Below are 115,343 nucleotides of genomic sequence, written 5' to 3' on the forward strand. Positions count from 1 at the left end.
TCCAAATTCCCGCGCCAGGGTTTTCACCTGAAGAAACGGAGCGAAAGGTAACGGAGGTTATTGAACGTGCAGTTTGGGGATTGGAAGGTGTTGAATATGTTTATTCTACAAGTAAATGGCATGGAAGTTATATCACTGTGCGATTCAAGGTGGGAGAACCTATCGAACCTTCTTTAGTTAAGATCCACCATAAATTGATGGAGGTAAAAAATACACTCCCTCGTAATACATTAAACCCTATTGTAAAATCTTATTCTATTGATGACGTTCCTTTTTTGGCTCTTAGTTTTAGCTCCGAAATAGCGGATGATTTTACTTTACGCCAACTCATTGCACCACTTGCCCGTGAACTTTCTTCAACTCCGGATTTGGCCTCGGTACAAATGTTAGGTGGTTTAAAAAAAGTCGTCCGAGTCAAAATAGATCCTAACCTTCTCAGTCGGTTTGGAGTGACAGCAATCGAAGTGGCTATGAGTTTAAAAGAAAATGATGCACTCATCCCTGCTGGTAAAAATTGGTCAGCAGATTCTGTTTTGGATATGGAAGTGGGGGGAGTATTAAAGAATATAACCGATGTCAAAAAACTTCCGGTAGCACAACGTGGTGGTCGAGTGGTGCGTATCCAAGATCTGGCGATAGTGGAAGAGGGGCCAGAAGAAAGAACAAGATCTTCTGCTTTGTATGATAAATCTCTCGGAGAAGGAAAACGAAATGCGGTTACCATTGTATTTGCTAAACGAAAAGGAACAAATGTAGTCAATTTATCAAAAGATCTATTAGAAAGGGCTAATCTCTTTCAAAAGAATTTACCGAAAGAAATTCAATTGAGTATCATTCGTGATTATGGAAGTACAGCAGAAGATAAGTCGCGTGAGTTAATTGAACACCTTCTCATTGCTACAATTTCAGTTACAGTTCTTATTGCACTTTGGATGGGTTTTCGTTCCGCTCTGGTGGTTGCCATTGCTATCCCTGTTACCTTAGCACTCACTTTGGCCATTTACTATTTTCTTGGATACACTCTAAACCGAGTCACTTTGTTTGCTTTGATATTTTCGATTGGGATCTTAGTGGATGATGCCATTGTTGTGGTGGAAAACATAGAGAGACACTTAGAAGAAAATCCAAATTTGGGAATCATCCGAGCGACTCTAATCGCTGTTTCAGAAGTAGGAAATCCAACCATTTTAGCTACCTTCACCGTGATCGCAGCAATTTTGCCTATGGCATTTGTTCGTGGGCTTATGGGTCCTTATATGAAACCAATCCCAGTAGGGGCAAGCCTTGCAATGATCCTTTCTCTTATTGTTGCCTTTGTGATTACACCTTGGGCTTCCGTTCGTTTGCTAAAAGAAAAACATGCTCATACAGGCAATGGTTCTGGAGAACATAAAATTTCCAAACTCGATGCGATTTATATCCGTTTTATGAATTGGTTACTCGGGTTTAAAAAGAACGCTACTGTTTTTGGACTTGTTACCATTGGATTGCTAATTGTATCGATGGCATTTGTTGGATTTAAATGGGTGAAGGTAAAGATGTTACCTTTTGATAATAAAGAAGAGTTTCAAGTTTTGTTAGACTACCAACCAGAAACAACTCTCATCCAAAGTATGAGTCATTCAGAAGAGTTAACAAAAATTCTTTTGAAAAATCCGAATGTAGAAAAAATACAAATTTTTGCAGGGGAAGCAGCACCATTTTCTTTTTCAGGAATGGTAAAACATTCCTTCCTTCGTAATCTTGATTCTATGAATGATTTACAAGTCATTCTAAAAAACAAAAACAATCGTAAAGAGTCAAGTCACGAAATCATAGAAACCTTACGATCCGACATACAAAAGTTTGGTGAAAAGTATCATGTTGTGACTAAAGTGTTGGAAATCCCACCTGGGCCACCGGTGATGGCAACAATGGTCGCGGAAGTGTATGGCCCAACTGCATCTGTGCGTAAACAGGTGACCGAGGAAATTGAAAAGATATTTCGGGAAGAACCAAGTGTGGTTGATTTAGACAGTACACTCCGAAACGGGCGAACTAAGATGATTTACCCTATCGATTTTGAAAAATCAGGTATTTTTGGAATCAAAACTTCCGCTCTTGCATATACGGGGTCCATTCTTTTTTCTGAATCACCTTTTGTCAGCTTGGCTACTGCCGAAGAACCGGAAGAAGTTTCTGTGAATCTTTCTGTCATCCAGAGTGTTCGTTCATCCAAAAATCCATTCCAAAACCAGAACATCATGTCTATGGAATCCGGAGTTGTTTCTTCCGAGAGAGTATTAGGAAATCCATACAAAGAAGAAGACAGGAGTTTATTTCGTAAAAATTTAAAACCAGTGCAGTATGTGATGAGTGAACTATCAGGATCGGAAGAAGCCCCCGTTTATGGAATGTTAAAACTCGCACCCAAAATCAAATACGAAACACAAACTGCTGAAGTTCCTTGGAACACAACAAAACCCGTGATTAAATGGGATGGGGAATGGTTTATCACCTATGAAGTATTCCGGGATCTTGGTGGTGCATTTGCTGTTGTGATTTTACTTATTTATGTTTTAGTTCTTGGTTGGTTTAAAAGTTATACGGTACCTCTTGTGATTATGGCTCCCATTCCTATTTCCCTCATTGGAATTTTACCGGGACACTTTGTGATGGGTGCTTATTTTACAGCCACATCTATGATTGGTTTTATTGCCGGAGCTGGGATCATTGTTCGAAACTCCATCATCCTTGTAGATTTTATCGAGGGAGAAATCAAAAAAGGTGTAGAACTGAAAGAAGCCGTAGTTCATGCGGGGGTGGTAAGGTTTCGACCAATGTTACTGACTGCTTCTGCTGTGGTGGTTGGATCCTTTGTGATGTTGTTCGATCCTATTTTCCAAGGATTAGCCATCTCATTAATGTTTGGTGAAATAGCAGCTACGGTCTTAAGTCGGTTTGCGGTTCCAGTTTTATATTACTGGTTTATTGGCAAATCAAGGCAAGGAGTGATCAAACATGGATAAAAGAATTTAGTTTTTAAATTTAATACTAAACTGGATTCTAATAAAAAAGGCTGAAATTACTTTCAGCCTTTAAGTCAAAACCTTTGGATTGAAACCAAGGTTTTTTTTCAGACAAACGAATTAACGAGTTCCCTCGTTTTTGATTTCACTATGGTTCTTATACAATCCAGTAGCTGTTAAAGAAGGTGCTCTAACATGACCTGTGTATTGTGTATAAGTAGTGCTACCACTTACGATAGAGGATTGGCATTTATCAAGTCCACCAGCACGGTTGTATCCACAAGAAGAGTGGTATGCTACAGCATAGTCATCTTCTCCTGGAAGGATGGCAGACGGTCCGAATGCACCTTTATAACCAGGTACATGGTTGATCTGAATTCCACCCGTATTGTTGTGATTGAATGCCCCACGTGCAGTTCCCACGATGAGAGATTTATCCATCGCATTTCCTGCAAATCCAAAGGTTATGCCATTCAAAGCAGAAGCAAGTTCCGAACCACCAGAAGCGGCAGCAAGAGCTGTTACTTTTGTGATGTTGAAACCTTTTGCTGATGCCGTAGAACCAAGGTTAGACAACCAGAATTCTATTGCATAACATCCTGCTGAGTGACAAACGATTTTGCAAGAGTTAGACCCTTTGCAATAGTTCGTAAGTCCTGTCGCAATATTTGTTTGAGCGCGAGCAGATCCGAAAGTTCTAGGGTCAGAAGTTCCATCGTAACCGATGAAAATTTTAGATCCAGAAACTGTATTCGCAGAGGTCCCCCAATACGAATTTACGTCTGTTGTTCCCACGCCGTTGTGGTTTTTGTCTGATTTTCCGTGAATGAACACGGTGTATGTTTGTGCACTGAGTGATCCCGCAAACAGCATCACGAGTGCAAGTGTTAAGGTTCTTCGCATTTTTTTTCCCTTTCCTGATTTTCTATATTACGACACAAATTCCATAAATAAGTCAAATATGTCAATTTATATATCATTGGGGCAAAAAAAAGACCAACCGAAATGGTTGGCCTTTTCCTTTCTCATGAAGAGAAAACGTAGGATTCGGCGACTTACCGATATCCTTCTGATTTGATTTCGCTGTGGTCTAGGTAAAGACCAGTAGCAGTTACAGATGGAGCACGATAGTGTCCTGTGTATTGAGTGTAAGTTACATTTGAGTTGAAAGGCCAGATTCCTTCACTTTGTGTGAGAGAAGATTGGCATTTATTCAAACCACCTGCTTTGTTGTATCCGCAAGAAGAGTGGTAGGCAACAGCATAGTCATCTTCTCCAGGAAGGATAGCTGATGCACCAAACATACCTTTGTATCCAGGAACGTGGTTTACAGCAACACCAGCAGTGTTGTTATGATTGAAGGCACCGCGTGCAGTTCCAACGATAAGAGATTTGTCCATTGCGTTTCCACCGAAACCGAAAGTGATTCCGTTGAGTGCAGAAGCAAGTTCCGAACCACCAGAAGCGGCAGCAAGAGCTGTTACTTTTGTAAGGTTAAATCCTTTTGCAGATGCCGTAGAACCAAGGTTAGACAACCAATATTCGATTGCATAACATCCAGCCGAGTGGCAAACGATTTTGCAAGAGTTAGATCCTTTGCAATAGTTTGTAAGACCAGTCGCGATATTTGTTTGTGCGCGAGCAGATCCAAATGTTCTTGGGTCAGAAGTTCCATCGTATCCGATGAAAATTTTAGATCCAGAAACGGAACTAGTGGAAGATCCCCAGTATCCATTTACATCTGTTGTTCCCACACCGTTGTGGTTTTTGTCTGACTTACCGTGAATGAACACAGTGTAAGTTTGGGCACTGAGCGATCCTGCAAACAGCATCGCAAGTATTGTTGTGATTGAGCTACGCATCTCTTTTTTATCCTTTTCCTTTCTTTAAATGATACCTATTTTATCTCCAACCTTCGGTTTTGATTTGACCGTGGTCGAGATAGAGTCCTGTAGAAGAAACAGATGGAGCACGGTAGTGACCACTGTATTGGTTGTATGTTTTATTAGATCCGAATGGCCAGAGTCCTTCGTATTGAGTGAGGGATGCTTGGCATTTGTTGAGTCCACCAGCGCGGTTGTATGCACAAGAAGAGTGGTAGGCAACAGCATAATCATCTTCCCCAGGAAGAATTACAGAAGCACCAAACATACCTTTGTAACCTGGGACGTGGTTTACTGCAACACCAGCAGTATTGTTGTGGTTAAAAGCACCGCGTGCAGTGGTTACGATAAGAGATTTGTCCATTGCGTTTCCACCGAAACCGAAAGTGATTCCGTTTAGTGCGTTCGCAAGTTCTGATCCACCAGAAGCCGCAGCAAGAGCCGTTACTTTTGTGAGGTTGAATCCTTTTGCAGAAGCCGTAGAACCGAGGTTAGACAACCAATATTCGATCGCGTAACATCCCGCAGAGTGACAAACGATTTTACAAGAATTAGACCCTTTGCAATAGTTTGTGAGTCCAGTGGCAATGTTTGTTTGCGCACGAGAAGATCCGTAAGATCTGGGATCGCTTGTTCCATCGTATCCGATGAAAATTCTAGTTCCACTAACAGAGTTAACCGAAGATCCCCAATACCCATTTACGTCAGTGGTTCCCACTCCGTTATGATTTTTGTCAGATTTTCCGTGAATGAAGACAGTGTAAGTTTGGGCACTTAATGATCCCGCTAAGAGAAATGCTGTGATTGTGGCTAGAATGGTTCGCATATTTTTTCCTGTTCTGAAGGTGTGTTCTCCTTGTTTTATAAGTTTGGCAAAAGATTGACAAGAAATTTTTTGCCCATTTTAGACAAAATTTTAACATAAATTTGACATTGTCAGGGTTTCTCTGACAAGACTAGGGCGAGAATCCTAGGATTTGGCTAGGGGGATGCGGATGGAGAAGAGGGTTTTCCCAGGTTCACTTTCCACATGGATGTTTCCATTGTGGTTTTGGATGATCTTCTGGACAATGGAAAGCCCGAGACCTGTACCCATTCCAAGTTCTTTGGTGGTAAAAAATGGCTCAAAGATCCGGGGAAGGATGTCAGCTGGGATTCCTTTCCCATTGTCCTCGATGGTAATGAGAGCCTCTGCGCTTTCTTCTTTCAAAAAGATGCGGATTTTCCCTCCATCTTTGGGGCAGGCTTGTATGGAATTATAAATCAGGTTTGTCCAAACTTGCACCAGTTCGTCGGCGTGACCCAAAATCACTGGATCACTCTCCACTTTCCAATCGATCTCAATGTTTTGTTTCCAGCTGGTGGAATACATAGAGAGGACAGAGTCAATTCCTTCTTTGAGTGAGAGGAGTTTTTGGGATTCTTTTGGTCCGGAGTAGGAATGGTGTTTGAGAGCAAAAACAATTTTTGAGGCTCGTTCCACTGCAGTTTCAATAATTCCTAAATGGAAACCGATGACAAAATCATTCAGTTTGGATTGGAATAAAAACCTTCCTTCTTCGGTATCAAAGAGTTTTTGGAATTCTTCGGGAACCACTTCCATTTTAAAATCAAAACAAGTATCAGCGAGTGAGATGGGATCTGGGATTGACTTGGATTTAAAAAAAGCGATGAGTTCTTTTTTTCTTTTGAACCTTGAAGTTACTTCGGATCGTCTTTGGTTTTTAAATTCGGAAATGAATTTTTCTGCTAAAAGATCATTGTCAGTTTTGTTTACGTTTTCACCAAAACTTTGCCCTTCTTTGATGAATTGAATGCTTCCTTTAATGGCTGCTAGTGGGTTGTTGATTTCATGCGCCACACTTGCTGCAATTTTTCCAAGAGTTGACATTCTCTCTGCTTGTAAAAGTTGTTCTTGGGTTTCTTTTAATTCTAAAATGGTTTGGTTTAACGACTCGGTTCGTTCTTCAATTTTTTGCTCTAATTGGTGTCTTGCATCCCGAACAATAGAAATCATTTCATTGAAACTATTCGATAATTCTCCAATTTCATCTCTACTGGAAACTTTGACCGTGACAAATAAATCCCCAGCTTGCATTTTTCTGATTCCAGAAAGTAACCTGGTTAAGGGATAAACGATACTTGTTTTATGTAAAACCGGATATAACATAAAGATGGTGAATAAAGAAAAAAGTAAAGTCACGATTAACCAAACTACGGTTTGGTGGACAGTGCTTCTGTATTCAATGTAAGGAATGGCAACAAAAAAGTGGTGGTTTTTTGCATAAAAATCTGATGTCCAATAAATCTCCGAAGGATCTTCAGAAAAGGAAATTAGGTTAAAATGCTCAAAAGTTATGGGGCGGTTTTTGACTTTTTGTAATTTGTTTTTGGTAAAATCAATTTTATTAATTCTAAAACTTTCATCTTGTACATCCACAACCAGATCTGATAGATAAACAAAAGGATAAATGGAACCTAATTCTAGTTGGGTTTTGATACTATGTTTTTCCCTGCTCATTTCGTTTTGGAAGTCGGAACGGAATCGATTAAAAAGAAAATTGGCTACAATTGAAAGTATCAAATAAAGTACTGTTAGGTTAAAAGTCATAATTTTGAATCCAACAGTGGAAGGGATTGTTTCTTGGTTGAGAGAAACCAAGACAAGAATTGTCATGATAATGATTGTTAGGTTGGTGAGTAAAAATAAAAAGGTTGGTTTGCTGAAGTAATTTAAATCTACCAATATATCTGCAAACGCGAGAGATAAAATTCCAAAAATGGCTAATAAAAATCCCCCTGTATTTCTTTTTTTGGATCCTTCGAATCGGAAATACTTTGCAATGAGTGCCACAATGGTATTCCCCAGTATCAAACACAAAACTCCAGCTATGGACAAAATGGAAAGTTGGGTGATGGGTGAAGACACGTGTTGGTTCGGTACATAAAATTCCATCTTGGGATCAAATAGAATCTCGCGAAAGAAAAACCCCGTTCCATTGGCAAGGATGGCGAGGGTGGCAAGGAGGATGTGGATGCGTAGGCTCCATTCCTTCCACCTAGGAAAACTATTTTCCTGAAACCTAAAGGCAAGTTGGGAAGCGGAAACTCCCATAATCAGAATGGCAGGGTTTTTTAAAAAAACAAAAACATAGGCCGTCCAAGGTGCCACGAATGAGTTACAAATCGACCAGGCAACTGACCAGAAAAAAAGACAGGCCAGTGGGATAAGTAAGCCCCGAAAGGTGGGAGTTAGATCCTCCTTCCGTGACAAAAAGTAGGCAAAGGCAATCCCACTCACCAAACAGAGGCCAAAATAGAAGAAACTATAAAGATTCAGTAGGGGAGCCAAGCAATCCAGATATCCAGGATCTTTGACTTTAGGCAAGCATTTGATTTTCCCTGGGGACATTTACTAGTGCAGTGCACAAAAAATAGGTTGCCCGCGTAGGGGCTCGGGAAATCATGGACTTATAGTGCGATGCACAAATGAAAGTCTAACAGAGGACCCAATGCGAAAATCTAAATCATTCACCAAAATTTTAGGAACAAGCCTCCTGGTGCTAATTTTCCTAATGGAATCTTACGGAAAAATCAGCTCCGCCGGTTATAGCAAAAATAACGATATTTCCAAAAGAAAACTGGAGGTTTATATAGCCAAACACAGGCCAGGACTTAGCGCTCAGGAACGAAAAGAACTAGTTTCTGTGGTGGAAAGGGCATCCTATAATCTCCGATTGCCCGTAGGAAACAAACAGGAACGGATTGATAAACTTGGTTTTCTTATCGGTCTCATTCATACCGAATCCCAATTTCATAAACGTGCGAAGTCCCATAAAGGAGCACTCGGTCTTATGCAAGTGATGCCAGCTACAGCAAAGTGGCTTGCTGCAAAAGAAGGAATTCCTTTCCAATCCGCAAAAGATTTATATGATCCAGAGATCAATTTGCAGCTTGGTGTTTTATATATGAATTATTTAATCGAACGAACGGAATCTTTAGAGGCGGCATTGTTATCTTATAATGCAGGTCTTGGAGGTTATAAACGATTTGGAGGCATTCCAGAGTATTCAAAGTCTGTGTTCAGATACTATGAAGATTGGAAATCAATGCAAATCCCTACACAAAGTTTGATTTCCGAATCGGTTGCAAGTCTTCTTTCCATTTAAATTTTACTTTACATAGTTTCAAAACAGACAAGGCTCTTATCCGTTTTATAAACAAAAAGGATGGGAGCGTATGGATTTAATTCGTAGATACGGCGTGTATCTAGCAGTTGTTATATTGGTCGTAGTTGGCCTTATCTTCTATATTTCAAAGGATAATACCGGTTCTGATCAAGATGCCAGCGAAAAAGCCAGACAAGAACGGATGGCAAGTGGTTCGGATCCAACGCAAGGTGATTACGGTTCAGGAAATGGATCTGATGGTTCTGGTGGGATTCCAGATGATGGAGCCACTCCCGAATACATTTTAGAAAAATATTTAGAATGGGCTGAATACCCTCCATTTTCAAGACCTATGTCCATTCTAAATCATGATTTAGCTTTTCCATTTATTATCGAAAATTCTCCTGACTACTCCATAGATCCAAAAACGAACGAACCAACAGGTTACGTATGTTTGTTCCAACCCAAAACTTGGGCCGTGATTGGTAACAAGGACATGATGTATGTAACATTGGAATGTCGTGATAAAGCAAGAAATCGTGTGAAGGTATCCATAGATTCTCACCAAGTATTTAAAGAGTGGGAAGGACAAAGGTTCGGAGTTGTCAGTGCATCCGTGAATGACAACGGAACAGATGGTGACCAAACTCGTGGTGATAATATTTTTACTTTTTCATGGAAACCACAAAAACCAGATTGGGGACAAATGTCTCTTGTGGCGGAAATCACTTATGGTCCAGAAAATTTAAAAACCACTCTAACTTCTAGTTTCTTTTCTAGTCCATCTATCCCTGCAGAATTCAATGGAGTGTTTTCTGATTCCTTACAAGATGGATCACTCATTGTTCGTGCGGTGGTGAATGTTTATAAAAAAGGAAAGTACCATTTAGAAGCCAATTTAAAAGACGAAAAAAATGGGGAATATATCGCCTATGCAGTGTATGACGGTGATTTAGTTTCTGGTTCCAACGAAGTGGAATTTACTTTTTTTGGAAAAATCCTTAGAGATAAAGATTTGGACGGACCTTATTTAGCGACATCGTTTCGTGGGCACCGCGTAAATTTACCAATCGATCCAGAATGGTTTAACCAAGGGGCGGAAGGCCTTAGAAAAATCCAAGCTGCCAAAACAACAGAACCGGATCGTGAACTTGTTTTGCCTTATAAAGATGAATACAAAACAAAATACTATAAGGTGGAATCTTTTTCGAATGCAGCTTGGGATTCGGCAGACAAACAAAATCGCATTCGTCAAATTAAATCGTTGCAATAACCTATGTTAGAAAAAGTAAAAAAATTCATTAGAAAGAGACCTTTTTTAAGTCTCTTTCTTCTTTTCATCCTAACCCTTCCTGTTACCTTACATATTTTGTTTTGGGGACTTGTATCCTTAAAAGCACCAAAATACAGCGGTGAAATTGTTTCTGAGAAATTAACTTCTAAGGTAACAGTCATTCGAGACGAAGCGGGGATCCCACATATCGTAGCTGGGGACGCAAAGTCCGCCTATTTTGCGCTAGGTTATACCATGGCACAAGATCGGATTTTCCAGATGGAATTACAAAGACGGATTGGAAAGGGGGAACTCACTGAAATTTTCGGAGACAAACTCATTCCCACAGACCAGTTTTTGAAATCTCTTCTTTTGAAAAAAACTGCAGAAGAATATGCAAATAAAAAAGACCATGTCCATCCTGAGGCTTGGAACCAACTGGATTGGTTTTTGGATGGGGTGAATCATTTTCTTTCCGAAGACAATTTACCAATTGAATATTCCATTCTTGGGATCAAACCGAAACCGTTTGATCGAGTGGATGCTATTTCCTTCTTATTTTATATGGGATTTTCTTTTGCAGAAGGAATCAAATCGGACAGTTTGTACACCATTTTGGAATCGGAGTTAAAGGGTCGTTCTGCAGCCGAACTTTTTCCACGTTATGATTTTGAAACCAATGCTACCATTTTGGAAACTCAGCCTGGAGTCCAAAGGTTAGCCAATGGTGAAAATTTCAAAAAAATAAATCCAAGTCAAATCCAAAACCAAGGTTTAAATCCAAACTCAAATCGCGGTCGAGTGACTTCTTCTGATTTAAAAAATCAAAAGGTTGGATCCGATGTATTGAATTTAAAACAACTTGTTTCCTTTGTGAAAGATCTCCAGTTGCCAATTGAACCTTTGGAAGGAAGCAATTCTTGGCTTGTGGGACCTAGTCGTTCTGAAAGCGGTGGGGCAGTGCTTGCGAATGATCCGCACATTGCACTTTCCAATCCAGGTGCTTGGTATGAGGCTTATATCGAATACCCTGGTTATGAAAACTACGGATACTTTCTTTCCATCATTCCTTTTCCTCTCATCGCTCATAACAGAGACAAAGCATGGGGACTCACCATGTTGGAACAAGATGATGTGAATTTGTATTTAGAAACCATCGAAGCGGGAAAATTTAAAAGTGGAACTACTTGGAAAGATTTAACCTATTATAAAGATGCAATCCGAAAAAAAGACGGAACAGAAATCCCATTTGAAGTAGGAATTACAAACCACGGCCCACTTGTGACAGAACATATCAAAGGTTATAAAGGTAGACCGGTCAGTTTGTATTGGGCCCACCATCATTTAGAGAATCCTTTGCTCGATGTTCTTTACCAAATGGGAAAATCAAAATCTTTTACGGAGCTTGATTCGGCATCCTCGATGATTGGGGCTCCTGGGCTTAACTTTAGTTACGCGGATAAAAGTGGAAACATTGCATATTACGCTGTGGGAAGATTCCCTATTTTGAAGTCAGGAAATTCACGTAAAATTTTAGAAGGTTCTACGGGAGAAAATGATGTTACCGGATATCTTCCGGCAAAAAACAATCCCAAAATCATCAATCCAAAAAATGGAATCATTGTGACTGCCAATAACCAAGTCGCAAAATCCATAGCAGGGCTTGGGAAACCAGAAGGGAACTGGCAACCACCAGATCGTTTCCAAAGGTTAGTTGGTATTTTGGAAACAAAAGAAAAGTGGAGTTTGGAAGAACTGGCTGCCATCCAAAACGATACTGTTTCTTCTTTTGCTCCGGAGTATTTGGATCTTGTTTTATCTTCTGTAAAAGAGGCCAAAACACCGAATGGAAAAAAAGTCCTTTCAATATTAAAAACTTGGAACTTTGAACATTATCCTGAATCACAAGGTGCTGCTGTTTATGATGTATTTTTTTATATCACCCTACGTGAATTGTTAATCGATGAGATGGGAACCGCCAACTTTGAGTTATATGGAGATATGGCTGAATATTGGAACGCCTACCGCAGGTTTGTCCGTAATCCAAGTTCGCCGTATTGGGACGATTTACGAACGGAAGGGGTTCTTGAATCTAGAGAAGATATATTCAAAAGATCGATTGAAGAAACTGGTAAATATTTAGAATCTCATCTTTCTGCTTCCCCGAGCCTTTGGACATGGAAAAATTTGTATAAAATCAAACACCCACATCCACTCGGTGTACTTCCTCTCATCGGCGGAGTGTTTAATATTGGTCCACTTCCATCAGCAGGTGGAGCCGAGGTGGTGAACAACTTAAAATACAAACTGATGAAAGAAGATTGGACGGCCACAGCCGGACCTTCGAAAAGACGAGTCATTGACTACGGTCGTTTTGAAGAATCGGTGACCCAACTTCCCATTGGGAATAGCGGAAATCTTGCTAGTCCCTTTTACGGAAATTTGGTGGATGATTATATCAATGGTGTGCATCGAAAAATCTTGTATTCGAAAGAACAAGTCGGTGCTGGAAAATACCGTTTGGAATTTCGCCCCCGTTAAAATCTAAAAAATTTCCCCACATTACCTGTGGGGATTTTCCTTTTTTCTACTCTGAAAGATTCGTTTCCAGCCGATCCTTAGAGTAGATGTTCCGTTCCTTCCTTCTTTCTATTTTTTTTGTAACGGCAACTTTTGCCCAATCCTCAGCGGATAGATTAGCCTTTGCTTTTCGTAGCCAGGCTTCACTTGACCCTTTACGAATGATTGTTGTGGGTGAAGTGGTAGGAATTGAAAAAGCCAGTTATTATGAAGTGGATACACTTTCCCAAGAGTTGGAAGTGGATACAAGACCCGACACGGTCACAATCAAAGTGGCAGATCCCAAAGGAATTCGTTTAGGACAAACATTATATCTTTTAGAAAAAAACCAAGACCACAAAACCTTCCGTGATGGAAACATCGTGGGGATGATCACTGTAAAATCAGTTTACCAAACGACTTTTTTCGGCTGGCAAGTGCGTGGAGAAGGATACTTACGGCTGATTGAAGATCGTCCCGTAACGGCCGCTAGATTATTAGATACAACCAAATACGATGAAGCCTTTATGGCAAAAAAGAAAGGTGATCATTATTTTGCCAAAGGGCAAATGGATGAAGCTCTTAGAATGTACAAACATTCTGTTTCCCTTGACCAAGGGTCACCTGATTCTCATTATGCGCTCGGTAAAGCCCATTGGAAAGATGGAGAAGGGTATGTATCCACTGCTTTTGAATATTCAATGGCTTGGAAAAATAGAGAACGATTTTCCAATGCACAGGAACGATTGTTATTCCTCGTTGATTATTTAAGGTTCCTCACTTATTATTTCAAAGTAGAAGGAAAAGAAAATAAAAAACAACTGGACCTTATGCCTCAAGTAGCTAAAGAAGCAAGAAACCTTTATCCAAAAAATTACGAGGTTTGGTTGTATAGTTTTGAAACTTCTTATTTGAATCTTCTGCATTCGAATATCGCAGATACGGGCGTCGATGGACGTAAAAAAAGAGAAGAGTGGGCTGAACGTTCGGAAGAATACCTAAAAAAGGCTTACTCACTCCGGAAATCAGATTATTATCTACATAAACTTGCTTGTGAGTTCTACAATCTAAAATGGAAAGAAACACGTGGTTCTACCAAAGAATCAGAATACAGAGATAAACTTGTGGAACATGGAAAATTGTTACGCCTCTATTATACAGGGGAAACCACTTTGTCTGAAGATTTACTCAATGCGATTCGTTTGGCAGAAAAACAATCAGGATCATTCTGAAAGAATTTTCATACTCTTTTCAAACAAATAAGATTCTAAATACAACATATCATCCGGGGCCGAACTAAAATAGTTCACCCCTAAATGGTAATGATCTCCCCGATCCAAAAACCGAATGATTTCCCCGCGAATGATCATGGTTCGATCCTTACTTAAAGGAATGAACATTTTGATGATATTATGCCTTTTCAAATATTGAAACAAACGTTTGTCGTAGATTTCAAATAGAAGTCCATCAAGAGAAATGTCTACAACCTTTGTAGTTGATTGCATAGTTTCATAACTTCCATGTTGGATGGCAATTTTTGTGAAAACATAACTGATGATTTCTGCCAATTCAAAAATATACACAGCTTGGCTTTGGGAGATTGTAAACCTATCCATAGCAGTGGAATGTACTTTGATAAACCCAACTACGTCTTCATACAATCGAATGGGAGTGATGACATAAGAAACATAAAAATCCCTAGACTCATGTTTACGCATGGATTCAAAAAATTCTAAAGCAAATTCTTCTCCGAATTCCTTTGACATTTCTTTGAATTCGTTAAAATAATTAAAAAGTACGTCATCACTTGGATCATTGATATAAGAAGTGATTCGATTACAATCAGGGATATAAATAGACTTACCTGTTCTAAGAATGGTTTTTTTGACAAAATCCTCATATTCATTCAGTTTTTCATCGGATTGAAAAAAATGAATTTTATAGTCTTTGGAAATTCGTTCGATGGCTTCCGTTAACATCACATTGATGAGTTTGCTATCGGGTCTATCTTTTCGTACTTCCTTCATTAGGTGAGGGAATCGACTTTCCGCATAAAGGTTTTTTCCGACTTCTCTCGAACCACCAGTCAAACTTCTAAATAGAATGATAAAGTTCATAAACAAATCATCCACTGGGATCCTTCGATTTGTCCTAAGTTGGTAGGACTGAAGCTCTGTCGGCGTTTTGATGATTGTTTTTTCTTTTTGGATATCGAGGATGACTACTTCAAATTGATAGTTGATGTTCATCACTTCAAAACGCACTCGGGCACGCCTGGAACCTTCTTCCACCAAGTCAGGAATCATCAGTGTCACTGTATGGGCTTCAATTTCTTCCACAGCCGCAACCAGTGAATGTTCCTCGTAGATAAATTCAAATTCTCTGTTATCGGCTTTCAGGTAATAGAAGAGGTGTTTGACTATGTTCACATCCGACCCGATGATGGTTTCTTCAAATAACGATTCTAAAATCGTTATGAGTTCCTGCATCGAGTCTGTTCTGCCGATCGCCATACTAAAATTATCGATTTTTAGAGAGCGAAAATCGATTTTCCTAGGAGGAAAATGTGATAGGAAACGACAGAATTCGCCGAAATGGGAAGTATATGGAACTCACTCTCCCAAAACAAGTTAATCCTGAACTTTTACCGATGATCCGCCAAGGACTTCTCAGTCCGGAGAAATTAGCTATCTTAACTGAATTGTATGCCGTTGTGGAGAGGTTTGCCGGTTCCCTTTATACTGATGAGGAAACCCAAAAGAAAATATTAGAACGGACGGGTTCCCTCCCTGACCTCATCACTTGGAGTGATTACTTCCAAACGGAAGTGGCTTCTCGTTATTTTTTAGAATCAGAAGATTCTTTAAAACGAATTGTGGATACCATTCGTTTTGATCTCATTTCGGCCCATTTGATTTTTAGTGGAAAACCAGACCATTACAAAGATAAAATTAGAGCAGAGGTACTTGTGAGTAAGGGAATTGATTCTGCACTTCCCAACCAAAACTTAGAAACACAACACCTAGAAATTTTACTCAATTACTTTGAAAATATGGAGATTGGGAACAAACCTTTATCTTTACAAGATAAAGCCTGGTACGAATCCTTTCAGATAGATGAAATCGCGATTTGAAACCAAAGAGTATGAATTCCTAGAAATTGAATCCCGTGAAACTGAAGATGGAAAGATCGTTTCCGTCTTCTTAAACAATCCCACTTCCCGTAATTCCATGACTTGGAAAATGGGGGAAGAGTTTGCCGACCTAATCCATTCCATAAGAAAAGAAAAAGTCCTTCCTCGGGCCGTGATTGTCTCCGGGCGAAATGATGTGTTTTGCGCTGGTGGTGATCTAAATTTACTCAGATCTTTTTCAGAAAAAACATTCTCACAAAACAGGCGTGATATGAGAAAGTTCTACGGTTTCTTTTTGTCAGTTCGTAAATTACCTGTTCCCGTGATTGCCGCAGTCAATGGACATGCGATTGGAGCTGGCCTTTCCTTAACCTTTGGTTGTGACCTGCGAATTTTTGCCGACGAAGGAAAGTATTCTTTTAATTTTGTTAGGCTTGGAATTCATCCAGGAATGGGTTCTAGTTTTCTATCTCCTGAATTACTCGGAAAAAGTTTGGGTGGAAGGCTTTTACTCACAGGGGAAACTTTTGATGGTAAGTTTGCCAAATCTTGTGGCCTTGCACTGGACAGTGTTCCTAAAACAGAAGTGTATTCTCGTGCGATGGAACTTGCATTGTCCTTATCGAAAGCGGCCCCTCTCGCCTTACAAGAATTAAAGAAGAATTTATACTCCTGGAAACAACTGGATAGTGCTCTAAAAAAAGAAGCAGAATCGCAAGCGAGAAACTTTATTTCGGACGACTTTAAGGAGACAATCAAAAGTATCTTAGAAAAGCGGGAACCTAAGTTTACCGGCAAATAAAAAATTTAGAAGGTTTCTAAATAATGGCTCGACATGTTTTTTTTAAGAGGTTACACCTAACCTGAATGGCGGATCTTCCACTCAATCCTGATTGTTTTGCTTGTGATTATAAAAATCACAATGTCTTACACTGTGCTGCGCATGAGACCATCGAAAGGATCAACGCTGGCAAAGATTTCACCGCCTTCCCCCGAGGAAAACAACTGGTGACAGCGGGTGTCAAAGCCGATGGTTTTTTCTTTATCAAAACAGGTCTTGTTAGGAGTTACGTGCAGTTGGCTAGCGGTAAGGAACAAACCTTACGTCTCAGTGGGCCAGGGGATTGGGTTGGGTTTCGGGACTGTATTTCTGATTCTATCTCCCACCACAATGTTGTCGCTGTGGAAGACACTCATGCCTGTTATATCACAGGGGAACTCATCGATGCCCTAGTCAAAGATGATATCAACTTCCAAAAAGAAGTTTTCAAACAGATGGCTAAGGAATGGCAGGAGATGGAGGAACATGTAGTTTCTCTTGGAACCAAACAAGTCCACGAAAAATTAGCAGAAATTTTAATCGTTTTAGACAACGCCCAAGGTCGTAAAAACCATGTGGAACTCAAAGTCACTCGGGATGTCCTTGCCACTTTCATAGGAACCAAAACAGAAACCTTGGTACGAGCCCTTTCTGACCTTAAAGCAAGGGATTTTATTTCCGTGGATAAAAACCGCATCGACATTCTGAACAGAGAAGCACTCTATTCTCTCTCAAAAATAGCCTAATTTTTTTTTGGAATCTGTTAAGCCGGCGGAAGGGAATTCCGATGGTAGAAGTGATTGATAATCAAGGTAAGGTCTGTTGCCTGATTTTACCTTAAGTCACTCCCGGGGGGGCATTCCGAAAGGATTCCCCCTTTTTTTATTTCCCTTGTTTCTTTCCAAGCCATCTAAATTCTGGAAGTTACATGAGCAGAAATCGAAGCCAGGGTCCAAGTCTTTTTGGGAATCCCATCCTTCATCCCTTAAATGTCATTCTCATCATTAATTGTCTTATTTTTTTTCTCCAATACTTTGCCAACCAACAGTTGATTTTTCGTTTTGGTTTAACACCTGATTTCGTGTTAGGTGGTGCAATCTGGCAGGTATTCACTTATGGTTTTTTACACGCAGTCGAACTCATTCCATTTCACTTACTTGTGAATATGTATGGTATGTACATGTTAGGAACAAATATCATTCCTATCATTGGGAAAACAAAGTTTACAATTTTATATTTTGCCTCACAAATAGGTGCGGGAATTTTTGTGGTTTTCTCTGCCTATTTGAACGAAATGTTAGGTGGTAATCTTCCCTTTTTGGAATCCATGACCACTCAAACCATTGGCGCATCGGGAGCTTTGTTTGGTTTACTAGCACTGTTTGGAATTTTTTATCCAAATGCAGAACTTTTGTTATTTATTTTTCCAGTCAAAGCCAAAAACGCAGTTTGGGTTTCTCTTGTGATTGGTTATTTGATTTCTCAACTGGGAAATGGTGCTATTTCCAACACTTGCCATTTGGGTGGGGCACTCACAGCACTTTTACTTTATAAAATTTTTCAAAAACAAATCAAACCTGGAAGTTTGCCATACATTCCGGGACTGGAATGGGAAGCCCCAAGGGAAACCAAATCCCAACAGAAAGTCAAACCTGCGGTTGTTGAGGATCTATTCCTAGACCAAAAGAAAACCAACGAAACTGTTTTGAAACAGATCACTTCCAAAAAAGATAAGGAATCGGTAATAAATTATTTACAAGGATTGCAAGTGGCAAACGCCAATATTTGTCCTCCTGCTACGTATAACACCGAGGATCCGATCTGTTTGCGTTGTGAATGGTTGGCAAATTGTGCTCTTCGTAAGGTAAAAGAATAATTTTTCGTCTAATTCCTTGACAGTCTCCTCAGATAGGGATAATGAAACCATGCCTGTAGAAAAAAAATCCTCAGTGGATGAGGTTTTAAAACGTGAAAAATTAGCGAAAGAATTCGAAAAAGAAAAACGTAGTACGGAACAAAAAGCAATCGAACAAGCAGCTGCTAAATTATCGGCACAAAGTCCAGAAACCACCGATACTGTCAAAACTTCCAAATTCATCACCAATATCGATATAGCATTTTCCCAGGCAAAAACAGACCTTAGGTTTTATTTCCTTAACGATGGAACCTATGCAGATGATTTTAAGAAGATGTTCCTTGAGAACGAATCTTTATTCAAACGTTATGGAATCACAAGCCAAAAGTATTTAGAATACATTCGTGAGTCCTTTGACCGTTACAAAAAAATCCACGATATGATGCCTCTAGATCCCATGAAACCAAAACACTTTAAATACGTTGAGGACTCCATTTCCGAGCTTGTCCGGATGTTCAACCAAAGGTTTGGGAAGTAAATCCCCAGAAAAATGTTTGGGGAAAAAACATAGGATTTCCCTAAAATTTGAGAAGAATCTGCCTGCCAGTTGTTGGTTTCCATAGAGGGACTTCTTTGAAGGAACATTGGAAACGCATTCTTATTTTTTCGATCATTGCTATGGTTTATTTTTTCTGGGTTTTTATAGGGTATGATTTGGCTGGGGTTCTCGGCCTCGCTTCATAATCTTTCCGCACATTCTCTCTTGACACCTGGGTTTTCTACCAAACATGCTAGGAATATGGTGGAATCAAGAAAGACATCCGAAACTGACATCCGGTTGGACTTAAATGTCCGAGGAACCGGGGTTTACCAGTTTGATACAGAAATCCCGTTTTTTGAGCATATGCTCTCCCATATCTCCAAACATGGCCTCATTGATATGGATCTAAAACTCCGAGGGGATATTGGTATCGATTGCCACCATTCCGTGGAAGACACTGCCATCCTTATGGGACAAATGATCCATAACCAGTTAGGTGACAAAAAAGGGATCTTCCGCTATGGAAATTTCACCTTACCTATGGATGAGGTTCTCACAACAGTGGCTGTGGATCTGGGTGGACGTTTTTATTTTAAGTACACAGGACCACCTATGGATGGGAAATTTGGAATTTATGATGCAGAATTATCTCTCGAGTTCCTGCAAAAATTTGCCCTGAATGCTAAGATGAATTTGCATGTTGTCGTTCACTACGGTGAAAATCGCCACCATATCCACGAATCCATTTTTAAAGGACTGGGGAAAGCTTTACGCCAAGCGATTGCTATTGATCCAGCAGCGAAAGACCAAATCCCATCGACCAAAGGCATGCTCGAGTGATTGTTGTTTTAGATTTTGGAATGGGGAATATCCATTCCTTACTCAAAGCAGTTTCTTTATACACGAATGATTTTCAATTTACGAATGATATAGAAATCGTTAAAAAAGCAGATAAAATCATTTTACCTGGTGATGGGCATTTTGATAAAGCCATGCAGAATTTAAACGAAGCTGGTTTTTCATCTGTATTAAAAGAACATGTTGCTGCAAAAAAATACCTTCTTGGAATTTGTATCGGGTATCAGGTGTTATTCGAGGACTCTGATGAAACATCCAAAACAGGAACAACCATCTCAGGCCTTGGACTCATTCGTGGGAAAATTAGAAAATTTGAAGGAAAACAAAACCTCAAAGTTCCCCATATGGGATGGAACAAACTTTTTGATATCAAAGCCAAAAATACAAAATTACTGAAAGGAATTCCGAATGAGTCCTTTATGTATTTTATCCATTCCTACAGACCCGTTGGTGTGGACAGGTTGGATATAACAGCTAACTGTCATTATTATGGGGAATCATTTCCTGCGGTAGTTGAAAAAGAAACTGTATTCGGAACTCAGTTCCACCCTGAAAAATCAGATACTACGGGACTTGGAATCCTTAAAAATTTTATAGAACTTTAATATGTTAGTATTACCTGCCATCGATCTTTTAGACAACGAAGCTGTACGTTTACTCCAAGGTGATTATTCTAAAAAAACTGTATATTCTTCTGAGCCAGAAAAAATGATCCAAGTTTTTGAAGAACAAGGTGCCACTCTCATCCACATTGTGGATTTAAATGCTGCCAAAACCGGAAAGTCAGAAAATGAAAAAGCAATTCGTAAAATCAAAGAAAAATGTTCCGTGGAGCTGGAATTAGGCGGCGGAATTCGTTCTTTAGAAAATATGAAATTTTATGATGGGCTTGGCGTATCTCGGTTCATTTTGGGAACAGTTGCTGTCGAAGACAAATCGGTTGTTGAAAAAGGGTTAAAAGAATACGGCCCAGAACGGATTGTGATCGGTGTAGATGCCAAAGACGGGTTTGTTCGTACCAAAGGTTGGGAAACCAATTCCGGAATCAAATATACGGATTTTTTAAAAACGATGTATGAGATTGGAATTCGACATGTCATCTTTACAGACATTTCGAAAGATGGGATGATGGCAGGGCCAAACACAGCCGTTTATTTGGAGTTACTAGCTCTGTTTCCAGATTTGCAACTTGTGGCTTCGGGTGGGGTTTCCTCAACGCAGGATTTGGTGAATTTGTATGATGCCTCTAAGGGAAAACTTTTTGGGGCCATCACTGGAAAAGCCATTTATGAAGGAAAATTAGACCTAAAAGAAAGTATCAGGATTCTAAGTAAGAAGAGGAATGAAAATTGATGAATCGTAAGAATTTAGCATTAGCAGGAGTGATCGGTGGAGTCATTGGACTCATTGTCTCTTTCCTATTAGCAATTGAATATTTTGGCTTAGGAACTGAAAACATTGCCAATTCCGCATGTTCTGCGCTAGGTGGCGGAGACTCTTGTTTAAAAGTAGCAGAGAGTTCTTATTCTGCGATCCCTGGAGTTCCTTTTTTAGGAAATGTTCCTATCGCCTTACTTGGTTTTGGTTTTTATGGATTATTAACCTATTCATTCTTTTTGATTACAAAAGCAAAATCAAACGAAGGAGTATCTAAATCCATTTCGGTTCTTTTTCCCATTCTTGTTCTAGGACTAATCATTGATCTAGTTCTTTTCGGAATATCTGTTGGGATCATTGGAACCATTTGTAAACTTTGTTTTGCAACTTATATTGTGACCATTGCACTTCTTAGTATTTTATTTCTACTTTGGAAAACAGAAGGAAAACCAACTCTGAATATCCCGGTGGCTCTTAAAGAAGGAGTCGCTACTTTTGGTCTTGTATATTTTTTCAGTTTTTCTTTTGGATTTGCCACAAGCAAAATGTGGGTAAACAATGCGAATTCTAGTAATCTGGCAACTTCTCGCGGAATGGATTCTGTTGAAGTTCAATCTAAAATAGCGGCCTATTTCCAAGAGCCAACACTTGGGATCCAAGTAAACGGTTCTCCATTTATTGGTAAAAAAGATGCTCCAATCACTATTGTTAAATATGCAGATTACAACTGCGGCCATTGTTTACATACTAGCCATATTTTACATACGGTTCTTTCTGAATACGATGGAATGGTTCGAGTGGTTTATAAAAACTTCCCTCTAGACGGAACTTGTAACCGTCTCATGCAACAACCAAGACCAGGGGCCACTTCTTGTGTGGCTGCCATTGCTGCCATTTGTGCGGACAAACAAGGAAAGTTTGAACCCATGTATCGTGGGCTTTATGATAATTTAGAAAAAGGTGTGGCACACTCTGGATCTAGTGTTGTGAATTTAGCCAATGCCATTGGTCTGAATGTAAACTCTTTAAAAGCTTGTATGGCATCTAAAGAAGCACAAAATCAATTGAATGCCGAAATTGATGAAGCAGAAAAATTAAACATCCAATCCACTCCTTCACTTTATATCAATGATAGAAAGATAGAAAGTGGAACACCAAATCCAATTTTTCTAAAAACACTCCTCGAACAAATCATCCAAAAGATGTAATTTGATTTTTGGCACCTATTTTGAATTAGGTGCCAAACGAATGGGCCCTTCTTGCACACGAGAAGGATCACCCACTCGTTCTAACTCCCAAGAATCCAAAACATTTTTATCTTTTGTATGTAATGCCGGTCTTAAACTCAGAACGGAGTTTCCTTTTTTGTATAAAGACCTTCTTCCGTAAAACCAACCACCAGTTTCTTCTGGATGTGTTTTTTTTCCGTATTCCCCACCCATTTCAAAACTAAGTTTTAAGTCTTCAGAAAGTTTTGTAAACATTGTTGGATCCATAGAAATTCCATGGTCTGGTCCATCTAAATTTCGATCCAAGGTAAAATGTTTTTCGAATACTACAGCACCAAGTCCACAAGCAAGCGATGAGGCCAAGGTTCCATCGGAATGATCGCTAAAACCGACAACATAATCTGTTGTATCCAAATAAAAAGGAATGGATTGTAAATTTACTTTGTTTAAGGGAGTGGGGTACATCGAAACACAATGGAGAAGACATACTTCTACCCCAGTTTTTTTAAATAAAGAAATGGCCCTTGTCACTTCTTCTGGTAAAGCCGCTCCGGTAGACACAATCAGAGGTTTCCCTGAATGGATGGATTTATTTAGTAAAGGTAAGTTGACAATATCACCAGAGGCAATTTTTAAAACGGGAACATTGAGTTCACATAACAGATCTACTGCGGATTCACAAAGAGGTGTGGAGAAAAAATCGAGTCCCAAGTCATGAGCAGTTTTTTGAAATTCCTTGTGATGAGTTTCCGTTAATTCGTATTGTTTAAAAATATCATATAAAAATTTGACATCAGGATTTGCGTTGTCTATGAATTCATCTGTTCGATAGGTTTGGAATTTGACAGCGTGAGCTCCTGATTCTTTGGCTTTTGCAATGGTTCTTTTTCCAATTTCAAGATCCGCATTGTGATTCAGTCCAATTTCTGCTACCAAATAAGGAGCAGACTTTCTTGTAAGAGTTTTTTTTCCAATATGAAAATCCAAGGGTAACCTCTTGGATTCATTGTCGGCAGTTTAAGAAAATCCTAAAATCTTTCCCAATTGAAAAATGAGAAAGGAAGAAGCAATGGCAAGGACAGTCATATATAAAAACTGAACCGCCGGCCAAAAGATGGTTCCTGTTTCTTTTTTGGTTACGGCTAGTGTAGACATACATTGGCTGGCAAAAGCAAAAAATACAAGTAAAGATAGGCCAGAAAGTGGAGTCCAAACAAGTGATCCATCAGCTCTTTTTTCCGTGCGTAGTGTAGACCGTAAATTTTCGCTTTCTTCATTTTCTTCTGAGCCATATAGCACGGCTAAGGTGGAAACCATCACTTCTCGGGCAGCAAAAGATGTTAAGATTGAAATTCCAATTTTCCAATCAAAACCAAGAGGTTCGATGGCAGGTTCCATAACCTTACCAATGGTTCCTATATAAGATGTTTCAATGGGGCTTGTTTCCCACTGGTTGTTTTTATATTCAGCAGGGAAATGGCTGAGAAACCAAAGCAGAACCGAAATGTACAAAATGATTTGGCCTGCGGTGGATAAAAACGATTTTACCTTTCCATACACTGTATGGAATAAACTTTTTAAAGAGGGAAGATTGTATCTGGGGAGTTCCATCACAAAGTAGGAAGAATCTTCTTTGAATACAGTTTTCCGAAATAAATAAGCAAAGCCAAAACTAACAATCATTCCAAGAAAAAACATAGAAAACAGAACAAAACCTTGGATATTAAAAATTCCAAATACGGGAGGAAAACTAAAAACAGTTCCCACTATCAAAATGTAAACAGGATACCTTGCCGAACACATCACAAGCGGTGAAACCATAATCGTTGTAAAACGATCCGATTTATTTTCGATGGTTCTTGTCCCAAGGATTGCAGGAACTGCACAGGCAGCCGAAGAAAGGAGAGGGATAAAAGATTTGCCTGAGAGTCCAAATTTCCCCATCACTCGGTCCATCAAAAAACTAGCACGTGCTAAATATCCGGATTCTTCCAAAATTCCTATGAATAAAAATAAAAGTGCAATTTGTGGGACAAACACAACCACACTTCCCACGCCACCAATGATCCCTTCTATCAAAAGAGACCGGAGGAGGCCTTCACTAACAAAAGATTCTGTAAAGGATTGGATTTGTCCTATTCCTAGTTCAATTAAGTCCATTGGGAGTTCGGCAAAACTAAATAAACTTTGGAATAAAAGTCCCATCAAAAGAAAAAAACAAATAAACCCAAGGATTGGATGTAATAAAACCTTATCCAATTTTTCATCTAGGCTACCGGGAATGGATTTAGGATAAGTAACTGCTTCGGCCAAAACTTTTTTGATAAAAATGGAACGGTGGATCATTTCTTCTTGGTAATAGAAGAAAAAACCTTTTCCAATAACTTGTGATCGTAACCAGTTTTTTGTTTCCTCAGGAAACTTTAGGTAATAACGTTCTTCACTGAAATGTGGATCTTCGTTTAGATATTTGAGAGATTGTGATAAAAAGAATTCGGCTTCGTTAGAATCGATTCCCAATTTTTGTTTTGCCGACTTTAAAAATGATTCTTCTTTTGTTCCCCAAGTCCAGAGGCGGGTGCAGTTTTGAAACTGGTTTGGATTTGTGATGGATTCTTTTAAAGTTTCAACTCCTTCTCCTGATTTTGCATTCACTAGTAAAAATTGGAGTCCAATTTGTTTTTTTAGTTTTTCCAAATCCAATTGGATTCTTTTTTTTTCGAGGACATCTTTCATGGTAAGCACCACAAGAGTGGGAATTCCCATATCAATGATTTGTAATAAAAACTGAAGTCCTCTTTCTAAGTTTAATGCATCCAAAACATAAATAACTTGTTCATCCGGTTTTCTTGAAAGTAATACTTCATAAGCAATTTTTTTGTCTTCGGCAACTCCACCAAGACCGTATGTTCCTGGTAAGTCGGTAATGGTATAGTCTAAACCATTAGTTCTAAAGATACCTTCTCTTTTTTCTACGGTAACTCCGCTAAAATTTCCAGTTTTTTGTTTGAGGCCGGTGAGTTGGTTGAAGAGAGTTGATTTCCCGCAATTGGGATTTCCTACTAAATAAATTCTTTTTTCGGTCATATTGATTTGATTTTGATTTGAATCGATTCTCCATCACCTATCCGTAGTGCAATGGTGGTTCCACTTAAAACACAAACCATCTTTCCTAGAAGTGGTGATTTGTTTTTTAGAGTGATTTCGGCCCCGGGAAAAAACCCAAGTTCCAGAAGTTCGGTTAACATGGGTTTTGAGAGTTTTTTTGAATCTAATGATACAATTTCAGCGATTTGGCCAATTTTTAAATCTTGTATGGTCATTGGTTTATGAGATGGCAAACTTCTGTGAATCGCGGAATAAGTTGATTTCTGGAGCCATTGACTTTACATACCTATCGAAGTATAACATCTGTTTCATGAGAAGCGCAAATTCTCTCGGAATTTTGAGTCCATTTTTTTCCGCAATTTCCTTCATGTCGTACATGATTCGATTTACCCTAGATTCGTCAAACATCTCATTGTCAGTCAAATGGACATAGACTGATTCTAATTCATTGAAAACAGAATCTAGTTCTTTTGCTAAAACGGCAGGGTTCACTCCATTATCAGTGGAATCCATTTCCACTAGGCCTTGGGCAACTAACGTCGGTTCACCAATTCCAATTCCTTGGGTGAATAACATAAGACCTTTCCAAATGCGAGGAGAAATTCTTCCCACAATTCCAAAATCGATAAAACCAATGGTTCCATCTTTTAGAATCATTAGATTTCCTGCATGAACATCGGCATGAAAAAATCCTTGGTTGGATAAAGAGGAAAACCAAATTTCTAAGGCATCACTTAAGACCTTTCTCGGGTTGTTTGTGAATTTACGAAGTCCGGCTTCATCAGTGATGGGGACTCCATAAAATCTTTCCATAGTTAAAACTTTTTTGGATGATAAGGTATGATAAACTCTTGGAACTCGTGCTCTGGATTCTTTGACACGCAAAAGGTATTCTTCAAACTCTTCGATGTTTTTTGCTTCTTGTATAAAATCAATTTCTTGTAAGATAGAAATTTGAAATTCTTCAAACATAGCTGTGAGGCCTGATTTTTTAAATTCAGGAGCAATGACGGCTAATATTTTAGTTAGAATTCCTAAAATCTGCATATCGGTTTTTAAAGTTAGGTGGACATCTGGTCTTTGGACTTTGACCACAACATCGAGTCCTTCTTTTGTGACCGCCGCGTGGACTTGAGCGATAGATGCAGAGGCAAGGGGAGTTTCATCAAAACTATGAAATAATGTTTCTAGTTTCCCACCCAATTCTCGTTCGACGGAGGAACGAATGTCACGATAAGCGACAGGCCGCACAGAGTCTAAACAGGCTTGCATTTCTTCGACATACTCTTTGGGAAAGATAGAAGGGGCACTGGCTATGAATTGTCCCAGTTTGATATACGTCGCACCCAGGTTCGAAAATGCATCTCTTAAGGTGATGGCAATATCTCTATGGTTTGGTTCTCCCTTCGCCAGTTGGGCGAGAATCCCGATTGCCTTGGAAGTGAAGACAAAACTGGAATGGGCGACTCGAAGGCTTGATTGCCAACCGAAAGAAATGATTTCAGAAAGAGAATCCATACGCCCTAATTTGAGACCTAAATCGGGATTGGAAACGAGAAAATCCCCTTCGCTTCTGCAATTGAAATAGAGTTGCAGGAATAGGTCTCAAACAAAAACTTATCAAATCACACCCATGAGCCAAGAAACTGTCCTGTACCAAGAGTTAGAAAAACTCGATCTGAACGAGATCAAAAAAATCGCCAGCCTTTGGAACATCCAAAAGATCCCGGGAAAGGACAAAAAATCGACAATTTTGGGCCTCATGGAGATTTTCCAGAACGAATTCTACCTAAAAGGGGTTCTGGAGAAGTTCACACCCCTGCAAGTCAACATTCTGACCTCCATATTAAAGAACAAAGGGGTCATGACTCTTGGCGAAATTTCAAGAAAGGTCAACATTCCACCCATCAACGTGGAAATGGAACTGAACGTTCTTAGAAAGTATTATCTTTTATACCAAAGAAAAAACCGCGAACGCCTTACAAACAATTTAGATAAATACCATACTTACGATGAATACCTAAGACTCATCAAAGTAGAAACAAATCCTAAAGGTGAAAAGTTTAAATTCTCTACAGAGAAGGCCTTACATAAAGCCACTCTTGCTGAACTTCCTGAAGAATGGAAAGAAGCAGTTGGTGTCAAAAAAGGCGAACAGATTGAAACATTCTTAAAGAATGCTTTGGATACAGAGTTCCTTCAAAAGCTAATCGACGGACTTTCTGATTTTGATAAAGATGTTCTACACCAAATTTATATTCACGGTGGTGTGATTGAAGCAGAAACCATTCGTAATTACATCACGGTCAATCGTGGTCGGTTTGAACAAACCATACCTCACCTAACATCACTTTATTTAGTTCGTGATTTATATTACGTAGAAGACAAATTCATTCGGGTGATTGTGATTCCAAAAGAAATTTTGGATCATTTGCAGTTTTCTCCTATTTTACCTCCTGTAAAAAAAGGAACTCGCGTTCGCCAGGAAAAAATTTCAGCCAATGGACTCGATTTTTTCTTAAACGTAAAAAAACTCATTTCTTATATTTCACGTAAAGGTTTGAACCTTGCAAAATCAGGAAAAATCAAACAAGCAGACCATAAAAGGACTGAAACAGAACTTTTATCTCCTGACATTGAAATTTTCCCTGAAAAAAGCCAGGTTTATCAAATTGAACTCATCCTTCCTATCTTAAAACTTTTAGGATATGTGGATATCAAAGGTGAAAATGTAATTCTTGTTCAAGAAACAGACGAGTTTCTAAAAAAAGATATTTTTGAAATCATGAAACTTGTGATTCACGAAGTGAATGAAGCAAGAACTCGACGTTTGAATCCTGCGGAAGTATTTACTGCCACCGAAGTTCCGTTCTACGAAAAAGGAATTTTGGACAAAACGGTAAAACTCATTATGGCGCATGGAAAGATCAACACATCTGTTATCTTTTCACATATCATTCGTGACCATTTGGTTTTTTCACCAACCTTCCAAATCAAAACTTATGAAGAAGATTTGGCTGATTTAAGAAAAGAAATCATTTCTGCCATTTTTTACTTACAACTTTTTGGTCTCATCGAAGTAGAATACCCACAACGAAATCTAAGCCTTTCGGAACTTGGAGCTCATTACTTCAACCATGAAGCCTTAGTCACTGTAACAGAAAAAGGTGGAATCACCATCAACCCAGACTTCTCGATCATTGCTTTCCCTGATCGAGTGTCTCTCAATGGAATCCATTTGTTAAAAGCTTTCTGTGAATTGAAAGATTATGACCGTGTTTATACTTTTTTACTCACCAAAGATAGTTTCCAATTGGGAATTTTACTTGGTTACGACAAAGAAACCTTTGTTCAGTTCTTAAGAGAATCTTCTAAGGCTGATCTTGCTCAAAACTTACTCTTCTTACTTGATGATTGGGGTAACAATCTACCAATCGTAACCATCACTGAGGATTCAGTTCTTCTCAGAACCAAAGACTCGCAAGTGATGGAACTTCTCCTTGGTCAGATCAAGGGTAAAAAGTTTGTTTTGGAAGAAGTGAGCCCTACCGGGATCATCATTGAGAAGTCGAAGGTGATGGAAGTGATCACGATTGCAGAGAAACTGAATATGATCATACGCCTGAACCGTTAGTTTCTAAAAACACCTCTAAAATAAAAAAGACCAACGATTGTTGGTCTTTTTTTTGCCCAGACGACCTAACCAAACATTAGATTAGGCCAAGTTTTTAGATTATTTCTTTTCGCCGGCAGTTAGTTCTGGATCTGTGATTTTGATTTTGTTTTTAAAATCCCATTTGCGAAACGGAGAGACAGCATCCAAACGTTCTTGGGTCACAAAGAACAATCTTTCGCCGTATTTGACAAGCCCACCCTTATAATAAGCGTATTTCGTTTTGTGGTCAACTGTTCCCACTTCTACGACCTTATTCCAATCTTCGCAGGTTTTTAAAGAAGGTACCTTTCTGAGATACAATTCCTTAATAGAGTTTTCTTTCACCGCATCGCGAAGTATTTTTTCCCATTCCATATTCGAATAGCCTTTCTGCCCTTACCTAAATTTCAATTTCATTTTTCATTTTATGGTACTATCGGCCCTAGAGTTTCGGAAAAAAACAAAAAATAAAAGGAAAACAGCCATGATTCGCCAAGGGTCAGGGCCAATTTGGATATAGGGAGTGGTTCTATTTTTCGCAACTGTTGGAAGATCTAAATATCCGATGGCCTTTTGGAATGTTTGTAATTCACCCATCATCTCTCTTCCCCATGGATCAAAGGCAGTGGTGATGCCCGTAACAGCCACACGGACAACGGGCCTACCAAGTTCGATGGAACGAAGCCTTCCCGCTCCTGCATGTTGTTTGGTTTCTGTTAAACTTTCGAACCATGAATCATTTGTGAGATTGAGAATGAACTCGGATGGGGAATGATTTACGATATCTCGAACTAAACTTGGGTAGAGGATTTCATAACAAATCAACGGACTAAATGTAACCGATTCTCCCATTTTTGTTTGGAATCCTAATGCATCTGATAGTTTTCCTGGAATATGGTTGCTTGCTTCTGGAAATATATTTCGTAACCAAGGAAACCGGGATTCTCCCGGCAAATACTCTCCAAATGGCAATAGAACTTGTTTGTATCTTCTTTCAGAAGTAAGGGTAATGGGATGAAGTAGAGTCAGCGAATTTCTAGACCCTTCATCAAAAACCAGTTCATTAAAAACAAGAGGAGTGTTGCCAAAACGAACCAAACTTGTGGTAACATCCACAAAACTTTTGCTATATGTGGAATGGGGATTTTGGGAATCGAGAGTTCCAAGGAAAGGGATGGCGGATTCTGGTAAAACAATTAGGTCTATGGGTTTAGATGTATTACGAATTGCTTCCTGACCAATATCATAAACTGATTGGATGGTTTTTGTCATCCATACTTCGTTTTCCTGGATTTCTCTTTTCGCATAAGGAGTGTTTGGTTGAACTAGTGAGAGATGGATGGTTGGGCCTTGGGGAATAGTTTCTGCGAGGAAATATAAATTGATCAGGAAAAAGCAAAAAATAGGAACCAGGTAATAAAAATAATGTCTGATCCCTCTATCCGCTTTTAAAAGCATCAAATAGAGAAGGGCAGAGGTGAGAATCGAAACAAATCCTAATACTTCAACTCCGAACCTAGCCATTTGTCGCCAGAGAATATTGTTTCGAAATAAATCCCCCCAATACACAGGAAAAACCATCGGGGAAATCCAATCAGAAATTAAAAACAAAGAAGGAAGTACAAGTAAAAAGAAATGAGAGTTTTTTATATTTCTCTGCTTTGTTAGAAAAACAGATCCGAAAAAAACAATTCCAATCTTATAAAAGGAAACGAGTGCATAAACCAAAAATAAAATGATAGAAACAAAATAACCTTGGCCAGAGATATTTCGAATCGCATTCCAAATCCAATAAAAACTTGTGAGTGTCACCAAACTAGAAAATAACAAAGTCGATAGGATTGTATCTTTCCAACTGGATTTTATGGTTAGTTGTTTGGTGAAATACAAAAGTAGAAAAATACAAAGAAACCCTGCGGAAGCAAATCCGAAGGGTTCCAAGGCCAGAGCAAATAAAATTGCAACTGGAAAAAGTAAAAGGAGAGGGTATTTAATTTCCGGAATTTTTGAGTGTTTTCTCATATTCCATTCTTCTTGAATATTCCTCTGCCAATTCCTTACTGCCTAAGGTTTGGATTCTAAGATCCATCAATTTTTTTTCCCGTTCTGATTCAGAAAGATTCGGATAGTTTTTTAAGAGATTTTTTTCTTCCACTTGGAGTTTGGAAATTTTTTCTTCTTCTTCCTTCATCTCTTTTAAAACTTTTTCCATTCGGTCGTTTCCATCTTTTCCAAAGTAACGAATCCGAACTTCTTTTTCCTTTGTTTCCCTTTCTGAACCAGACAATTTGGAAAGTTCAATTTGTCTTAGATCCATTTCGTTTTCAAACTTATCATACAAAGGCTCTCTTGCCGCTACCGCATTGTAAAAGTTACCGAAGGATTTTTTGCGATAGTCTTCATACAAACGAATTCTTTCGTCTGCTTTGAGGTTCTTTGTTTCATCTAAGAAATTTTTTCGATTAAAACTAAAATCGGCAGTGGCTTCTTCCAAACCGAAAATGAGTTCTGCATCTTCTTTTGCAAAATACTTTCTACGAAGTTGTTTGATTTGTTCGTACCTTTCTTGGTTGGTATAGGATTTACTGGATGGATCTAGGTTCACCATCGCTTCTTCATATTTTAAATAATTAGAAAGCATGGTAACCAGTCGTTTTGCTTCTTCTCCCCCATATTCATTTTGGAGAAATGCTTTGATGTATTCATGGCATTGTTCGCGGGTGCTTCCCTCTGGGCATTGGCGACGTAAGTTCCAAAGTTCGGATACTAAATTCAATTCACCTGATTTGGCTCGTGCTAAAATTTCTTCAAAACGAAGGAACTGTCCGTCAGCAGAAAAAATAGTTTTTGCGGATTCTAAGTAAAAGGGATCCACAGAAAAACCATCACTTTGGGTTCGGAAGTAAGATTCTGCTTTGTCATTTGGATTTTCATCGGCACTAGTTTCAAGTTCCCCTGGAGTGAAGAGGCGATAAACGACAAAGATTAGGAGTAAGGCTCCAATGGCATAACTGAGGTAACGTAGATTTTTAACATTCATGGGAGATGGTATTGTACTAAAGGATGGGTTTATACTTATGGAAACAAAAAAACCCAAGCGAGAGCTTGGGTTTTTTTAAAAAACATCAGGAGCGAATTATTGGTTCGACTTCATGTTGGAAGCCATATTCAAGTAGAAACCTTCTACGTCATACCAAAGACTTCCTGAACGGAGAGTGTTGGATACTTGTAAATGGTCGATCCCTGTAGTGAAGATTCCATAAGAAGGTCCACCTTTCCAAGTTCCCCATTTTTGTGAAGAAAGTGGTACAAGTCCATCGTTAGTAAATCCTTGTCCTTGGAAAAGTCCACCAGCACCACAAGCAGGGTGAAGGATTCCCATAAGTGGGTGTTGGATGAGGTCAGGAATGGTAATGGAAGATCCATAAGAGAAATACTTCACACCAGATTTGTTGGGAGTGTATCCGTTAAAAGATGCAAGTCCTTCTTTTGATAAAGAAGAAAGAGCCGCAAGAGCGTTTTGTTGGTTGGTTCCACCGTAAACTAGTTTGACAAGTGATTCTACAATACTTGCAACAAACGGTTGGATCCAACTAGGAAGAACAGTTTTTACGATGTCTGCGATTGGTGATCCGTAGTGTGGAGTGTTGAGAGTGGTAAGAGTTGCAGTGCGACCAGAAAGTCCTAAGTTAGAAACCATATAACGGCTATCGAGTCCACCTTGCGAGTGACCAAGGATATGAAATTTTCCAGTGTAGTTTGTGGCAGCAGAGTAAGTAAGGATGGCTGCTTTTAGTTCTGCGGCACGAACTTCATTTGAGTTGGCAGCTGTTTTTCCAGGAGCAAATACAGTAGCTCCTTGGCTTCTGAGGTAATCGTCTGTTCCACCCCAGTAGTTTACGATGCTGATGATTCCGCCGGAGTTTTCGCCCCAACCAAAAAGACCATGAGAAAGGATGATAGGATAAGTACCTGCGAGCGGTTTGGAAGAAGAACCGGAACTAGCGAGCACGGGAGCCGTGAGCGCAAATGTGATAAAAATGGCTAAAAGACCTTTACGAATCATATATATTTCACCTCTGAATTTTCTAAGATAAAACTGTGTCAAATTGCCTTATTTGGGGCAAGGATATTTTTCCCTCCATTTTGAAAAAATATCCAAAGTTTTGTAATAATTGAACGCGTTCAAAAATAGTTTGCCTTGGTTCCTCCCGTGGGTTCTTTTTAGTTTTAAAGATTATGCCACATACTGTTCCAAAAAAAATCTCTCACCAAACATCAACTAAACGAGAACTCACTAAAGAGAAAATCTATCAATCTGCTATTAGATTATTTCAAAAAGAGGGTTATGAATCAGCAACGATGCGTAGGATAACGAAGGAAGCTGGGGTATCATTAGGACTTACGTATTATCATTTCAAAACAAAGGAAGAAATTGTTTTATATTTTTACAGAGAATCACAAATCGAAGTCAAACAACTATCCACTCTGTTCTTCAAGACCACTCGGGATTTTAAAACAAGACTCAAATACATCATCTTAACTCAGTTAGAAAATTTTTCAGAGTATAAAATGTTTTTACAAATACTAGCAAGACATGCAGGAGATCCAAGCCATTCGTTATCTCCATTTAGCCCCGAGACAACTCTCATCAGACAAGAAGCCGTAGGTATCATTTCGGATGCCTTAGAAACATCGAATTTAAAAATTAGAGATGACCTAGCTAAAATTTTGCCAGAGTTACTTTGGATGGAACAAATGGGGATAATCTACTTTTGGCTTTCTGACAATTCTAAGTCGTATATTAACACTAAACTTTTAATGAATGATTCATTGGAGCTGACATTCAAATTGATCAAACTTTCAAATTTCCCTTTGTTTAAAAACGTGATGGGCCCAATCTTTCGGATGTATCGATTGGTAAAAACAAATCCTGTGATGAAACATCGTTAATCCAATTCTTTCTAATGTGTGGATGATAAATTCGAAGTGTTTGAATATAAGTTTTGTCAGAACTTTTTTGGATGTTTGGATAGAATTAAAATTTCATTCCACTCGTTTGCGGTAACGAATGTAAAATCTTTCGAATTTAGAATTGTCCCAAAACTCCACAGCTTCCTTGTTTTGCAAAATGGCCCGAAGTTCGATTGCCGGAATGGATTTTTCTTTGCACCAAAGGTCTACATCGTTCAATAGTGCAGACATATACCCTTTTTTCTTTTTCCCAAGTTTGGTGACGGCAAGATCGATAAACAAACTTCTTTCTTCTTCGAGGTGAGGTTTTTCTTCCACTCGACCAATGAGTAAGGAAACAAGTTCAGAATCGGCGAAAAACCCACGCATATAGACTTTTCCTGTTCCAATCAGTTTGAAATAAATGTCTGTGAATTTGGTTGCGGCGCGGGGCCGAATGCGAAACAAACCATCTAACTCGAGTTCGTTTACTTTTCGGTAAAACTGGTTTACGAGTTCGATGGTTTGATTTCTATCAGATTCTGTTAAATCTCGAATCACCTATACCATTCTGTTTATGAGGTAAGATTTGATTTCTGTGACTGCAATCCTTTCTTGTTTCATTGAATCCCTTTCACGAATGGTGACGGTTCCATCGTTCATGGTATCGTAATCAACGGTGATACAAAATGGAGTTCCAATTTCGTCGTGACGGCGGTATCTTTTTCCAATGGCACCACTATCATCGTAATCTACATACCAATGGTTACGAAGGTCGGCATAAATTTCTTTAGCTTTGGAATCCAGACCGTCTTTTTTCATCAGAGGGAAAATGGCCACTTTCATAGGACTCACTCGTTTTCCAAATCTTAAGACAGTACGAATGTCGTCTTTTTCTAATTTTTCTTCTTCGTAAGCATCACAAAGCACTGCAAGGAAAAGTCGATTGAGGCCGAGTGCTGGTTCTACAACATAAGGAAGGTATTTTTTCTTCTGATCCAAATCATGGTATTTTAAATCTTCGGAAGAAAACTTTTCATGTTGGGTAAGGTCATAATCAGTTCTTGAGGCTACACCCCAAAGTTCTCCCCAACCAAACGGATATTTGTATTCAATATCACTTGTGGAATCGCTGTAAAAAGAAAGTTCTTCTTTTTCATGTTCGCGAACACGTAAATTCTCTTTTTTAAGTCCCACTACATTCACAAGCCAGTCCATACAGTAGTCCACCCAATACTTGAACCATTCTTTTTGAGTTCCTGGTTCACAGAAAAACTCCATCTCCATCTGTTCGAACTCACGAGTACGAAAGATAAACTGGCGAGCCATGATTTCGTTCCGGAAAGACTTTCCAATTTGTGCGATTCCAAACGGAACTTTTTTCCGCGCGATTTGGGTTACATTTTTAAAGTTAATAAAAATCCCTTGTGCGGTTTCTGGACGAAGGTAAATGTCTGTGGCTCCTTCTTCAGAGGCACCATGAGATGTTTTGAACATCAAATTGAACTGGCGGGCATCAGTAAAACTTCCCACAGTTCCGCAAGTAGGGCAGGCGTATCCTTTGTCTCGAATGGTGTTTGTTAGTTCTTCTAAACTTTTTCCAGTGGCAGCACCTTCACCTTCTTTATCTTCCAAAAATTTATCCACTCGCACGCGAGTTTTGCATTTTTTGCAGTCCATTAAGGGGTCGTTGAAGTTGGAAATATGGCCAGAAGCCTCCCAAACACGAGGGTGGAGGAGGATGGAGGAATCAAGGCCCAAAACGTCGTCCCGTCTGTGCACAAAGTATTCCCACCAAAGTCGTTTTAGATTGTTTAATACTTCAATTCCATTCGGACCATAGTCAAAAGTATTGGAAAGGCCTCCGTAAATTTCGGAACCTGGGAAAACAAATCCCCTTCTTTTGGAGACTGCGACTATGGGTTTGAGCGACTGTTCTTCTTTCTCTTTCGGCTGTGCCATATCCGCCAAATTTTTTGTTTTCCATGAAAATTCAAAGTATTTTCCTTGAGATAAGACTAAAGAATGGATTCGGCAAAAACAAAACTACTCTCTCCCTGGGCTAAAAAATCCTTAACCTTCTTCCTTTGGATGTCCCCTATGTTTTCACTAGGGCCTTTTTTGGCATTAGGTGTCCTATTTGCTTTCCCGAATGAGTTCCGACTCCGCCTTCGGGCATTGGCAGTGATCGCTGTTTATATCCTATCATGGATTGTTTTTTATCCCATCGAACTTGTGCACAGGTCAGGACTTGAATGGGAAGCTGTGATCAACGAATTCCTCGCGAAGGAATCTAGAGGTCTCCATTTAAAGTTTGGATTTGTGGTGGTTTGTTTTCTTTTACTTCTCGCAAACTATATTCATAGCAACAAGAGAAATAAAAAAAGAGAATCCATAAGAACGGCCCGGTTGCAAACGGAACATCCTTATGGAACGATCCGCACAGAGATGCGAATTCGTGATGCCAAATTTGATACCTTACTCCTCATTCTTTTTTTGGCTCTCCTTCTTAATTTTGGATTCCAATACATTTCTGAAAAATTACATCCTATCAAATCCATGTCGCCTTTGGCTCCACTGGCTGATGTCTATCAGTTTGTATTCAATTATTCCATTTCCCTTTGTATTTTGTTGTTTAGTTTCAATCGAAATAAAATTCCATCTTTAATTTCAAAACCTTACTTACGTTATATGGAGGGGATTCGTATTCGAGAAAGGTGGAAGGCTGCAGTGGTGTCTAAATCCCGGTTCCCTTTTCGCCTTGAACTGATCGTTAAAGAAAAAGCAAAATTCAGAGATCGTATCCTTCCCGGTTTTGGACATATTTTTGTCTATGAATACTGGCGTGGGTTCCCTATTTTATTTTTAACTTTATTACTATTTTTATTTTCTGCGGTTTGGATATTTTCTTATTTAAGCCCTATATTCGGGATTCAGTTTTTGGCCGGATTTGGATTAAAACCTGGAGTACCAGATAAAGACTTTTTTATCTCATCACAAAACATTGCGTATGCGGGTTTTTCATTATTAGCCCTTATTGCAATCTATGTTTATTCTTCATACCTTTTGGAAAAATCGTTTAGTTTAGAAAATTTAGGTGTTAAGGAAGACAAAGTAGGGGAGTCCGAACCGTTTTTTAAACCAGGACTTCGGAAAGGGTTCCGAAATGTACTTCCTTTATCTTTGCTCTTTCATTTGATTTTGATCTCTTTAGTATTTCTGATTCCGATTACCCTCCAACGTGGCAAAAAGAAAGAACAATCAGCGCAAAAAAATGATCACTTCCGTCCTGAAAAAATGGAATTCTATTTTATCGATCCGAATGTTCCTGATGATACCAAAGGATTGAATGGTGGGGTAGTTACTGGAAATGAAACAGAAAACAAAGAAAAGGGTGAAAAGATCTCCAATGAAAAAGTAGCGGACAATGGGCCTGTCAAAGGCCAGATCAAAAAAATCAGAGGGAAAAAAGTCCCACCTACCTATTCCAATTATATCTCCGCAAAAATGCGAATTCCAGAAAGTTATATGGACTACTGGGCCAAAGCCCCTCATCCCTATTCCTCAGTGGTGGCTTATACCATCACCCAGGATGGGGATGTGATTGATGTGGAACTTGTGGAAGGATCCGACTATCCAGACCAAGACCTCCGTACCTTACAACTTGTAGAAAGTTTAGGGCCACTCATGCCACCTCCAGGCACCAAAAACGACATCCGAGTCACAGAACTTTTTTGGAACGGCCCGATTGACCCTGAGTTTGTTCCCACACAACTCCAAAAAGAAATGATCAATTTATTTGACGGCCGTTATATGGAAGAGTTACCAGAATGAAAGAAATTGGATTTTTTGATTATTTGATTGGTGCTCTCACGGTAGTTCCATGGGCCATTGTGATTTGGAAGGCCTACAAACCAAAAAAAGGGTGGCAGGAAGTTTTAGGAATTTTACTCGCACTTTTTTTTGGTTGGCTATCAACAGATCTTATCTTAAGACTTCATCCCATCCTTTGGCCAGAAGCAGACTTTACTCCAAAGAAAAAAGTAAGTATGCTCACCCAAACGGCTCACTTAGCATTCATCCAAGCAGGGATCACCGAAGAGGCATTCAAAATATTTTTTATTATGATTTTGTCTTTTGTTTTGGGTTATGATAAAAAAACAAAAACTTTCTCACCGAATGTAGTTTTGTTTGGTTCCTTTGTGGCCATGGGTTTTTCTTTTATCGAAAACACTCACTACATTGCTAGGGAACCAGACGAAAAAAAATTAGATTTATTTTTTGCCCGCACCATTCATTCATCTAACATACATTTACTCATCAATCTTTGTTTTGCACTTTTTCTATTAAAGAGCAATCAACAATCAGAATTTGCAGGCAAACGTTTGTACATAATATTTGGATTTGTACTTTCGGTTTTACAACATGGAGTTGTGGATTTCCTGTTGATTCCCGGCGCTACGATTGGCCTTTGGATTGCGACTTCCCTATTTGTTGGAATATGGGTTTGGGTAGTAAATGATTGGCGGACTTTAGTTGTCGAAGAGAAGTCAGAATCATTCGAAATTTTAGGAACTACAGAGGTTACTGAATGAAGTCTTTAAAATTAGGAATCGTTTTATTCACTCTAGTTTTATGTATATCTGGATTTACCCTATCAACCTTTGCACTTAATTCTAATAATACGAAACAAAATGAAGTTTACTGTAAAAATTTTCAGTCTGGAATTTTTGTGAATACTTGTTCTTCTGGGCATAGTTCTAAATTCAAACGACTCAATGGAATTCAGATTCAAGAGTATGGTTCCTATTATTTAAGGGAAAAAAATCATTGGACTGCGGCATGTGCTTACACAAATACACTTCTCGGAACCAATGATCCTGAAATTCGTGACTACATCGGGAATAGCATTCATATAAAAATGATAAATGTTACGAAAGTAAGTTACCGAACTCAGGAAGATGACAACAGTGATGCCAATACTTTTTGTGAAGTGAAAAAAGTAGGTGAGATTGATCCTTCTTCTATTTTGTAGATAAGAATACTCGAATACCCGCTTCAGAGTATTCTTCCCAATCCATTTGATACGTTCTGATTTTTGGAATTTCTGGATGGTTCCAAATCTCTGCCCAAAACTTAGGAACCACTTCTTCGGGAGCTCCCGGTTGGATCTGGAAATAACGACCAGATTGTGATTCAACCTGTACTACTTCCATTCCTCGAAGTGGAATTGTTTTTGCATCCACTGCATAACCTAACAAAAAATCATAAGCCCCCGTTTCATCAGAGGCATAGTTAAAATAAACAGCAAAAAGCGGATCAAACTTTCGTAGAAGTTCCATCTGTTTCGGAATATCTTCTTTATAAAACGTAGAGTAAACTTTTGGAATCTGTATGTCTGCTTCACCGGGCGCGTTGGAAGTCCGGATCCGAAGCCCCATCACTGAGAAACTAGCCGTTTTTACCAATGGTTCCGTCACTTCAGACATAGAGAAAAAGTTTCAGTTTCCCAAAAAAACGCAACCTTTTCTTATAGAAAGGTTTGACAAACCAGAGGTTCCAGTACATATGGTAAATACTCCTGGTGATTATGGAGAGAAGGTAATACCCGTTCCCATTCCGAACACGGAAGTCAAGCTTCTCATCGCCGATGGTACTATTGGGTTCGCTCAATGGGAGAGTAGGACATTGCCGGGTTAGCACTAATAACTCAATAAAAAAAGGCCGACCGAAAGGTTGGCTTTTTTTATGTACCAAAAAAAATCCATTGAACGAACCCAATAGTACCGCTTGTAACCAGTCGTTCGCGAAATGATAGACTTGCGACCCATAGGGAGCAAGGCTCGGACACTCGCCCGCGGAGCGGAAAAGCGAGTGGGGGTGGAAGTAGGACATTGCCTCTGTTAGTCATTATTGTTTATTAAGGCGTTCATGAAAGTGAGCGCCTTTTTTATTTGTGGACGCTCTGTTTGAGCCGGCTAATGTCCGCGACTTTTGGCTACGCTTCGCTGCTACGCCCGCCAAAGTCACCTGCTCGTTCCCTATGGGTCACTGCGCAGGATTGGGGGTTAAATCTTTTGCTCTTTTAAAATAATTAACAAAATCTTACCATTAAGAAAATCACTCTGTGGTTAGATACCATATGTCCGCGACTTTTGGCTACGCTTCGCTGCTACGCCCGCCAAAGTCGCCTGCTCGCTCCCTATGGGTCGCTGTGCAGGATTGCGGGTTAAACTTTTTTTTAAAGATTTTCCGGCATGATTGCCGGGTGGATTTCATTGTTAAGAAAGGCTGACTTTAAGGTTGGCTTTTTTTATATGTTGATCGCAGTTTGATTTTTTCAATTCCTAGTAAGGAATTATTTGTAAAATTAAATATTGTCATCTACAGTCTTTTATTATTGAATCTAATAACAAATTATATAAATGAACGTTTGAAAATTTTATTAAGATGCTAAAAGAATGTTTAAAGATTCTTGCTTATAGATGTTAATTCTCTCTCCAAGATTATATCCACAAGAACCAAATTTTGATCATGTATATCGTAGTTGTGCTTGTTATTCCTAAAAAACAACTAATGTAATGATTAAAAGAAAAACATTACCTATTTATGATCGTTTTATTTGAATTAAGTTGCTTTTAGAAACGTTAATTTGTGTAAGTATAGTATCCGAGTGGCAGTTTTGTAAAGAAGCAGCGGTCACAGGTCCTCTAATTTAAAAAATGATTTTCGCAGAAAAGTCATTTCCTAGGAGGGAAGACGCATGACCTCAATCAAGGACACAGAGGCAGTTTTACAAGTTGTCTTATACTGCCAGTGAAATATACATAGGGAAATCTTCACGTATCAAAATGAGGTTTACTACAGTAAAAACTTAGAATAGTAAAGTCTTCCCATTTTTAGAAGAACATAATGTTCTCATCAAAACAATTCTTACTGAAAATATACATGAATACTTTGGAATAACTTACGAAAATCCATCGTATTCAATATCTATGGAAACGTCCAAGGTCATACTTTCGATGTAAGGTTTTAATAAACTTTATTGTTCAACACAATATAGCTTCCTCGAGCTTGTACAGGTGCTGTTGCCAAATGCGATTACACTTGCTATCGTTTTTTCAATATGCGATCCAAAGGCAACATTTGCTCCGGTTGTAGAAAAATTGGAACAATCATTTACACTGTTTGTCCAATTTGCATTCAAACCAGTAATTGTAAAATTTGTGCCAGTTCCGACCGATAAAACTTCATTCGTCAAATCTGATTCGAAGATTCCGTTTACACTTGTATTACCAATCACAGTTGTCCCATCAGCTCTGCGATATTCCTTATTGGGTTTGAGTACCCAATCAATATGTTCTGATGTGCCGCCAGTGGCGCAATTAGCGTAAGTACAAGCATTGCGATTTGTTCCATCGGCAACCATCGCTTTGTAAGTACCACTACCAGAAGGTTTGTTTTCGTCGGAATTACATTGATTATCTAATCCTGAAATACCAACATTCAGAACAGCATTTGATTTGGTTACATACATTTTACAATGGTCTTTGTTTGTACAGCCTGTATTTGTATTTAAAGCGACTAACATTGTTCCAATTAAAGTATCATTATTGTCTTTATCTTTTCCGCAAGCAACTCCAGTAACGATAACACTTAATAAAATTAACGTTAAATTAAACTCAATAATAGATTTTCTGCTGAATCCTTTCATTTTCATACCGTAAAATAATTGGCACAGAATGATTGGGCAAGATATTTTTAGGGAAACCCCAAGGAAACGTGTGAACGTTCTACTCCTTTTTTGCAGTGATTATCGCTACAATCGATCCATTTGGTAACTACAAAACTTAAAATTGATGGTAAAGCAAAATGGTTCTTATTTTATATCACAGTGAATTTCAAACGATACGAACATTTGAAACCCATTCTGGAGAATTTATTCTAAAATATCAGTTGCTGTTTGATCTCCGATTTGTTCCGCAAGTCCGATGAGTAGTCCTTCCACTCCACGGATATAACAGAGTCGGTAGACATTTCCAAATTGTACCACTTCTCCAACGAGCTCCGCACCAAATTTTGTTAGGCGAGATAACAATTCATCTAAGTTGTCTACTCGAAACATCATACGAAGGTAACCCAGAGAATTTACTGGAGCCGTTCGGTGGTCTGCGATTGTTTTTGGAGAGATGAATTGAGACAGTTCGATGCGAGTGTGTCCGTCGGGAGTCATCATCATCGCAATCTCCACTTCTTGGTGTCCAAGTCCTGTGACTTTTCCTGCCCATTCCCCTGCGACTACCATTCTTCCCTCTAACCTTAGCCCGATCTCTTCGAAAAACGAAATTGCCTGATCTAATGATTCAACGACAATTCCGACATTGTGCATTTCTAATAGTTTACTTTTGCCCATGACCTTCTTTTGGTATGAACTTAAAATAGATCAAGTTGATTTGTGGATATTTTGTTTTTAAGATTTACTTAGAATTAAGTAATAATAAGCCGGGTCGAGTTTCGTTACGACCCGAAGTCTGATTGATTATTGATTTTAAGTTCAAAATATAGGATTTTTAATCATCTCTTGAATTATTAGATTGTGAAGCCGGCTTACATTCATATGGTACTTCGCATAGTTTATTAATCGCAAAATAATATCCATCTATATTAGTGCAGACACTGAATCCTAATCTTCGGTATCGTTCTGCTTCGGGGCTATTTTCACAGATGAGAACTGCTGAAACTAAGCATTTCTGAAATTTTTTCTTTTCTTTGTCACATTTTCCTGTTTTATGTGCGATTTCAGCTTCACAGTTTAAAAGTAGGGAACACATTAAGAGAAAAATTATATATTTACTATGTTTCATTTTAACTCAACTAACTTTCGCTAATTCAATTTTTTTGTAATGAATTTATGACGAATGACTCTTGTTTTACGAAATGTTAAACATATTGTTGATTTAGTCTAGTATTTATCAAGTGTACATTATTTTTAGTTTCAACTTTAAAAATGAAGCTAAATTAATCTGGAAAAAAGTATAGATACGAAAGTCTTACCTCTCACCCCATATCCACCGAGGAACTAACGGTTGTTTTAAATAGTTGAATGACATCCATTCCTTCAGGGAGTACTAAATGTCCTTCAATTGCTAGAGAGGCAATTCCGTGAACAGTAGCCCAAGCACCAAGTGCTCTCGCATGGGCTAACTTTTTATTCACTCGTTCATTGGCAAATGCAGTGTATAACAAACGAAAAGGACGTTGTGAACTTACCCAGATTTCACGATCTGGGCTTTCCAAACTTATTTTTTTTTCTAAATCAATTTGGTTCATCATCAATCGGTATAAGTTTGGATTTGCAATTGCAAACTGGATGTATTCCACACCGTAATGGTAAGCTAACATGCGGCCGGTGACTTTCGTTTGTTTTTTCTGCACGCGAATCATATTGGCTGCCAATTCATCATATCCTGAAGCCGCTACAGCCTGTAGTAATTCTTGTTTCCCCTTAAAATGAGCATAGGGCGCCATATGGGTCACACCGATGGCAGAGGCGATGGAACGCAAAGATAAAACATCGATTCCTTGGTTTTGTAATAAGCTGCGAGCAGCAGTAATGAGTGCTGGGCGGAGGTCGCCATGATGGTAGGGGATTGTCGGTTTAGTTTCTTTTTGTTTTTTCCCGGCCATTACAACCTAATAGGCCACATTGCGGAACTGGTAAAGTCTTTTCGAATATTGATTTGTATGGATTCAGTTAGGGATTCCTTTTTCAGGGAATTCGTTTCTACGGAATATTTTTTCAAAAAAGGGGGTGGAAAAAATGATTGCAATCTTTACAGTGTAAAGATTGGGTGTTCCTCAGAAGGATTACCTTGGGGAGAAAAGATAAATGTCTCACTATGACACAGTCGTAATTGGTGCCGGTAACGCTGGTTTAATGGCAGCCACTCGTTTGCAACGTGAGGGTTCAAAAACCTTGTTGTTAGAGAGGCATAATGTCCCTGGAGGTTGTGCTACATCTTTTGTCCGAGGGGATTTTGAATTTGAAGTTGCCCTCCACCAACTCAGTGGTGTCGGAACAGAATCCAATCCTTTCATCATGCGCCGGGTTTTTGAAGAACTTGGTGTTTTAGATAAAATCGAACTTGTACAAGAACAAGAACTCTATCGGATTATCATTCCAGGAAAGTTGGATGTTACTTTGCCGGCTGATTGGATTGAACTGCAGGATCATCTTAAAAGTCTATTTCCTGAAGAAGGGGAATCCATCGAACGTTTTTTTACGCTTAGCGAAGCTGTAGTCAACGAGTATTATTTTGTTTTGCCTAGGGTAAGGTTATCGAATGATGAAGAAAAAATTAGAACCAAATGTCCGAATTTTTCAGCATACGGCCTTCGTTCCACAACTGATGTTTTGAATGAATTTTTTTCTAATGAGGACTTAATTAATGTAATCACACCTTATTGGAGTTATGTTGGTATTCCCACTACAGATTTGGTTTTTGCAGAATTTATCGGTATGTTATATTTTTATTGCGTGTACAAACCTTGGCATATCAAAGGTGGGTCTCAAATGCTTTCTAGTTCTCTTCTTTCCTCTTTTGAGGAAGCAGGTGGAGAAGTAAGATTCCATTGTGCGGCAGAAAAAATTCTCACCGAAAATGGAGCTGTCCGTGGTGTTCTTCTCGAAACAGGAGAAATGGTAACCTGTGAAGCTGTTGTATCGAACGCCAGTCCACTGATCACCTATCATGAGTTATTAGATCTTGAAACTCCACCGCCTTCAATTCTAAAAGATTTTAAGTCTAGACGAATGGGTGTTTCTGCTGTTTGTCTTTATCTGGGTTTAGATTGTTCTCCAGAAGAGTTAGGATTCACTACAGCCTCCACCTTCGTAATGACAACTTCTAATGCAGAAGTGACTGAAGATCGTATGTATACTTTGGAGGCTCCGGACTGGGGGATGGTGACTTGTTATAATTTCATCGATGAGGAACTTGCTCCTAAAGGAAAAGCGGTTGTCACTCTTGTGGCTTTACAATATGGAGAGGCCTGGAAGGATGTTCCACCTGATCAGTATATTTCCACAAAATATGAGTTTGGTGACAAATTGATAGACCTCGTTGAGCAGGCTTATCCTAAAATCAGAAAACACATAGAAAAGGCTGAAGTTGCCACGCCGATGACGATGATGCGTTATTTAAACACTCCGGGAGGTGCCATTTATGGATTCAAACAGACGTTACAAGATGGTTCCCTTATGAGAGAATCAATAGATGCCATTGATGGGCTTTATTCTTCCAGTAGTTGGACAAGTATGGGTGGGTTCCAACCAACTTATTTGAACGGTTATTATACCGCACGTAAAATTATGAAACAACTTCGTCGTAAAACCAAAACTATAGCTTAGGTTCGGTGAGAAGTAATTCATCAATTAGAATAGAACAATGAATCTCTGATTTATAGGAAACAAAGTATGTTAGATAATAATCAAAAATTAGAAACAAATATTTTAAACTCTGTTGTTGGCTTCCCGGAAGCGGTTTTAAAAAAAGTAGAACTAGAAAACAACGGTTCTAATTTTATAGAAGGAAAAGGTTTGGTTCGCGAAACGATTCGTAGTCTTCACCCCAAACGAATTCGTTTGCGTGTTGAGAATATTCGAATTGATACACCATCTACAAAAACCTTAGAAATGGTTTCAGAAGATGGTAAAAATTTACCTCCTTTCCAAGCGGGGCAGTATATTAACTTATTTGTTTCTCTTGCAGGCGTTCTCACTGCAAGACCATATTCAATTTCGTCATCACCCAAAAATCTAAAATCCTATGAGTTAACCATCAAACGCGCAGAAGGTGGATTTGTGAGTCCCTATTTGTTAGATGATGTAAAGGTCGGACAAGAATTTGAATCCACAGGACCTATGGGTTCCTTCCATCATAATCCACTTTTCCATGGTTTGGATTTGGTGTTTCTTGCTGGCGGATCAGGAATTGCTCCTGCAATGAGTATGTTAAAATCGTTTTTGGCATCACAAGAACCATTTCGTTTCCATATCATTTATTCGAATAGTTATGAGAACGATGTGATTTTTATTGATGAACTTCGAAACTTAGCGGCGGCTCATAAAAACTTTGTTTTGACCGAGTTCCTTTCTCGTGAGGTAAGTTCTGAATACAAGGGTTATCGTGGTCGATTGGATTTTGCCACATTGCAAACATTATTATCTGAACCATCATCTAAGATGTACTATGTTTGTGGACCTACTCCTTTCAACGAACATTGTGCTAAACTTTTATCCGAACTTGGTGTCAAATCTGGACGTATTTTAATCGAAAGTAATGGCCCACCACCAAAGCCGGAAAAAATGGATGGTTGGCCGAATTCTCTCCTTCCGACAAAGGAAGTGAATGTCAAAGTTGGAAACCAAAAGCCTTTCAAAGTAAAAGTAGGGGAACCTCTTCTGAACAGTTTGGAACGAAACGGATATTTTACAGAGAATGCATGTCGTTCCGGCGAATGTAGTTTATGTCGTGTGAAATTAAAATCAGGAGAAGTATTCAGTCCCCCAGAAGCCAAAATAAGAAAGTCCGATAAAAAATTTGGTTGGATCCATTCTTGTGTGGCCTTTCCGATCAAGGATGTCGAAATCCAATTATAAACGAAGACAGAAAAATTGGAGCATTGATTGATCCAAAATTTTGTTTTCGTTTTTCACCGACTTTGATAAAAGAGAATAAAAAAATCTTTTATCAAAGTGTGAATGATCACAACCTGACGAAAATCTTAATTAGTATAGAAGTATTTCGTGATACGTTATTTTATTTTTTTTCTATTTTTGTGTTCGCTGGGTTCGTTGTCTGCACAGGAAACAAAGGAAGGGTCTAGTGACACAGATTCTAACGCTGATTCAAAGAAAGGCCCTTACAAGTATATTTCCATCAATCCTGGTGTGACCTTAGAGAGTGTATCCTTGTCCATCCAGGGTAGGAATCGGGACGCACAGATGGTTCAGGATGATCCAGGTCGTGTTTCTTGGTTATTAGATGTTAAGTCCCCTGAAATCCAATTCACAAAATATTTTGGAATGAATTTACTTTTACATAACTCGAGTTTCTACTTAAATCGACAATCGATACCCAAAGTATTTTCAAAAAATCAAACACCTGAGGTTGCTTCTTCAGAGTCTGATTCCGGTTCTAGTAATAATTCTTTAAAACCAGATCGTACAAAGGTAACAGAAGATGTCGATACAAGTATCGAAGGAACCTATTCTATGTTAGTTCCTATATTCTATCTTGGAAACCCTGACACATTTCGTTTTGGTTTAGGTTTTGGCCCTGCTCATGTTAAGTTAAGGGGAAATGTCGATTTTAAGGATGCAGCTTCCAATATGTTAATCGCATATTCAGGACCCAGTCGGGATGCTTTTTTAAACAATTTACGTGGATACCAATTTGTTTCAGGAAATATCAATCCGGAAACAGATCCCACTCTAACCTATCTAATCGCAAATCTTTCAACAGGGAATAATTTAGAATTAGTGGGATATTATTTAGCAAGCCAAGGATTACTTCGTCCTGATTTAACGGCCGTTACAGCCTATGCGAGTGGGAGATTTAATGCGGTAGAAGCTCTTGCCGTGAGTAGTTTGATGAGAAATCAAGTGGGTGTCAATTCTGTAGCAAAGTTTGCCTTTATGATGTATTTGGAGTCACCACCTTTTCTTGGTATGCGAGGGAGAGTATCCTTCGGTGGTCCCATCGTGAAAGAAAATGGATATACTTATGAATTAAGGACATTCCATTTTGCTTTATATATGCCCTTAGAGTTCTAAGTTTCGACATATATTTGATCCAATGAATGTCAAAAAATTTATAGGGATTTCGATATAGATTCACTTTAAAAAAGAACATTACTCGTTAAATTTTTCTTGAGTCAGTCCTCTGTCAGTTGTTATTGACTGGTAGAGGTAATACAAATAATGAAACGGAATCTCGTTTTTTTTCTGGTGGTCATATCTTTATTTACCGGGTCTGTTTATGCACAAGGTAAAGTAGAAGGAAATACAGTTCGATTTAAGGGTGCTTTGTTTTTTGGTGGCCTTCGTCCTGACTTAGAAAAGAGAAATTTTTATAGCGACATTGTTGGTTTGGAATACAACCAAGATTGGCAAAACAACCGTGGGATGTCACTCATCAATGATTTAGGTTTTGATTACTTCCATTCTCTAAATGCCGGTGTTTTAAGTAATGTATTTGTGGGATTACATCTAAACAGGTTCGGTCGTGGTTATGACTGGAATTCTTATTATGCCAGTGGGTTAGGAATCAAAGAAGCAGACTATCGTTTGTTATATTCTGATATCAATCTTGGAATCACACTCACTCCTGTTTCCAATTTTCGAATTTTACCTAAGTATGTAATTCGAAGTATGAGTCAGTCCCTGGACGGAACTTATTTGGGACTAGGTGCACCAAGTTATTATGGACAAGATACAAAAACGACAACGGGAACCTCTGGTTTGATTGGTGTTGGATTTGAATTTGATTTAAACGACCGTGCCACACTTTTTGCTGATTTACTTCTTTTTGGACCTTTCCTCCTCAATTCTTCTGGAACTTATAATTCAGAGCAGTTTAGAATTTATAATGGTGGCGCTATGCTAAATTATGCTAGCGGCGGTTATACGTTCTATTCCGAAAAATTTAGTTTTGGGGCTAGTATCGTAGTCGTACCAAAACTTCGTTTATTTGCTACTTTTGAAAGTGAACGTATGACAGCAAAGTCTAGAAGTCCTATCGCGATTAGTGTCAGCGATAACGGCCTCGATCGAGTAGGAACGTTAATGGAATTTGTTACCGCTACTGCGGAACACAATATCCTCGTTTCGGGTTTAAAATTTGGAGTCACATACGATTTAAATCTGTAAATTTTCTTTAAAATATACTTGCAAATCCGGCGCACCTAGACGTAATGGTAAATACTCCTGGTGATTATGGAGAGAAGGTAATACCCGTTCCCATTCCGAACACGGAAGTCAAGCTTCTCATCGCCGATGGTACTATTGGGTTCGCTCAATGGGAGAGTAGGACATTGCCGGGTTAGTCATTATTGTTTATTAAGGCGTTCACGAAAGTGAGCGCTTTTTTTATTTGTGGACGCTCTGTTTGAGCCGGCTAATGTCCGCGACTATTCGCTAGGCAAACAAAGTTTGCTCCGCGAATGTCGCCTGCTCGCTCCCTATGGGTCGCTGTGCAGGATTGCGGGTTAAACTTTTTCTTTTTTTAAAATAATTAACAAAATCTTACCATTAAGAAAATCACTCTGTGGTTAGATACCATATGTCCGCGACTTTTGGCTACGCTTCGCTGCTACGCCCGCCAAAGTCGCCTGCTCGTTCCCTATGGGTCACTGCGCAGGATTGCGGGTTAAACTTTTTCCTTTTTTTAAAATAATTAACACAACTTTTTTTTCTAGAAATATCAATCTACGGCTAGTAACCAATTGTTCGCGAAATGGGTGAGGCTTTGTAAGAAGCTCTCCCTGAAGGTAAGTTTACCTTAAAGAATTTGTCGCATAGCCTTCTACATAGAAACATTTAACGAAAAAATAGGCATAACTTCAGCCCTGAACAAAAACAGTAGTTCATTGTAAAAAATACAGTTTAATGATAAGCATTCGAGGGATTAAAACATTATGAAAAATTTATTAACGATATTTTCCCTTATAATATTTAGTTTTTCATGTGGATTGACAGATGAACTATTTGATGAAGATACAAATAGCAACAAATATGTTGGATATGCCCTCCATGAATACTTACTTTCAACATCTGCTCGATGTCCTACTGTCAATTTGACTATAGACAAAGGGGTAAACTATCCACTAACACTATCTACAGATAGTTCTTTCATATTCAATATTTCTTCGACGGACAACCTTCCTCCCCCAAATCAAAACAGGGAATACTTCCTAGTCGTAACGAAGGATGCAAGCACTAATGTTGAGTTTTCAACCTGACGATTATGTGATGTCAATAATAGGGGGCCTTCTATCACATCACCAGAAACAACGACACCAACAGAATTGAAATATAGGCTTGAAATGAATGATGTACGTTCACTTAAAAATGCATTTTACCTAAAATTGATTTCAGGAAATGCATCTATTTCGATTCGTCAGGAGTAATGATTAAGGATTTAAAAATAACTTTCCTTCTCGATTCTTTGCAGTTATCGCTTGCAGTTTTTTCGAGATGACTCTGTCATTGAAGCCAGATGGAAAATCTGATTCCTAGTGAAGTTTACTCTTCTCTCATCCTACAATACCTCTACGATGCGGTGATTGTTACGGATTTGGAATTTCGGATCACCAGCTGGAATCTAGCAGCTGAAAGAATTTATGGATTTACTGCCGAGGAGGTCATTGGTAATTCCGCTCTCCAAATTTTAAAAACAGACGATAATGACCTTACAAGGGAAAGTCGTATTTCCGAATTACAAACAAAAGGCATATGGCAAGGTGAAATATTCCAATATGATAAAGGATCTAAAAAAATAAGAATCCGTTCTGCCGTAAGTTTTCTCAAAGACAAGTCAGGCCAAACCATCGGCGTGATCGCCATCAACCGAGACATTACCGAAGAAAACAAAACTCAAGAAGAACTCGCAGATAGTGAAGAACGATTTAAAATGAGTTTTGATAACGCAGGGATTGGAGTATGTTTTTTAGATCTAAACGGAAAATTCATTAAGGTAAATAAAAAACTAGAATCCATGTTAGGTTATAGTGAGTCCGAACTCATTGGCAGAAAATCAAATGAGTTTTCTTATGAAGAAGACAAACTATTGTTTGATTCCTTTCGTGATGCTGCCTTAGGCGGTGTCAAAGAAAGTATTATCTATGAAAAAAGATTTTTTTCAAAAGATGAAAATATCGTTTGGGTAGAAATTTCAAATACTCTTTTAAAAGATCGTAATGGGAATCCATCTTATTTTGTGGTTCATTTAAACAATATTACTGATAGAAAAAATGCCGAGTTTCATTTGCTCAACGCTAAAAAGGATGCCGAGAGAGCCAACGAAGCAAAATCAGAGTTTGTCGCCAATATGAGTCATGAAATCAGAACCCCTCTCAATGGAGTGATTGGTTTTAATGAATTATTGCTCACTACAAACTTAGATCCTGACCAAAAAGAATATGTTAGAAACGCAATCAGTAGCGCCCACGGTCTTCTCGGAATCATCAATGATGTTTTAGATATATCCAAAATTGAGGCCGGAAAACTCGTGCTCAACGAAGCCACATCTAATTTAAAACAAATCATAAGTGATTCCTTAGGTGTGCTGAAATGGAAGGCGAATGAAAAAGGAATCTACTTACGACTCGAAGTAGATTCAAATGTTCCTGAAATTATTTATATAGATGCAACAAGACTTCGGCAAATTTTAATCAACTTACTCGGAAATGCGGTAAAATTCACAGAAGAAGGTGGAGTCATACTCAAAGTAATTGCAACACCTGCTTCCGATCAAAAAACAAAATTAGAATTTAGCATTACCGATACGGGAATTGGAATCCCAGAGGAACATAAATCACATCTATTCCAATCGTTTTGGCAAGGAGAGTCAAATTCAAAACGTCGTTACGGCGGAACCGGCCTTGGTCTTAGGATCACAAAATCTTTGTTAGATTTGATGGGAGGAAATATTGAAGTTCATTCTGAACCTGGACTTGGAACCGAATTCCGATTTGTAATTGAATGTAATTCTGCCGATCAAACAGCAGGCCAACTTTCCCAAGATTCAAACGATTACCAAAAGGAATTGGTTGCTCAGTTTGACCAATCGACTTTAAATCATATTTCGCCAAATATTTTGTTAGTGGAAGATAATGAAATGAATCGCAACCTCCTAAAGAGGATGATTCAAAAATACATTCCAAACGCTAAGATCAAAGAAGCCGTGGATGGATTAGAAGCAGTTCGTTTTTTTCATGAATCGACTCCCGATTTAGTATTTATGGATGTTCAGATGCCCAATATGGATGGGTTGGAAGCGGCGACTGAAATTCGGAAACAACCTAGAGGGATTTCCGTTCCCATCATTGCCCTTACCGCAGGTGCTTTATACGAGGAACGTAAAAAATGTTTTGATGTAGGAATGGATCAGTTTTTGACCAAACCGATCGATATTTTAGCTCTCAATCAAATTCTATTTCATTATTTGAACCATTAATCTTTCGAATAGAGTAGCAAAAACTAATCCAATCGGCCATTTTGTCCAAAATGAGACGATTTCCTTTTTTAGCTTATCTTGGTCCAGGCCTTCTTTATGCGGGAGCTGCCGTTGGTGTTTCCCATCTTGTGCAATCGACTCGGGCAGGGGCCGTTTACGGATACGGTTTACTCTTTGTCGTACTTTTTGCCAATCTGATCAAATATCCTTTTTTTGTTGTCGGCACTAAATACACCATTATTACCGGGAAATCGTTGTTAGATGGTTACGAAGCACTTGGTCGTTTGCCTGTATGGATATTTTTCTTCATTTCGGTTGGAACCATGTGTATCATTGTAGCTACGGTTACACTTGTCACTTCTGGATTATTTTCCAATCTCCTTGGCATTTCCATGGAACCATGGTTGCTTTGTGCGATCATTTTAATTTTTTGTTTCCTCTTACTTGCGATTGGTAAGTTTGCAGCTCTAGACGGACTCATGAAATGGATCGTAGTTTTGCTGACTGTGTCTACCATAGTAGCCATGGTTCTTTCCTTTTATGCAGGAATTCCCAAATTAGAAACTGCTGGAAAAACCTTTTCTATTGGAGATTTAGGGGATGTTGCTTTTCTCATTGCCCTTATGGGTTGGATGCCCATCCCGATCGAAGCTGCTGTTTGGCAATCGGATTGGACACTCGCGAAAAAAACTCCAGATGGGAAACTCCCTCCTATGAAGTATGCGATGATCGATTTTAATATCGGTTATATTGGAACTACTTTGCTTGCGGTTTGTTTTTTGGCTTTAGGTGCCAATATGATGTACAATACAGGAGCCGAGTTTTCTTCTCAGGCAGTTAGTTTCGCCTCTGAACTTGTTAGGCTTTATACTTCTGCCATTGGCTCTTGGTCCTATCCCATCATTCTCATTGCTGCTTTTTTTACTATGTTTTCAACCACTCTTACTTGTTTTGATGCTTACCCTCGCGTGGTATCCAATGCAAGTCGTCGTTTGTTCAAACCATTAGAAAAAATTCCTACTGAAAAACTATATTGGTACTGGATCATTCTTGTGGGAGTGGGATCCATTTTGATTTTATTATTTTTTAGAACCAATATGAAAAGTTTGGTGGATTTTGCGACTACAGTATCTTTTTTAAATGCACCGGTTCTTGCACTCATCCATCATTTGATTTTATTTGGAAAAGAAATTCCGAGAGAACAACGACCTAAACCTTGGATGAATTTACTTTCTTGGTTTGGTATTTTGTTTCTTTTTGGATTTTCTATCTATTATATCAATATAACCTTTTTCTAACGTATGGAGAGAGAAAAATCACACTCCCTTTTTTTCTCTCTTTCTCCACTATTCTATCTCATCCTTACGATTCTTTTTTTTCGCTTTGTTTGGGTAGTCACTTATCCGCATCCCGCGGCTTTATTTGTTTCGGGGGTAATTTCTTTTTTACAGAGAAGGAATAGAAAGTTTGTATTTCTAAAGTCTTCTTTTCGTAAAAATTTTGTTTCGGTCCTTCCTGCCATGGAGATTCTTTTTTTTGTAGGGATGCTCATTGCTTCTTGGGCATATTCTGGAGTTCTCTCCACCATGATCCAAATTGGAATTTTATTTTTACAACCAGACTATTTTTTACCTTCGCTTGCTATTGTGTCTGCGATTGCAGCAATGGTTTCTGGTTCTTCCTGGACCACTGCAGGTACGTTAGGTGTGGCTCTTATGGGTGTGGCAGAGGTAATTTCATTTCCACAAACCATGGCCGCCGGTGCCATTGTGAGTGGATGTTATTTTGGTGATAAACTTTCTCCACTTTCTGATACAACCAACCTTGCCTCTAGTTTGACCCATGTTCCCATTTGGAAACATATCCGGCATATGTTAAAAACAACTTGTATCAGTTTTGGAATTGCCCTTTTAGGATATTATTTTTTAAACCTTTATATTTGGGATTCTACGCAAACAACAAAGATCACCTTGCAGTCCGAATCTTTTGGTGATATCTCTTTATCTGGTGTTTCTTGGTTCAAACTCATTCCCGTTGTTCTTGTTTTTGGTTCTTCCCTTTTTCGAATGCACATTCGTCTTTCTTTGTTACTTGGGATTATTTCTTCCATTGTATTGAATTTAACCGAATTTGGATTTCCTTGGGAAATTGGGAAAACTTTGGTCTATGGATTTGAGTCTCGTTCAGGAAATGAAGTTTTTGATCGGTTTTTGAATGGTGGTGGAGTCGTTGCCATTTTACCTACAGAAATTTTGATCCTCGCAGCAGTTTGGTTTGGCGCTGTTGTAGAAGGATATGGGTATTTGAACGAAATTTTGATTCAAATTAAAATTTGGGCAAAGGATCGGTGGGATATTTTACTTTCTACTATGGGAACCTCTTTTCTTTTGAATTTGGTCACAGCAGACCAGTATTTATCCTTAGTGATCCCGGCACGTGCTTTTAGAAGCCTTGCGGAAGAAAAAGGAATCCCCGAAAAAGACATCTCACGTTCCTTAGAAGATTCGGGAACCATCACATCTCCCCTCATTCCTTGGAACAGCTGCGGGGCGTTTATGTCTACTTCCCTTGGTGTATCGGTATTCTCTTTTTTTCCGTTTGTATTTTTTAATCTAATCCATGTTTTGTTGGCCTTATCACTCTTGTTTGTTGCAAAAAATAAATCTAAAAGTTCATAGTTAAACAGAACAGGTTCACATATAAGTAAATCGATTCTAACTATAACAAATATTACAGTATCTTTTGTTTCTGGATGATTTATACATTCCATCCATGTTACCAAAAATACTAGATGAAAAAATTCTCCCTCTCATTCAGGAAGCTAGAAATAGTAACGATCCTAACAGTTTGAAAGAAATGTTGCCCATTTGGATGGTGGATCGGTTGGCCAAAAAAAGAAAAATTACGGATGATGAGAGTTCCGAGATGGTTCTAGTCATTTTGGAAGTTTTTCCTAAGATGTGGATCCTTAGTTTAAACTACCACATAACGAATGTTCTTGGATTTTTTGTAACCTATGCCTTCAATCAATATAGAAATCGTTTTCGTCACGGACAAATTCCGGAATCAGGAGAACTCTATTTACAATTATGGAACTATGATTCACCTGCAAACGAGGAAATTCCGAAAGAACTTTTGGAAGAAACGAGTCCTCTCAAATCAGAATTGGAAAAATTACCAACAGTGACTGCATTAGTTTTGTCCTTACAGTTTGACCTGCCAATGAAACAAAATTTAAAACAACTCCTTCTCTGGAAGTTACGCGAAACGGGCCAAGATATTGACGATTTCTATCGAGAATGGGATGAAAAACGATTTCAGCAACGCCAACTTTTATCCCGGCTTTCTGGTATGATTACTCGGTATACTAGAAAGTTATATGAGACAACGGATCCGAATCGACGGAAGTGGTATCTCAAACAAAAGAAACTCTGGATTTCTCGTAGGTCTCGGGCCATCGATCGGAGTTTTTTTTCGGAACGTGAAATCGCAAAAGCATTAGGCATTTCCAGAAAGGCCGTTCGCAATCATTTGTCACAGGGAAAACATGAACTTCGTAAGGTCGGCAAAGATTTATTGCACTATGCATAAAAATTTGCTTTACATTCAGCAAAATCGAAGGATGTTAATGGCAACACCACCTTCCGAAGGGTTATGAAAATCAAAGTTACTAGTAAAAACGACGTGCACATCATTAAAATTGAAGGTGCCATCAAAGCCGGAAATGAGTTCGAGCTATCTGAAAAGATTGAACAGTACATCAAAAAAGGCCAAGTCCCTAAATTTATCATTGATTTGAAAAAGGTTCCCTTCATCAACTCAGCTGGTTTAGGAACTTTTCTCAATATCTATAAACATATTGATGGCCTGAATGGTAGACTTGTATTTGCGAACTTAAATTCCGATATCGAGAACCTCATGGAAATCACAAAGCTTTCCAGCGTTTTCGAGATCTATAAAACTCTGGAAGAGGCTGAAGACTCCTTCGAATATTAATCGCACGAGGCGATTCTAAAAATGAATCCAATCCTGAAGGTAAGTTTAGGAATCGCCAAAACAAAAACCTTTCGTGGACTTCTTGTCCTCTTCCTCCTCTATAAATCTGTTTTTAATGCCTTCACCGCTGACCTAATCGTACCTAAATTAGTTTCTCATTTTACGGCAGGAAGGATGGAGGGGAGTTTTGGAACTTTTTCTCTTTTTTTTGGGATCGAAATCAATGACTTTCGAATCTACCCAGGGGCTCCTTTTGATCAAATTCCCCTGGCGGAAGCAAAACAAATTCGTCTTCGTTACAATCTTCCTCTACTCCTTCTAGGAAAGATCAAAATTTCAGAGATTGGTCTTACAGGAGCAAAAATTCAAATCGAAGAAAGTTTAGGGAAGTGGAACTTTGCGGCTCTGACCAAACCTTCCTCGAAACCAAAAGAACCAGAACCTATCCCGGAAGAAAAACCACCACTCACTGAAATCAACACCTATCTGCCGTTACAGGCAAGTGCTTATATTCACCTTAATTCAGTAAACTTCCAATTAAAAAGCGATACTGGACCACTCCATTTTTTTTCCATCCAAGATTTATCATTAGAAACGGAACTGGAGACCAACCGGTTTACATCCATTCCACTGGATCTATCCGCAGTAAACCAAATAGATCATGTCCTAGTTTCTCTCAATTCAGCTGGTCCTATCCCTTTGGATTTAGATTCCAAAGACTTACGTTTGCAACAAACCATTCCTATGTCCTTACGATTTGAATGGGATAGAACTGTGTCTCCAGAGATGTTTCTTTTTACCACTGACATTGGTAAAGATGATATCCTTTTGGAGGTAAAAGGAAAACCAGTTCAATTGGGCTTACGCCTGTTATCTGACATTCACTATGACACCAAGTTAGACAAAATTGGCATCAACCAATTTGATTTAAGAGTCCTCGGGCAGTCTTGGTTGAGTTTGAATGGTTCCATTTTTGAACTTTCGAGCGAAAAACCTAAAGTAGACATCGTAGTTGAAAAGTCAGAGATGAAGCTCACTTCTCTCCAAAGATCACTGAACCAACTCCAAGGGATTGTTCCAGAAATGAAGTTGTCTGGAGACTTCTCATTAGAAGGAACTGGCATTCATGGGAACTTCGAAAATGCAGAGGCCAAACTAAAAGTAAAAGCATCGCAATTGTATTTGAAGATGGGAAAATCAAGAGCACATTCCATTCCTTCGGCACTCATTGATCTTTCTTCTGAATTAAGTCTCGGTGATACAAAAACACTAACGGCAGAAAAACCAATTCCTTATCTTAAATCTTTAAAGATTACGCCATCACATTTGGAATATAATGGTGCTTCTCTAACATTCCAAGGGGAGTATTTAGAAACCAAGGGATTGGACTTTCATGTAAACATAGATAAATTCCAGTTAGGTGACTATGTTTCTGGACTTGGTGGAAAGTTACAGATGAATTTAGGAGTTTTAGGGGAATCTTTCGCTTCTTTGAATATTCATACCAATGCAAAAATTGATGGATTCCGTTATCAATTGGATCGTTCCAGGTCTCCTTCTTCATTGCTTGGGCTTTCTTTAGATTCTGTTTTATTCTTTGATCGTCCCTTTGGTCTTTCCGAAATCAAAATTTCTAATTTAAAGTTAGATCAAAAAACTATGACCGGCAATAGAGCTTTGGAGTTGGATTTAAAGGGAGATTTGCGACCAGGTGCCAATCTATCTGCCAACTTGCAACCGTTAAGTTTAAATGTTTACACTCCAAACCTTCTCTTGGTATTACCCTTGGTTCTAAAAGAAAAGATTTCACCAATCCAAAATCTTTTAGGGAACCAACCCAAGTTAAAATTAAATGCTAAGTATCTAACATCTGGTAGTTCCAAACAAATCAAAGCAGACTTGGGTGCGGAACTTCCGGGATTGGAAATCAAAGACCTAAAATTAGCAGCCGATTTATCTTTATCTGGTGCAAATACTGATGAAATCCTCATTCGAACTTTGAAGATGAATGCTTTCGGGGGGATACTCCATCTGTCGACCAATGGTAAGTTGGCAAAAACGGGAAAACCAAAACCACCACTCGGACCATATTTTGGTAATTTAGATTTAGAGTTTGGTCTTACATCTACCACCAAACAATACTTAGCTAAAGGTCTCAGTTTTCAAGGTGATATGGGTCTAAACTTAAAGATTCGGGACTATGATATTGGTGGTGAGTTTCATTCCAAGGTCCCTTTGGTATCGTATAACAATCAAAAATGCCCAGGGGAACAATGCCAGGCTTACCTTTTAGAAGAAGTAGTAGCAAAAATTCCTATCCAACACAATTTAGCCAGCGGCCATGAAGATAGTTTGATCGTAGGTGATAAATCAATATTTATAAAAAATTACGGCCGAAACCAGCCACCCAACCTAAGCATTGGGCAGGTGCTTGGAACCCATCCAAGTATCCCCAATTTACCTTTTGAATATGTTAAAAAACAAAAAGATACACCAGGACTGACTGCATTTATCGAGTATAAAGAAAATTATGCTAATATTGAATCCTTACGTTCTTATTCATTGGATGGATTGGTTTTAGGAAAAAACTTAGTTTTTAATTTGGGAAGTTTAGATCCAAAATCAATGGAGTTTCGTGGCAATTTTCTCATCCGAGATATTGATTTGAAACAACTTATGGCTCCAAAGGTCCGGGATAAAATTGATGATGGGAAATTGAAAGCTGATCTTAATATTTCAGTTAGAGATTTGAGTGAACCTGTTGCCAATTTGGATTTGTTTTTTTCTATCTTTCAGATCGGCCGCGATTTTGGGAAAAGTGCGTTAAACGTTATTTCTCCACAAAACTTTCTTATCGATCGTATTACGGACAGTTATTCGATTAATAAAATCGATGTATCCCTTTCTAAGGGACTGGTTTATGCAGATGTTTATTTTAACCGATCTTTATTATCTCTGTTTGTCAATCTAGAAGATGGTAAAATTTCTCAACAAAGAATGCCGCTTGCAAATTTCTTGAAACGAGCACAGAGCGAAATCCAAACATACCAAGAGTGAGGTATTTATGAAACGATTGATTTTCATTTTTCTATTTTTAGGATGTAAGTCTATTTGGAATATAAAAGTTCCGCCAATTACCATTACCAACGCACAAACAGCTGCAGAAAAACAAATGGTCGGAGAAGATCGGGAACTTGAGAAAGAAGGCTGGATGATAGCCTCGATTCAGTCTTCTTCCAATGGGAAATCCAATCAAGAAAGATTGGGTTCAGAAGACTCAGATCCAGAAATTAGAGCCCATAGGATCCGATTGAACTATTTGATGCCTGAGTTAAAAAAGTACAAAATGCACGGAATGGTAGGAGAAACACCTCTCGGGTTTGTTAAACTGAATCCACTTGCATCGGGATTACCCACTTATAATCAATATGATCTTCCTGCAAAACGGAAACGTGTGGAGGATGTAATTGTTTTTTTAAATGAATCGAGAAAAATTATTTGGGAAAAGGAAGTTTCCAACCAGAAGAAAAAAGGTAAAAAAGAAGAGGAGCTTGTAAAATACAAACAATCCTTAGTTGATGAATACTATAAATCCGTTTCTGCTGGAGAGTATTTTGAAACAAATACCGGAAGATGGGAGAAGTTCCAATGAAACCTATGATACGGTTTCCATTTTTACTGGTTTTATGTTGCTCCTTTTTTTTCTCTAGTTGTGTATTGTTTCAAAAAAATGTTAAGATGACGAATGTCGACTTTGACTATTCGGCCATTTCAAAAAATTATTTTTCTCCTACACAATCAAAACCATTCCCTTTAACGGTGCAACGAGGGAATAATTTATACAGTTCAACTACGAAAGATGGCAGATATTTATTTTATGCTACCGATCAAAAAGGTAATTTCGATATTTGGTTTCGCGATTTACAAAGTTCTGTTGTGGTTCCCGTAACCAATCACCCATTTTCTGAAACAAAACCTTCGATTTCACCTAACGGAAAGTATTTGGTTTTTGTTTCAGAAGAATTCGATTCTGAGGGAGATTTGATTCTTTTGCCGATGGACACAGAGGAGTGGACTCGCGAATTATTGAAAGGGAATCGTTATATTGATGATAGTTTTATCAACCTAACAAACAAACCAGACAAAAAAGGAGAATACACAAAAGGGATCATTGATACGGATCCAGTGTGGTCTCCCGATGGGAATACAATCTATTTTATATCAGATCGATTCACTCCTGGTTTACCCAATCTTTGTGAGATGAAATTGGAGAATCCCAACCAAATCACTGCAGTCACTTCAAAAGGTGCTACTTCACCTTATGTTTCTTCTGATGGAAACTTTATTTATTTTATCTCTTATTTTGAAGATCCTAAAGGTGAAGTTTATCATATTAACTTAAAAACTTCCGAGATCCAAAGGATTACAAAAAACGATTATTTAGATTTTTCTCCTACCGTGGATTCCAAATCAAAAAATTTATATTATGCTTCGATTCGGAAGGATACTAATAAAAACGGGAAATTAGATGAACGAGATCATAGTATCCTTGTGATGATGAACTTAACAACAGGTGAAGAGCGAATTTTATCTTCTGGAGAAACTTCCAACTTCGATGTCCGTTATTCCAATTTTAATGGAGGTTCTATTCTTTTTTCTGCTTCTTATTTTAACGCTATCAATATCTATTTTATCCCTGAAAACGGTGCCATTCCCAAACAAACAAAAATTCGGGAACAATACCAATATGCTAAAACATTTTCCAGTGGGCAAAGTTTAGAATCATATTTTTTAGCTTTAGATTCGGTAGAGTTATTTTATTCGGATGATCCGTTGTTCCCTGTTTATTCAGCAAGAGTGGCTATATTAAAATACCTATCTCTCATTAGAGTGGGAAAACGTGAAGAGGCAAGGTTGTTTTTGGAAACTTACCGTCATAAGGTTGGGGTAGAGAAAAATTTATTTGCATTAACTTTAGTTAAATGGCAAGAAGCAAAGCAAACAGGAAAAAAGTTTGATTTTCTTTCGGAAATACATGCCCATCCTTCTCTCGAGTGGACAAAGGATGCAGAGGCCATGTTGTATCATTTGTATGCAGATGAATTGGAAGCTGAAAAAAAAATAACTCCTGCTTTTGAGTCTTTGAAGTTCGTTTATGATAAATTTCCAGATTATCATCAAATTGATGAAATCAAGCGACGATTAGGTGGGTATGAGTTTAAGCCAAATTCCATGGTATTGTCAAAGTTGTACCAAGAAATGATTTTAGGATGGGAGAAGGAAAAAACTCGTTATTTGTCTAGTCCTTCGGTTCCTTTCTCGAATGATCAAAAAAGAGATCTTCGTTATCTTTTAGAAGATGTAGTCCAAAAAATTTCAGAAAATAGAAATAGTGAATCATTAACCTCTTATGTGAATTCATTGTTACTTGATCCGGAAGTGAACCAAATCCCACAATATGTAATCACTTTAAAGTATTTAAAAGCAAAAGCATTGTCTGATGTTCGTAAGTTTAACGAGTCGAATGAAGTTTTGGATTCGATCATTCCCATCCCAATTCAAATTGATTTGGAACCACCGGGGAAACAATCTGTTTTTGAAATACCAGCTTATATTGCTGCGTATAAGAGTCCTATTTTGTTGCGAGCCAATTTACTCAAATACTATAACCAAAAAGCAACGGGTAATACTTCGGATGCTCTACGTAACTTAAAAATATACTTAGAATTTTATGATCCTATATTAGGTGTGGATTTAGGGGCCGAAGACATCCAAAGTGCCTTTTTTTATTTTGAAAATAAAGCTGTAGAGTTTGAGAGGATAGGTGATTTACTTCAGTCTTCCTTTCATTATTTTTTCAATAATCAGAATATGTTTTTAGTAAAAACTAGAAATTTATATTTGGATTCTTTGTACAAAGAATATGCAATCTATTACCAACGGAAGATGGTTGATACAATCTTTCTTTACGGAAAAAAAATTAGAGAAGAAGAAGAAAGGGCCTTATTAAACCAACTCAATATTTTGAGTAAAGATAAGTTGAATGTCGTTGGGAATTTATCTGGTCTTACTTCTCTCGTCACCGACAATGAACTCCTTCGTGGTGTTGTTGATATAAAAGACTTCGAAAAAATTGAAGTATTATCAGAAAAAGCTCTGAGTTGGACAGAGTTGTATTATAAGCAGGCAGTTCCTCGCGCACGACCATATTTGGATCTTGCCACACTATATGGATATTCATATTATTTAATCAATAAATATGTAACATTCGAATCTTATTATTATGCGACTGGAACGATGACAGATGTTCGTAAGGCTGAAATTTTAGAAAATTTCAAAAGGGCTGAGTTGGAACTTCGATGGATCATTTATGCTGATCCCACACATTACGACGCTTATCAATTACTTGGCTGGTTGTATCAGTATGTTGATTTGATCAAAATGCAAAAGAACCCTAAGTCAGGAGAAATTGACTCAGAGGTTTATGAAACACTTTATAAAAAATATTTTCCGGATAAAAATTTAGAAGCAAACATTGAACTATATAACCAAATCCTTGTGTTTTTGGGAGAGGATTATGGAGATCGGAAAGTTGTATCTGATTTAAATCTTAATTTAGGTAATAACTATTTTTTGCTCAGTAATTTTCCTAAAGCAAATGAAAGTTATCGTAAGGTAGAAGATGTATCTTTGTATCTTTCCGTAAAAAACCAATTCGAAGGTTATAAACAAGAAGCAATCTATCGTTTCAATTATGGAAAATCTCTAATTTATCAAGGTCAGTATAAAAAGGCATCCGAACAATTTGCGAAATCAATTGATATCTATTTTAAAAATGAATACTATCAGTCAGTAAATTCTTATGCATCGGAACCAAATTCAATGACTTTGGGACAGTTGAATGCAATACGATCTAAGTTGGCGTTGTTATTTTCCTTAAAAGGGCTCTCTGAATTGGAATTTGGAAATTTTGAAGAAGCCATTGCTTCCTTCCAAACAGGAATTGCTTACAACAAAGATGTAAAGTTTATTAGTCCCGTTAATTTAGCAAATTATCTGGCCATCGCCTTTCAGAAAAGTGGGCGTTTCCGCGATTCCTATCAGATGTTGAATCTTGCAGAACAGGAATATAATTCCAATCGACCATCCTTGTTACAAAGATTTCGTAAATGGACTTTCTGGGATGTAGTTTTTGGACATGATTTGCGGGTGATTGGTGATGGTAGGTTTCCTGGGGAGTTTCCTAACGATTTCAAATACCTTCTAACGCTTGGTATACGAATTGAGAATCATATTGAACAGGAAGAGTATTCTGCCGCTTTATCTGAGATCAAAACAAGAAACGAACTCATTGCCTCTAAAGATCTAGATAATACGATTATCGGAAAAAATATTTTGGCTAAGTCAAGGCAAGTGGAAGCACAGATTTACCAAAGAAGTCAGTTGCAATTGGAAGCTGTTCAACATTACAATGAATTGGCGGAACTTCTTTTTGAAAATCCTTCAAATAAAGGTTTTGAGAAATTGTTTCAGAACTATGCACATTCTGTTTTCTCCTTACAGGAATCTGCAGAATTTAATTTGGATACAAAAGAGAACTTATTAAATCAATTTTTAAAAAACCTAAATCTATGGAAAGATAGGAACCTATCAAATTGTCTTGAAAAAAAAGAAATTTGTGAAAATGAATTTAGAGTAAATAATCCAAAATTTGACATTGTTTACGGAACCAGTCTCTACTATTCTTCTCTACTTTTGGAAGAACAAGGAAAAGATTTCCAACAAACACTAGCAAAGGTTGTCGAATTGTTAGAAAACCCAGGTCTTGTTGATCCACGCGCTGTTGGGTTGTCAACGGATCCCATATCAAGGCAAATGCGAGTGCGTATGGGTTTGAACTTATATTCCGTTTATATGAAGTTAGGTGACTTCCCAATGGCTGAAAAAAAATGGAAGGAAACCTCCGAACTTGCCTATGAGTTTCGCCTGGATGAAGAAATGTTTTGGGCAAATGCACAAAGATTCAAATGGGAAAAATCTCGGTCATTGTCCCAAAATAATTCAAATTATCTGAGTTATGGAAAGGAAGCGATCCAAACCTACCAGAATAACTTATCAGTACGACTTTTTTCTCCCAAACATCGTTTGATTAATTTTTTAGAATCTTATTCGGAAGCAGAATTAAATTCTCTTGAACTAAAAGGACTTGTAAATCATTGGGAGAACTTTAGAAGTCTTGAATTGTTTCGGGATTTGGTTTCCGCACAATTTGAATTTGAAGATTCTAAGTTGAATCTATATTACCAAGATTTAGTGAAATGGGTGAAAGCTTACCGTAAACTTACTTTTTCCATCACGGATAAAACTTTAAAACGTGAATCGGTCACGAGTATACTGAAACAACAAACAAATGAAATCCAGAATTTAGATGGGATTTTGAATAAACTAAAAGAAGTTTCCCCCGAAAGGTCTGCGTTTTTAGAACCGAAACGACAGGCTCTGGAACAATTTTCAAATGGTTGGATTGGTTTATACCCAACAAACCAATCATTTTATTTTTTATATATCTCTCAAGGGAAACTAAAAAAAGAAATCTGTGAACCAACCACCGAGATCCATTTATGTTTACCAAAATTGACTGATCAAACTCCGACCTTACAAATTCTTGGAACAAGAGCTAATGGAAATTTGGTGAAGTCTGTAATTGGTGGTTACAGGAACTCAGATATATTCCCTACACTTATTTTTGATAGAACTCACAGTGGATTATTTTCTGAACGAAATGAACGCAGACTTAAATGGGTGACTGTATATGGTGATTTAGATAAAAAGGAAAAAAGTTCCAATCTTCGTCACTTACCAACGGGTAACTTGGGTATCTATCTCTATGATACAGACTATTTGGTAACAAATCGTTCGATCGACAAACAAACAAGTTTATTTGGTGATGAGAAGTCTCAGATTTTACCACTCCGTGAAATTTTTCAAGGGAATGGATCCGAAATTTCTGTCATTGGTTTAAATGAATCTAATTTTAATACCAGCAAACAATGGAATCTTTTAGGCAAAGTATATGAAGTTTTGCGTTCTAAGCGAATTCAAAATATAGTTTCCTATCCATTAAATGCGAATGTAGATAACGCTTCGTTAAAACTAAGTCAGTTTGCAAAAGATAAAGATCGTTTGCTGATTGGAAATTGGAAAGAATATTCTATTTCTAAAGATGGGCTTGGTAAAAAAGCTAATGAATTGATTGAGTCTGGTTTTCTTAAAGAAAAGTCCAAAGATTTTGTAGATGCTTACGAGAGTTATTATACAGCGTCTACTCTTTTAGAGGATGATGATTCTTACTTGCCTAGTTTGGAATTAAAGTTGGCAAAATTAAAGACAGAAATTTTTCCAAATGTTCCAAGAAGGTCTATTTTTCAGCCGCTTTGGACAAAATATGCCAATTCGAATTTTCAAAACCAAGTTCGTTATGAATACCTTGTTTCTTGTTTGTCCTCGAAGGATAAGGAAGAATGTAAATACAACTCTTCCGATTTTATCGGAGAGGAGAAAGATTCCTATTTGGGTGCCTTGGAGTTTTACCTCCAACTCCGGAGCGGAAAAGTTGGCAACTTAAACGCTAAAAATGAACTTAGATCTAAAACAGAAACTAAAGAAGATCCTTTTTTGCAAGCCTATCGTTTGGGAACTTTATACATCCAAAATTATATGTTTTACGAAGCAGAATCGGAAACGAATAAACTCGCCAAACTTGCTAAAACACCGAAAGAGAAAACAGTTGTAAAAAATCGATTTTTGGAATTGTATTTTCACAAAGGATTTTTGTTAGGTGATAAAGATATTTATTTAACACCTCTAACATCCACCTCTGCTTATAACTACGGATTTAAAAAAGATTGGAAAAACTTTGATGAAAAAGTTCTGTCTCGGGATTTTACAAAGTTTGGATACGCAGATTCCATTTACGACTCTTACCGGTTACGATTGTATGCGGCATGGAAAGAACAAATCCAAACAGGTTATTTTGAGCCAATGTCGTTAACACCTGAATATTTAACCAGCGGCGAGTCAGTCATTACTAAACTTTCCCATCTGAATAAAACTTTGTTATATCATTTACTTTTGACTTCGATTCCATTCCAAAAAAATCAGGAAGTAAATTCTTTGATTGAACTTTTGGTAACAGAAGAACTAAAAGAAGGCAGAAATTATAGGGCTTTATTTTTCCGTTTGGAGTTAGCTAAGGCTTTGTTGCTTCGTGGCGAATCAGAGATGGCAGACTCTTTGGTTTCTAAAATCCAAACGATGGATAAGAACTTAGGCGGGGGAAATCGATTTTGGCAAGAAAGATGGGACGATTTTAAGTGGAAACAGGAGTTTCTTAAAAACCAAACCTCTAATTCTTCACATTCGAATCCTTTTTTGAAATTGTTTCAAATGGCGAAATCCAAAAAACCAGAAGAATATATTTCTCTATTAAATGAGTTTAACAAAAAAAATCGAGGGGAGTATTTAAGCCCTGAACTAAAAGAGGAATATGAATTTTTATTCCATTTCCTTTTGCAACAAAGTTTGGAAAAAAACAGTTCTGAAAGTTTTTTTGATTTAGCTGTGGCTCGGGAAATCTTTCGTTTTACCTCTGAACGTTTTTCTAATACTGAAATGTATGTTAAACACCTCCCGAACTTCGAAGTTTATTCAGAAAGATTAAAAAAGAAGATGGTCGGTAAACAAGAGTTCCATGGTCTATTTGATCTGGGTAAAAAAACATACCTTTTAAGTTTTGCTTCTGGAAAATCTCTCGGTCGGGAGATGTTTGCAGATAACAAATCGATTTATAGAGAATCCGTTCGTTATTTCCGATCGGCTGAATCGGGTAACCAAGAAGTGATTTTAAGAGAATCACTTGCCGACAAATACAGAACTAGTTTGCGATTGAACAAATCGAATCGTCACTATATCTATAGTGCTGGAATCCATTCTGTTGTTCCTATGGTTTTACCAGACACGGAATATTATGGGGTCTCGTCTGTATCAGATTTTCTCTCCAACCCATCGATCAAGTTTAGTTCAATTGCTCCCAAAAAACCAGATGTTTCCGTGGTTGGTTGGAAGTCTTCTTTAGAGAATGAAATTAATGCCGGACTTCTTGTTTGGGAAACCACCGGAAAAAAAGAGGGCTTCTCTCCATATAGCGTTAATTATGCGGAAATTGGCTGGTGCCAAAACGATTGTCTGTGTATCGGAGATAGACCTTTATTGGATGGATCTGCAAAGGTCGATACTTTGACTACTTTATATGCAAACCAAAAAATAGGAACATCGGCGCAGTATACAAATGATTTTAGTGGAGTGGCATATTACCTGGGCCGGGAAAATTCTGGACTTTTTGTTTTACATTCGGGAATCCAACCGGGTGTTCACAATTTGTTCTTTTTGAAACAGTTTTTGTTAGCTAGTGATTTGCCAAAACCATTACATGTTCGTTTGGTGGAAGGAAAAGAAGCGGCTAGAAACTCGGCAATTGATGACCGCTTTTGGATTGGTTATAAACTTTATACCTCAGCCTTGATTGAGGACTAAGGTTTTTTGTTTAAGAACTGTTCTCTCGATTCTGGCGGTAGATCAAAGAGGTTTTTTACCAGTTTATGAAATTCGGGAAAGTTATTTCCCGATTGGATAAATAAAGATTCAAAACTAAATTCTCCAGAATGGTAACGAATGGCTCCAAGAAAGTCTTCGTTATTCCATTCTCTGGATAAAAATTCTTTGGATTTTTCTTCTGGTACAAGTTTTTTTTGGATCACTTCTTCTTTGAAATTTTTGATGATGTTTTGTTTTTGGATCTGTTTGTTTTTTATATCCAAGTTAGAAGCGTATAAGTGTTTTAATTCTTCCGCATACTTTTTCAAAAGGTTTAAGGTTACTTCTCTCCGATTTTTTTCTTTTTTAAACTTTTGTAAGTGGGGACTGGATTCTCCTTCTTTTTTTGTGTAATAAATTTCTACACCTTTTTCTTCCACATAACTTGCATAAGATTCATTCAGCGTAGAATCACCAGGTAAATAAACTGTGGCATGTGCCATTTCATGAAATACAAGACCAACAAGTCTATGGTCTGGCCAATTCAATTGCGGAGACAAAACAGGATCAGAAAACCAACCAAGTGTCGAGTATCCTCCAATGGCGCGGACACGAGTGTCATATCCCTCCGATTGTAATTCCTTTTCGAGGTTTAGAGCCATTTGGTGATCAAAAAAACCTTTGTAGGGAACGGTGCCGGCAATGGGAAACCACCAAGTATAAGACTTTAGTTCTAAGGCCTCGGAAGCACTGACATTCCAACCGATTTCTTCCCGATCTAATTTTGTATAGTATTCAAATCCTCCCTTTGCATTTAATGCAAGTTCCCCGATGGCAAAAATCCTCGCTTCACGGATCAAATTTAATTTTTGTTTTGTTTTTAAATCCAAACCTTGAAGATTCAGAATATCTTCGATTTTTTCGCGACCCAAGATTATGGAAGATTGTTCCTTTCCTAGATGAAATAAATACGGTAAACAACCGGAAAGAAAAATAGGGAAGAGTAAAACTGCGAATATTCTTGGAATCTTTTTGATTCGACAAGGATGGGGAATCGACAAAAGTGGAAGTGGTTTTGGCATTCTATGGAAAGAAAAACTTCGATTCCGCCAGTCGTCTACATTAACTTTGCATTAGTTTTTGTACTTTTGTTTGCCATCTTTTTTCCTGAGATTCGATCGGCAGTGACAAAACTGTTTGCTTCTCCAAAACCGATTTCTGCAAGCAAACAAACCCAAGCCATCCAAATCCAAACAAGTTTTCGTAACGTATACCGAGAAGCCCAACAATTTGTAGTTTCTATCCGCACGAAAAAAACAGAGATGATTTTTCATCCCTACGCGTTCGGTGAAAGTAGGGAAGACCGGATTTCCTCAATTGGTAGTGGATTTATCATTGATGAAAGAGGTTTTGTTGTCACGAACTACCATGTCATTAAAAATGCAGAAATCATAGAGATCATCATGTCTGATGGTCGAATTTTCCCGGCGCGTTATGTGGGAAGCCATGAACGTGCTGATATTGCCCTTCTTAAAATTCCAAGTAACGACCGTTTTACTCCCGCATTCCTTGGAAATTCCGATGAAATCGAGGTTGGCGACTGGGCCATTGCTGTTGGGTCTCCTTATGGTTTGGAAAAAACATTTACTGTCGGTGTTGTTTCAGCCAAATCCCGCGAAGATTTGGATGAAACCGGACAAACACATATCCAAACCGATACAGCCATCAATCCAGGTTCAAGTGGTGGTCCTCTCCTCAATATTTACGGGGAAGTGGTGGGGATCAATCGGATGATTCGTTCTTCTTCTGGTGCGAGTGCCGGGATCGGATTTGCCATTCCCATCAGTTATGCCAAACGCGTACTCCGCCAAATCGAACAAAACGTGGGCCAGAACATCCGCCCAGCCACTCTTGGGGTGATGGCGACAGCTCCACTTCCCGACCATAGGCGTTCTTTGGGGATTCCTGGGGAAACCATCGGAGTTTTGGTCTATGACATCGAACCCAATTCCTCGGCGGAAAAAGGGGGACTTCGTCGGTATGACTTTATTGAGGGGGCAAACGGCCTCCAGATTCGCCATATCAATGATTTACGGGAACAAGTGGGACTTGTTGGTCTCGGAGGCGTCTTACGGTTGAAGATATTACGGGATACCCAAGAGATGGAATTATCGATCCCTTTGGTCGAAGCCGCCTATAAAAAAGGCCAGTAAATTTTATGAGAAGAAATATAGTCCACTCGGGTGCTGACGCACTCATTTATGAAATCCGCCAGATAGTGGCCCTAGCCAAACAAATTGAGGTGATGGGGGTTAACATTACCTGGGAAAATATTGGAGATCCCATCCAAAAAGGGGAATCCATTCCTGATTGGATGAAAGACATCGTCAGTGGACTTGTCGCCCAAAACAAATCTTGGGCCTATACTGCAACGCAAGGGGATGAGGAGACTCGTAAATTTTTGGCTTCCAAAGTCAATGAAAGGGGCGGGGCACAAATCACATCTGAGGACATTCTGTTTTTTAATGGCCTCGGTGATGCCGTGGCAAAAATTTTTGGATTTATGAGAAGGGAAGCAAGGATCCTTGGACCATCTCCCGCCTATTCTACGTTATCTTCTGCTGAAGCGGCACATTCTGGATATGAACATCTAACTTACGAATTAAATCCAGACAACGACTGGATGCCCGACTTAGAAGACATCGAAAACAAAGTAAAGTATAACGATTCTATCGCAGGGATTCTTCTAATCAATCCTGACAATCCAACGGGAGCTGTTTATCCCAAAGAAGTCATGCGAGAGATCGTTAAAATTTGTGAGAAGTATGACATCATTTTAATTTGTGATGAAACTTATGCCCATGTCAATTATTCAGAATGGGGAAGTATCCATTTATCTGAAGTCATTGGAGATAAAGTTTGTGGATTTGCACTTAGATCGATTTCGAAAGAATACCCTTGGCCTGGAGCTCGTTGTGGTTGGCTTGAAGTGTTCAATCGTAAAAACGATCCAACTTTTGAAAGATACATTAAGTCATTGTTAGATGCAAAAATGTTGGAAGTTTGTTCTACAACTCTTCCACAACTTTCGATCCCACTGGTTTATTCCCATCCAGAATTTTTAAAACACTTAAAGTTTAGAAATCAGAAATTCAAAAAAAGAGCAGAAAAAGCTACTTCTATCCTGACTGGAATCCCTGGAGTGAAAGTCATCCAACCAAAGGGAGCTTTTTATTTAACAGTTCTTTTTGAGGATGGGGCTTTAAAACCACATATGACCCTTCCTATAGCAAATACTAAGGTTGGTGATTTTGTAGCACCGCTAATGGATAAAGCGGCACTTGATCGAAGATTCGTATTACACTTATTAGCTTCTGCAGGTATCTGCGTGGTTCCTCTTAGTTCCTTTTGTTGTAATCGAAATGGCTTTCGTGTCACTTTACTTGAGGAAGATGAAACAAAGTTTGAATGGATTTATACAACACTTGCGGAAAACATCAGGAAGTATCTAGCCTCTTAAATGAACTCTCACGGTAGATATAAAATTGGAATTTTTGATTCAGGTCTCGGAGGACTTTCGGTACTCCGCACTTTGTGGAAAGAAACATCCAATATTGATTATATCTATTTTGGTGATTTGATTAATTCCCCCTACGGTCAAAAATCTAAAGCAGAAGTATTGGAACTTTCGAAAAATGCCTTTGAGTATTTGATTGAAAAGGATTGTGAAGCAGTGTTGTTTGCATGTAACACTGCCACTTCGGCAGCGGCAGATTTCCTTCGGACAAAACATTCCATTCCTATTTTTGGAATGGAACCTGCTTTAAAACCTGCTGTGAGTCAAAACCCTGGTGTTAAAATTGCTGTATTTGCAACCGACTTAACTTTAAAAGAAGACAAATTTAAAACTTTGGTTTCAGGATTTCCCTTAGGAACAGAAATACTTCCCGTCCCTTGCGAAGGGTTAGCTAAACTAATCGATAAAGACCTTTGGGAAGATGCATGGAATCTCTTTGATTCTAAAATTAAATCAGTCGTTAAAGATTGTGATATTTTTGTGTTAGGTTGTACTCATTATATCTTTTTAAAAGAACGTATTTTATACAATTACCCAAAAGTAAAAGTATATGATGGAAATTTGGGGACCACTCTTCATATGAAAAAAGTTCTAAATTTACCAGATTTCCAAGAGAATAAAAACCAATTAGATATCCTTCTGAATACTTCGGATTCTGATTATGTACATCTTGCGGGAAGGATTGCAAAAACAATCACTCCAAATCATACTCTTTCCCTTATCAATACTACTACAGGAAAACTTCATGTCTGATCCAAACAAAGTTACATACAAAGACGCAGGTGTTGATACCGAAAAAGGACAGGAGTTTGTAAAAAGAATCAAAACAAATGTGGCCTCAACTCATAATAAAAATGTTTTGGGTGGTCTCGGTGGTTTTGCTGCCTGTTACGATGTTAGTTTTTTGAAATCATATAATGAACCCATCCTTTTGTCCGGGACTGATGGTGTGGGAACCAAACTTCAAGTAGCTCGATTGTTAGATGTTCATGATACTGTTGGGATTGATCTCGTAGCGATGTGTGTGAATGACATTCTTGTGAATGGAGGAAAACCTTTATTTTTTCAAGATTACATTGCCTGTGGTAAACTTTATTTACCAAGAATGGAAGCCATTGTTTCGGGAATTGTAAAAGGATGTCTTTTGGCTGATTGTTCTCTTGTGGGTGGTGAAACGGCGGAACACCCAGGTGTGATGCCTGACGACGAATACGATTTGGCTGGTTTTGTAGTTGGTGTAGTTGAAAAACAGAAGATGATAGATGGAAAATCCATTAAACCTGGTGATACAATCATTGGGCTTGGTTCTTCTGGCCCACATAGCAATGGTTTTTCGCTAATTCGCAAACTTTTATTAAAAGACGGTAAATTGCCTTCTTCCACTTCTGAATTAGAATTTTTGAATGATCATGTTTTTAAACCCACAAAAATTTATGTAAAAACGATTCTGTCTTTAATCGAAAAGTTTTCAATCAAAGGGATGGTACATATTACTGGTGGTGGTTTTTACGAAAACATTCCCAGGGTATTGCCTACAGGGATTGGTGCTGAAATCAATTTCATTCCAGAAAGTTATGTTTTTTCCAAATTAGAAAAAGACTATAGTTTGGATCGTCATGATATGTATGGAACTTTTAATATGGGGATCGGTTATATTTTGGTAGTTGATACAAACATTGTGGACTCAGTCATTACCGAATTACAAAATTTAGGTGAGTCGGCTTATGTGATCGGTAAAACCGACGATACAGGTAAAATTTCGATTAAATAGTCACTGGAAAACTAACCTTAAAGATAGTCCTTCCTTGGGTTGATTCAAAATCAATATTGGCATTGTGCCTGTTTGCAATTTCTTTCACAAGATACAACCCAAGTCCCAGTCCATCTCCCGTCGTTTTAGTTGAGAAAAATGGCATGAATATTTTTGAATGGTTTTCTTGTGGAATCCCTATCCCTGAGTCTTCAATTTCTACATAAATTACGTCTGATCGTTTAAAACTTCGAATTTGTAATGTACCTTTGACTGCTACTGCTTGGATGGAGTTCCAAATGATTTGGCTCCAGAGTTGAACTAAATCTCCCTGGATGCACCTAACATTGCCATTATACTCTAGGTTGAGTATTAGGTTGATATCGCGTAAAAAATGTTCCTTATATAAGGAGATTGCGGAATGGATGGTATCTGTTAATGAATAATCGCTGAGTTCAAGATTTGATTGAAGTCCTGCAAAGTTTTTTAAGGTATAAGTAATTTTAGAAAGTCTTTTTACGGAATATAAAATATGTTCTGAAGATTGTTTTACAAGTAACAGTCTTCGTAAAATTTGAAAATCTTCTTGGTTACGAATGACGGTTTTAATTTTTGTTATGACTGCGTTGGAAAGATTTCGGATTCCAGAATCAACAAATAGTTCTGCCAGTTCTTCTTCTAAATGCACAGAATGAAGTTTAAAATTTTCAACCATTGATTTACGTGCCTGACGATTCGATAAACCTGTTAAAATTCGGAGCCCCCCGGGGTCGGTATCTAGGATAAATTGAATGAGTTCATTGATACGAATGCTGGAATCGTGAATTTTTTCTTCTTCCCATTCCGATATCAATGTTTCCACAGATGATTTGATCATTCCAATCGGATTGTTGATTTCATGTGCGAGTCCAGAGACTAGTTGGCCAAGAGAAACCATCTTTTCATTTTGAATTAACTTTTGTTGTGCCTCCCTTAAAGCAAATAGGGCAGAATTGAGTTCAAAGTTACTGGCTTGGAGTTCTTGGGTTCTTGCCTTAACTTTTTCTTCCAAAGATTTGTTAAGTTCTTTTAGTTCAATTTCTGCTGACCGTTTTGAAGTTTGGTCAATTCCAATCCAAATGATTTTTGATGGTTCATTGCGACTATCGCGAATGATCCCAAGTCTCCATTCTAAATACAAAATACGATTGGAAGTCGTTACACAGCGTAAGATCAAACTTTCTGCAATTTTCTGAAATTCATTTATATCGTCTAAAACTGCTTTTAAGTAATCACGATCTTCCGGGAGTAAAATCACATCTTGAATGTAATTCCCGACCGCTTCGTTTTTTCGAAGACCTAAAATTGTTTCTGTAGCTGAATTGATACTTTCGATAAGTCCTTTGGCATCGGTTAACAAAATTAAATTGGCAGCATTATCGAAAACAGTTGTGTTTAAGTTTTTCTCTTGGAGTAACGATATTTCCGTTTTTTTAGATTTTGTGATATCTAGTGCAACCACATCAATTCGTTTTTCAATCCCTAAAATATCAAAAGAAACATTTGCATAGTGTTCCGTCCAAATGAGAGAACCATTGGCATGGATCATTCTTAAGATGATAGGCGAGTTCCCTGCATAAAGTTCAGAAATTTTATGTTGGTCTTCAGGAATGACGATATCTTTAAAAAAGTTTGAATTATCATAAAAGTAATTTAGGCCATAACCGGTAATTTCTTCAATTTTTGGGCTGATGTAAGAAGTTCGAGGTTCCGGTAAAAATTCAATATTATAAATAATAGCAGGCAGTTGGTTGTACATGATGAGGAGTCGTACGTTTACATCTTTGATGGTTTTTTGTAATAACTCTAATTCTCCTAGCGATAAGTTTAACTTATTCGTTTGGATATTGAAGTTGAATAAAATACAACCTACTCCAAATAAAAACATAAATAAGGTATTAATGATATAGCCCAGTGGTCTATACCATTCTAAACTAAAAAGATAAGGGAAGGTGAGTCTTTGTGATGCGATGATAAGGCAAACTGTTAGAAAGAAGATTCGAAAAACTTTAGGGTATGTGTCCAGGCTAAAAACAATGATCCCAAATAGAGTCAGCGCAATTGCGTTGAAAATAGAAGAAGGTAAAGCTTTCCAAAAAAAACTTAGATCTGTTAACAAAAACGAAACAAATAATACATAAATGAATACGGATAAAAAGTAAATTTGGGAAGGATGGAACCTTTTGCTTGCAATGGGAAAAACTGCTGCAATCAATAAGTAAGAACCAAAAATGGAACAACTTTCAGAAAAGAAAAAGAATATAATTTCGTTCCCGTCTCCAAAAATAAAAAGAGCAAAATTTCTGAAAACCAAGACTGCAAGAAAAATAGCTGTGTAACCAAGGCGAACTTCTGATCTAGATTGTTTTGAAAGAAAATAAATAATAATCGCCATCGAAGTATTAAAGACTACCGAGATGACCGTGACGGCGAAAATTACATTTACTTCAAAAGGAAACATCGTTTTCGAATAACTCCGCTACCTGTTTTATCAACTGCTCATTGTTAAATGGTTTTACCATCCAAGCATCTGCTCCATTAAACAATGCATTAGAAATAATATCTGGTTTATTTTCGCCAGACAAAACAATGATCTTGAAATCTTTATTTTTGATGATTTTTTTTGACTCTTTGATTAAGTTCACACCACTAAGTCCGGGCATATTAAAATCAAAAATTCCCAACCGAATGGACGGATCAGAATTTAGAATTTCAATTGCTTTTTCACCTGTGTTACATGCTTGTACGGAATGTCCTTGGCTACTGAGAGCTAAACGGACAATGTTTAGAACCGTTGGAGAGTCGTCCACTACGAGGATAGATGCCATATTTTCGCTAAAGTTAAGTTAGTTGAGAAATTAATTTGACTAAGGATTCGTTTGCAAACGGTTTTACAAGCCAACCAACGGCACCGGCTGCTTTACCTTTGTTTTTCATCTCATCACTAGACTCTGTTGTTAACATAACAATTTTCATAGATTTACCATTTTCTGTTTTTAGAGTTTTTTCCGTTAATTCAATTCCGGTCATTCCAGGCATGTTCACATCAAAAATTCCTATATCGAATCCACTAACTTCAATTTTTTGAAGTGCTTCCATTCCGTTCGATGCCGATGTAACCTCGTGACCTTCTGTTGTTAACACCAAGTTCAAAATTTTTAATACCGCTGGTGCATCATCTACTGTGAGTATTCTAGCCATTTTATTTCTCCTCTTCTATCAATGGGAATCGAATTGTTAAACATATATCTTTTGTGTTTTCATTTCTAAAATTGTTTTCAATATTATAGATTTGAACGTTAGCTTGGTGTTGGTCCATAATTTTTTTTACTAATGGTAATCCTAACCCGAATCGGAATTGTTCGAATTTGGCATAACTATCATCAACAACGGATGAAATTCTAAAAAATGGTTCAAATACGAAGGACTCATACTTTTCCGGGATCCCATTGGTTCCATCATTGTTTTGATAAGCAGGGTTAATCACCTTAAGTTCGAGAAAATTTTCTTTATGAAAGAAAATTAAATAAATTATATCCTTTTCTCTTGAGTATTTGATCGCATTTAAGAAAATTTCTCGGACTACATAGGAAAGTTTAGCTTCATCAAAATGAATTTTTTTTCCGGTGACTGAGGCTGGAATTTGGCTTAAATTTATTTTTTGGGATTTGATATTTAATGCTTCGTTTAATGTTTCTGTTTCAGTTTGGATGATCGAAAGTAGTTTTGTAGGTGAATCCAAATTTTTCACAACCATTTCATCATCAATCACTGATTGTGAAATCGACATACTATCAAACATACTTTTCGCAGCTTCGTAATTTTCAGAAAGTAGATCCATTACTGGTTTCGGAATGGAATAGTTTTTTCCCTCTAAGTCCAGTTTACTTTTCGAAATTAAAATACTGACAACACTCATCAAAGTTCCGATCCCACTGCCTTGAAATAAATTAATATTCATTTGGTGGATGATGTCTGCGGCTATGTTTTCGTTTTCTTTGTGTGAGAGTGACTTTTTCCAATCAAAAATTTCTACCATCCTTTTATACAGATGGTTTTCGGCTTCATTGATCAATTGCGACTTTTGTTTTGTTAATAAATATTGAAAAGATCTATCTAGGGTAAATTGTAAATGGCTAAGATCAATAGGAGTTTGAATGAAATCATAAACTTTATGTTGTTTCAGAAGAGTCGCAGTGATATCCCATTTTGTGCTATCGGTGATAAGGATGATGAGTGTCTGCGGGTAGTTTTCTAGTAGTTCCGTTAGTTGCTTTTGGGCTTCACCATTTTCAACATCGGTGATATGGAAAATGAAAAAATGAAACTTTCCTCCTTCGAGTGTTTTGGTAACATCATCTAATGATTTAACTCTTTCAAAGGTATAACCAATTTCTTTTAAAGTATTTGCTAGCGAATCTGTATGTTGAGATTCTAGAAGTAAACTATGCGGAATCATAAGGATCCTACTTCCTTGATTTTATCTACGATTTCGTCGAGTGGGACTTGGTAGGTAACGGCTCCTAATTCATAAGCCACTTTTGGCATCCCATAAACTACACAAGTTTCTCTGTTTTGTCCGATGGTAAGGCAACCTTGTTCTTTTAGTTGTAATAAACCTTTGGCCCCGTCATTTCCCATTCCAGTTAATATAATTCCAATACTACTTCCTGCGATTTCCTTTTCGGCAGCGGATTCAAATAATACATCAACGGAAGGTCTGTGTCCATTTTTTTTATCTGTTTGGGTGATTCGAGTATAATATTCAGAACCTATTTTTTGAATTCCTAAATGGTAATTTCCTGGTGCAATGTAAACATGTCCTGGTTGTAAAATTTCCTTATCTTTAGCTTCTTTCACTTGGACTTTTAGTTCTGCATTTAATCTTTGAGCAAATAGAGCTGTGAAGTTTTCAGGCATATGTTGGGCAATGAGTATTGGAGGGAATGTCTCGTCGACATCATCAAGTAACTTCCGTAATGCTGTTGTTCCCCCGGTTGAAGATCCAATCAAAATGAACTTTCGTTTGAAATTAGTTTTTCGTTTTTCTTTGTTTGGGAACGAAAGTTGAGTTTTTAGACTACCGTTAATGTTTGATTTGTTGAAGTTTAAACTTTCCTTCAGTTTCGAAAGTAAATCTTCTTTGGCTTCGGTTAAACTTTCCGGGGTTCCAATTGGTTTTGTGACGTAATCAAAAGCTCCTGCTTCTAGTGCTTCCAGTGTAATGGATGCTCCTTCTGTTGTGGAAGAGCTAAACATAATGACAGGCATTGGATGTTGCGGAAGAAGTTTTTTCAAAAAAACAATTCCATCCATGCCGGGCATATGAACATCTAAGGTCATTACTTCTGGTTGTTTTTCTACTATTAAGTCCCTGGCTTCAAATGGATTGGCAGCTTCTCCAATGACTTCCCAATTTGGATCAGATTCGATCCAACGTTTGATCATACTTCTAACGGATCTTTGGTCGTCGACAACTATGACAGTGTGTTTATTCATATAGTAACCGAAGTTAAGTGATTGTTGATTAACTTTCTTACATCTAGAATTAGGCCTGCATGTCCATTCCCTAAAATGGTACAACCGGCAAGTCCGTTTATATTTTTGAATATGGGTGATATTGGTTTTATGACGATGGATTGGCTTCCAAGAATTTCATCAAAAACAATACCCATTTGTTTTTCATGTGATTCGGTTACTATTACATACTTTTCTTTTAAAGTCCTTTGGTCGTTGAGATCGGAATCTTTGCCAAAAAGTAAATTTATGTCCACGATGGAAATTTGGTTGGTTCTATATTGAAAACTATGGTTGTTTTTATACAATTCGTTGATGGGTTCATTCGAAAGATATAAAGACTCTTTTACATCGACAGAAGGTAAAATAAAATATGTATCCGATTTGCGAACAACTAGTCCTTCTATGATGGCTAAGGTTAATGGAACTCTGATGAGAAATGTTGTCCCTTGACCATAAACAGAAAATACATCCACAAAACCTTTGAGTGTGGTTACATTTTTTCTGACTACATCGAGACCAACTCCTCTACCGGAAAGGTCTGTCACTTCTTTGGCTGTAGAGAAACCGGGATGAAATAAAAATTCCCAAACTTCTTGGTCTTGTAAAATTTCTGCCTCAGCAGGTGAAGTGAGTCCAAGTGACATGGCCTTGTTAAGGATTCGGTCTCGGCTCAGTCCTTTTCCATCATCCCTTACCTCAATCCAAACTTCCTTTCCTGATTGAGTCGCAGTGAGTTGGATGTTACCTTGTGTTTGTTTTCCTGCTTCTTTTCTTTCTTCTGGAGTTTCTAAACCATGGTCAATGGCATTACGAATGATATGAACCAGGGGATCGTACATTTCTTCGATAATGGATTTATCAATTTCTGTTTCTTCACCAGAGATGAGGAGTTCTACTTGTTTCCCTGTTTTTTTAGCAGTATCACGAACGAGTCTTTCCATTCTTGAAAAAACTCCTGCAATGGGAACCATTCGTAAACTCAAGGTAATGTCTTGTAGGTTGCGAATTAGTTTTTTTAATTGTAAGGCCGTTTTGTGAAAATTCTCTAACTTTAGTTTGGTGATATCGGGATGGTCTGTGACCATAGGTTCTGTGATGACAATTTCACCAACAATATCTAATAAAGAATCCAACTTTTCGGTATCGATGCGGATATCTTTTTTTACAATGGCCTTTTTGTCATTTTTGGAATTGTCTTCTTGTTTCGAAACAGTTTCTTTTTGAATGACGTCTTTTGGTTTATAGAAGAGACCAAACTCTTCATTTGGGGATTGGTTTTCTTCTGTTGAAAATAAACCAAATTCCTCCACAATCTTTGGTTTTGGATCATCTGTAAAAAGTCCAAATTCTTCCTTTGGAATTTCTGTTGTGGATTCGTTAGTAAATAGTCCAAACTCTTGTGAAGAAGGTTTGGTTATGGATTCCTCTTGCGCGTGAGTCAGAGAAATTCGAATGGATTCGTTTTTTTGATTTAATTTGTTAAGAAACTCCGTTTGTCTTTCTGAAAAAAAATCTCCTCCAGTTGGTGAAGTTTCTTCATGGGTTACAAGTTCATTTAAATAATCTAAAGCAGTAATTAAATATTCGAGTGTATCTGAGTCTTGTGCTTCTGGATTTTTTCGCAAATAATCCAAAAGGTTTTCTGCAGCATGTGCCATCTTAACAATAGCAGTGAGCCCAAAAAAACCAGAACTTCCTTTGACTGTATGGAAATGTCTAAATAGAGTATCAAGAAGCTCTCTATCTACTAAACTTCCATCTAACGTTGATTTTTCGAAACGGAGTAAATCCTTTTCAATATTTTCAAGTGTTTCCCTTGCTTCGAGTAGATATTCTAAAACATCGTCTCTTTCCATGGATTAATTTCCCGGAATGTCCTTAATCAAATGTGATTCTTCTTGTGTGAGTAACCTTTGTAAATTGATTAGAATTTTGACACTTTCTCCCACACGGCCAGTGGCATAGATAAATCTAGAGGATCTGGACTCACCAATTTTTGGGGCTAAATCTATATTTTCTACAGGGATTCTGACCACATCATTGACTTTATCAACAATGAGTCCGAGCGGTAACCCATCTAGTTCTATGAGTAAAACGCAAGTTCTATCGTGATAGGCTTTGAATGGAATATCAAAACGTAACCGAACATCCATAACAGGAATGATTTTCCCACGAATGTTGATGACTCCCCTTAAAAAAGGAGCGGTTCCTGGAATGGTTGTGATTGCTGGAAGGGCTAGAATTTCTGTTAGATGGCGGACTTCAAAAGCATAATCTCTATCTTCGAGACTAAAACAAAGATACAAATCTTTCATTGTATCTTCTTCTGCATTCAAATCCCATGACTTTAATGTCTGACTCATAATCTGGCCTTACAAAATAATTCTAGGTTTATCCACTCGGGCGAGGGCAGTGGATTTTGAACCTTCCTCTTTGAGTTTGAAACCCATAATGACTGATCGCATAATTTCGACTTGGCGTTTTAAAGTTTCGCTCGAGGCAGCTACTTCTTCGGCAGAGGCTGCCGTAGTAGAGGTAACGGTTGTTACCTGATCAATCCCTTGTGTGATTTGTAATACAGCTGACTTTTGCTCATGGATGGAAAGAGCTAAACCCTTTGTTAATTCACTTACGTTTTCTGCACTTTCTGAAATTTGTCCAAGAACCTCGGCAGTTTTTTCAGTAGCTTCATTTCCCAGTTTTACTTTTTTCATGGAAGATTCGATGAGAAGGGTGGTTTCATCAGCGGCATTGGCACTTTTTTGTGCTAAATTTCTGACTTCTTCTGCCACCACTGCAAATCCTTTTCCATGTTGGCCGGCCCTTGCAGCTTCTACAGCAGCATTGAGAGCGAGGATATTCGTTTGAAAGGCAATGTCGTTAATGACTTTGTTGATTTTTGAAATTTGGTCAAAGGAACTACTAATTTCTCCCATAGCAGAAACTAGATCTTTCATTTTTGAATTTCCTTCTATCGCTTGTTTGGCGGTTGATTCGGAGAATTCCGTCATCCTTTCTGCATTTTCAGCATTTGCCAAAAAGCTGTTACTGATTTCTGTAAGTGTGGCGGATATTTCTTCTACTGCACTTGCTTGTTCACTTGCTGCTTCAGATAAAGATGTACTGGCATCTGCTAATTGTTGTGCCCCTAAATCAACTTCTTGGGAGGTAAAATATAACTTTTCTACAACATCCGATAAGTTGATTAACATTCGTTTGAGACTGAGTCCTAACTGATCCCTTTCTGATTTGAGTGATACTTCCGCACTTAAATCAGAATTGGCAATGCGTTCTAAATGTTCGGCCCGTTCTTTGATAAAGGAAACAAGTTCCATAAATGCTTGGGAAAGTTGTTGGATTTCGTTGCCCTCTAGAGTGATTCCGTTGGCAGACCTTTTGTGTTTCGTATCTAAGTCGACATCCAAATCTCCAATGGAAACTGTTTGAGCCACTTCCACAATTTTTTTCATAGGGGCAGCAATCGAATCAGAAAAGAAGATAGCAATGACAAAAACAAGGACAAAGGCAAGGATCACAACGGAAGAAACAATCACAAGGGAACTTTCAAATTGTTCTTCGGACTTATGATATTCTTCTTTTGCCACTTTGAGTTGGACTCGAATCAAATCATCTAAGTGATGTGTGAGTGGTTCAAAGATGGGATACATATCCACTGTCACAAATTTTTCTAGTTCCACTTCATTTCTAGTTTCGAGTAAGATTTTTAATTGTTTGACACCGGCTTTGAGAGGAGGAAATTCTTTTTCCATCTGATCGATGATCGCTTTTTCTTCAGGAACTAAATAAGTTCCTAAATACACTTTCCAAATTTCATCAGCTTTGGTTTCGGATTCACGAATGGATTCCAATGCTTCTTCAACGGTAATTTTTTTTGCTCGCACCTTGTTTGCTGAATCCACGATGCCAATCAGGTATGCATCGGAAACTTCTTTGATCTGGCTGATTGGCACCACGCGGTCTTCAAATACGGTGTGAAGTGAAGCTAAAATTTGACGAGCCGAGTAAAAACTGGCACTAGCAACAACGATCATCAGTAAGATCGTTACCATAAACGCCAAAAGTAGTTTGATCCGAATTTTTAAATCATGAATCCATTTCATAGTTTTTCCTAGAGGTGGACGGAAATATACTTCGTGTTTTCTTTTAGTCAAGCCATTCCTAATATTAAAGAATAAAAATCTAGATAGTTTAGATTGAGTTTAAAATGTTTTGGAATAACCTAAACTAACATAGAATAAATGAGCAGGGATATTTTGTAAGGTATAGGCTTCTCGTAGGAAAGTTTTGACATAAGCATCCCTTAGGGAATTCCCAGTGTCAATTTGTTCTATGGAATTTAAAATTGAGGAATTGTACGCACCATAAACGCGAGAGGGATTGGTGACTTTCCCATCTTCTGCACTACGATTCCAATGCGCTTTGTTAGGATCTCCACCGGCATACCCATAATAATTATTGGTATCCCAAAGGTATAAATCTGGTCGGAAAATATGTGCAAATTTTATAAAAAAATCACCAAAGAAAAAGGAAGTCGATGTAGTGATGTCTTGGATTCCGTACCGATTGTCCACAGCATTATTTCCCATTGCATATCCAAGATTGAAATGAGGCATAATTCGAAAAAATTGATCTTCTCTGAAGGTATAAGATCCACTCAACGAAAGATAATTTTTACCGGCAAGGAGTCCTCCGTTTTCTGTAGAGTATTGTGTGTAGTATGAAATGGTCGGTTTGATTTTTTTTAAAAAAGGAAGTTGCCAATGTACAAAGTATTCATGCCAGACAAGCCTACTGATTGCATCAGGATTATTCGTATTGAATGTATTATTCGCTCCACCGGATGCAGTTGGATTTTGTTTTTGTGTTCCTGGTGAAAGTAGGGAGTTTGGCGTTTTTTGAAATGTATTATAAAACCAAATCCCAACAGAAAATTCTCCTAAGGAACTAGGATCAAAATGATAACTCATTGAAAAAAATAATCCATCCGCCCGTTTGTTTCCGTTGGGTTCTTTTTTGGGTCCATACCCTTGGTTCGGACTATAACCTAAACAGGGATCGGAGCCTGTATTTCCGGTAGAAATTTTTTGATGTATGGATTCTACACAAGGGTCTTGGCCATAGGGATCATAAAATTTTGTTTCTTCACCCAAATAGGAGGGGCCAACACCACCCGGTCTGGATTGTAAAATCCTTTTGTCGGAATCAAAATCATCACGGTTAGTCAGCTGGAAATTACCAAAGAGTGACCATTGGAATTTTTTTTCTGGTGACCAAACATTGACGGAAGGTTGGAGGGCAGGGGCATAAGTAAAACTTTGGTAGGCCGCACCATTCCTTCGACTTTGTGACTCTCCGACAAACGAGTTTCCTCGCCAAAGAAAGTCCGATACAATTTCCGTATTGGTTTCTACGATAAGAGACTTTGTTTCTTCCGGTTTCGGTTCTGATTGTACCTGCAAAGAAAACAGTAAATTTAAAATTAGAAAACTAAGGGTTTGGTTTCTTAAGAATGGATTGGAATGTTTCACGAAACCTCCTTCCTCCTTCTTTCGTAATCGGATTTTGTAATAATACTTCCGAATTCGCACCTGTGGATAGGATGACCTTATAATCTTTTTTTAACAAAATCACATGTACGTATTCAGCAAATGCTTCTGCATACGTATCATCTGCATTGGTCGCTGCATATAAAGATACAAAACCTGTATTCTGAAGTTTTTTATAGAGGAATTTACCTTCTGGGAATAAACTAAGGGTTGGTGTTTTTTGATAGAATTTGATTTTGTTTCTTTCTGGAAAAAAAGTAGCTTCGTAAGGGGAATAGGTTTCTGACCACCAAATTCCATCAAAGAGAGGAAACTTACGAAAGTCTCTTTTTTCTTCAGAAAAATCGGGAGCATGGCCCTTGGTAATGGATAAAATATGGCCTAACTCGTGTAATATTATGAATTGAATGGCAGATCCTTTGGTATTATCATCATCCAAATGAATTTGAATGGAGTGATCTTTAGAAGGAAGAAAGGCTGTGGATTCTTTTTTAGATGCCCAATCATTGCCACCATCGACAAACAAATCAGAATCTAAAAAAATAATCCCACCAATCGCTTTGCCATTGTTGTCTCTTACAATTCCAGTAAGGCCTGTGGAACCTAAATCCGTAACAAAATAAATTCCAAATACTAACGAATCAAAAAGATCATTCACTTCTTTTGGAAATGATTTTTGAATTTCTGCGAGTTCAAATTTCCAAGAAGATAAATCTTTAGTTGGTTTTGGAATGTCCTCGATTCCATCGATGGCGTTGATTGCTATGAGTGTATCCAATCGTTTTGGATCCAGAGGATACACTCTTGTGTTCCATTTCCCCTGTAAGGAAGGTAGGTTTTTACTTTGTAAACCGATATTGTTTTTGGCCCAATCGGCATAAGGGTTCAGAGGTAGGGAGAAAGATGGAGGAGAACATGTCCAAAAAAGGAAAGGAAGTAAGGATATGATGTAAGGATTATATCTCATTTGCCGATTGTATTTCTATATGAAAGGATTTCTCGGTCTATGCTTTTTTTTGCCAGGAATCGTTTTCGCTGAAATCAATCCTTGGAATTTACGTCCCGATGTGCGTATATTAACTAGAAAGGAAGTTTCTCATATTGTTTTGGAATCAAGGCCAGACCATTTTCGTGTCACATTGATTGTTTCCGAAAGATTTCCCTACAATTACAAAGCATTGTCCCACCCCTTTTTCTTCCGTATGGAAGATGAGAAAAAAGCCTTCGAACTTGCGAATCAAATGGACAAGTATTTGGATACTGGAAAACCTTTCACCATCACCTTGAATGGATCGGAGATCCAAACTTTGGTATGGGGAGAACCCTGATTGGCACCTTCGTTTTATTTATACTTTAAAGAAATCTTTCGTAAACCTACAAAGTCAGAATGGGAAATCTTAAAATTAGTAGAAGCCCGTTATGATAAAGAATATACGTTTTATATTTTTATCACTCATATCATTGTTTATTCCCTACTAATCGCTCCACCATTCTCAGACATTCGGATGGATGTTTTGCCTTTTTTGGTTGGAGTATCGATCGCTAGACTTTTTTTACTTTTACAGTTTTATACTAGAAACATTCCCATTCAGAAAGTCATTTACTTCAGTGGATTTGTAGGTGATGGACTCGTGTATGTAGTTTTTATTCTGGGTATCCATTCCTTTCCATCCCATGGGAGTTTTTATTTATTAAATTCCTATCTAATGTCTTTTATTTTTCCCATTCTTTTGTATAGCACAAGGCTTGATCCCAAGGCTTGTATCATCAGTGCGTTTTATTTTTCTGTATTACATATCATTTATATTTTTAATTTACCTTCCTCTGTTTCTGATCAGTTTTCATTTTTTAGTAAATACTTTTTGATTTTAGTGTATTGGGGAAGTGCAGCCCTTGGTACTGTTTTTGTTTTAAACAAACGAAAAGATACAACAGATATGTACAATCTTTCAGAAGAAAAAAGATTTATGTTACACGAGTTGGAACTTGCAAAAAAAGTACAAGATGCACTGTTTCCTGGGAATATCAAAATTCCAAACTTAGCTTTTACTTATTATCGCAAAAGTCCCAATGTCATCGGAGGAGACTTCTTTGATTTTGTACAACTCCGGGAAGGAAACGTAGGAGTGTTTTTAACCGATGTTGCGGGACATGGAATTTCTTCTGCGATGGTTGCCTCCATCATGAAGGTACTTGTTTCAACCATTCCTTATCGTTTCAAAACAGCACCTTCGAAATTGATGGATTATTTAGATGACCGTCTGGCTCAGGATTTAAACAAATACCATGCGTCGGCAATTTATCTTTTTTTTGACTTCATCGAAAAAAAATTAACCTTAGGAAATGCAGGTCATCCGTATCTCATTTTAGCCCACAAAGGCGAGGAATACCAAGAGTTAGAAACCCAAGGTGCGATTCTCGGATTTAATATCAAAATTCCACCGATAGCAGAAAAAACTTTGCCTATATCACCTGGGGATCGTTTTTTTATTTATACAGATGGGCTCATTGAATCCACAGATGCCAATGGGAATAGTCTCGAAACCGAAGGTTTGCTTGCTCTTCTCAATCGACATAGACAGAGTACAAACATTAAAGAACTAGAAATCAATCTTTTACATGAATTAAAATCCAACTACGGACTGGATAGTTTTTCAGATGACACCATGTTTCTCATATTGGAAGTAGAAGAATAAGGAGAATTCATTTGTCTTTTTTAGATATCCAAATTAAATCCAATTTTGCAGTGGTCACTATCAAAAGGCCTGAAGCCTTAAATGCACTGAACGACGTTGTCATTACAGAAATTGGTGCCATGGTTGATGAACTAGAATCCAACAATACTGTTCGTGGTTTCATTCTTACGGGCGAAGGGAAAGCTTTTGTTGCGGGAGCTGACATTGCAAAAATGAAAGAGTTTAATGTTCGGGAAGGACAGGCTTTTTCGGAACTCGGACAAACCGTATTTAGAAAGATGGAACTATCAAATCTTATTTCCCTTGCTGCCATCAATGGATTTTGTTTGGGTGGCGGGATGGAACTTGCCATGGCATGTGACATTCGTTATGCGATTGCCTCTGCAAAGTTAGGTTTGCCAGAAGTAACTCTTGGTTTACTTCCTGGATTTGGCGGATCCCAAAGACTTCCAAGACTCATTGGAGTGGGACGTGCCACAGAACTCATTTTATCTGGGGATATGATTTCAGCTGAGGAAGGATACAGATTGGGTCTAATTAATAAAGTGACTGACCCTGCTGAACTTCTAAACGAATCAGAAAAAACACTATCGACAATTCTTTCTCGTGGGCCTAACGCAATCAAGGCGGCAAAAACTGCCATCCGCCAAGGATTGGAAACCAATATGGATGGTGGATTGGAATGGGAAAAACAACTTTTCGGTGGTAGGTTTGCCGACGAAGAAACAAAAGAAGGTCTTTCCGCCTTCCTTGAAAAAAGAAAACCAAACTTCAAAGGTTAAATGATGAAAACACGGATTGGAATTCTATTTGTTTTACTAACGGTTTCTTTTTGCAAACAAGCAGAATCCTTTCCGTCTCAAACAAACACTCCCGAGATTCTATTCGGAAGTGTGGCTGATCGTGCTTTAAAATTAGAAGTTGCTAACACTCCTTCAACAAGGGCTACAGGACTGATGTACCGCACCAAACTTGGAGCCGACGAAGGAATGTTATTTGTTTTTCCTCGTCCCGATTATTTAAGTTTTTGGATGAAAAACACTCTCATCCCTTTATCGATTGGTTATTTTTCAGAAGATATGCGACTTTTAGAATCATTCGATATGAAACCCAACCAAACAGAAGAAGTGTATAACTCAAGAAAACCAGCGATGTATGCTTTGGAAGTCAACCAAGGTTGGTTTGCAAAACACAAAATTGGAAAGGATGCTGTCCTTACATTAGAACGGAAGGTTTCTGCCCGAGATTAATTTTTTTCTTTTTACTTGAATCTCTGAAACCCATGGTTCATATTTTTTACCATGGTTGTCACGAATCCTCGTTTAATTACCCTTTTATCAGAAGAACAAAAAGCCGACTTGGCTTCGATGGAAAAACAATTTGCCCATCATCTGGAATATACCATTGGTAAAAACAGATTCAATTTAAAAAACGAAGATATTTACAAGGCTCTTGGGCACACCATTCGAGATTTTTTAATCGATCGTTTGAATGTCACACATGAACGTTATCGGAATGAAAATCCCAAACGAGTGTTTTATTTTTCATTAGAATTTCTGATGGGTCGCACTCTCATGAATGCCCTCATCAATCTTGGGTTATACGAAACAATCCAAACAATGCTTCGAGGGATAGGTTTTGAACTTAGCGATGTTTTAGAGTTTGAAACAGATGCGGGTCTTGGAAACGGAGGACTTGGTAGGCTGGCAGCTTGTTTTTTAGATTCTATGGCCACACTGAATGTCCCTGGATTTGGATACGGAATTCGTTATGATTACGGAATTTTTAACCAAATCATTGCGAATGGAAGTCAGTTGGAAATGCCTGATCATTGGGATGCGGACGGTGTTCCATACGAAGTGGTTCGTTCTGACATCTCTTTTTCTGTAGGTTTTTTTGGTCATACGGAAACCCGTGTTTCTGGCAAAGGGAAAATTGAACACGATTGGGTTCCCGATGAAACCGTCCTTGCTTCTGCCCACGATTATCCCATTCCAGGATTTAACACAAGTACGGTGAACTACCTAAGGCTATGGGCAGCGAAATCTTCTGAAGAATTTAATTTAGATTATTTTAACCACGGTGATTATATGAAAGCCGTACAAGATAAATCCATTTCAGAAAATATTTCGAAAGTTTTGTATCCGAACGACACCACCGAACAAGGAAAGGTGCTAAGGCTGAAACAACAATACTTTATGGTTTGTGCTTCTCTCCAGGATATTTTGATCCAATACCGTGAAACAAATCCTAATTTAAAAGATTTATCCAATTATATTGCCATCCAATTGAATGATACCCATCCGAGCATCGGAATTGCTGAACTGATGCGGATTTTTTTGGATAATGAAGAGATGGATTGGGAAACTTCATGGGAGATTGTCACAAAGGTATTTTCTTATACCAACCATACTGTTTTGCCAGAGGCTTTAGAAACTTGGAGGGTAGAACTTTTTGAAAAACTTTTACCAAGACATCTTGAAATTATTTATGAGATCAACCACCGGTTTCTAACTGAGGTTCGTAACAAAAGCGTATTGTCAGAAGAAGAAATTAGGCAAGTGAGTATCATCGAGGAAGGAAACGAAAAACGAATCCGAATGGCAAACTTGGCTGTGATTGGTTCTTACCGTGTCAATGGAGTTGCCGAGTTACATTCAGAACTCATCAAAAAAACAATTTTCCATGCCTTTACCAAAGTTTTCCCTGAAAAATTTAATAATAAAACCAATGGAATCACACCACGTCGTTGGTTACTCCAATCAAATCCAAGTTTGGCGAACTTAATCTCCAAAAGAATAGGAAATGATTTTACAACAGACCTTTACCAACTAAAAAAATTGGAATCTTTTGTGAATGACGCGGACTTCCAAAATGATTGGCGACTGGTAAAACAAACTGCCAAAGAAGACCTGGCAAAACTCATTAAAAGTGAAACAGGAATTTCTATCGATCCGAAATCACTCATCGATGTACAAATCAAACGGTTTCATGAATACAAACGCCAACTTTTAAATATCCTTAGAGTCATTGCTTTGTATAGAAGGATCAAAGAAAATCCATCTCGCGAAGTAACACCTCGTACGGTAATTTTTGGTGGGAAAGCTGCTCCTGGTTATTATATGGCCAAACTCATCATCAAACTCATTAATAATGTGGCTTGGGTGATCAACCGCGATTCCGATGTGGCAGACAGATTAAAAGTAGTGTTTATACCGAACTACCGAGTGAGTTTAGCTGAAAGAATCATTCCTGGTAGTAATTTATCCGAACAAATTTCGACAGCCGGGACAGAAGCATCCGGCACAAGTAACATGAAATTTATATTAAACGGGGCTTTAACCATTGGAACCTTGGATGGTGCCAACGTGGAAATTTTGGAAGAGGTGGGGCCTGAAAATATCTATATTTTTGGCCTTCATACAGAAGAAGTGTTTCGTTTGAAAGAAGCAGGATACCAACCCGCCGATTACATTCGTAAAAATGACGAACTTCACAGAGTGCTCCTCATGATCCGCGAGAATTTATTTTCTATGGGAGAACCTGGGATCTTTGGTCCCATATATGATAGCCTCTTTTATACCGACAACTACCTGCTCATGGCCGATTTTGGTGCCTATGATGAGGCCCAAAACCAGGTTGCTAGAGATTATTTGGACGAAACCACTTGGACCAAAAAATCCATTCTAAATGTGGCTCGGTCTGGTAAATTTTCCTCTGACAGAACCATTCGGGAATATGCGAAGGATATCTGGAAGGTTCCCCTTCTTGACACAGTTCCACCCAAAACTATCTACAAATTGCCACAAAACTGAATCGACATAAAAGAACTAAGGTTATATTGTTCCAAGGAAAGGGTTCCAAATGAGTAAAGGTTATATTATATGTGTCGATGATGAAGTATCGGTATTGGAGACGCTTGCGGAACAACTTCTGGCTCGATTTGGCGAATCCCATATTGTCGAGACTGCCAGCAGTGCCGAAGAAGCGTTATCCCTCATCGACGAAATCATCAGTAGCAATGACATCGTAGAATTGATTGTTTCTGACCAAGTGATGCCTGGTATGAAGGGAGATCGATTTTTGGAACAAGTGCACCACCGCGCTCCCGATGCGATCAAAATCCTACTGACAGGTCAGGCTGGACTTGATTCGGCAATTTATGCCATTAATAACGGGGGACTCAGTCGGTATGTCGAAAAACCTTGGAATATTGAAGAACTCTCCAAAGACATTAAAGACCTACTGGATAAGTTCCGTCAAAACTTGGAAAACCAACATCTCATCCAAGCCCTCAACCGCCGCATCATCGAATTGGAATCTGGGCAGTAGTAAAAAACATTTTCTCATCTTAGGGCTTATTTTTCTTTCTCTTTCACAAGTTTTTGGGAAGGAGAAAGAACTAAGTCCCGAACAAATCGCCAAAAAAAAAGAAGTCCTTTCTAAAATGATTCGTTATGGAACGAGCCAAGAAAGAAAACAAGCGTTATATGAATTAACTCGTTTTCCCAAAGAAACCGCCGGTGACCTTTATACACTGGTGGGAGAACAATTAAAAACAGAAAAAGATATGGGGATGAAAATAATCCTCTTAAGAACCGTTGGTGATTTGGATTTAAAAGAAAATAAAGATACCATCATTTCTCTTTTTGAAGATTCCAATGAAGACGTAGCCAAACAAGCGGTCACTTCTGCAAAAAAAATGAAATTGGCAGAAGCAACAAATCCCTTACTTGAAAAAGTAAAAAAGGAAGATTTTACAAAAAACTCCAATTCACTCAGCCTTTATATCAGTGCTCTTGGTGAATTGCCAGATGGCAAGGTTGCAGCCTCCTTTCTAGAAACCAAATTTCGCGAAAAGTTTAACAATGCCGATATGCGTGGCCAAATTGCTTTGTACTTTGGTGCCGTATTATATGCAGAGGCAGAATCAGCACTGATGGAAGTGGCTTTTGACGAAATCCAACCTACAACTTTACGATGTTATTCGATGAATACACTTGGAAAGTTAAAATCAGAAACCGCTAAACCTAAGTTATATGAACTATTGGATTCCTTAAAAAAAACTGCAGGTAAGTTGGATGCAAAAAAAGCCCAATCCTTAAAAATTTATGCCATTGGTGCCCTTGTCACTATGGGTGATAAAGAAGTATTCCAAGAACTAAATGAATTTGCTCGTGATGATGATAGTATGGTGCGACTTCGTGCCATTGAATTTATGGGAAGTTTAAAAGATCCCAAAGCTTTAGAATTATTAGAATACAAACGTGACCGTGACCCCAGTCCAAAAGTACAAAAAGCAGCCAAAAAAGCCATAGACCAAATCAACGGAAAAGAAACGGCTCCCGAGGAAGAAAAATCGACGGAAGAAAAACCAGAAGAAGAACCCAAATGAATTGGAGAATATTCGCTTCTTTACTGATTTTCCTTTTTGCATTTTCGGGAATTTCCATTGATGCAGAGGATAATGGACGTTATACGGGAACAATTTCTCGTTCTGAAAAAAGAATTTTAGATGGAAAAACGGAATTCCAAAAAACGGGAACTTTCCCCTTGGAATGGAAATTGTTTTTTAAGGGGAAACAAGGTGATTTTGTTGTTTTCTACGACTTAAACGGGGATGAAATTCACTACCGTTATAGGCGTAATAAATTTGATTTGGATGCAGATTTTTTTGTGAAGGATCTATTTCCAGGAAACCCTTACCGAGTGAAGGGGGACTGGATTGGGTATTATTTTTATTCTGTGGATGAAAGGGGGAAACGTTCCTCTCTTCCTACCCCTAAAAAAATCCCAGCAGATCCTAAAGAATTTTCTGACAGACAATCGGTTCCCATTTTTAAGTTAATTGAATACATTGAAGTCCGCACCGATGACCTTCTTTATTAAAAATCAATTTTTTGTAACAATTGAAAATTGATAAATAGAATAGGATTTGGATCGTTTTCTTTTTCCGAATAACTTACGTTGAGTGATATAAACGGACTCACCCATTTGAGTTTGATGATTTCCTGTCTGTCGGTTAAGTTGATATTAAAATCGGTGGCGTAGGTCCAGTTTTCAAACCAAGCTCTTGTTTTGGGTTGGCCTTCTCTAAAAATTCCACTTAACTCTAGTAAATTTCCGGTTCCAATGGGGATTGCCAATTTCCCTTCCCATTGCCCTCCGTTTTCTCTGGATTCAAAGCCTATTGAGACTATAGCTTTTTCTTTTCTCCATTCATAAAATGCAGCTCTTCCTATCTCATTCCACTGGTAGTTTCCTGATTCATTGTATTCTCTATATCTATAAATTAAATTTCCCCATTCACTGACAAAACAGGGAAAAAATCCTGACCTTCCACTTTCATACCGGTGCCCTTCTATAGAACTTAAGAACTCAGATCCAACCAAGTGTTGGAAACTCATTCTTGTATAACCTAAGGTTTGTGGGATTTGTGGTCTTACTTCTTCCGGTGATACCATCCCATAGAGTAAAGGTGAATCTCGGTATACGGTAGCATCCAAAAAAAAGTTTTTTTCTGTGGATTCTGATTTTAAATAAACAAATCCAACGGATTCTTTTTTGTTGAATATGGATTCGGATTGGATTCTATGTGAACCTAAGTTCTGTGGATTCCAAACATCATTCACATACAAACTGGATTTGTTATCTCCTCCCGACCAAACTCCCGAATAGGATTTGTTTGGTGACACAAAATAAACCCCCGGGTATTTAGAAAATGAATCGGCATGATAAATTCCAAATTCATATTCCTTACTATCATATAACAATCGGTAGCCTAGAAAATTGGAAAACAAAATGGGTTGGGGGAGGGGAGATCCTGTTCGTTCCAATTGTGAATAAAAGTTTGGATCTTTGGCAAAATAAAAATGGGGAATGGGTTTATACCTGTTCCCTGAAGTGAATCGGAATTGTTGGAAAGTTAGGTTTGTCCCGTAAGAAAAATCTTCATCTCGTTTTTCTAAGATCCAAATCTGTCCTTTGGCCCGTCCGCCGAGATAAACTGAGGAGTGATTTTTTTCTTTGGCGGGTAAATACCGGACATCTAGGTTTTGGTAACTCATTCCAAAAAAAAGTTCCAATGGCGGATCGTTCGTGTTTTTCGAAAATGGTGGATTCCCTTTTGTATCCTTTGGTGGAGAATTCTGGGAATGGTTTTGGTTTTTATTTGTTTTTGAGCCAAACGGAAACTTGGAATTTCTTTTTTCGGTGAATGAAGGTTTGTCTGGATAAAGGGAAATTTGTTTTTGTTTCCAAACCTTAGAAACAAGAGCCGCATCCTTTCCTTGGAGAGATTTTTTCCATTTTAAAAAATTTTCAGGTGGTTGTTTGGCTTTTTCTTTCCAGGCAGCGGCCAGATGGGGAGGAAATCCTGCCGCTAAAAGTTCTGTGACGGAAACTTGGTCAGGCTTTTTTTCTACAGCATACAAAGTCTGTACGAGACAAATCCACAAAATTACCCCAATTTTCTGCCAATCCACCAGGATGGAGGTCTGAAATTTTGTTTTTTTGCCCTCAATCCAGTTGCTTTTTTTGGAAAAGGGACATATTCTAATCCTCCCATTCAAAAAAAATACGCTTGGGTGCGGGTTTTGTCCCAGGGGAATGCTAAATTTATATATAGAAACCGATAAAAACGTGAAAAAAATATTGACTTAACTTCTCAAATGTTAAGTAGTGTAAACAAGCGTTTAGTATATTATTGGTATTATTTTTTGTTTTATGTCGTCTAACATGATGACGGGGAGGAAAAACCTATGATCGTTCGATCCATCCAACAACCCGCTTACAACCGCCACAAGGACCAAGGCCTCACAGGGCAAGGTCCGAAAAAGGGATTTTCCCAGAACCAAACTGGGAAGACCTTTGAAGAGTATTTACTGGAAGCCTTCCAAGGGGAAGTGGTTCAAAAAGGAGAGTGGGTGTCCCCAAGTCTCTCCGACCTTGGCCAAATGAACCTGAAGAGGATGTAGACCAAAATACTGGCTTCTGGTTCTAGAACGAGAAGCCATAGGCCGACAATCAAAGTATGGAGAAAGTATCCATACTTTGGGCTCTCGTTCGGCGTGACTATGCACTGCAATATGCAGGATCCTTTTTAGGCATTTCCTGGATGTTTTTGCAGAACTTAGTGCTCATCAGTATGTACGCACTGGTTTTTCTAGTGCTCAATTTAAAAACCCCCTCCACACAGGAAGACTTCACTGCCTATCTTTTGACAGGGCTTCTCTATTGGATTCCCATCCAGGAACTTTTGGTGAGAGGCACCGGTATCCTTACGGATAACCGAACTTTGTTAAAACGTTCCAGTCTTGGGATTGATTTATTTTTATGGATACCGTTTGTCCAATTCCTCATCCATAGCCTTGTTACATCCATCCCTGTTTTTATCTATTTGGCTTATTCAGGGAAATTAAATCTCTCAGGGGTTGTTCTTGGTTATCTCGTTCTAATTTTGTCCGGATTGTATTTGATGTTACTCTTACACTATCTTTCTCGGTTGAATATTTTATTAAAGGATATTTCACCTTTGATTCGTTTGGCGAGCCAATTAATTTTCTGGGGAATCCCTGTTTTATATTATCCCACCGGTTATTTAAAAGAGTGGAATGGACTAAATCCATTTACCATACCTTTGGATGTATTTCGTAGTTCTGTCATTACTGGTTTCACACCTCAGTTTGATTGGATTCAGATTTTACCATTTTTGTTTTCCTTTTTCCTGATTTATTTACTTGCCAAACGTAAATTCCAATCAGTGATTTTGGATCATCTTTAAATTTCATGGCTTCAGTTGTTTTAGAAAATCTTTCTAAGGACTATCATGGATTTTCCAAACCTTGGAAACGAATCTTAACTGGCCTCAGTTTTGGATACTTTGGAATTGATTCTAAATTCACCGCATTACAAAGTTTAAACTTAAAAGTAGGTTCAGGCGAAATATTAGGAATCATCGGTAGAAATGGGGCCGGTAAATCGACTCTTTTGAAACTGATTACCGGAGTGATCAGAAAAGACAAAGGAAGTCTCTTTGTTAATGGATCGGTGCGAGCTCTTTTAGAACTCAGTGTTGGTTTTAATCCGGAACTTTCTGGCGAAGAAAATGTTTATTACAATGGACTGGTATGGGGATACAAACCCAAAGAGATCAGAGAACTAACAGACTCCATATTTGAGTTTGCTGAGTTACAGGATTTTCGTAACACTCCATTAAAAAATTATAGTTCGGGAATGGCGATGCGACTTGGCTTTAGCCTTGCCACTGCGAAACGACCTGAGATTTTAATTGTAGATGAAGCCTTGGCTGTTGGGGATGCAAGTTTCCAACAAAAATGCCTAAAAAGAATCAAAGAATTTTCAAACCTTGGATCTTGTATTTTGGTTGTGAGCCATGATCTTGGACTCATCTCCTATTTTTGCACAAGAGTTATCCTTTTAAACAAAGGAAATTTGTTATTTGATGGTGGTCCCAAAGAAGCTATTGAAGAATACATGCATGTGTTAGCTGGTAGTTCGGAACCTTCCTCTTTTTCTCATTCAGAATCCATAAAAGACATTCATATTTTTCTTAAAAATTCGAAAGGATTAGAATCTCGTCATCATTTCCTAGGGGATTTGGCCACACTCCGAATCGAATTCCAATCTACCAAACAGGTTACAGAAGGAACTATCGGTTTCCATATTGATAGTGAAAAAGGAATTCGAATTTTTGGGACAAACTCCCACCATCTGGGAAAACCCAATCTTGTAATTAAAGAAGGCGAACGTTCGGTGGTCGAATTCCAATTCCCCATCCAATTTGCTGAAGGGAAATACAGTTTGGGAGTTTCCATCCACAAAGGGGAATCCCATCTGGAAGGGAGTTATTTTTGGGGGGAATCGGTTTTGGATTTTGAAGTAGAACGAGGGAAAATCCAAAAATTTGTAGGTCTTTGCCATCTCCCCACAGAATTTCTCTATACCTCCGAAACCAAATCCGACTAGAAAAACAGTTTCCATCAAAGGAAAAATCTAAATTCTGGAAATCCTATGAAAGTTTGTGTGGTCGGAACCGGATATGTAGGCCTTGTTGCAGGTACTTGTTTTGCTGAATATGGAAATGAAGTCATTTGTATTGATAAAGATGAAAAAAAAATAAGTGATCTCAAACAAGGGATCATTCCTATCTACGAACCAGGACTTTCTGAACTTGTAGAAAGAAATCACAAAGAGGGAAGACTTAAATTTACTACTTCCTTAAAAGAAGGTGTCGAAACTTCTGAATTTGTGTTTATCGCAGTTGGCACTCCAACCTCAGATAATGGTTCTGCTGATTTACGATTTGTTTTTGCCGTAGCAGAAGAAGTTGGTAAAACAATGAATGGTTATAAAATCATTGTAGATAAATCAACGGTTCCCGTGGGAACTGCCGACCAAGTGAAGGCTATTGTTGCAAAAAACACAAAACACCCGTTTGATGTTGTTTCGAATCCGGAATTTTTAAAAGAAGGTGCGGCCATCGAAGATTTTATGCGACCAGAAAGAGTGGTGATTGGCGCTGAATCAGAACTAGCGGCTAAAAAAATGAGCGAGCTTTATTCTCCATTTGTTTTGAATGGAAACCCGATCATCACCATGAGCATTCGTTCTGCGGAACTTACGAAATATGCATGTAACGCTTTCCTTGCGACAAAAATTTCCTTCGTAAACGAAATTGCAAATTTATGTGATGCCGTTGGTGCTAATTACGATGACGTTCGAAAAGGAATGGGAACCGATTCAAGAATTGGTCGCCAGTTTTTATACGCGGGGATTGGATACGGTGGATCTTGTTTCCCTAAAGATGTAAGAGCACTCCTTCGCACAGCAGAGGAAGTAAAAGCTCCAATGCATATCATTCAATCCGTGGAAGATGTAAACGAAAAACAAAAAACTCGTTTGACTGATAAAATTTTTGAACACTTTAAATCCACAGATATGAAAGGTAAAACTTTTGGAATCTGGGGTTTGTCATTCAAACCAGGAACAGATGATATGCGTGAAGCTCCATCAATTCCGCTCATTTATGAATTACATAAAAATGGTGCCAAAATTCAAGTTTTTGATCCAGCATCTATGGAAACTTCAAAGTATTATTTTGATGGTAAAGTAGAATATAAAAAGGATGCATATTCAGCTCTACAAGGTGCCGATGCTATGTTACTTTTAACAGAGTGGCGCGAATTTAGAGAACCTGATTTTAACAAAATCAAAAGCCTTCTTAAAAGCCCTTTGGTGTTTGATGGAAGAAATCAATACAAACCAACTCTAATGAATGAGTTAGGTTTTACCTATTATTCTATCGGAAACAGATAATTGTTTTAAACCAACCGGATTACCAAACTAGTGTTTGGTTGGTTTAAAAACCTCTCTCAATTTCGGACAAAGCTGCATTGCACATGGATTTGTCCGAATCAGTTGTTAGTTGGGGTTTAATTTCTAGTAAAACCGATTTAGCTAACTTCGATTCTCCAGCATCTTTTAAAGTTAACCCATAATATAATTTAGCGGTTGTTTTGTGGGTAGATGAGGGGTAGACTTCTAAAAATTCTTTCCATGAATTGGCTGCGGATTCTTTGGATCCGTGGATGGATTTTGCTAAGTTTAAGTTAAAATGTGCGTTCTCTTTGATTACGGGTAGGTTTTTAGATTTTTGGACCGCTTCGGTGAATTGGATTTCCGCTTTTTCAAAGTCTTTTTTTTGGAAATAGATTAAACCCAATCGAAAATGGATGTCTGGACTATTTACATTTCGCCTAAGTTCTGTTTTGAGGTACGATTCTATATTTTGTTCTTGGAGAATTCTTTTGGATATTCCTAGAATGTCTTCTTTGGTTGCCAGTCCCGAAATCTTTGTTACATAGTTTCCATCCCCATCTAGAAAAAGAATTGTGGGGTATCCTTCGATATTGTATTTTTTTCGAAAGTTGGGGAATTCTTCACCATCTAACCGAACTCTGACGAAGTTATCTAAAATCCGGCTGACTTCTGGATCGGGAAAAATTTCCTTTTCTAAAACCAAACAGTAAGTGCACCAATCGGCAAAAACATCTACGATGATAAATTTTTTGTCTTGTTTTGCCGTTTCGAAACCTTTTTGGATGGATCCGCCCCAGGGAGACTCGGAAAACAAGGCAGTAGTGAAAAGAAGGAAAAAAAGTGGAAAAAACTTACGCACCATCACTTAAATCTTAATGTTATTCCTTTGTTTTGAATAGTCAATTTTCGCTTTTTCGAAATGGATTGGCCCTTTTCCATGGTCGATAGAAGGTCAAATTATGGAATTTTTACTGAAATTGGAAGAGTTACTCCGCAAACGTAAGGAAGAATTGCCTGAAAAGTCTTATACTGCAGAACTCTTTCGTGACGGGGTTGACCGCATCCTAAAAAAAATTGGCGAAGAAGCAGGTGAAGTCATCATTGCTGCGAAAAATCCCAATGAAAAAGAATTGGTTCACGAAATTGCCGACTTAATCTTTCATTTAGAAGTTCTTATGGTAGAAAAAGGAATTAGTCTTTCTACCATCGCCAAAGAATTAGAAAAACGCCACAGTTAATCTAATGGTTTCCCAATGGAAACTTAAATGAAGTTATTACTCTATTTGTTTTATCCTCTGAGTTTGTTGTACCAGTTTTTATTTTGGTGGCAACAGAAAGAGACAACCTCCTTTACTTTACCCAATGTTCTCGTCATCAGTGTGGGAAATTTAACTGTAGGGGGGACAGGTAAAACTCCTTTTGTCCAATATCTGGTAAGGTTTTTCAAACAAACTTGCCCAGGTTATGCGATAACAATTTTGTCTCGTGGTTATAAAGCAGAAAAAAGTAAAGAAGGGGCCATTCTTACCGATGGCCGCTCTCCGAATTTATATGGGGATGAACCAAGCCAACACAAAGAAATGTTTCCTGACGTACAAGTGATCATTGGTAGAAATAGAAAAAAATCATTTCTTTTGCACAACCAAATCCAATCAAAAAAACATATTGTGATTTTAGATGATGGTTTCCAACACAAGGCCTTACACCGCGATTTCGATTTTGTATTACTTGATGCAAACTCTCCCTTAGGGAATGGATTTACCTTACCTCTTGGTTTGTTAAGAGAACCGGCCGATCATATCAAAAGAGCCAATGCGATTCTATTTACCAAAATCACGAATCAAAACAAAACGGGTTTACTAAAATATAATTCTGAATTGAAAAAAATAGTTCCTCATGTTCCGATTTATTTTTCTCAGTTTGAATCCTCTGTGGTAGAATTACAAATCCACAATGATTTAGAACAAATTCCATTCATCCCGCAATTGGACTCCCAATACTTTTTAGTCACAGGGGTAGGCAATCCCAAACATGTTTATGAAACAGCAAAAACTACTTTGTTAACGGATTCCATTCGAACAAAATTTTTTCCTGATCATTTTGAATTTAATGAATCTGTATTGTCTTCTTTATCAAAAGAAATTTTGCCTGATGAAATATTGGTTACTACGGAGAAAGATTGGATCAAATTACGAACACATAAAGATTTCCAGGAAGACCTTAAGAGAAAAAAAACGAAGGTGTTACTTTTACTCATCCAAGTCTCAGTCACAGAAGAAAATCAGTTGAAGTCTATGTTAGCTGGTCTCGTTTCCACATACGAAGTAAAAAACGATCTGGTTTCAAAGACTTAAAAATCCTTTCCTGCACAACATCCGGTTCTGAAAACATGGAAGAGACTAAAATCTCTGCGGCAAATAAAGAGTGGGTGAGACCCCTTGATCCAAGTCCGTTGAGTATTCCCACATTTTCAAAATAAGGGATTTTCATTTGTTTCCCATCTTTTTTCAGTAAATTTTGGTATTTGATTGTGAGATCTATTTTGGAAATATCTGGCAATTTCCCAAGCACTGGGCCACGATCCTGTGATTGTGTTCTATAACTGACTCTCGTTGGCAACAAGCGAGCGTTAGGTAGATTCCAATCTGCAACAAGTGTTGGTAATTTTTGAACCATTTCCTTCCAAAGAGTTTCAGATTCTTGCGGTCTTGGTTCCTCTTCCAGTTTGAACTCGTCATAGCTGGCCCCTAAAACTTGGTAACCTTGGATGGGTGCTGTGATGTAATCTCCATATAAAATTCCATGTCTATTTGTTTGGTTTTGTTTGGGGATCTGTAAGATCTGTCCTCGAACTTTTTTTAAAGGCAACCATTTGGAATTTGGATCCTCCGCAAATTGATACCCTTGGCTTAAAAAAAGATAATCACAATAAAGTTCACCATCCGTTGTTTGGCAAAGGATCTTTCCATTTTCAGATTGTTGCCACTTAGTTAACTGACAGTTGAATTTTGTTTCCGGGTTCGCTAAAATTAATATTTGTTTGGTAAGGTCTTTCGGAGATAAAGATTTTCCTTTTGGAAAAAAAAGGGATCTGATGCCAGAGACCGGTTCTAAACTTTCTTCTGCTATATGATTTAAAATTTGATGAGAGCGGAGGGCATGGGAATAACGATCATAAGACTCGTCCTTTTCTAAAAGGAAATAAATTCCATCTACATGGGGAACTAGTGATTCTAAACCTAAATCCTCCCAAATGGATAAAAAATACATAAATGCTTGTAGAGAAAATTCCGATTCAGCTGTTTTGTGTTTTGTGAGGAAAGGGTAAACAACACCTATCGGATTTCCACTGGCGTGTTTTGCAGGTTCCGATTCGGAATCAATTAAAATGGTTTGTATATTTCTTTTTTTTAGAGCAAGGCAAATACTAACACCCGCAATCCCTGCTCCAACAACGATGGCAGTTCTCTCTTTTTTCTTCATTTGGATTTTATTCTAAATAACCGGATATCATTTCTCGTTTCCGGCCAAATCCTTTTTTCTTTTCTACAACAAACCCTAGTTCGGTGAGGTTTCTTCTTAAAAATCCGGCTGAAGAAAATGTGGCAAAACTAGTTCCTTTGTCCGACTTATTTCTAAGGATACTTAAAACTTCACCCGACCACATATCCGGATTTTTCCCCGGCGAAAATCCATCTAAAAACCATGAATGGACTTTCGGGAAAGAGGGAAGGCAGACAAGGATGTCTCCGAAATAGACGTTTAAGACAAATTGATTTTTGTTCGAATTGTGGATCCATTCATAAACCCAGAGGTTTTTTGTTTTATCTTTTTCCCAACTTAGTTTTGCAGTTTGGTAAGAAAGAAGTAAGTCTTGGAACCAAAGATTTTTTATCGGATAACTTTTGTTTAACGCTAATAATACTTCTGTGTTTAAAGGGTAACCTTCAAGGCTTGTGAAAGTAACGGATCTTGGATTTTGTAAAGCCATCCAATTTTCTAAAGTAACAAATAAATTGAGTCCTGATCCAAATCCCAACTCACCAATTTGAAATATGGATGGGTCATCTCCGTTGATTTTCGATTCCAATTCGTTTCCATGAAAAAAAACATAATTGGATTCTTCCCAACCACCTGCTTTGGAAAAGTAAACATCATCGAATAATAAGGAAACAGGAACTCCCTCTTTAAATTCAATTGTGTTATTTTGGTCGTTTGGAGGGGAGTTTGACATACGGCTTAAGGCCTAATTCCTATTTTTGGAAACTCACTCACCCTGGAAACTCAATCTCGAAATCCACCGATTGTAAAAAGTAAGTCACTTACCTTTTTAGCATGCTTTCTTACGAAACTCACTTTCGAAAGTAAGCCAATTACCTGGGTAACTTACTTTCAAAATTAAGTTCCATTCCCAATTTTTCCTCATTTCTCCCAACTTGCCACTGTCCCTCAATTGGCTAACTGCTCCCGACCAAATAACTCCAAAAGCAATCCGGCTATCTTTCTTTACTCGCCACCAAGAACTAACCTCAACCTTCGCGGTCACCCAATCGAAACTTTGCGATTGCAAAAGGAAATTAAGTTTCCAAAGAAAGCCACCCGTCTTCGATAGCTGCTTACCAAGGATACCGCCTTCCTAAAGAAATTCGTTTCCCAAAGTGAATCCCTCACCTTAGTAACTCACTTACCAAAGTAAGTCACTCACCTTCGAAATCCGGTTTCCTAAATTTCCCGATTCCTCTTTTGACCCCTTCCAATAACCTCTGCCTTTTTCCTCTATTCCCGCCAATCATCATTGAAATTATTATGTCTCATAAAAAAGACTTTCCAAATTGAGGGTACTCTTCATATTTTTCCCAGGTTCGGGGGATATTCTATGGATTTTGTAAAAATCCGAGGCAAAGACTTACAAGACTGCATCATGCAGATGAAGATGAAATACGGTCCAGAGGCACACCTCTATGACCAACGAGTGATCACGGAAGGTGGACTCTTTGGGACAGGGCTTATGGCCCAACGTATGTATGAAATCGATGTAGGTGTTCCCGAAAAACAAAACTCCAAAGAGAGAATTGAACGTAAGTTAAAAGATCTCAAAGAACTCATCAAACAAAAACAGAGAACTGAATCCCTCCCTGAGTCGAGCCTTGTGGGAATCGGATCTAACAATTCCCAAGCGATAGGTGGAGGGAATCCTCTCCTTCGTAAAAAAAATATCGATGCAGTTCGTCCTTTTTCGGAGCGCCGCCGCAGACAGAACCCCCCTGTTTATGAAATTGAATCTCTGGAAGAAAGGGCAGTGGGTTTGTCTATAGTAGAAGCGAAAGAATCTCCACTTGAGACAATTCCGCAATCTAAACCGCAAAACCCAGAGAGGCATCCACACATCCAAAAAATCGTAAATCGTCTGTTAAACGAAGGGATGTCTTCTGGATTTTTGGAAGAAATGGCTGTGGCACTCGAACGCAGATTGTCTGCCGTGGATCTGACTCGATATGCCAATGTTACGGACAAAGCAGTCACTTATTTAGAAGAAAGAATTCAAATTGATTCAGACCTTTTTAGTGGGACTCCTCGCGGAAAACGAAAAATCATTTTCTTTGTGGGACCAACTGGATCCGGTAAAACTACATCCATTGCCAAACTTGCTGCCAAATACAGTTTGCACATGGGGAAAAAAGTTTCCCTTTATACAACTGACAACTACCGTATTGCCGCCATTGACCAACTAAAGTTTTATGCGGATGCTATGGGTTTGCCATTCTATGCAGCCAAGGATTTACGTAAATGGAAGGAAACCATCCTTCGTGATGGATCCGAACTCATCCTCGTGGATACGGCTGGATACTCGCATAGGAAATCAGAAAACCTCGAAAAACTTCAGGAATTCTACCAAGTTTTTGGGGAAAAGGATTATATTGAAACCGTCTTAGTGCTTTCCTCCACTGTTTCTAAAGACAATGCATTGGCAGTGGCAAACGCGTATGAGTCGGTCGGTTATAAAAGAATTTTATTAACTAAGCTAGATGAAGCAGAATTTTTAGGTTCTGTAGTGGAATTGGCCGATACTATTCACAGGGAATTCGCATTCTTAAGTGTGGGGCAGGATGTTCCTTTTGATATCCTAAATGCCTCGAAAAAACTTCTTGCCGAATGTGTAATTTTTCCTGAAAAATTGAAAGGGATAGCGGGCGAGGTCTTCGAAAAGACCGTGTAACCAAGTTCGTTATCCTTAAGGCCGTAGGGGTAACGATGGACCAAGCTGCAAATCTTAGAAAGCTCACTGAAACTGGTACTGGTTTAAAACTTGTTCAACCCCAGGATGCAGTCAAAAAAACCAAAATCATCGCGGTAGCTTCTGGCAAAGGTGGTGTTGGAAAAAGTACTGTCTCCGTAAACCTTGCGATCTCCATTGCAAAGACGGGGCTCAAAGTTTTAATCTTTGATGGTGACTTGGGGCTTGCCAACGTCAATGTTCTTCTTGGGATCATTCCGAAATACAATTTATACCATGTGGTGAAAGGCCACAAAACTTTGAAAGACATCGTCATCTCCACTCCAGAAGGTGTGGACATCATTGCTGGTGCTTCTGGATACTCTCAGCTTGCTAACTTAAACGAAACACAAAGAAACAATCTCATCAAAGGGTTTGCAGAACTCGACCGTTATGATGTCATGATCATCGATACGGGAGCGGGAATCTCTGCCAATGTCATTGGTCTTGTGATGCCTGCGGATGAAGTAGTTGTGGTCACAACACCGGAACCGACTTCCATTACCGATTCTTATGGGCTTATTAAATCCATTGTTTCCCAATCCAAAGACAAAAACCTAAAAATCATCGTGAACCGTGTGCGTTCTGCCATCGAAGGGAAAAAAGTTGCCGATCGTGTCATCGACATCTCCGGTCAATTTTTAGAAGTCCAAGTGGAAAACTTAGGATTTATCTTCCAGGATGAAGAAGTAGAAAAATCCATTCGCGAACAAAAACCATTCATCATTGGTGCTCCTCGTTCTAAGGCTGCAGCTTGCCTCACAAGAGTCACACACACCCTCTTACAAACCGAAGGTGGGTATGATGATGAAGAAGGCCTAACAGGGTTTTTCAAAAAATTCTTTAGCTTCGTCGATTTCAAAGAAAAAGAAATGGAAGAAAAGATGGAGGAAGACAACTAAGTGCTCATCGGATTTGTACTGGGATTTGCGGTTCTTGGAGCCATCATCAGTTCTGTATGTGGGTTTCTCGTTGGAAACCGACTTGGTTATATCTTTTTTGTCTCTCTTGTTTCTACATTTGCTTTCGGTGGTTTGGGATTTGGAGTTTTCTCCGTATTACAAAAGAAAGTTCCTGAATTTTTAGAATTTCTCAGCACATTTTCCATTGGTGGATTCGGAGGGGAGAGCCATTCCGATGACTATGACCACGAGTCTGGGGGAATGGATTCGGGCCGCTCCGAGTCAATGGGTTCTGATGACTTTGGTGTCCAACCTATGGGAGATGCAGCCATGGATGCCAAACTTGCCATGGCTAAGTCAGGAAAATTTGGAGATCATATCATTGTAGATAAAATTGCGATCAAAAACGAGCCGAAACTCATGGCGGAGGCCATTCGTACCATGATGGCTAAGGATGATCCCCAAGAGGGTTGAAAAATTACGGTTTTTAGAGGACATAAGAAAAAATCCTCTTGTAATTTCCCTTTATTTACGATTTCTACTATAAAGTAAAGAGATTCCGTACTTCGGTTCCCTATGTCAAGATTGCTAGACAAATACAATCAGTTTGATGAGACAGATCTTTGGAAACAATACCGCGTCAATAAGGATGCGGAGATCCGAAGTTACCTTGTTGAAAAATATTCACCTCTCGTCAAACACGTGGCTGGGAGAATTGCGATCGGTATGCCTCAAAATGTCGAGTTTGAGGATCTCGTTAGTTACGGCGTCTTTGGTTTGTTAGACGCTATTGAGAAATTCGACCCTTCTCGCGAAATTAAATTCAAAACATATGCTATGACCCGTATCCGTGGGTCCGTTTTTGATGAACTAAGAAGTGTGGACTGGATCCCTCGTTCCATCCGTCAAAAAGCAAAACAATTAGAAAACATCATTGCCATGCTTGAAAACAAGGAAGGCAAAAAAGTAGATGATGAAGAGATCGCCAAAGAACTCGGTGTCTCTATGGAAGAATACAATTCTCTTCTTGCAAAACTATCTGGCACTTCTCTTGTCTCTTTAAATGATATTTGGTTTCTCGGGGATGAGAACGATGAAGTTTCCTTTATGGAAACTTTAGAGTCTCCGATGAATATGAACCCTGACAATATCATCGAAAAAGAAGAAATCAAAAACGTAATTGTAGAAGCCATCCAATCACTTCCGGAAAAAGAAAAAAAGGTAATCGTACTTTATTATTATGAAGACCTGACTCTTAAAGAAATTGGCGAAGTATTGGAAGTAACGGAATCAAGAATTTCCCAACTCCATACAAAAGCAGTCGCAAGACTTCGCAGCAAACTCTCTAAAGTAAAATCCGCGATCCAAAAAAGGTAATTAAGAATGTCTCTCTCTGAATTTCTTACAGAGGAACTGAAAGAGTTCGACCGTAAGGAAAAAGAACAAGTAGAGGTCATAGCCGATACCATTGAAGAATGTTTGGCAATTGCCTCAAGCCACTTAGGCCGCAAAGTTCACGAAATTGATTATACAGTTTTAAAAAGAGGAAAGAAGTCTCTTTTCTTTTCAGAACCATACCATATCCGAGCTTCCATCATTCCCGATGATTTGTTATTAGATGAATTGAGTCTTTTGGATGAGCATCTAACAGGTGGTAGCGGGAAATTAGTTTCTAAAGACCTGAAGGAGTTAGTGACTCCTAAAAATAAAGATGGTAGAGTTTCGGTTAAAATCTATAGAACAGGTGTGTTTTTAACGGTTTATCCTCCGTCTGGGGAAGGGATGGAAATGTCGATGGCTGATGTTTCCAAAAAACTATCTTTTCGCGGTGTGGCTGGTGTAGATCAAAATTTAATTAATAAAGTCATCAAAGAAAAAAAAGGCGAACCGGTTCTTATCTCCAACCAAAAACCAAAGGCCGGAAACGATTCCAGTTGCAACGTAGAAATTGCCCAAGAAAATATGCGTGCCTTTGTGACTGTATTCCCTGCGAGGCCAGGTGGGCGTGATTTAGAAGTTTCTGATATTGTTGCCGCACTCAAAGGAATGGGTGTGGCCCATGGTTTGAAAGAAGATGAAATTCGTAAAAGTTTGGACGAAGACATCATAAATAAACCATTTATCGGTGCGGAAGGTGATTTTCCTGTGAACGGGAAAAATGCAGAAATTAAATACTATGTCCGCACAGAAAAGAAAATCAATTTCAAAGAAGACCAATCGGGTCGAGTGGACTACAAAGACTTAGATATGATTGAAAACGTTGTCGTGGGACAACTGTTAGCTGAAAAACTTCCAGCAGAAAAAGGAAAATTCGGTCGTAACTTATTTGGAATGGTACTCCCTGCCAAAGATGGTGTTGATACAGAACTCAAACAAGGAAAAGGTACAATTCTATCCGAAGACAAAATGCGTCTCACCGCAGAAGTCAACGGACAGGTGTTATATGCTGCGGGTAGACTTTCTGTAGAAACGGTTTACCGAATCAATGGAGACGTGGGAGTTCGTACGGGTAACGTTACCTTCCTTGGTTCTATCATCATCACAGGAAACGTAGAAGATAATTATTCCGTCAAAGCTGCCGGTAACATTGAAATTTATGGAACAGTCCAGAAAGCCATTGTTGAAGCGGATGGGGATATCATTGTGCGCCAAGGGGTGACGGGAAGGGAAGAGGCACGTGTGGAATCCACTGGGGGAAACATTGTCGCTAAGTTCATCCAGAACGCCACTTGTATCACTGAAAAAGACATCATTGTCCAAGAAGGAATTTTACATTCACATTTGATGGCTGGGGGAAAAATTTCCTGTAAAGGAAAACGAGGCCAGATTGTGGGCGGAACCATCCAAGCCGCCCAACTCATTTCTGCTAAAATCATCGGTTCCCAAGCCAACCCACAAACGGATCTCATCGTGGGAAACAATCCCAAGATCTTAAAACAGATCCAGGAATACGAAGAAAAACGAAAAGAAAACCAGGACAAACTGGACCAACTCACAAAAACCATGCGCACCCTAAAGGCGAGAAAAGAAGCTGACCCTGCGAGTTTTACAGCAGAACAGGACGCCCATTTGCAGAAGTTGGAAGCGGGAACCAAAAAACTCGAAAAACGAATCGCCGAGGCCGGAAAGGACATCCAAACCTTGACCGAATACATGGACGAACAGGCCGCCAGTGGCCGTATTTCCGTCGAGAAGACCATTTTCCCTGGTGTTACCATCCGCATCCGCAATGCCGATTTCAAACTCCGCCACGAGACCAAAGCCAAGACCTTTTACGAAGAAGAATCCCAGGTGCGGAGCGCTCCTTACGAAGATCCGGACGAATCGAAAAATGACTGGAGAAAAAAGAGAGGGCGTGGTAAGTCTAAGAATTAAGAGGGTTCCCGATGATTCTAAACGAAAACTTCGCGAGTATCGCCCACCACTACGATTTTGCACGTAGGGCTCAGGCTGAGAATCCTTTTACCCACCAAAACCAGGTGGTAGAATTGCAAAAGGTTGTGATCCAAACCCAAAACCGAGCCCAAACGGTTCCTGAAACAAAATCAGGTAACTATAGTTCGGCGGCGAAACCGAAACAAGACAAAGAAAATTCGGTTTATGCTTATTCCAAAGAAGGAGTCATCTATGACAGACCTGGTTTGGAAAGAGGATCTCGTTTTGATTTAAAAGCTTAAAGTCCTTACTCCGGAATGTTGTTGGAAATGTTCTGCAGGAGAGCGACATGGAACTCTTTTCTCTCGTTTTAATCAATCTACTATTTTGTGGGATGATGTATGTATTCATTTCTGCAAAAGTCCAAAAAGCAGTCGGGGAATATTACGATAAAAAATTAAACAGAGCCATTGATATGGCCACGGCGGAGACCATCAGAGAACTTGATGCGACCGTCGCTGTGATAGAATCCAAAATGGTAGCCCTTCGTTCGATGATGGAAAAGGGAGAAGCGCTTGTAAAAGAATTCAAACATTACCAGTCAACGGGTCTGTCCATGAAATCGGAGTTAGTTCCTGATTTAACACCGGATGAAGAACCTGCACTTGATATCAAAGAACAAAGAACAGGAATCGGTAAAATTTACCAAGCCAACCAAATCCCTGTTCCGAGTGATGAAGTAGAAACCACGGAAGGGGCTGTGAACCAAGCCTTTGGGAAATTAGGAAAAGCCGTCAAAGGAATTTTTGGAATGGAACCTTTGAGTTCCCCTTCGCCAGAGGTTATGGATAATTTAGAAGTTCCTACGTTTCAACCTAAGATGAATTATACGGTAGGTGGAAATCCTTTTTCAGAAGAAAAACCTTCTGATTTGATTCGTAACGAAATTATAGATGGCCCTAAAAAAAGAGAATTTTTAAACGAAGTATCAAAAGCAAATGATCCAGCCTTTGCTTCTTACCAAAAAATGAGTTTGGATAAAGTGGATCTTTCCATTGAATCTGCTTTGGATGAGTTACCACCTTCAGCAACAAAGATTGATAAAGTGGTTCATCTCATCAAAAAGGGATACAAACATGATGAAATTTCAGAAGCCATGAATATTGGGATCCATGAAATTCATTTAATTGAAACGATTCGACTTGATCGATCTAGAAGAATCTAAAATTATGTTTCCATGTCTTCGTTTCCAGTACTCAATGTTGGTTTTTCTAATGTAGTATTTGTATCGAAAATCCTAACCATCTTACAAGCAGACTCCGCTGGTGCCAAAAGACTTCGTTCGGAAGCAAAAGCTGAGAGTCGTTTGATTGATGCCACTAGTGGACGTAAAACGAGATCTGTTCTTGTTTTAGATTCAGGCCATATCCTTCTCTCCGCCATCCGCCCTGAAAGTTTATCCAAACGATTGGAAACCGGCGACAACCATATCGGTGAGGGTGAGGAGGAACAAGAAGATTGAAAGTAGTGAATCCTAATTTATATATCATTTCCTCTGTTGCTGGCGGTGGTAAATCAACCATCATTGCGGCCTTACTTGCTGAGTATCCTGAGTTTTATTTTTCCATATCTTGTACCACTCGTGAACCAAGGCCCGGTGATAAAGACGGAAAAACCTACCATTTCCTTTCGGTTCCAGAGTTTCAAAAACGGATAGAAGCGGGTGAGTTTTATGAATGGGCCGAGGTCCATGGAAATTATTACGGAACTCCCAAAGGCCCAATTTTAGAAGCATTACGTGAACACAGGGTCGCACTTCTCGATTTGGATGTACAAGGAGCAAAATCCGTGAAGGCAATACGTCCTGAATCTGTAACGATATTTATTGAACCACCTAGCAGAGAGATTTGGATTGAAAGACTGATCCGTCGTGGAACCGATTCTAAAACCAGCATTGAAAGACGAATTCAAAATGGAATTAAGGAGCTTGATGAAGCACCTAGCTTTGATTATGTGGTTGTGAACGACCGGTTAGAAGATGCCATCCAAGATGTAAAATCCATTTTATTTGGATCTAAAAATAAAACTTAAAGCCACTTCGGAATCGGTTTTACTTTTCAAACAAAAGGTATTCTTTTAAAATAACGAACCTTTGGTTTAAGGTTCGTCGTTGTCTTCATCGATACTTTTGCCGTAGTTGGGAACATTTTTCGCTCCGGCATCCAACCACTTGTTGGAAATCACAGACCTTCGTTCCGCAGGAAACAAAGTGAGAAGGTATGTGGTAATGGTTTGTCTTCCCTCTTCCTCTGCGTCTCTATCCATTTGTTCAAAAACTTCAATGATATCATAGTCTGGCCAATTGATTAACATATCTCTTGCCGATTCAGGTGGCATATTGGCAACTTTGTTTGCGAGGACTTTTACTTTTTCGGCGCGGGCATTATCTTTTTTTAATTTGTCCGCCATTTCTTTTTCTTTGCGTTGGATTCCTTCTCTCAATTCCTCTAAACGTTCTTTGTCTGCATGCAACGAGGATGATTTTTCTTCCAACTCTCGTTTCATCTGTTCTAATTCTTCTCGGTCAGCAATGAGTCTTTCTTTTGCTTTTTCCATTTCCAACTTTTCGAGTTCTGTTGGTGAAAGTAGGTCTTGGTTGACAAGTCCTGCTTGTTTTTTGAGGAAAGGTAAATAATCTTCCGCATTGATGACTTGGAAGTAATCAAATACAAAAAAACCAATGGCAATTAGGAAAAAAATGAGTACGATTAAAAAGAAGGATCTTGTGCTATCGGTTACACTTGCCATTATGATTTGCCTTGTCCTAGGTAATATTTTTCATAAAAATCACGAAGAGATTTGAAGTCGGATGTGAGTTCATCACCACCATCTTCTCGATTCAGAATTTTGAAAGTTCTTGGAATCTTTTTCGATTTGGATGATCCAAAACTTTCTGTGGAATCGAAGAACGATTGTTTGCTTAGTTGCAAATTAAATTCTTCGACTTCTCTTCGTTCTGCTCTGTTTCGTTTTTTCTTCCATTCAGCAAATCGTTTATCTTTCAAAACTTCGATTACTTTTTTATTCATTCGAGCTAACATTACGTCTTTACGAACTAAATTCACTTCTTCGTTTTGTGATGAGATTCGTTCTTCGAGTTCCTCATTGCGTCGCATAAGGCCTTGAATATAACTTTCGATGGAAAGATAATCTGAAAGACTTGTCCCCACTTTTGAGGAACTGAGGATGGCTTCGTAGGAAGATTCGATTTCCCTTTCATTGGAATCTTTTTCACCGATCAGGGAATTCAGTTTGGAGACAACTAGGGAAAGCCTGCGGATTTCTTCTTCTTCTCGTAGGCCTCTTAGTTTCAGAACTGTCTCTAAACTAAAACGAAATCGTTTCACAGCTGTCTATTTCTTCGGTTCTAAATAATTTTTGTACTCTTTTTTACTCGTATTTTTAAAAAAATGAGTAAAACTTGCAATATTGTCCAATAAACACTTACATCTGATTGGTTTTGCCATTACCGTGTTTTGCCTTTCGGCATTTTCAGTAATGGCCACACCACCTGCCGAAATTGTGCGGAAAAGCCAGGGAAATCCAGTTCATTTGGAAGGAGAATGGGAATTTTATCCGCATACCTTCCTTTCTGAACTTACCGAACTTCCTTCGTCTCCTTCGTTAGTTTCGGTTCCTGGGATTTGGAATTCAGAGTTAGGAACCGGGAATGGGTTTGGAACCTATCGTTTGCTTCTGGAAAGACCAGAAGGCACAGATCCAGATGCCGTGTATGGAATCAAACTTCTAGATCTAGCAACTGCTTCCCGAGTGTTTTGGAATGGAAAACTTCTTGGTTCTTCTGGGGTGGTTTCTAAAAATCCAGAAGGTTCGATCCCTTCCTACCAATTTCAATTTTATCCATTACCCTGGAAAGATGGTCCAAACGAACTACTTGTAGAAATTTCGAATTTTCACCATGACAAAGGAGGGATGTGGGAGCCGCCTTATGCCGGTGAGTGGAAAAAATTATTTAAAGAAAATGAAAAAGACTTAGCTTCCTCTTTATTTTTGGCAGGAGCCGTTTTCATCATTGCCTTATATCATTTTGGATTGTTCTACTTTCGGCGTTCGGATAAGGGAAATTTATTATTTGGATTTGCTGCTCTTTTGTTATCCCTTCGAACTTTGTTTACGGGAGAAAGGTTTGGATTTAATGAACTTTCACCTTTTCTCGGTTGGAATCTTTGCCTTCGGATCGAGTATTTTACGTTTTATTTATCTCCCTATTTGTTTTTTGCATTCTTTCGTGAGTTTTATCCTAACTTCTATCCGCGTTGGATGAATCGAATTTTACTTTTTCCCACTCTTGTTTTTATCAGTTTCCTTGTGATTTTGCCAACTCCCATTTATACAAAGTTAAATGGATACTTTCACATTGTATTTCTTTTAGGAATTCTTTTGATCTTTCAAGGTGTGTTTCGTGCCGTCATTGGAAGAAAAGAAAGTAGTTTACTGTTTGCGATTGGAATCATCTCGGTTGCCATCGCTGCTTTTATCGATTTACTGAACGCATACCAACTTGTTTATACAGTGGAAGCCATTCCCATTGGAATTTTTGTTTTTATTTTAGTTCAGTCTTTAACACTGTCGAGGCGCTTTAGTAAAGCTTTTTCTGATGTGGAGTCACTTTCCAAAAGGTTACTTGCTTTAGACAAACTAAAAGATGAATTTTTAGCCAACACTTCTCACGAACTAAAAACACCTCTCAATGGAATTATTGGAATCGCCGAATCGATGTTTGATGGTATTGGTGGTAAACTCAGTCAAGAACAAAGACAAAATTTAGGGATGATTGTGAGTTCTGGGAAACGATTGTCTTCTCTAGTGGATGACATTCTGGATTTTTCTAAAATGAAAAATAGAGATTTGGATTTGGATTTAAAAGCAATCGATCTCCACCAAATTTGTGATTTGGTTCTTGTGATTTCAAGGCCACTTTATGTGACCAAAAATCTTACCGTTCGTAACCATGTTCCTATGGATTTTCCTCCTATTTTGGGAGATGAAGCAAGGCTCCAACAAATCCTTTTCAATTTGATTGGGAATGCCATCAAATTCACGGAAAAAGGTAGGATTGATGTTTCGGCAGAAATTATGGAAAGGATGCTGATTCTTTCCATAAAAGATACCGGGATAGGAATTCCCAAAGATAAGTTTTCTGATATTTTTAAGTCATTTGAACAGGTGGATGCGTCCACCACACGAAAGTTCGGTGGAACAGGCCTTGGACTTGCGATCTCTAAACGTTTAGTAGAATTACATGGTGGTACTATTTGGGTGGAATCTTTGGAAGGAGAAGGTTCTACCTTTCGATTCACTTTGCCATTGGCAAGGGAAGGGGAAATTCCCATGGAAAAACCAGCCATTAAAAAAACAGATTTATGGTTTGGTGGTGAATCTCCCGAATTTGAACCCATTGAGGAAGTAACAGAAGAATACGACGGTGAAAAAATTAAAGTTCTTGTGGTGGATGATGAACCGATCAACCGTCAAGTTTTAAAAAATCACCTAACTCTCATTGGTTGTGATGTATATGAGGCTTCTAACGGTGGTGATGCCATCCGTATGGTTCGGGATGATGGTCCTTTTGAGCTAATGTTACTTGATATCATGATGCCTGGGATGAGTGGTTATGATGTTTGTACGGTTTTACGAGAATCTTATTCTTTATACCAATTGCCGATTTTGTTTTTGACCGCTAAAAATCAAATTACAGATATCATTGCTTCTTTGGAAGCCGGTGGAAATGATTACCTAGCCAAACCATTCGACAAACGCGAGTTAATTTCTAGGGCTAAAAATTTGATCACACTAAAAAAGGCAGTGGAAGAACAAAACAAATTCATTGCTTTCCAAAATGAGTTGGGTCTTGCAAGAAAACTACAAAGTTCCATCCTTCCAGAAGAAACACCGGACATTGCCGGTATTAAATCAGAATTTTACTACGAACCCATGGACAGTGTGGGTGGAGATTTCTTTGACTTCCATGCCA

Annotated in this window: 95 protein-coding genes and 2 rRNA genes (2 of these 97 cut by a window edge); 61 read left to right on the top strand and 36 right to left on the bottom strand. The window is 38.4% G+C overall.

Going from position 1 to position 115,343, the window contains the following annotated elements; all coding sequences use genetic code 11:
* On the top strand, positions 1 to 3,008 hold the 3' portion of the coding sequence (locus EHQ24_RS02000; RefSeq protein WP_135600034.1) for an efflux RND transporter permease subunit. 172 nt of this gene lie to the left of the window's left edge; 3,008 of the gene's 3,180 nt are visible here — the last part of the coding sequence; its start codon lies off the left edge, out of view; it ends in the stop codon at positions 3,006 to 3,008.
* Between the two features lie 120 nt (positions 3,009 to 3,128).
* Here the strand turns inward: EHQ24_RS02000 and EHQ24_RS02005 are convergent, their stop codons facing one another.
* The 4 genes from EHQ24_RS02005 to EHQ24_RS02020 form a co-directional block, all read right to left on the bottom strand.
* Positions 3,129 to 3,911 carry a hypothetical protein gene (locus EHQ24_RS02005; RefSeq protein WP_135600035.1) on the bottom strand — a complete coding sequence of 261 codons (783 nt, stop codon included), beginning with the start codon at positions 3,909 to 3,911 and terminating at the stop codon, positions 3,129 to 3,131.
* Between the two features lie 152 nt (positions 3,912 to 4,063).
* A complete protein-coding gene (locus EHQ24_RS02010; protein ID WP_135600036.1) occupies positions 4,064 to 4,870 on the bottom strand; it encodes a hypothetical protein in 807 nt (268 codons plus the stop codon).
* A 40-nt stretch (positions 4,871 to 4,910) separates the two neighbouring features.
* A complete protein-coding gene (locus tag EHQ24_RS02015) occupies positions 4,911 to 5,717 on the bottom strand; it encodes a hypothetical protein (RefSeq protein ID WP_135600037.1) in 807 nt (268 codons plus the stop codon).
* Positions 5,718 to 5,861: 144 nt separating this feature from the next.
* Positions 5,862 to 8,243 carry an ATP-binding protein gene (locus tag EHQ24_RS02020; RefSeq protein ID WP_135600232.1) on the bottom strand — a complete coding sequence of 794 codons (2,382 nt, stop codon included), beginning with the start codon at positions 8,241 to 8,243 and terminating at the stop codon, positions 5,862 to 5,864.
* A 160-nt stretch (positions 8,244 to 8,403) separates the two neighbouring features.
* Here EHQ24_RS02020 and EHQ24_RS02025 point away from each other — a divergent pair, with 160 nt between their 5' ends.
* The 4 genes from EHQ24_RS02025 (at position 8,404) to EHQ24_RS02040 (ending at position 14,124) form a co-directional block, all read left to right on the top strand.
* Positions 8,404 to 9,060 (top strand): lytic transglycosylase domain-containing protein, encoded by a 657-nt coding sequence (locus tag EHQ24_RS02025; protein ID WP_135600038.1) that lies wholly within the window; start codon positions 8,404 to 8,406, stop codon positions 9,058 to 9,060.
* A gap of 70 nt (positions 9,061 to 9,130) precedes the next feature.
* Positions 9,131 to 10,333, top strand: coding sequence for a hypothetical protein (locus tag EHQ24_RS02030; protein WP_135600039.1), 1,203 nt, complete (start codon positions 9,131 to 9,133; stop codon positions 10,331 to 10,333).
* 3 nt (positions 10,334 to 10,336) lie between these two features.
* Positions 10,337 to 12,874: a penicillin acylase family protein gene (locus EHQ24_RS02035; RefSeq protein WP_135600040.1), complete on the top strand. Its 2,538-nt coding sequence runs from the start codon at positions 10,337 to 10,339 to the stop codon at positions 12,872 to 12,874.
* Positions 12,875 to 12,960: 86 nt separating this feature from the next.
* Complete coding sequence (locus EHQ24_RS02040; RefSeq protein ID WP_135600041.1) at positions 12,961 to 14,124, top strand: tetratricopeptide repeat protein; 1,164 nt, start codon at positions 12,961 to 12,963, stop codon at positions 14,122 to 14,124.
* On the opposite strand, the gene EHQ24_RS02045 is transcribed toward EHQ24_RS02040, so the two are convergent.
* Positions 14,116 to 15,405, bottom strand: coding sequence for a PilZ domain-containing protein (locus EHQ24_RS02045; RefSeq protein ID WP_135600042.1), 1,290 nt, complete (start codon positions 15,403 to 15,405; stop codon positions 14,116 to 14,118). The genes EHQ24_RS02040 and EHQ24_RS02045 overlap by 9 nt on opposite strands.
* A 92-nt stretch (positions 15,406 to 15,497) precedes the next feature.
* On the opposite strand from EHQ24_RS02045, the gene EHQ24_RS02050 reads away from it, so the two are divergent.
* The 9 genes from EHQ24_RS02050 (at position 15,498) to EHQ24_RS02090 (ending at position 22,684) form a co-directional block, all read left to right on the top strand.
* Entirely contained in the window at positions 15,498 to 16,025 is a 528-nt protein-coding gene (locus tag EHQ24_RS02050) for a hypothetical protein (RefSeq protein ID WP_135600043.1), read from the top strand.
* Positions 16,009 to 16,827 carry an enoyl-CoA hydratase/isomerase family protein gene (locus tag EHQ24_RS02055; RefSeq protein WP_135600044.1) on the top strand — a complete coding sequence of 273 codons (819 nt, stop codon included), beginning with the start codon at positions 16,009 to 16,011 and terminating at the stop codon, positions 16,825 to 16,827. Before EHQ24_RS02050 ends, EHQ24_RS02055 begins: the two co-directional genes overlap by 17 nt.
* 65 nt (positions 16,828 to 16,892) lie before the next feature.
* Complete coding sequence (locus EHQ24_RS02060) at positions 16,893 to 17,591, top strand: Crp/Fnr family transcriptional regulator (protein WP_135600045.1); 699 nt, start codon at positions 16,893 to 16,895, stop codon at positions 17,589 to 17,591.
* 182 nt (positions 17,592 to 17,773) lie between these two features.
* Entirely contained in the window at positions 17,774 to 18,721 is a 948-nt protein-coding gene (locus tag EHQ24_RS02065; RefSeq protein ID WP_135600046.1) for a rhomboid family intramembrane serine protease, read from the top strand.
* A 49-nt stretch (positions 18,722 to 18,770) separates the two neighbouring features.
* On the top strand, positions 18,771 to 19,238 hold the full coding sequence (locus EHQ24_RS02070; protein WP_135600047.1) for an LIC11177 family protein: 468 nt from the start codon (positions 18,771 to 18,773) through the stop codon (positions 19,236 to 19,238).
* Between the two features lie 261 nt (positions 19,239 to 19,499).
* Positions 19,500 to 20,081 carry an imidazoleglycerol-phosphate dehydratase HisB gene (gene hisB, locus EHQ24_RS02075; protein ID WP_135600048.1) on the top strand — a complete coding sequence of 194 codons (582 nt, stop codon included), beginning with the start codon at positions 19,500 to 19,502 and terminating at the stop codon, positions 20,079 to 20,081.
* Positions 20,078 to 20,704 carry an imidazole glycerol phosphate synthase subunit HisH gene (hisH, locus tag EHQ24_RS02080; protein ID WP_135600049.1) on the top strand — a complete coding sequence of 209 codons (627 nt, stop codon included), beginning with the start codon at positions 20,078 to 20,080 and terminating at the stop codon, positions 20,702 to 20,704. The genes hisB and hisH overlap by 4 nt, the downstream gene beginning before the upstream one ends.
* Position 20,705: 1 nt before the next feature.
* Positions 20,706 to 21,452 (top strand): 1-(5-phosphoribosyl)-5-[(5-phosphoribosylamino)methylideneamino]imidazole-4-carboxamide isomerase, encoded by a 747-nt coding sequence (gene hisA, locus EHQ24_RS02085; RefSeq protein ID WP_135600050.1) that lies wholly within the window; start codon positions 20,706 to 20,708, stop codon positions 21,450 to 21,452.
* Positions 21,452 to 22,684 (top strand): vitamin K epoxide reductase/DsbA family protein, encoded by a 1,233-nt coding sequence (locus EHQ24_RS02090; RefSeq protein WP_135600051.1) that lies wholly within the window; start codon positions 21,452 to 21,454, stop codon positions 22,682 to 22,684. Before hisA ends, EHQ24_RS02090 begins: the two co-directional genes overlap by 1 nt.
* 15 nt (positions 22,685 to 22,699) lie before the next feature.
* Here EHQ24_RS02090 and EHQ24_RS02095 read toward each other — a convergent pair whose 3' ends face one another.
* From EHQ24_RS02095 to EHQ24_RS02110, 4 genes are read right to left on the bottom strand one after another with little or no spacing between them, the layout of a single operon-like run.
* Positions 22,700 to 23,692 (bottom strand): N-acetylneuraminate synthase family protein, encoded by a 993-nt coding sequence (locus tag EHQ24_RS02095; protein WP_135600052.1) that lies wholly within the window; start codon positions 23,690 to 23,692, stop codon positions 22,700 to 22,702.
* Between the two features lie 30 nt (positions 23,693 to 23,722).
* Positions 23,723 to 25,792 (bottom strand): ferrous iron transport protein B, encoded by a 2,070-nt coding sequence (gene feoB / locus EHQ24_RS02100; RefSeq protein WP_135600053.1) that lies wholly within the window; start codon positions 25,790 to 25,792, stop codon positions 23,723 to 23,725.
* On the bottom strand, positions 25,789 to 26,028 hold the full coding sequence (locus EHQ24_RS02105) for a FeoA family protein (protein ID WP_135600233.1): 240 nt from the start codon (positions 26,026 to 26,028) through the stop codon (positions 25,789 to 25,791). Before EHQ24_RS02105 ends, feoB begins: the two co-directional genes overlap by 4 nt.
* A 4-nt stretch (positions 26,029 to 26,032) precedes the next feature.
* Positions 26,033 to 27,331 (bottom strand): ABC1 kinase family protein, encoded by a 1,299-nt coding sequence (locus tag EHQ24_RS02110; protein WP_135600054.1) that lies wholly within the window; start codon positions 27,329 to 27,331, stop codon positions 26,033 to 26,035.
* Between the two features lie 115 nt (positions 27,332 to 27,446).
* Here EHQ24_RS02110 and EHQ24_RS02115 point away from each other — a divergent pair, with 115 nt between their 5' ends.
* Positions 27,447 to 29,447, top strand: coding sequence for a helicase (locus EHQ24_RS02115; RefSeq protein ID WP_135600055.1), 2,001 nt, complete (start codon positions 27,447 to 27,449; stop codon positions 29,445 to 29,447).
* 99 nt (positions 29,448 to 29,546) lie between these two features.
* On the opposite strand, the gene EHQ24_RS02120 is transcribed toward EHQ24_RS02115, so the two are convergent.
* The 4 genes from EHQ24_RS02120 to EHQ24_RS02135 form a co-directional block, all read right to left on the bottom strand.
* On the bottom strand, positions 29,547 to 29,843 hold the full coding sequence (locus tag EHQ24_RS02120) for a hypothetical protein (RefSeq protein ID WP_135600056.1): 297 nt from the start codon (positions 29,841 to 29,843) through the stop codon (positions 29,547 to 29,549).
* A 45-nt stretch (positions 29,844 to 29,888) separates the two neighbouring features.
* Entirely contained in the window at positions 29,889 to 31,490 is a 1,602-nt protein-coding gene (gene lnt / locus EHQ24_RS02125; protein ID WP_135600057.1) for an apolipoprotein N-acyltransferase, read from the bottom strand.
* Entirely contained in the window at positions 31,459 to 32,508 is a 1,050-nt protein-coding gene (locus EHQ24_RS02130; protein WP_135600058.1) for a lipase secretion chaperone, read from the bottom strand. Before EHQ24_RS02130 ends, lnt begins: the two co-directional genes overlap by 32 nt.
* Before the next feature lie 96 nt (positions 32,509 to 32,604).
* Positions 32,605 to 33,534: an esterase/lipase family protein gene (locus EHQ24_RS02135; RefSeq protein ID WP_135600059.1), complete on the bottom strand. Its 930-nt coding sequence runs from the start codon at positions 33,532 to 33,534 to the stop codon at positions 32,605 to 32,607.
* A gap of 173 nt (positions 33,535 to 33,707) precedes the next feature.
* Between EHQ24_RS02135 and EHQ24_RS02140 the strand changes: the two genes are divergently transcribed.
* On the top strand, positions 33,708 to 34,421 hold the full coding sequence (locus tag EHQ24_RS02140; RefSeq protein WP_135600060.1) for a TetR/AcrR family transcriptional regulator: 714 nt from the start codon (positions 33,708 to 33,710) through the stop codon (positions 34,419 to 34,421).
* A 93-nt stretch (positions 34,422 to 34,514) separates the two neighbouring features.
* Here EHQ24_RS02140 and EHQ24_RS02145 read toward each other — a convergent pair whose 3' ends face one another.
* On the bottom strand, positions 34,515 to 34,982 hold the full coding sequence (locus EHQ24_RS02145; RefSeq protein ID WP_135600061.1) for a GNAT family N-acetyltransferase: 468 nt from the start codon (positions 34,980 to 34,982) through the stop codon (positions 34,515 to 34,517).
* Positions 34,983 to 36,383, bottom strand: coding sequence for a glycine--tRNA ligase (locus EHQ24_RS02150; RefSeq protein WP_167483039.1), 1,401 nt, complete (start codon positions 36,381 to 36,383; stop codon positions 34,983 to 34,985). It abuts the gene before it with no gap.
* Between the two features lie 63 nt (positions 36,384 to 36,446).
* Between EHQ24_RS02150 and EHQ24_RS02155 the strand changes: the two genes are divergently transcribed.
* From EHQ24_RS02155 to EHQ24_RS02165, 3 genes are read left to right on the top strand one after another with little or no spacing between them, the layout of a single operon-like run.
* The gene (locus tag EHQ24_RS02155; RefSeq protein ID WP_135600063.1) at positions 36,447 to 38,255 is read left to right on the top strand and encodes an energy transducer TonB; all 1,809 of its coding nucleotides are present in this window, start codon (positions 36,447 to 36,449) and stop codon (positions 38,253 to 38,255) included.
* A complete protein-coding gene (locus EHQ24_RS02160; protein WP_135600064.1) occupies positions 38,252 to 39,016 on the top strand; it encodes a PrsW family glutamic-type intramembrane protease in 765 nt (254 codons plus the stop codon). The genes EHQ24_RS02155 and EHQ24_RS02160 overlap by 4 nt, the downstream gene beginning before the upstream one ends.
* Positions 39,013 to 39,456, top strand: a complete 444-nt coding sequence (locus EHQ24_RS02165; protein WP_244310269.1) for a hypothetical protein — start codon at positions 39,013 to 39,015, stop codon at positions 39,454 to 39,456. The genes EHQ24_RS02160 and EHQ24_RS02165 overlap by 4 nt, the downstream gene beginning before the upstream one ends.
* On the opposite strand, the gene EHQ24_RS02170 is transcribed toward EHQ24_RS02165, so the two are convergent.
* Entirely contained in the window at positions 39,446 to 39,910 is a 465-nt protein-coding gene (locus EHQ24_RS02170; RefSeq protein WP_135600065.1) for a GyrI-like domain-containing protein, read from the bottom strand. The two genes, EHQ24_RS02165 and EHQ24_RS02170, sit on opposite strands and share 11 nt — an antisense overlap.
* A gap of 91 nt (positions 39,911 to 40,001) precedes the next feature.
* Between EHQ24_RS02170 and rrf (EHQ24_RS02175) the strand changes: the two genes are divergently transcribed.
* A 5S ribosomal RNA gene (rrf, locus tag EHQ24_RS02175) occupies positions 40,002 to 40,118 on the top strand.
* A gap of 1,345 nt (positions 40,119 to 41,463) precedes the next feature.
* On the opposite strand, the gene EHQ24_RS02180 is transcribed toward rrf (EHQ24_RS02175), so the two are convergent.
* From EHQ24_RS02180 to EHQ24_RS02190, 3 genes are all read right to left on the bottom strand, one after another.
* Positions 41,464 to 42,135 carry a DUF1554 domain-containing protein gene (locus EHQ24_RS02180; protein WP_244310270.1) on the bottom strand — a complete coding sequence of 224 codons (672 nt, stop codon included), beginning with the start codon at positions 42,133 to 42,135 and terminating at the stop codon, positions 41,464 to 41,466.
* 225 nt (positions 42,136 to 42,360) lie between these two features.
* Complete coding sequence (locus tag EHQ24_RS02185; RefSeq protein ID WP_135600066.1) at positions 42,361 to 42,834, bottom strand: VOC family protein; 474 nt, start codon at positions 42,832 to 42,834, stop codon at positions 42,361 to 42,363.
* 644 nt (positions 42,835 to 43,478) lie between these two features.
* A complete protein-coding gene (locus tag EHQ24_RS02190; RefSeq protein WP_135600067.1) occupies positions 43,479 to 44,108 on the bottom strand; it encodes a TetR/AcrR family transcriptional regulator in 630 nt (209 codons plus the stop codon).
* A gap of 202 nt (positions 44,109 to 44,310) precedes the next feature.
* On the opposite strand from EHQ24_RS02190, the gene EHQ24_RS02195 reads away from it, so the two are divergent.
* The 13 genes from EHQ24_RS02195 (at position 44,311) to EHQ24_RS02255 (ending at position 68,248) form a co-directional block, all read left to right on the top strand.
* Entirely contained in the window at positions 44,311 to 45,831 is a 1,521-nt protein-coding gene (locus EHQ24_RS02195) for a phytoene desaturase family protein (RefSeq protein ID WP_135600068.1), read from the top strand.
* Between the two features lie 66 nt (positions 45,832 to 45,897).
* Positions 45,898 to 47,082 (top strand): FAD-binding oxidoreductase, encoded by a 1,185-nt coding sequence (locus tag EHQ24_RS02200; protein WP_135600069.1) that lies wholly within the window; start codon positions 45,898 to 45,900, stop codon positions 47,080 to 47,082.
* A gap of 147 nt (positions 47,083 to 47,229) precedes the next feature.
* Positions 47,230 to 48,258, top strand: coding sequence for a hypothetical protein (locus EHQ24_RS02205; protein ID WP_135600070.1), 1,029 nt, complete (start codon positions 47,230 to 47,232; stop codon positions 48,256 to 48,258).
* Positions 48,259 to 48,405: 147 nt separating this feature from the next.
* On the top strand, positions 48,406 to 49,353 hold the full coding sequence (locus tag EHQ24_RS02210) for a hypothetical protein (protein WP_135600071.1): 948 nt from the start codon (positions 48,406 to 48,408) through the stop codon (positions 49,351 to 49,353).
* Between the two features lie 56 nt (positions 49,354 to 49,409).
* Positions 49,410 to 49,526: ribosomal RNA gene (gene rrf / locus EHQ24_RS02215) — 5S ribosomal RNA — on the top strand.
* A 1,175-nt stretch (positions 49,527 to 50,701) separates the two neighbouring features.
* Complete coding sequence (locus tag EHQ24_RS02220; protein ID WP_135600072.1) at positions 50,702 to 52,660, top strand: PAS domain-containing hybrid sensor histidine kinase/response regulator; 1,959 nt, start codon at positions 50,702 to 50,704, stop codon at positions 52,658 to 52,660.
* A 50-nt stretch (positions 52,661 to 52,710) separates the two neighbouring features.
* Positions 52,711 to 53,958 (top strand): Nramp family divalent metal transporter, encoded by a 1,248-nt coding sequence (locus tag EHQ24_RS02225; protein WP_135600073.1) that lies wholly within the window; start codon positions 52,711 to 52,713, stop codon positions 53,956 to 53,958.
* Positions 53,959 to 53,961: 3 nt separating this feature from the next.
* Positions 53,962 to 55,338, top strand: a complete 1,377-nt coding sequence (locus EHQ24_RS02230; RefSeq protein WP_135600074.1) for a Na+/H+ antiporter NhaC family protein — start codon at positions 53,962 to 53,964, stop codon at positions 55,336 to 55,338.
* A gap of 94 nt (positions 55,339 to 55,432) precedes the next feature.
* Complete coding sequence (locus EHQ24_RS02235) at positions 55,433 to 56,251, top strand: RNA polymerase subunit sigma-70 (protein WP_135600075.1); 819 nt, start codon at positions 55,433 to 55,435, stop codon at positions 56,249 to 56,251.
* A gap of 63 nt (positions 56,252 to 56,314) precedes the next feature.
* Positions 56,315 to 56,656 (top strand): STAS domain-containing protein, encoded by a 342-nt coding sequence (locus tag EHQ24_RS02240; protein WP_002989181.1) that lies wholly within the window; start codon positions 56,315 to 56,317, stop codon positions 56,654 to 56,656.
* Positions 56,657 to 56,677: 21 nt separating this feature from the next.
* Complete coding sequence (locus tag EHQ24_RS02245; protein WP_135600076.1) at positions 56,678 to 59,713, top strand: LIC_11026 family protein; 3,036 nt, start codon at positions 56,678 to 56,680, stop codon at positions 59,711 to 59,713.
* 7 nt (positions 59,714 to 59,720) lie between these two features.
* Positions 59,721 to 60,308 carry a DUF1318 domain-containing protein gene (locus tag EHQ24_RS02250; protein WP_135600077.1) on the top strand — a complete coding sequence of 196 codons (588 nt, stop codon included), beginning with the start codon at positions 59,721 to 59,723 and terminating at the stop codon, positions 60,306 to 60,308.
* A complete protein-coding gene (locus tag EHQ24_RS02255) occupies positions 60,305 to 68,248 on the top strand; it encodes a PD40 domain-containing protein (protein WP_208725687.1) in 7,944 nt (2,647 codons plus the stop codon). The genes EHQ24_RS02250 and EHQ24_RS02255 overlap by 4 nt, the downstream gene beginning before the upstream one ends.
* Here EHQ24_RS02255 and EHQ24_RS02260 read toward each other — a convergent pair.
* A complete protein-coding gene (locus tag EHQ24_RS02260; RefSeq protein WP_135600078.1) occupies positions 68,245 to 69,330 on the bottom strand; it encodes an aminopeptidase in 1,086 nt (361 codons plus the stop codon). The two genes, EHQ24_RS02255 and EHQ24_RS02260, sit on opposite strands and share 4 nt — an antisense overlap.
* A 3-nt stretch (positions 69,331 to 69,333) precedes the next feature.
* On the opposite strand from EHQ24_RS02260, the gene EHQ24_RS02265 reads away from it, so the two are divergent.
* The 4 genes from EHQ24_RS02265 to purM are packed head-to-tail and all read left to right on the top strand — an operon-like array spanning position 69,334 to position 73,596.
* A complete protein-coding gene (locus EHQ24_RS02265; RefSeq protein WP_135600079.1) occupies positions 69,334 to 70,461 on the top strand; it encodes a S1C family serine protease in 1,128 nt (375 codons plus the stop codon).
* A gap of 5 nt (positions 70,462 to 70,466) precedes the next feature.
* Entirely contained in the window at positions 70,467 to 71,768 is a 1,302-nt protein-coding gene (locus EHQ24_RS02270; protein WP_135600080.1) for a pyridoxal phosphate-dependent aminotransferase, read from the top strand.
* On the top strand, positions 71,769 to 72,578 hold the full coding sequence (gene murI / locus EHQ24_RS02275) for a glutamate racemase (protein WP_135600081.1): 810 nt from the start codon (positions 71,769 to 71,771) through the stop codon (positions 72,576 to 72,578). It begins immediately after the preceding gene.
* The gene (purM, locus tag EHQ24_RS02280) at positions 72,571 to 73,596 is read left to right on the top strand and encodes a phosphoribosylformylglycinamidine cyclo-ligase (protein WP_135600082.1); all 1,026 of its coding nucleotides are present in this window, start codon (positions 72,571 to 72,573) and stop codon (positions 73,594 to 73,596) included. Before murI ends, purM begins: the two co-directional genes overlap by 8 nt.
* Here purM and EHQ24_RS02285 read toward each other — a convergent pair.
* The 10 genes from EHQ24_RS02285 to EHQ24_RS02330 form a co-directional block, all read right to left on the bottom strand.
* Entirely contained in the window at positions 73,589 to 76,009 is a 2,421-nt protein-coding gene (locus EHQ24_RS02285) for a PAS domain-containing protein (RefSeq protein ID WP_244310271.1), read from the bottom strand. The two genes, purM and EHQ24_RS02285, sit on opposite strands and share 8 nt — an antisense overlap.
* Before the next feature lie 52 nt (positions 76,010 to 76,061).
* Positions 76,062 to 76,442 carry a response regulator gene (locus EHQ24_RS02290; protein ID WP_135600084.1) on the bottom strand — a complete coding sequence of 127 codons (381 nt, stop codon included), beginning with the start codon at positions 76,440 to 76,442 and terminating at the stop codon, positions 76,062 to 76,064.
* A 13-nt stretch (positions 76,443 to 76,455) separates the two neighbouring features.
* Entirely contained in the window at positions 76,456 to 76,815 is a 360-nt protein-coding gene (locus tag EHQ24_RS02295; RefSeq protein ID WP_135600085.1) for a response regulator, read from the bottom strand.
* Between the two features lies 1 nt (position 76,816).
* Entirely contained in the window at positions 76,817 to 78,073 is a 1,257-nt protein-coding gene (locus EHQ24_RS02300; protein WP_135600086.1) for a hybrid sensor histidine kinase/response regulator, read from the bottom strand.
* Positions 78,070 to 79,113 (bottom strand): protein-glutamate methylesterase/protein-glutamine glutaminase, encoded by a 1,044-nt coding sequence (locus tag EHQ24_RS02305; protein ID WP_135600087.1) that lies wholly within the window; start codon positions 79,111 to 79,113, stop codon positions 78,070 to 78,072. Before EHQ24_RS02305 ends, EHQ24_RS02300 begins: the two co-directional genes overlap by 4 nt.
* Complete coding sequence (locus tag EHQ24_RS02310; RefSeq protein WP_135600088.1) at positions 79,110 to 80,990, bottom strand: chemotaxis protein CheA; 1,881 nt, start codon at positions 80,988 to 80,990, stop codon at positions 79,110 to 79,112. The genes EHQ24_RS02305 and EHQ24_RS02310 overlap by 4 nt, the downstream gene beginning before the upstream one ends.
* A 3-nt stretch (positions 80,991 to 80,993) precedes the next feature.
* Positions 80,994 to 81,497 (bottom strand): chemotaxis protein CheW, encoded by a 504-nt coding sequence (locus tag EHQ24_RS02315; RefSeq protein ID WP_135600089.1) that lies wholly within the window; start codon positions 81,495 to 81,497, stop codon positions 80,994 to 80,996.
* A gap of 9 nt (positions 81,498 to 81,506) precedes the next feature.
* Positions 81,507 to 83,255 (bottom strand): HAMP domain-containing methyl-accepting chemotaxis protein, encoded by a 1,749-nt coding sequence (locus EHQ24_RS02320; protein ID WP_135600090.1) that lies wholly within the window; start codon positions 83,253 to 83,255, stop codon positions 81,507 to 81,509.
* Positions 83,256 to 83,354: 99 nt separating this feature from the next.
* Complete coding sequence (locus EHQ24_RS02325) at positions 83,355 to 84,683, bottom strand: hypothetical protein (RefSeq protein WP_135600091.1); 1,329 nt, start codon at positions 84,681 to 84,683, stop codon at positions 83,355 to 83,357.
* Positions 84,643 to 85,668, bottom strand: a complete 1,026-nt coding sequence (locus EHQ24_RS02330; protein ID WP_135600092.1) for a hypothetical protein — start codon at positions 85,666 to 85,668, stop codon at positions 84,643 to 84,645. Before EHQ24_RS02330 ends, EHQ24_RS02325 begins: the two co-directional genes overlap by 41 nt.
* A gap of 19 nt (positions 85,669 to 85,687) precedes the next feature.
* Here EHQ24_RS02330 and EHQ24_RS02335 point away from each other — a divergent pair, with 19 nt between their 5' ends.
* The 8 genes from EHQ24_RS02335 (at position 85,688) to EHQ24_RS02370 (ending at position 93,286) form a co-directional block, all read left to right on the top strand.
* Positions 85,688 to 86,029, top strand: a complete 342-nt coding sequence (locus EHQ24_RS02335; protein WP_135600093.1) for a hypothetical protein — start codon at positions 85,688 to 85,690, stop codon at positions 86,027 to 86,029.
* Positions 86,030 to 87,397: a PP2C family protein-serine/threonine phosphatase gene (locus EHQ24_RS02340; RefSeq protein ID WP_135600094.1), complete on the top strand. Its 1,368-nt coding sequence runs from the start codon at positions 86,030 to 86,032 to the stop codon at positions 87,395 to 87,397.
* 5 nt (positions 87,398 to 87,402) lie between these two features.
* On the top strand, positions 87,403 to 88,179 hold the full coding sequence (locus tag EHQ24_RS02345) for an enoyl-CoA hydratase-related protein (protein WP_425270064.1): 777 nt from the start codon (positions 87,403 to 87,405) through the stop codon (positions 88,177 to 88,179).
* 3 nt (positions 88,180 to 88,182) lie between these two features.
* Entirely contained in the window at positions 88,183 to 88,647 is a 465-nt protein-coding gene (locus EHQ24_RS02350) for a DUF192 domain-containing protein (protein WP_135600236.1), read from the top strand.
* Between the two features lie 51 nt (positions 88,648 to 88,698).
* Complete coding sequence (locus tag EHQ24_RS02355; protein WP_135600096.1) at positions 88,699 to 91,212, top strand: glycogen/starch/alpha-glucan phosphorylase; 2,514 nt, start codon at positions 88,699 to 88,701, stop codon at positions 91,210 to 91,212.
* Positions 91,213 to 91,261: 49 nt separating this feature from the next.
* Complete coding sequence (locus EHQ24_RS02360) at positions 91,262 to 91,729, top strand: response regulator (RefSeq protein ID WP_135600097.1); 468 nt, start codon at positions 91,262 to 91,264, stop codon at positions 91,727 to 91,729.
* 115 nt (positions 91,730 to 91,844) lie between these two features.
* On the top strand, positions 91,845 to 92,792 hold the full coding sequence (locus EHQ24_RS02365) for a HEAT repeat domain-containing protein (protein ID WP_244310273.1): 948 nt from the start codon (positions 91,845 to 91,847) through the stop codon (positions 92,790 to 92,792).
* Positions 92,789 to 93,286, top strand: a complete 498-nt coding sequence (locus tag EHQ24_RS02370) for an LIC_11959 family protein (RefSeq protein WP_135600098.1) — start codon at positions 92,789 to 92,791, stop codon at positions 93,284 to 93,286. Before EHQ24_RS02365 ends, EHQ24_RS02370 begins: the two co-directional genes overlap by 4 nt.
* On the opposite strand, the gene EHQ24_RS02375 is transcribed toward EHQ24_RS02370, so the two are convergent.
* Positions 93,283 to 94,854 carry a hypothetical protein gene (locus tag EHQ24_RS02375; protein WP_135600099.1) on the bottom strand — a complete coding sequence of 524 codons (1,572 nt, stop codon included), beginning with the start codon at positions 94,852 to 94,854 and terminating at the stop codon, positions 93,283 to 93,285. The genes EHQ24_RS02370 and EHQ24_RS02375 overlap by 4 nt on opposite strands.
* A gap of 303 nt (positions 94,855 to 95,157) precedes the next feature.
* Here EHQ24_RS02375 and EHQ24_RS02380 point away from each other — a divergent pair, with 303 nt between their 5' ends.
* From EHQ24_RS02380 to EHQ24_RS02395, 4 genes are read left to right on the top strand one after another with little or no spacing between them, the layout of a single operon-like run.
* Positions 95,158 to 95,373: an LIC12298 family protein gene (locus EHQ24_RS02380; RefSeq protein WP_135600100.1), complete on the top strand. Its 216-nt coding sequence runs from the start codon at positions 95,158 to 95,160 to the stop codon at positions 95,371 to 95,373.
* Between the two features lie 56 nt (positions 95,374 to 95,429).
* Entirely contained in the window at positions 95,430 to 96,179 is a 750-nt protein-coding gene (locus EHQ24_RS02385; RefSeq protein WP_135600101.1) for an ABC transporter permease, read from the top strand.
* Positions 96,180 to 96,184: 5 nt separating this feature from the next.
* Positions 96,185 to 97,384, top strand: coding sequence for an ABC transporter ATP-binding protein (locus EHQ24_RS02390; protein WP_135600102.1), 1,200 nt, complete (start codon positions 96,185 to 96,187; stop codon positions 97,382 to 97,384).
* Positions 97,385 to 97,429: 45 nt separating this feature from the next.
* Complete coding sequence (locus EHQ24_RS02395) at positions 97,430 to 98,734, top strand: UDP-glucose dehydrogenase family protein (RefSeq protein ID WP_135600103.1); 1,305 nt, start codon at positions 97,430 to 97,432, stop codon at positions 98,732 to 98,734.
* Positions 98,735 to 98,777: 43 nt separating this feature from the next.
* Here EHQ24_RS02395 and EHQ24_RS02400 read toward each other — a convergent pair whose 3' ends face one another.
* Positions 98,778 to 99,599: a thioredoxin fold domain-containing protein gene (locus EHQ24_RS02400; RefSeq protein ID WP_135600104.1), complete on the bottom strand. Its 822-nt coding sequence runs from the start codon at positions 99,597 to 99,599 to the stop codon at positions 98,778 to 98,780.
* A 97-nt stretch (positions 99,600 to 99,696) separates the two neighbouring features.
* Between EHQ24_RS02400 and hisE the strand changes: the two genes are divergently transcribed.
* Together hisE and lpxK are read left to right on the top strand one after the other, a co-directional pair.
* Positions 99,697 to 99,975, top strand: a complete 279-nt coding sequence (gene hisE / locus EHQ24_RS02405; protein WP_135600105.1) for a phosphoribosyl-ATP diphosphatase — start codon at positions 99,697 to 99,699, stop codon at positions 99,973 to 99,975.
* A gap of 27 nt (positions 99,976 to 100,002) precedes the next feature.
* Positions 100,003 to 101,091 carry a tetraacyldisaccharide 4'-kinase gene (lpxK, locus tag EHQ24_RS02410; protein ID WP_135600106.1) on the top strand — a complete coding sequence of 363 codons (1,089 nt, stop codon included), beginning with the start codon at positions 100,003 to 100,005 and terminating at the stop codon, positions 101,089 to 101,091.
* Here lpxK and mnmC1 read toward each other — a convergent pair.
* Both mnmC1 and mnmC2 read right to left on the bottom strand, forming a co-directional pair.
* Entirely contained in the window at positions 101,030 to 102,220 is a 1,191-nt protein-coding gene (gene mnmC1 / locus EHQ24_RS02415) for an FAD-dependent 5-carboxymethylaminomethyl-2-thiouridine(34) oxidoreductase MnmC1 (RefSeq protein WP_135600107.1), read from the bottom strand. The genes lpxK and mnmC1 overlap by 62 nt on opposite strands.
* Before the next feature lie 7 nt (positions 102,221 to 102,227).
* Positions 102,228 to 102,971, bottom strand: a complete 744-nt coding sequence (gene mnmC2, locus EHQ24_RS02420) for a tRNA (5-methylaminomethyl-2-thiouridine)(34)-methyltransferase MnmC2 (RefSeq protein ID WP_135600108.1) — start codon at positions 102,969 to 102,971, stop codon at positions 102,228 to 102,230.
* Positions 102,972 to 103,613: 642 nt separating this feature from the next.
* Here mnmC2 and flhF point away from each other — a divergent pair.
* The 9 genes from flhF (at position 103,614) to EHQ24_RS02465 (ending at position 111,379) form a co-directional block, all read left to right on the top strand.
* Positions 103,614 to 104,954, top strand: coding sequence for a flagellar biosynthesis GTPase FlhF (flhF, locus tag EHQ24_RS02425; protein WP_135600109.1), 1,341 nt, complete (start codon positions 103,614 to 103,616; stop codon positions 104,952 to 104,954).
* Positions 104,955 to 104,989: 35 nt separating this feature from the next.
* A complete protein-coding gene (locus tag EHQ24_RS02430) occupies positions 104,990 to 105,913 on the top strand; it encodes a MinD/ParA family protein (RefSeq protein WP_135600110.1) in 924 nt (307 codons plus the stop codon).
* A complete protein-coding gene (locus tag EHQ24_RS02435) occupies positions 105,914 to 106,387 on the top strand; it encodes a hypothetical protein (protein ID WP_135600111.1) in 474 nt (157 codons plus the stop codon).
* A gap of 102 nt (positions 106,388 to 106,489) precedes the next feature.
* Positions 106,490 to 107,290: an RNA polymerase sigma factor WhiG gene (gene whiG / locus EHQ24_RS02440; RefSeq protein ID WP_135600112.1), complete on the top strand. Its 801-nt coding sequence runs from the start codon at positions 106,490 to 106,492 to the stop codon at positions 107,288 to 107,290.
* A 6-nt stretch (positions 107,291 to 107,296) separates the two neighbouring features.
* Positions 107,297 to 109,288, top strand: coding sequence for a FapA family protein (locus EHQ24_RS02445; protein WP_135600113.1), 1,992 nt, complete (start codon positions 107,297 to 107,299; stop codon positions 109,286 to 109,288).
* An 11-nt stretch (positions 109,289 to 109,299) separates the two neighbouring features.
* The gene (locus EHQ24_RS02450) at positions 109,300 to 109,590 is read left to right on the top strand and encodes a hypothetical protein (RefSeq protein WP_135600114.1); all 291 of its coding nucleotides are present in this window, start codon (positions 109,300 to 109,302) and stop codon (positions 109,588 to 109,590) included.
* 47 nt (positions 109,591 to 109,637) lie between these two features.
* On the top strand, positions 109,638 to 110,513 hold the full coding sequence (locus EHQ24_RS02455; protein WP_135600115.1) for a hypothetical protein: 876 nt from the start codon (positions 109,638 to 109,640) through the stop codon (positions 110,511 to 110,513).
* A gap of 12 nt (positions 110,514 to 110,525) precedes the next feature.
* Positions 110,526 to 110,810: a DUF370 domain-containing protein gene (locus EHQ24_RS02460; protein WP_135600116.1), complete on the top strand. Its 285-nt coding sequence runs from the start codon at positions 110,526 to 110,528 to the stop codon at positions 110,808 to 110,810.
* Positions 110,807 to 111,379: a guanylate kinase gene (locus tag EHQ24_RS02465; protein ID WP_135600117.1), complete on the top strand. Its 573-nt coding sequence runs from the start codon at positions 110,807 to 110,809 to the stop codon at positions 111,377 to 111,379. The genes EHQ24_RS02460 and EHQ24_RS02465 overlap by 4 nt, the downstream gene beginning before the upstream one ends.
* Before the next feature lie 66 nt (positions 111,380 to 111,445).
* Here the strand turns inward: EHQ24_RS02465 and EHQ24_RS02470 are convergent, their stop codons facing one another.
* Together EHQ24_RS02470 and fliJ are read right to left on the bottom strand one after the other, a co-directional pair.
* Complete coding sequence (locus EHQ24_RS02470; RefSeq protein WP_100791410.1) at positions 111,446 to 112,096, bottom strand: periplasmic-type flagellar collar protein FlbB; 651 nt, start codon at positions 112,094 to 112,096, stop codon at positions 111,446 to 111,448.
* On the bottom strand, positions 112,096 to 112,695 hold the full coding sequence (gene fliJ, locus EHQ24_RS02475) for a flagellar export protein FliJ (protein WP_135600118.1): 600 nt from the start codon (positions 112,693 to 112,695) through the stop codon (positions 112,096 to 112,098). Before fliJ ends, EHQ24_RS02470 begins: the two co-directional genes overlap by 1 nt.
* An 82-nt stretch (positions 112,696 to 112,777) precedes the next feature.
* Here fliJ and EHQ24_RS02480 point away from each other — a divergent pair, with 82 nt between their 5' ends.
* Positions 112,778 to 115,343: the 5' portion of a SpoIIE family protein phosphatase gene (locus EHQ24_RS02480; RefSeq protein WP_135600119.1), read on the top strand. It continues 581 nt past the right edge of the window; 2,566 of the gene's 3,147 nt are visible here — the first part of the coding sequence; its start codon is at positions 112,778 to 112,780; its stop codon lies beyond the right edge, outside the window.

The sequence above is a fragment of the Leptospira noumeaensis genome, from assembly GCF_004770765.1.
GTDB lineage: Bacteria > Spirochaetota > Leptospiria > Leptospirales > Leptospiraceae > Leptospira_A > Leptospira_A noumeaensis.

Bases quoted from the DNA above. Each gene is read 5' to 3' on its own strand.
- EHQ24_RS02005 (WP_135600035.1), bottom strand. From the start codon at position 3,911: ATGCGAAGAACCTTAACACTTGCACTCGTGATGCTGTTTGCGGGATCA.
- EHQ24_RS02010 (WP_135600036.1), bottom strand. From the start codon at position 4,870: ATGCGTAGCTCAATCACAACAATACTTGCGATGCTGTTTGCAGGATCG.
- EHQ24_RS02015 (WP_135600037.1), bottom strand. From the start codon at position 5,717: ATGCGAACCATTCTAGCCACAATCACAGCATTTCTCTTAGCGGGATCA.
- EHQ24_RS02025 (WP_135600038.1), top strand. From the start codon at position 8,404: ATGCGAAAATCTAAATCATTCACCAAAATTTTAGGAACAAGCCTCCTG.
- EHQ24_RS02030 (WP_135600039.1), top strand. From the start codon at position 9,131: ATGGATTTAATTCGTAGATACGGCGTGTATCTAGCAGTTGTTATATTG.
- EHQ24_RS02035 (WP_135600040.1), top strand. From the start codon at position 10,337: ATGTTAGAAAAAGTAAAAAAATTCATTAGAAAGAGACCTTTTTTAAGT.
- EHQ24_RS02040 (WP_135600041.1), top strand. From the start codon at position 12,961: ATGTTCCGTTCCTTCCTTCTTTCTATTTTTTTTGTAACGGCAACTTTT.
- EHQ24_RS02045 (WP_135600042.1), bottom strand. From the start codon at position 15,405: ATGGCGATCGGCAGAACAGACTCGATGCAGGAACTCATAACGATTTTA.
- EHQ24_RS02050 (WP_135600043.1), top strand. From the start codon at position 15,498: ATGGAACTCACTCTCCCAAAACAAGTTAATCCTGAACTTTTACCGATG.
- EHQ24_RS02055 (WP_135600044.1), top strand. From the start codon at position 16,009: ATGAAATCGCGATTTGAAACCAAAGAGTATGAATTCCTAGAAATTGAA.
- EHQ24_RS02060 (WP_135600045.1), top strand. From the start codon at position 16,893: ATGGCGGATCTTCCACTCAATCCTGATTGTTTTGCTTGTGATTATAAA.
- EHQ24_RS02065 (WP_135600046.1), top strand. From the start codon at position 17,774: ATGAGCAGAAATCGAAGCCAGGGTCCAAGTCTTTTTGGGAATCCCATC.
- EHQ24_RS02070 (WP_135600047.1), top strand. From the start codon at position 18,771: ATGCCTGTAGAAAAAAAATCCTCAGTGGATGAGGTTTTAAAACGTGAA.
- hisB (WP_135600048.1), top strand. From the start codon at position 19,500: ATGGTGGAATCAAGAAAGACATCCGAAACTGACATCCGGTTGGACTTA.
- hisA (WP_135600050.1), top strand. From the start codon at position 20,706: ATGTTAGTATTACCTGCCATCGATCTTTTAGACAACGAAGCTGTACGT.
- EHQ24_RS02090 (WP_135600051.1), top strand. From the start codon at position 21,452: ATGAATCGTAAGAATTTAGCATTAGCAGGAGTGATCGGTGGAGTCATT.
- feoB (WP_135600053.1), bottom strand. From the start codon at position 25,792: ATGACCGAAAAAAGAATTTATTTAGTAGGAAATCCCAATTGCGGGAAA.
- EHQ24_RS02105 (WP_135600233.1), bottom strand. From the start codon at position 26,028: ATGACCATACAAGATTTAAAAATTGGCCAAATCGCTGAAATTGTATCA.
- EHQ24_RS02110 (WP_135600054.1), bottom strand. From the start codon at position 27,331: ATGGATTCTCTTTCTGAAATCATTTCTTTCGGTTGGCAATCAAGCCTT.
- EHQ24_RS02115 (WP_135600055.1), top strand. From the start codon at position 27,447: ATGAGCCAAGAAACTGTCCTGTACCAAGAGTTAGAAAAACTCGATCTG.
- EHQ24_RS02120 (WP_135600056.1), bottom strand. From the start codon at position 29,843: ATGGAATGGGAAAAAATACTTCGCGATGCGGTGAAAGAAAACTCTATT.
- lnt (WP_135600057.1), bottom strand. From the start codon at position 31,490: ATGAGAAAACACTCAAAAATTCCGGAAATTAAATACCCTCTCCTTTTA.
- EHQ24_RS02130 (WP_135600058.1), bottom strand. From the start codon at position 32,508: ATGAATGTTAAAAATCTACGTTACCTCAGTTATGCCATTGGAGCCTTA.
- EHQ24_RS02135 (WP_135600059.1), bottom strand. From the start codon at position 33,534: ATGATTCGTAAAGGTCTTTTAGCCATTTTTATCACATTTGCGCTCACG.
- EHQ24_RS02140 (WP_135600060.1), top strand. From the start codon at position 33,708: ATGCCACATACTGTTCCAAAAAAAATCTCTCACCAAACATCAACTAAA.
- EHQ24_RS02150 (WP_167483039.1), bottom strand. From the start codon at position 36,383: ATGGCACAGCCGAAAGAGAAAGAAGAACAGTCGCTCAAACCCATAGTC.
- EHQ24_RS02155 (WP_135600063.1), top strand. From the start codon at position 36,447: ATGGATTCGGCAAAAACAAAACTACTCTCTCCCTGGGCTAAAAAATCC.
- EHQ24_RS02160 (WP_135600064.1), top strand. From the start codon at position 38,252: ATGAAAGAAATTGGATTTTTTGATTATTTGATTGGTGCTCTCACGGTA.
- EHQ24_RS02165 (WP_244310269.1), top strand. From the start codon at position 39,013: ATGAAGTCTTTAAAATTAGGAATCGTTTTATTCACTCTAGTTTTATGT.
- EHQ24_RS02170 (WP_135600065.1), bottom strand. From the start codon at position 39,910: ATGTCTGAAGTGACGGAACCATTGGTAAAAACGGCTAGTTTCTCAGTG.
- EHQ24_RS02180 (WP_244310270.1), bottom strand. From the start codon at position 42,135: ATGAAAGGATTCAGCAGAAAATCTATTATTGAGTTTAATTTAACGTTA.
- EHQ24_RS02185 (WP_135600066.1), bottom strand. From the start codon at position 42,834: ATGGGCAAAAGTAAACTATTAGAAATGCACAATGTCGGAATTGTCGTT.
- EHQ24_RS02190 (WP_135600067.1), bottom strand. From the start codon at position 44,108: ATGGCCGGGAAAAAACAAAAAGAAACTAAACCGACAATCCCCTACCAT.
- EHQ24_RS02195 (WP_135600068.1), top strand. From the start codon at position 44,311: ATGTCTCACTATGACACAGTCGTAATTGGTGCCGGTAACGCTGGTTTA.
- EHQ24_RS02200 (WP_135600069.1), top strand. From the start codon at position 45,898: ATGTTAGATAATAATCAAAAATTAGAAACAAATATTTTAAACTCTGTT.
- EHQ24_RS02210 (WP_135600071.1), top strand. From the start codon at position 48,406: ATGAAACGGAATCTCGTTTTTTTTCTGGTGGTCATATCTTTATTTACC.
- EHQ24_RS02220 (WP_135600072.1), top strand. From the start codon at position 50,702: ATGGAAAATCTGATTCCTAGTGAAGTTTACTCTTCTCTCATCCTACAA.
- EHQ24_RS02225 (WP_135600073.1), top strand. From the start codon at position 52,711: ATGAGACGATTTCCTTTTTTAGCTTATCTTGGTCCAGGCCTTCTTTAT.
- EHQ24_RS02230 (WP_135600074.1), top strand. From the start codon at position 53,962: ATGGAGAGAGAAAAATCACACTCCCTTTTTTTCTCTCTTTCTCCACTA.
- EHQ24_RS02235 (WP_135600075.1), top strand. From the start codon at position 55,433: ATGTTACCAAAAATACTAGATGAAAAAATTCTCCCTCTCATTCAGGAA.
- EHQ24_RS02240 (WP_002989181.1), top strand. From the start codon at position 56,315: ATGAAAATCAAAGTTACTAGTAAAAACGACGTGCACATCATTAAAATT.
- EHQ24_RS02245 (WP_135600076.1), top strand. From the start codon at position 56,678: ATGAATCCAATCCTGAAGGTAAGTTTAGGAATCGCCAAAACAAAAACC.
- EHQ24_RS02250 (WP_135600077.1), top strand. From the start codon at position 59,721: ATGAAACGATTGATTTTCATTTTTCTATTTTTAGGATGTAAGTCTATT.
- EHQ24_RS02255 (WP_208725687.1), top strand. From the start codon at position 60,305: ATGAAACCTATGATACGGTTTCCATTTTTACTGGTTTTATGTTGCTCC.
- EHQ24_RS02260 (WP_135600078.1), bottom strand. From the start codon at position 69,330: ATGCCAAAACCACTTCCACTTTTGTCGATTCCCCATCCTTGTCGAATC.
- EHQ24_RS02265 (WP_135600079.1), top strand. From the start codon at position 69,334: ATGGAAAGAAAAACTTCGATTCCGCCAGTCGTCTACATTAACTTTGCA.
- EHQ24_RS02270 (WP_135600080.1), top strand. From the start codon at position 70,467: ATGAGAAGAAATATAGTCCACTCGGGTGCTGACGCACTCATTTATGAA.
- murI (WP_135600081.1), top strand. From the start codon at position 71,769: ATGAACTCTCACGGTAGATATAAAATTGGAATTTTTGATTCAGGTCTC.
- purM (WP_135600082.1), top strand. From the start codon at position 72,571: ATGTCTGATCCAAACAAAGTTACATACAAAGACGCAGGTGTTGATACC.
- EHQ24_RS02285 (WP_244310271.1), bottom strand. From the start codon at position 76,009: ATGGCGATTATTATTTATTTTCTTTCAAAACAATCTAGATCAGAAGTT.
- EHQ24_RS02290 (WP_135600084.1), bottom strand. From the start codon at position 76,442: ATGGCATCTATCCTCGTAGTGGACGACTCTCCAACGGTTCTAAACATT.
- EHQ24_RS02295 (WP_135600085.1), bottom strand. From the start codon at position 76,815: ATGGCTAGAATACTCACAGTAGATGATGCACCAGCGGTATTAAAAATT.
- EHQ24_RS02300 (WP_135600086.1), bottom strand. From the start codon at position 78,073: ATGATTCCGCATAGTTTACTTCTAGAATCTCAACATACAGATTCGCTA.
- EHQ24_RS02305 (WP_135600087.1), bottom strand. From the start codon at position 79,113: ATGAATAAACACACTGTCATAGTTGTCGACGACCAAAGATCCGTTAGA.
- EHQ24_RS02310 (WP_135600088.1), bottom strand. From the start codon at position 80,990: ATGGAAAGAGACGATGTTTTAGAATATCTACTCGAAGCAAGGGAAACA.
- EHQ24_RS02315 (WP_135600089.1), bottom strand. From the start codon at position 81,497: ATGAGTCAGACATTAAAGTCATGGGATTTGAATGCAGAAGAAGATACA.
- EHQ24_RS02320 (WP_135600090.1), bottom strand. From the start codon at position 83,255: ATGAAATGGATTCATGATTTAAAAATTCGGATCAAACTACTTTTGGCG.
- EHQ24_RS02330 (WP_135600092.1), bottom strand. From the start codon at position 85,668: ATGAGATATAATCCTTACATCATATCCTTACTTCCTTTCCTTTTTTGG.
- EHQ24_RS02335 (WP_135600093.1), top strand. From the start codon at position 85,688: ATGAAAGGATTTCTCGGTCTATGCTTTTTTTTGCCAGGAATCGTTTTC.
- EHQ24_RS02350 (WP_135600236.1), top strand. From the start codon at position 88,183: ATGAAAACACGGATTGGAATTCTATTTGTTTTACTAACGGTTTCTTTT.
- EHQ24_RS02355 (WP_135600096.1), top strand. From the start codon at position 88,699: ATGGTTGTCACGAATCCTCGTTTAATTACCCTTTTATCAGAAGAACAA.
- EHQ24_RS02360 (WP_135600097.1), top strand. From the start codon at position 91,262: ATGAGTAAAGGTTATATTATATGTGTCGATGATGAAGTATCGGTATTG.
- EHQ24_RS02365 (WP_244310273.1), top strand. From the start codon at position 91,845: ATGATTCGTTATGGAACGAGCCAAGAAAGAAAACAAGCGTTATATGAA.
- EHQ24_RS02370 (WP_135600098.1), top strand. From the start codon at position 92,789: ATGAATTGGAGAATATTCGCTTCTTTACTGATTTTCCTTTTTGCATTT.
- EHQ24_RS02380 (WP_135600100.1), top strand. From the start codon at position 95,158: ATGATCGTTCGATCCATCCAACAACCCGCTTACAACCGCCACAAGGAC.
- EHQ24_RS02385 (WP_135600101.1), top strand. From the start codon at position 95,430: ATGGAGAAAGTATCCATACTTTGGGCTCTCGTTCGGCGTGACTATGCA.
- EHQ24_RS02390 (WP_135600102.1), top strand. From the start codon at position 96,185: ATGGCTTCAGTTGTTTTAGAAAATCTTTCTAAGGACTATCATGGATTT.
- EHQ24_RS02395 (WP_135600103.1), top strand. From the start codon at position 97,430: ATGAAAGTTTGTGTGGTCGGAACCGGATATGTAGGCCTTGTTGCAGGT.
- EHQ24_RS02400 (WP_135600104.1), bottom strand. From the start codon at position 99,599: ATGGTGCGTAAGTTTTTTCCACTTTTTTTCCTTCTTTTCACTACTGCC.
- hisE (WP_135600105.1), top strand. From the start codon at position 99,697: ATGGAATTTTTACTGAAATTGGAAGAGTTACTCCGCAAACGTAAGGAA.
- lpxK (WP_135600106.1), top strand. From the start codon at position 100,003: ATGAAGTTATTACTCTATTTGTTTTATCCTCTGAGTTTGTTGTACCAG.
- mnmC1 (WP_135600107.1), bottom strand. From the start codon at position 102,220: ATGAAGAAAAAAGAGAGAACTGCCATCGTTGTTGGAGCAGGGATTGCG.
- mnmC2 (WP_135600108.1), bottom strand. From the start codon at position 102,971: ATGTCAAACTCCCCTCCAAACGACCAAAATAACACAATTGAATTTAAA.
- flhF (WP_135600109.1), top strand. From the start codon at position 103,614: ATGGATTTTGTAAAAATCCGAGGCAAAGACTTACAAGACTGCATCATG.
- EHQ24_RS02430 (WP_135600110.1), top strand. From the start codon at position 104,990: ATGGACCAAGCTGCAAATCTTAGAAAGCTCACTGAAACTGGTACTGGT.
- whiG (WP_135600112.1), top strand. From the start codon at position 106,490: ATGTCAAGATTGCTAGACAAATACAATCAGTTTGATGAGACAGATCTT.
- EHQ24_RS02445 (WP_135600113.1), top strand. From the start codon at position 107,297: ATGTCTCTCTCTGAATTTCTTACAGAGGAACTGAAAGAGTTCGACCGT.
- EHQ24_RS02450 (WP_135600114.1), top strand. From the start codon at position 109,300: ATGATTCTAAACGAAAACTTCGCGAGTATCGCCCACCACTACGATTTT.
- EHQ24_RS02455 (WP_135600115.1), top strand. From the start codon at position 109,638: ATGGAACTCTTTTCTCTCGTTTTAATCAATCTACTATTTTGTGGGATG.
- EHQ24_RS02460 (WP_135600116.1), top strand. From the start codon at position 110,526: ATGTCTTCGTTTCCAGTACTCAATGTTGGTTTTTCTAATGTAGTATTT.
- EHQ24_RS02470 (WP_100791410.1), bottom strand. From the start codon at position 112,096: ATGGCAAGTGTAACCGATAGCACAAGATCCTTCTTTTTAATCGTACTC.